The 83499-nt window shown below is 71.5% G+C and carries 73 protein-coding genes, 7 tRNA genes and 1 pseudogene; 58 read left to right on the top strand and 23 right to left on the bottom strand.

The window, feature by feature from the left end:
* The first annotated feature begins 182 nt into the window (after positions 1 to 182).
* Positions 183 to 1709, top strand: coding sequence for a hypothetical protein (locus ACWCRJ_RS36340; protein WP_450943272.1), 1527 nt, complete (start codon positions 183 to 185; stop codon positions 1707 to 1709).
* A 23-nt stretch (positions 1710 to 1732) separates the two neighbouring features.
* On the opposite strand, the gene ACWCRJ_RS36335 is transcribed toward ACWCRJ_RS36340, so the two are convergent.
* A complete protein-coding gene (locus ACWCRJ_RS36335) occupies positions 1733 to 2473 on the bottom strand; it encodes a VOC family protein (RefSeq protein ID WP_450943271.1) in 741 nt (246 codons plus the stop codon).
* Positions 2474 to 2624: 151 nt separating this feature from the next.
* Between ACWCRJ_RS36335 and argC the strand changes: the two genes are divergently transcribed.
* The 5 genes from argC to ACWCRJ_RS36310 are packed head-to-tail and all read left to right on the top strand — an operon-like array spanning position 2625 to position 7482.
* The gene (gene argC, locus ACWCRJ_RS36330; RefSeq protein WP_450943270.1) at positions 2625 to 3668 is read left to right on the top strand and encodes an N-acetyl-gamma-glutamyl-phosphate reductase; all 1044 of its coding nucleotides are present in this window, start codon (positions 2625 to 2627) and stop codon (positions 3666 to 3668) included.
* Complete coding sequence (gene argJ, locus ACWCRJ_RS36325; RefSeq protein WP_450943269.1) at positions 3665 to 4819, top strand: bifunctional glutamate N-acetyltransferase/amino-acid acetyltransferase ArgJ; 1155 nt, start codon at positions 3665 to 3667, stop codon at positions 4817 to 4819. The genes argC and argJ overlap by 4 nt, the downstream gene beginning before the upstream one ends.
* Positions 4816 to 5724, top strand: coding sequence for an acetylglutamate kinase (gene argB / locus ACWCRJ_RS36320; protein WP_046916196.1), 909 nt, complete (start codon positions 4816 to 4818; stop codon positions 5722 to 5724). Before argJ ends, argB begins: the two co-directional genes overlap by 4 nt.
* Positions 5721 to 6938 carry an acetylornithine transaminase gene (locus ACWCRJ_RS36315; RefSeq protein ID WP_450943268.1) on the top strand — a complete coding sequence of 406 codons (1218 nt, stop codon included), beginning with the start codon at positions 5721 to 5723 and terminating at the stop codon, positions 6936 to 6938. The genes argB and ACWCRJ_RS36315 overlap by 4 nt, the downstream gene beginning before the upstream one ends.
* A gap of 7 nt (positions 6939 to 6945) precedes the next feature.
* Positions 6946 to 7482, top strand: a complete 537-nt coding sequence (locus tag ACWCRJ_RS36310; RefSeq protein WP_046916194.1) for an arginine repressor — start codon at positions 6946 to 6948, stop codon at positions 7480 to 7482.
* Positions 7483 to 7737: 255 nt separating this feature from the next.
* On the opposite strand, the gene ACWCRJ_RS36305 is transcribed toward ACWCRJ_RS36310, so the two are convergent.
* The 5 genes and pseudogenes from ACWCRJ_RS36305 to ACWCRJ_RS36285 form a co-directional block, all read right to left on the bottom strand.
* The gene (locus ACWCRJ_RS36305) at positions 7738 to 8532 is read right to left on the bottom strand and encodes an FAD:protein FMN transferase (protein WP_450943267.1); all 795 of its coding nucleotides are present in this window, start codon (positions 8530 to 8532) and stop codon (positions 7738 to 7740) included.
* Positions 8533 to 8536: 4 nt separating this feature from the next.
* Positions 8537 to 9616 (bottom strand): FMN-binding protein, encoded by a 1080-nt coding sequence (locus ACWCRJ_RS36300; protein WP_450943266.1) that lies wholly within the window; start codon positions 9614 to 9616, stop codon positions 8537 to 8539.
* A 206-nt stretch (positions 9617 to 9822) separates the two neighbouring features.
* Entirely contained in the window at positions 9823 to 11160 is a 1338-nt protein-coding gene (locus tag ACWCRJ_RS36295) for a ferredoxin reductase family protein (protein WP_450943277.1), read from the bottom strand.
* A 168-nt stretch (positions 11161 to 11328) separates the two neighbouring features.
* The gene (locus tag ACWCRJ_RS36290; RefSeq protein ID WP_450943265.1) at positions 11329 to 11916 is read right to left on the bottom strand and encodes a pyridoxamine 5'-phosphate oxidase family protein; all 588 of its coding nucleotides are present in this window, start codon (positions 11914 to 11916) and stop codon (positions 11329 to 11331) included.
* Between the two features lie 663 nt (positions 11917 to 12579).
* A pseudogene (locus ACWCRJ_RS36285) lies at positions 12580 to 13407 on the bottom strand (hypothetical protein); the annotation flags it as partial.
* Positions 13408 to 13608: 201 nt separating this feature from the next.
* Here ACWCRJ_RS36285 and argH point away from each other — a divergent pair.
* The 4 genes from argH to ACWCRJ_RS36265 all read left to right on the top strand — a co-directional run bounded on the left by argH (position 13609) and on the right by ACWCRJ_RS36265 (position 18363).
* Entirely contained in the window at positions 13609 to 15039 is a 1431-nt protein-coding gene (argH, locus tag ACWCRJ_RS36280; RefSeq protein WP_450943264.1) for an argininosuccinate lyase, read from the top strand.
* Positions 15040 to 15218: 179 nt separating this feature from the next.
* The gene (locus ACWCRJ_RS36275; protein WP_450943263.1) at positions 15219 to 16190 is read left to right on the top strand and encodes an aldo/keto reductase; all 972 of its coding nucleotides are present in this window, start codon (positions 15219 to 15221) and stop codon (positions 16188 to 16190) included.
* An 86-nt stretch (positions 16191 to 16276) separates the two neighbouring features.
* Positions 16277 to 16843, top strand: a complete 567-nt coding sequence (locus ACWCRJ_RS36270) for a TetR/AcrR family transcriptional regulator (protein WP_450943262.1) — start codon at positions 16277 to 16279, stop codon at positions 16841 to 16843.
* The gene (locus tag ACWCRJ_RS36265; protein WP_450943261.1) at positions 16840 to 18363 is read left to right on the top strand and encodes an MFS transporter; all 1524 of its coding nucleotides are present in this window, start codon (positions 16840 to 16842) and stop codon (positions 18361 to 18363) included. The genes ACWCRJ_RS36270 and ACWCRJ_RS36265 overlap by 4 nt, the downstream gene beginning before the upstream one ends.
* Before the next feature lie 339 nt (positions 18364 to 18702).
* Here ACWCRJ_RS36265 and ACWCRJ_RS36260 read toward each other — a convergent pair whose 3' ends face one another.
* Positions 18703 to 19377 (bottom strand): lysophospholipid acyltransferase family protein, encoded by a 675-nt coding sequence (locus tag ACWCRJ_RS36260; RefSeq protein ID WP_450943260.1) that lies wholly within the window; start codon positions 19375 to 19377, stop codon positions 18703 to 18705.
* Positions 19378 to 19708: 331 nt separating this feature from the next.
* On the opposite strand from ACWCRJ_RS36260, the gene ACWCRJ_RS36255 reads away from it, so the two are divergent.
* From ACWCRJ_RS36255 to ACWCRJ_RS36245, 3 genes are all read left to right on the top strand, one after another.
* A complete protein-coding gene (locus tag ACWCRJ_RS36255) occupies positions 19709 to 20899 on the top strand; it encodes a glycerophosphodiester phosphodiesterase (protein ID WP_450943259.1) in 1191 nt (396 codons plus the stop codon).
* A 106-nt stretch (positions 20900 to 21005) separates the two neighbouring features.
* The gene (locus ACWCRJ_RS36250; protein WP_450943258.1) at positions 21006 to 21512 is read left to right on the top strand and encodes an RNA polymerase sigma factor; all 507 of its coding nucleotides are present in this window, start codon (positions 21006 to 21008) and stop codon (positions 21510 to 21512) included.
* A 45-nt stretch (positions 21513 to 21557) separates the two neighbouring features.
* Positions 21558 to 22055 (top strand): GNAT family N-acetyltransferase, encoded by a 498-nt coding sequence (locus tag ACWCRJ_RS36245; protein ID WP_046919558.1) that lies wholly within the window; start codon positions 21558 to 21560, stop codon positions 22053 to 22055.
* Positions 22056 to 22146: 91 nt separating this feature from the next.
* Here ACWCRJ_RS36245 and ACWCRJ_RS36240 read toward each other — a convergent pair whose 3' ends face one another.
* On the bottom strand, positions 22147 to 22584 hold the full coding sequence (locus ACWCRJ_RS36240; protein ID WP_450943257.1) for a hypothetical protein: 438 nt from the start codon (positions 22582 to 22584) through the stop codon (positions 22147 to 22149).
* 1 nt (position 22585) lies between these two features.
* The gene (locus ACWCRJ_RS36235) at positions 22586 to 22945 is read right to left on the bottom strand and encodes a hypothetical protein (protein ID WP_013004961.1); all 360 of its coding nucleotides are present in this window, start codon (positions 22943 to 22945) and stop codon (positions 22586 to 22588) included.
* Positions 22946 to 23395: 450 nt separating this feature from the next.
* Between ACWCRJ_RS36235 and ACWCRJ_RS36230 the strand changes: the two genes are divergently transcribed.
* From ACWCRJ_RS36230 to ACWCRJ_RS36195, 8 genes are all read left to right on the top strand, one after another.
* Positions 23396 to 24439 (top strand): methionine ABC transporter ATP-binding protein, encoded by a 1044-nt coding sequence (locus tag ACWCRJ_RS36230; protein ID WP_450943256.1) that lies wholly within the window; start codon positions 23396 to 23398, stop codon positions 24437 to 24439.
* Positions 24436 to 25167 carry a methionine ABC transporter permease gene (locus ACWCRJ_RS36225; RefSeq protein ID WP_450943255.1) on the top strand — a complete coding sequence of 244 codons (732 nt, stop codon included), beginning with the start codon at positions 24436 to 24438 and terminating at the stop codon, positions 25165 to 25167. Before ACWCRJ_RS36230 ends, ACWCRJ_RS36225 begins: the two co-directional genes overlap by 4 nt.
* Before the next feature lie 103 nt (positions 25168 to 25270).
* Positions 25271 to 26104 carry a MetQ/NlpA family ABC transporter substrate-binding protein gene (locus ACWCRJ_RS36220; RefSeq protein ID WP_450943254.1) on the top strand — a complete coding sequence of 278 codons (834 nt, stop codon included), beginning with the start codon at positions 25271 to 25273 and terminating at the stop codon, positions 26102 to 26104.
* A gap of 194 nt (positions 26105 to 26298) precedes the next feature.
* On the top strand, positions 26299 to 26937 hold the full coding sequence (locus ACWCRJ_RS36215; RefSeq protein WP_450943253.1) for a GNAT family N-acetyltransferase: 639 nt from the start codon (positions 26299 to 26301) through the stop codon (positions 26935 to 26937).
* A gap of 128 nt (positions 26938 to 27065) precedes the next feature.
* Positions 27066 to 28277 (top strand): precorrin-6y C5,15-methyltransferase (decarboxylating) subunit CbiE, encoded by a 1212-nt coding sequence (gene cbiE, locus ACWCRJ_RS36210; RefSeq protein WP_450943252.1) that lies wholly within the window; start codon positions 27066 to 27068, stop codon positions 28275 to 28277.
* A gap of 346 nt (positions 28278 to 28623) precedes the next feature.
* Positions 28624 to 33081, top strand: a complete 4458-nt coding sequence (gene cobT / locus ACWCRJ_RS36205; protein ID WP_450943251.1) for a nicotinate-nucleotide--dimethylbenzimidazole phosphoribosyltransferase — start codon at positions 28624 to 28626, stop codon at positions 33079 to 33081.
* A 198-nt stretch (positions 33082 to 33279) separates the two neighbouring features.
* Complete coding sequence (gene cobA, locus ACWCRJ_RS36200) at positions 33280 to 34512, top strand: uroporphyrinogen-III C-methyltransferase (protein ID WP_450943250.1); 1233 nt, start codon at positions 33280 to 33282, stop codon at positions 34510 to 34512.
* Between the two features lie 105 nt (positions 34513 to 34617).
* Positions 34618 to 35436, top strand: a complete 819-nt coding sequence (locus ACWCRJ_RS36195) for a TrmH family RNA methyltransferase (protein WP_450943249.1) — start codon at positions 34618 to 34620, stop codon at positions 35434 to 35436.
* Between the two features lie 16 nt (positions 35437 to 35452).
* On the opposite strand, the gene ACWCRJ_RS36190 is transcribed toward ACWCRJ_RS36195, so the two are convergent.
* On the bottom strand, positions 35453 to 36805 hold the full coding sequence (locus ACWCRJ_RS36190; RefSeq protein WP_450943276.1) for a serine/threonine-protein kinase: 1353 nt from the start codon (positions 36803 to 36805) through the stop codon (positions 35453 to 35455).
* 196 nt (positions 36806 to 37001) lie between these two features.
* Between ACWCRJ_RS36190 and ACWCRJ_RS36185 the strand changes: the two genes are divergently transcribed.
* From ACWCRJ_RS36185 to ACWCRJ_RS36170, 4 genes are all read left to right on the top strand, one after another.
* Positions 37002 to 37241 carry a hypothetical protein gene (locus ACWCRJ_RS36185; protein ID WP_028796681.1) on the top strand — a complete coding sequence of 80 codons (240 nt, stop codon included), beginning with the start codon at positions 37002 to 37004 and terminating at the stop codon, positions 37239 to 37241.
* Between the two features lie 254 nt (positions 37242 to 37495).
* On the top strand, positions 37496 to 37696 hold the full coding sequence (locus ACWCRJ_RS36180) for a hypothetical protein (protein ID WP_020114444.1): 201 nt from the start codon (positions 37496 to 37498) through the stop codon (positions 37694 to 37696).
* Positions 37697 to 37982: 286 nt separating this feature from the next.
* On the top strand, positions 37983 to 38930 hold the full coding sequence (locus ACWCRJ_RS36175; RefSeq protein WP_450943248.1) for a phosphotransferase family protein: 948 nt from the start codon (positions 37983 to 37985) through the stop codon (positions 38928 to 38930).
* Between the two features lie 87 nt (positions 38931 to 39017).
* A complete protein-coding gene (locus ACWCRJ_RS36170; protein ID WP_450943275.1) occupies positions 39018 to 39323 on the top strand; it encodes a TFIIB-type zinc ribbon-containing protein in 306 nt (101 codons plus the stop codon).
* Positions 39324 to 39401: 78 nt separating this feature from the next.
* On the opposite strand, the gene ACWCRJ_RS36165 is transcribed toward ACWCRJ_RS36170, so the two are convergent.
* From ACWCRJ_RS36165 to ACWCRJ_RS36145, 5 genes are all read right to left on the bottom strand, one after another.
* Positions 39402 to 39473: transfer RNA gene (locus ACWCRJ_RS36165), tRNA-Val, on the bottom strand.
* A gap of 34 nt (positions 39474 to 39507) precedes the next feature.
* Positions 39508 to 39579 (bottom strand) — tRNA-Val (locus tag ACWCRJ_RS36160).
* Between the two features lie 42 nt (positions 39580 to 39621).
* A tRNA-Val gene (locus tag ACWCRJ_RS36155) sits at positions 39622 to 39693 on the bottom strand.
* Between the two features lies 1 nt (position 39694).
* Positions 39695 to 39768: transfer RNA gene (locus ACWCRJ_RS36150), tRNA-Cys, on the bottom strand.
* Between the two features lie 40 nt (positions 39769 to 39808).
* Positions 39809 to 39881, bottom strand: a tRNA-Gly gene (locus tag ACWCRJ_RS36145).
* 157 nt (positions 39882 to 40038) lie between these two features.
* Here ACWCRJ_RS36145 and ACWCRJ_RS36140 point away from each other — a divergent pair.
* The 3 genes from ACWCRJ_RS36140 to ACWCRJ_RS36130 are packed head-to-tail and all read left to right on the top strand — an operon-like array spanning position 40039 to position 42778.
* Positions 40039 to 41082: a chorismate-binding protein gene (locus ACWCRJ_RS36140; RefSeq protein ID WP_450943247.1), complete on the top strand. Its 1044-nt coding sequence runs from the start codon at positions 40039 to 40041 to the stop codon at positions 41080 to 41082.
* Positions 41079 to 41900, top strand: a complete 822-nt coding sequence (locus ACWCRJ_RS36135; protein ID WP_450943246.1) for an aminotransferase class IV — start codon at positions 41079 to 41081, stop codon at positions 41898 to 41900. Before ACWCRJ_RS36140 ends, ACWCRJ_RS36135 begins: the two co-directional genes overlap by 4 nt.
* Before the next feature lie 53 nt (positions 41901 to 41953).
* The gene (locus ACWCRJ_RS36130; RefSeq protein ID WP_450943245.1) at positions 41954 to 42778 is read left to right on the top strand and encodes a GNAT family N-acetyltransferase; all 825 of its coding nucleotides are present in this window, start codon (positions 41954 to 41956) and stop codon (positions 42776 to 42778) included.
* Between the two features lie 94 nt (positions 42779 to 42872).
* On the opposite strand, the gene ACWCRJ_RS36125 is transcribed toward ACWCRJ_RS36130, so the two are convergent.
* On the bottom strand, positions 42873 to 43391 hold the full coding sequence (locus ACWCRJ_RS36125) for a DsbA family protein (RefSeq protein ID WP_450943244.1): 519 nt from the start codon (positions 43389 to 43391) through the stop codon (positions 42873 to 42875).
* Between the two features lie 159 nt (positions 43392 to 43550).
* On the opposite strand from ACWCRJ_RS36125, the gene ACWCRJ_RS36120 reads away from it, so the two are divergent.
* Positions 43551 to 44006, top strand: coding sequence for a hypothetical protein (locus ACWCRJ_RS36120; protein ID WP_450943243.1), 456 nt, complete (start codon positions 43551 to 43553; stop codon positions 44004 to 44006).
* Between the two features lie 200 nt (positions 44007 to 44206).
* On the top strand, positions 44207 to 44359 hold the full coding sequence (locus ACWCRJ_RS36115; RefSeq protein WP_450943242.1) for a hypothetical protein: 153 nt from the start codon (positions 44207 to 44209) through the stop codon (positions 44357 to 44359).
* 120 nt (positions 44360 to 44479) lie between these two features.
* On the opposite strand, the gene ACWCRJ_RS36110 is transcribed toward ACWCRJ_RS36115, so the two are convergent.
* Both ACWCRJ_RS36110 and ACWCRJ_RS36105 read right to left on the bottom strand, forming a co-directional pair.
* A complete protein-coding gene (locus ACWCRJ_RS36110; protein WP_450943241.1) occupies positions 44480 to 45040 on the bottom strand; it encodes a CGNR zinc finger domain-containing protein in 561 nt (186 codons plus the stop codon).
* 298 nt (positions 45041 to 45338) lie between these two features.
* A complete protein-coding gene (locus tag ACWCRJ_RS36105; protein ID WP_004002642.1) occupies positions 45339 to 45752 on the bottom strand; it encodes an SsgA family sporulation/cell division regulator in 414 nt (137 codons plus the stop codon).
* Positions 45753 to 45943: 191 nt separating this feature from the next.
* Here ACWCRJ_RS36105 and ACWCRJ_RS36100 point away from each other — a divergent pair, with 191 nt between their 5' ends.
* The 7 genes from ACWCRJ_RS36100 to ACWCRJ_RS36070 all read left to right on the top strand — a co-directional run bounded on the left by ACWCRJ_RS36100 (position 45944) and on the right by ACWCRJ_RS36070 (position 53811).
* Positions 45944 to 46423 carry a TIGR02611 family protein gene (locus tag ACWCRJ_RS36100; RefSeq protein WP_450943274.1) on the top strand — a complete coding sequence of 160 codons (480 nt, stop codon included), beginning with the start codon at positions 45944 to 45946 and terminating at the stop codon, positions 46421 to 46423.
* Between the two features lie 78 nt (positions 46424 to 46501).
* Positions 46502 to 46573 (top strand) — tRNA-Val (locus tag ACWCRJ_RS36095).
* Positions 46574 to 47107: 534 nt separating this feature from the next.
* A complete protein-coding gene (locus ACWCRJ_RS36090; RefSeq protein ID WP_450943240.1) occupies positions 47108 to 48397 on the top strand; it encodes an ABC transporter substrate-binding protein in 1290 nt (429 codons plus the stop codon).
* Complete coding sequence (locus ACWCRJ_RS36085; RefSeq protein ID WP_450943239.1) at positions 48397 to 49395, top strand: carbohydrate ABC transporter permease; 999 nt, start codon at positions 48397 to 48399, stop codon at positions 49393 to 49395. The genes ACWCRJ_RS36090 and ACWCRJ_RS36085 overlap by 1 nt, the downstream gene beginning before the upstream one ends.
* Positions 49395 to 50333: a carbohydrate ABC transporter permease gene (locus ACWCRJ_RS36080; RefSeq protein ID WP_450943238.1), complete on the top strand. Its 939-nt coding sequence runs from the start codon at positions 49395 to 49397 to the stop codon at positions 50331 to 50333. Before ACWCRJ_RS36085 ends, ACWCRJ_RS36080 begins: the two co-directional genes overlap by 1 nt.
* Before the next feature lie 12 nt (positions 50334 to 50345).
* Positions 50346 to 50951: a hypothetical protein gene (locus ACWCRJ_RS36075; protein ID WP_450943237.1), complete on the top strand. Its 606-nt coding sequence runs from the start codon at positions 50346 to 50348 to the stop codon at positions 50949 to 50951.
* 112 nt (positions 50952 to 51063) lie between these two features.
* Entirely contained in the window at positions 51064 to 53811 is a 2748-nt protein-coding gene (locus ACWCRJ_RS36070) for an exo-rhamnogalacturonan lyase family protein (protein ID WP_450943236.1), read from the top strand.
* 107 nt (positions 53812 to 53918) lie between these two features.
* Here the strand turns inward: ACWCRJ_RS36070 and ACWCRJ_RS36065 are convergent, their stop codons facing one another.
* A complete protein-coding gene (locus ACWCRJ_RS36065; RefSeq protein WP_450943235.1) occupies positions 53919 to 56348 on the bottom strand; it encodes an SCO7613 C-terminal domain-containing membrane protein in 2430 nt (809 codons plus the stop codon).
* A gap of 102 nt (positions 56349 to 56450) precedes the next feature.
* Here ACWCRJ_RS36065 and ACWCRJ_RS36060 point away from each other — a divergent pair, with 102 nt between their 5' ends.
* Both ACWCRJ_RS36060 and ACWCRJ_RS36055 read left to right on the top strand, forming a co-directional pair.
* On the top strand, positions 56451 to 56909 hold the full coding sequence (locus ACWCRJ_RS36060; protein ID WP_450943234.1) for an SRPBCC family protein: 459 nt from the start codon (positions 56451 to 56453) through the stop codon (positions 56907 to 56909).
* Between the two features lie 39 nt (positions 56910 to 56948).
* Positions 56949 to 57020 (top strand) — tRNA-Val (locus ACWCRJ_RS36055).
* Between the two features lie 38 nt (positions 57021 to 57058).
* Here ACWCRJ_RS36055 and ACWCRJ_RS36050 read toward each other — a convergent pair.
* Positions 57059 to 57784 carry an exonuclease domain-containing protein gene (locus ACWCRJ_RS36050; protein WP_450943233.1) on the bottom strand — a complete coding sequence of 242 codons (726 nt, stop codon included), beginning with the start codon at positions 57782 to 57784 and terminating at the stop codon, positions 57059 to 57061.
* 168 nt (positions 57785 to 57952) lie between these two features.
* Here ACWCRJ_RS36050 and ACWCRJ_RS36045 point away from each other — a divergent pair, with 168 nt between their 5' ends.
* From ACWCRJ_RS36045 to thrS, 3 genes are all read left to right on the top strand, one after another.
* Complete coding sequence (locus tag ACWCRJ_RS36045; protein ID WP_020114449.1) at positions 57953 to 58519, top strand: DUF4365 domain-containing protein; 567 nt, start codon at positions 57953 to 57955, stop codon at positions 58517 to 58519.
* The gene (locus ACWCRJ_RS36040; RefSeq protein WP_450943232.1) at positions 58516 to 59946 is read left to right on the top strand and encodes a hypothetical protein; all 1431 of its coding nucleotides are present in this window, start codon (positions 58516 to 58518) and stop codon (positions 59944 to 59946) included. The genes ACWCRJ_RS36045 and ACWCRJ_RS36040 overlap by 4 nt, the downstream gene beginning before the upstream one ends.
* A 100-nt stretch (positions 59947 to 60046) precedes the next feature.
* Entirely contained in the window at positions 60047 to 62032 is a 1986-nt protein-coding gene (thrS, locus tag ACWCRJ_RS36035; protein WP_450943231.1) for a threonine--tRNA ligase, read from the top strand.
* A 41-nt stretch (positions 62033 to 62073) separates the two neighbouring features.
* Here the strand turns inward: thrS and ACWCRJ_RS36030 are convergent, their stop codons facing one another.
* Positions 62074 to 62730 (bottom strand): potassium channel family protein, encoded by a 657-nt coding sequence (locus tag ACWCRJ_RS36030; protein ID WP_450943230.1) that lies wholly within the window; start codon positions 62728 to 62730, stop codon positions 62074 to 62076.
* A 67-nt stretch (positions 62731 to 62797) separates the two neighbouring features.
* Here ACWCRJ_RS36030 and ACWCRJ_RS36025 point away from each other — a divergent pair, with 67 nt between their 5' ends.
* Positions 62798 to 63358 (top strand): HIT family protein, encoded by a 561-nt coding sequence (locus ACWCRJ_RS36025; protein ID WP_450943229.1) that lies wholly within the window; start codon positions 62798 to 62800, stop codon positions 63356 to 63358.
* A gap of 144 nt (positions 63359 to 63502) precedes the next feature.
* On the opposite strand, the gene ACWCRJ_RS36020 is transcribed toward ACWCRJ_RS36025, so the two are convergent.
* Both ACWCRJ_RS36020 and ACWCRJ_RS36015 read right to left on the bottom strand, forming a co-directional pair.
* On the bottom strand, positions 63503 to 65173 hold the full coding sequence (locus ACWCRJ_RS36020; RefSeq protein ID WP_450943228.1) for a hypothetical protein: 1671 nt from the start codon (positions 65171 to 65173) through the stop codon (positions 63503 to 63505).
* 268 nt (positions 65174 to 65441) lie between these two features.
* On the bottom strand, positions 65442 to 67640 hold the full coding sequence (locus ACWCRJ_RS36015; RefSeq protein ID WP_450943227.1) for an elongation factor G-like protein EF-G2: 2199 nt from the start codon (positions 67638 to 67640) through the stop codon (positions 65442 to 65444).
* A gap of 245 nt (positions 67641 to 67885) precedes the next feature.
* On the opposite strand from ACWCRJ_RS36015, the gene pgsA reads away from it, so the two are divergent.
* The 15 genes from pgsA (at position 67886) to ACWCRJ_RS35940 (ending at position 83453) form a co-directional block, all read left to right on the top strand.
* Positions 67886 to 68626, top strand: a complete 741-nt coding sequence (pgsA, locus tag ACWCRJ_RS36010; RefSeq protein WP_450943226.1) for a phosphatidylinositol phosphate synthase — start codon at positions 67886 to 67888, stop codon at positions 68624 to 68626.
* Positions 68623 to 69636, top strand: a complete 1014-nt coding sequence (locus tag ACWCRJ_RS36005) for a phosphatidylinositol mannoside acyltransferase (protein ID WP_450943225.1) — start codon at positions 68623 to 68625, stop codon at positions 69634 to 69636. The genes pgsA and ACWCRJ_RS36005 overlap by 4 nt, the downstream gene beginning before the upstream one ends.
* The gene (locus ACWCRJ_RS36000; RefSeq protein WP_450943224.1) at positions 69633 to 70793 is read left to right on the top strand and encodes a glycosyltransferase family 4 protein; all 1161 of its coding nucleotides are present in this window, start codon (positions 69633 to 69635) and stop codon (positions 70791 to 70793) included. Before ACWCRJ_RS36005 ends, ACWCRJ_RS36000 begins: the two co-directional genes overlap by 4 nt.
* 83 nt (positions 70794 to 70876) lie before the next feature.
* Positions 70877 to 71422 (top strand): hypothetical protein, encoded by a 546-nt coding sequence (locus ACWCRJ_RS35995; RefSeq protein WP_450943223.1) that lies wholly within the window; start codon positions 70877 to 70879, stop codon positions 71420 to 71422.
* Between the two features lie 252 nt (positions 71423 to 71674).
* On the top strand, positions 71675 to 72523 hold the full coding sequence (gene pdxS / locus ACWCRJ_RS35990) for a pyridoxal 5'-phosphate synthase lyase subunit PdxS (protein ID WP_450943273.1): 849 nt from the start codon (positions 71675 to 71677) through the stop codon (positions 72521 to 72523).
* A 6-nt stretch (positions 72524 to 72529) separates the two neighbouring features.
* Entirely contained in the window at positions 72530 to 73138 is a 609-nt protein-coding gene (pdxT, locus tag ACWCRJ_RS35985) for a pyridoxal 5'-phosphate synthase glutaminase subunit PdxT (RefSeq protein WP_450943222.1), read from the top strand.
* 49 nt (positions 73139 to 73187) lie between these two features.
* Positions 73188 to 73940 carry a YebC/PmpR family DNA-binding transcriptional regulator gene (locus ACWCRJ_RS35980; protein ID WP_013005004.1) on the top strand — a complete coding sequence of 251 codons (753 nt, stop codon included), beginning with the start codon at positions 73188 to 73190 and terminating at the stop codon, positions 73938 to 73940.
* Positions 73941 to 74083: 143 nt separating this feature from the next.
* Positions 74084 to 74671 carry a crossover junction endodeoxyribonuclease RuvC gene (gene ruvC / locus ACWCRJ_RS35975; RefSeq protein ID WP_450943221.1) on the top strand — a complete coding sequence of 196 codons (588 nt, stop codon included), beginning with the start codon at positions 74084 to 74086 and terminating at the stop codon, positions 74669 to 74671.
* Positions 74668 to 75273 carry a Holliday junction branch migration protein RuvA gene (ruvA, locus tag ACWCRJ_RS35970; RefSeq protein WP_450943220.1) on the top strand — a complete coding sequence of 202 codons (606 nt, stop codon included), beginning with the start codon at positions 74668 to 74670 and terminating at the stop codon, positions 75271 to 75273. Before ruvC ends, ruvA begins: the two co-directional genes overlap by 4 nt.
* 85 nt (positions 75274 to 75358) lie before the next feature.
* Complete coding sequence (ruvB, locus tag ACWCRJ_RS35965; protein ID WP_005485433.1) at positions 75359 to 76429, top strand: Holliday junction branch migration DNA helicase RuvB; 1071 nt, start codon at positions 75359 to 75361, stop codon at positions 76427 to 76429.
* 174 nt (positions 76430 to 76603) lie between these two features.
* Positions 76604 to 77113, top strand: a complete 510-nt coding sequence (gene yajC, locus ACWCRJ_RS35960) for a preprotein translocase subunit YajC (protein WP_450943219.1) — start codon at positions 76604 to 76606, stop codon at positions 77111 to 77113.
* A gap of 131 nt (positions 77114 to 77244) precedes the next feature.
* A complete protein-coding gene (gene secD / locus ACWCRJ_RS35955; protein WP_450943218.1) occupies positions 77245 to 79023 on the top strand; it encodes a protein translocase subunit SecD in 1779 nt (592 codons plus the stop codon).
* 1 nt (position 79024) lies between these two features.
* A complete protein-coding gene (secF, locus tag ACWCRJ_RS35950; protein ID WP_450943217.1) occupies positions 79025 to 80122 on the top strand; it encodes a protein translocase subunit SecF in 1098 nt (365 codons plus the stop codon).
* Entirely contained in the window at positions 80119 to 80667 is a 549-nt protein-coding gene (locus ACWCRJ_RS35945; RefSeq protein ID WP_450943216.1) for an adenine phosphoribosyltransferase, read from the top strand. The genes secF and ACWCRJ_RS35945 overlap by 4 nt, the downstream gene beginning before the upstream one ends.
* 236 nt (positions 80668 to 80903) lie before the next feature.
* Positions 80904 to 83453, top strand: coding sequence for a RelA/SpoT family protein (locus tag ACWCRJ_RS35940; protein WP_450943215.1), 2550 nt, complete (start codon positions 80904 to 80906; stop codon positions 83451 to 83453).
* The last annotated feature ends 46 nt before the right edge of the window (positions 83454 to 83499 follow it).

Genomic DNA, 83499 nt, shown 5'->3' with positions numbered 1-83499 from the left:
TGAGTTGCGTACGTGTCACACCCAGCGTCCTACCAGGTCCCACCCCCGCACGGGACCAGAACCCGAGAATGATCACGACCTCACACAGGCCCTAGGTGGCCGGTGGCCCTCCGGCCGACGGGTTCCCGCGCGGGGCGGAAAATCGTAGGCGGTCCGGCCGGGCCCCGGGGCAGGATGCCCCCGTGGACCCTCTCCTGTGCGGGCTCGCCGCCAATCCGGCCCTGCCGTCCGAGCTGGTGGACCGGCTGGCCGTGCCGGCGGACGACGACATCGACCACCACCTCGCCGGACGGGCGGACCTCAGCCGGGCGCAGACGCTCCGACTGGCCTCGCGGAGCGAGCTGAACGGTGTGCCTCTGGCGTACCGGGGCATGCTGACAGCCGCCGACGTCGATCCCGCGGCACAGCCGCTCGTCGCCCTCGCCCTGCTCGACGCGGAGGCGGGCGACCCCGAGTGGGCCCGCCGTCTGGCGGCGGATCCGGTGGTCGAGCACCGGGAGAAGCTGGCCGCCTGCCCCGGCCTGCCGCCGGACGTGGTGGAGACCCTCGCCGCGGACCGGGACATACGGGTGGTCGTGGAGCTGGCCCTGTGGGCCGCGCCGGACACGGCCGCCCGGCTCGCCGCGCATCCCCATGCCGAGGTCCGCCGGGCGGCGGCGGCCAACGAGGCGACGCCGCCGGACGTGCTGGCGGCGCTCGTCAGCGGCGAGGGGCTGCCGCCCGCGCGGCACTGCCTGGTCTGCGACCGCGAGGAACCGCCGTTCACGCACAGCCCGAACTGCCCGCGGGACGACTGCGATCTGCGCTCGGGCGCCTCCTGCGACGGCTCCCACGAATCCACCGCGCTGGACGTGCTCGGGGCGGCCCTGGAGAACCCGGCCACACCGGCCGGGGCCGCCGCGGGCTTCGCCGGCCACCCCTCGATGGTCCTGCGCCGGGCGCTCGCCGTCCGTCCCGGGCTGCCCCCGCAGGCGTACGCCGGGCTCGCGGAGGACCCCGCCCCCGGCGTGCGCGCCGACCTCGCCGAGAACCCCGCGATCGACGGCACCCTGATGCGCACGCTTGCCGAGGACGCCTCCCCCGACGTCCGGCGCGCGCTCGCGCACAACCCGCGGGTGCCGCTCGACGTGCTCACTCGCCTGGCCGCCACCACCAGGATCGGCAGCACCCTGCTGCCGCGGATCGCCGCCGCCACCCCCGCCGAGGTGGCGGAGCTGGCGGGGTCGCCGAACGCGGTCGTACGCATGCTCCTGGCGCGACGGCGTGATCTGCCGGACCCGGTCAGCGCCGTGCTGGCCGACGACCCCGACGCCAAGGTCGCCAAGTCCGTCGCTGCGCACCCCGGCCTTGGCGAAGCGCGGTTGCGGACCATGGTCGACCGGCACGGAGTCCAGGTCATCGCCCAGGTGGCCGCCAACCCGGACGCCACCCCGGCGCTGCTGGAGCACCTGTCCCGGCACAGCCCCCCGGCGCGGCGGGCCTTCCGCGAGATCGCCCGGCACCCCCGTGCGACGGCCCCGGCGCTGCTCGCCTGCCTGGCGGACGAGCGGGCGAGACCCCTCGCCGCCGGGCATCCGGCGCTCCCGCCCCAGGTCGTCACGGACCTGCTGACCGATCCCGACCCGGAGGTGGCGGAAGCCGCGGCCGCCAACCCCTCGCTCCCGCCCGCCGAGATGGAAAGGCTGGCGCGCGAGCTGCTGCCCCGGTGAACCGAGCCCGGCTCGTCCCCGCGTCAGGAACGGGCGAGAACGCAGAACTCGTGCCCCTCCGGGTCGGCCAGGCACCGCCACGGCACCTCGCCCTGGCCGACGTCGAGGTCGGTGGCGCCGAGGGCCCGCAGCCGGGCCACCTCCGCCTCGTGGTCGTCGTCGGGGAACCGCAGCAGGTCGAGATGGACGCGGTCCGGCACGGTCCTCGTACCGGGTGTGCGGACGAACTCCAGATACGGGCCGGTGTCGTCGGCGGACCGCAGCACCGCGAGGTCGTCGGTCACCTCGCGCGGGGTCCAGTCCGTCGCTGCTCCCCAGAACCGCGCCATGGCCCGCGGGTCCACGCAGTCGACCACCACCGCCGCGACGGGTCCGGTGTCCCGGTAGACGTCCCGGGGCTCCAGCACGCAGAACTCGTTGCCCTCCGGGTCGGCGAGGACCGTCCACGGCACGTCGCCCTGGCCCACGTCGGCGGGCGTCGCGCCGAGCGCCCGCAGACGCTCGGCCAGCTCCGCCTGATGGGCCGCGGAAGTGGTGGCGAGATCGAGGTGCACACGGTTCTTCGTGGCCGTTGTCGCTTCCGGCACGGCGATGACGTCGACGCACACACCGACCGGTTCCCGCCAGTCGAAGCCGACGGGCATGGCGGCGGTCGCGCCCGATCCCGAGCCGGAGACGCGCCAGCCGAGCGCCCGCGCCCAGAACCGGCCGATCGCCGAGTCGTCCACCGCCTTGATGTTCACCTGGACAGGTCGCAGAGCCATGCCGACGATCCTATGCAACGCTCCGGGCGGCCTCCGTGCCGTCCCCGGCGAGGACAGTGCGCTTTTCAGCCGTGGCACCCACGCAGCCTCCCCAAAGATTGCATAAACGTGCAGCGAAACGTATAGTCATGCCATCCAGGAGGAGGATTCCATGGCGGCGGTACGTGTGGCGGTGGCGGGAGCGAGTGGTTATGCGGGCGGCGAAGTGCTGCGCCTGCTGCTCGCGCACCCCGAGGTCGAGATCGGTGCGCTGACCGGCAGTTCGAACGCGGGCCGGCGGCTGGGCGGGCTCCAGCCGCATCTGCTGCCCCTGGCCGACCGGGTGCTCCAGGAGACGACCGCCGAGGTGCTGGCGGGCCAGGGCCGACGGCATGATGTCGTCTTCCTCGCGCTGCCGCACGGGCAGTCCGCCGCCGTGGCCGAACAGCTCGGCCCGGACGTGCTCGTCGTCGACATGGGCGCCGACTTCCGGCTCAAGGACCCGGCGGACTGGGAGCGTTTCTACGGCTCGCCCCACGCCGGGACCTGGCCCTACGGCCTCCCCGAACTTCCGGGTGCCCGCGCCGCGCTGGAGGGGTCCAAGCGCATCGCGGTGCCCGGTTGCTACCCCACGGCCGTCACCCTGGCCCTGTTCCCGGCGTACGCGGCGGGCCTCGCCGAGAACGAGGCCGTGATCGTCGCCGCCTCCGGCACCTCCGGCGCGGGCAAGGCGGCCAAGCCGCACCTGCTGGGCAGCGAGGTCATGGGGTCGATGACCCCGTACGGCGTCGGCGGCGGCCACCGCCACACGCCCGAGGTGATGCAGAACCTCGGCGGGGTCGCCGGCGAGCCGGTCTCCGTGTCCTTCACGCCGACCCTCGCGCCGATGCCCCGCGGCATCCTCGCCACGTGCAGCGCGAAGGCCCGGCCCGGGGTCACCGCCGACTCCGTGCGCGCCGCGTACGAGAAGGCCTTCGCCGACGAGCCGTTCGTCCATCTGCTCCCCGAGGGGCAGTGGCCCGCCACGGCGTCCGTCTACGGTTCCAACGCTGTTCAGATCCAGGTCGCGTACGACGAGGCGGCGGGCCGCATCATCGCGATCAGCGCCATCGACAACCTCACCAAGGGCACCGCCGGTGGCGCCCTCCAGAGCATGAACATCGCCCTCGGACTCCACGAGACGACGGGGCTTTCCACGATCGGAGTCGCACCGTGAGCGTGACGGCAGCCAAGGGATTCACGGCGGCGGGCATCGCCGCCGGGATCAAGGAGAACGGCAACCCGGACCTGGCCCTCGTGGTCAACACCGGACCCCGACTCGCCGCCGCCGGCGTCTTCACCTCCAACCGGGTGAAGGCCGCGCCGGTCCTCTGGTCCGAACAGGTGCTGAAGGGCGGCCAGGTCTCCGCCGTCGTCCTCAACTCCGGTGGCGCCAACGCCTGTACGGGCCCGAAGGGCTTCCAGGACACGCACGCGACCGCCGAGAAGGCCGCGGAGGTCCTCGAAGGCCACAACGCGGGCGAGATCGCCGTCGCCTCCACCGGCCTCATCGGCGTACTCCTGCCCATGGACAAGCTGCTCCCGGGCGTCGAGACGGCCGCCGCGCAGCTCTCCGAGCACGGCGGTGAGAAGGCGGCCATCGCCATCAAGACCACCGACACCGTGCACAAGACGTCCGTCGTGACGAAGGACGGCTGGACGGTCGGCGGGATGGCGAAGGGCGCCGGCATGCTCGCGCCCGGCCTCGCCACCATGCTCGTCGTCCTCACCACCGACGCCGACCTGGAGAGCGACGCGCTCGACAGCGCCCTGCGCGCCGCGACGCGCACCACCTTCGACCGCGTCGACTCCGACGGCTGCATGTCCACCAACGACACCGTGCTGCTGCTCGCCTCCGGCGCCGCCCAGGTCACCCCGGGGTACGAGGAGTTCGCCGAGGCCGTCCGCGCGGTCTGCGACGACCTGGGCCAGCAGCTGATCCGGGACGCCGAGGGCGCCAGCAAGGACATCAGGATCGAGGTCGTGAACGCCGCGACCGAGGACGACGCCGTCGAGGTGGGCCGCTCCATCGCCCGCAACAACCTGCTCAAGTGCGCCCTGCACGGCGAGGACCCGAACTGGGGCCGGGTCCTCTCCGCGATCGGCACCACGTCCGCCGCCTTCGAGGCGGACCGGCTCAACGTCGCCATCAACGGCGTCTGGGTCTGCAAGAACGGCGGTGTCGGCGAGGACCGCGAGAAGGTCGACATGCGCTACCGAGAGGTGCACATCGTCGCCGACCTCGCCGCGGGGTCCGAGACGGCCACCATCTGGACCAACGACCTGACCGCGGACTACGTCCACGAGAACAGCGCGTACTCGTCATGAGCACCACGCGGAAGCACACCGCCCTCCCCAAGGCCCAGATCCTCATCGAAGCGCTCCCCTGGCTGACCCGTCACAACGGCAGGACGGTCGTCATCAAGTTCGGCGGCAACGCCATGATCGACGAGGATCTGAAGGCCGCCTTCGCCCAGGACGTCGTCTTCCTGCGGCACGCCGGCCTCAACGTCGTCGTCGTGCACGGCGGCGGCCCGCAGATCAGTGCCGCCCTCGACCGGCACGGCATCGTCAGCGAGTTCCGGGCCGGCCTGCGCGTCACCACCGAGGACGCCATGGACGTCGTCCGCATGGTGCTCGCCGGACAGGTCCAGCGCGAACTGGTCGGCCTGCTCAACCAGCACGGACCGCTCGCCGTCGGACTGACCGGCGAGGACGCGCACACCATCACCGCCATCAAGCACCAGCCCGAGATCGACGGGGAGTTGGTCGACATCGGGCGGGTGGGCGAGATCACCGCGATCGACACGGGCGCGATCGAGGCACTGCTCGCCGACGGCCGCATCCCGGTCGTCTCGTCGATCGCCCGTAGCCAGGACGACGGACATGTCTACAACGTCAATGCTGATACGGCGGCTGCGGCACTCGCTGCTGCTCTTGACGCCGAAACCCTCATGGTCCTCACGGACGTCGAGGGCCTCTACGAGGACTGGCCCAACAGCGACGAGGTGATCAGCCGCCTCACCGCTTCCCAACTGGAGAAGCTGCTGCCGGACCTGTCCTCCGGCATGGTGCCGAAGATGCAGGGCTGCCTGCACGCCGTACGCAACGGCGTCCAGACCGCCCGGGTCATCGACGGCCGGGTCCAGCACTCCATCCTGCTGGAGATCTTCACCGACGAGGGCATCGGCACGATGGTCGTGCCGGATGCGGAAGAGGGGGACGCCGCATGACCGCCAACGAAGAGCTGAGCCGGCGGTGGCGGGGCTCGCTCATGAACAACTACGGCACCCCGCAGCTCTCGCTCGTCCGGGGTGCGGGAACCAAGGTGTGGGACGCCGACGGCAACGAGTACCTCGACTACGTCGGCGGTATCGCGGTCAACGCGCTCGGCCACGCCCACCCGGCGGTCGTCGAGGCCGTCAGCACCCAGATCGCCTCGCTCGGCCACGTCTCCAACCTGTTCGTCGCCGAACCGCCGGTCGCTCTGGCCGAACGGCTCCTGGAGCACTTCGGCCGCGACGGCAAGGTCTTCTTCTGCAACTCGGGGGCCGAGGCCAACGAGGGCGCCTTCAAGATCGGCCGGCTCACGGGGCGGACCCACATGGTCGCCACCGAGGGCGGCTTCCACGGCCGCACCATGGGCGCGCTCGCCCTCACCGGCCAGCCCGGAAAGCAGACCGGCTTCCACCCGCTGCCCGGCGACGTCACCCACGTCCCCTACGGCGACGCGCAGGCCCTGGCCGCGGCGGTCACCGAGGAGACGGCCCTCGTCATCATCGAGCCCGTCCAGGGCGAGAAGGGCGTGGTGGTCCCGCCGCCCGGCTACCTCAAAGCCGCGCGCGCCATCACGGCCGCCAAGGGCTCGCTCCTCGTCCTCGACGAGGTGCAGACCGGCGTCGGCCGCACCGGGCACTGGTTCGAGTACCAGGCGCACGAGGGCGTCCTGCCCGACGTCGTCACCCTGGCCAAGGGCCTCGGCGGCGGACTGCCGATCGGCGCGACCGTCGCCTTCGGCCGGGCGGCGGACCTGTTCCAGCCCGGCGGGCACGGCACCACCTTCGGCGGCAACCCGGTTGCCTGCGCCGCCGGACTCGCCGTCCTGGAGACCATCCAGGCCGAGGGCCTGCTGGAGAACGTCAAGCGGCAGAGCGAGAAACTGCGCGAAGGAATCGAGTCCCTCGGGGACCCGATGATCGACCACGTCAGAGGCGCGGGCCTCCTGCTGGGTATCGTGCTCACCGAGCCGCTCGCGCCCCTGGCGCAACAGGCCGCACAGGACGCCGGCTTCCTGGTGAACGCGCCCGCCCCCGATGTCGTACGGCTGATGCCGCCGCTCAATGTCGCGGACGCGGAGGTGGACGCCCTCCTCCGGGCGCTGCCGGGCATCCTCGACGCGGCGCGGGCGGCGCACGAAGCCAGCGGGGACGGACGAGCCGGAGAATGAGACGACGATGAGCCAGGCGCAGGAGCACGACCAGGCGGGGCCCGCCGTGCCGCAGACCCGCACCGCACGCCACCGGCGGATCGTGGACATCCTCAACCGGCAACCGGTGCGGTCGCAGAGCCAGTTGGCGAAGCTGCTGTCCGACGACGGGCTGAGCGTCACCCAGGCGACCCTCAGCCGGGACCTCGACGAGCTGAACGCGGTGAAGATCCGCAACAACGACGGCGACCTGATCTACGCGGTGCCGAGCGAGGGGGGTTTCCGGACCCCCCGGGCACCGCTGGGCGAGTCGGCGAAGGAGGAGCGGATGCGGCGGCTCTCCGCGGAGCTGCTGATCTCCGCGGAGGCCTCGGCGAACCTGGTGGTGCTCCGGACCCCGCCGGGCGCGGCCCAGTTCCTGGCCTCGGCCATCGACCAGGCGGAGCTGCACGACATCCTGGGCACGATCGCGGGTGACGACACGCTGCTGCTGATCAGCCGGGACCCGGTGGGCGGGCAGGCCTTGGCCGACCATCTGCTGAGGTTGGCGCAGAACGGGCATTGAGGGGGCGAAGGCCGAGGAGTGACTCCGGGGGCGTCGGCGGAGGTGGAGCGGCCACCGAAGGCGATGCCCGGGGGAGTTGCCGGCCGCGGGTTCGTCGTGGCCGGTCACGCAGTTCCCCGCGCCCCTGAAAAGGGGCTCCGCCCCTTTCCCCGTCCGTCCCGACCGCGGGCAGCCGTGCCGCTGGGCCGGCACGGGTGGGCGCGGCGGCACCCCGCGCGCCCTTGGTGGTTCCCGCCCGGCCCAGCACCACCCCGCTCAGCCCAGCCGCGCGGCCAGCCCTCCCGTGCAGCGGACCTCGTCGCCCGCCGTGATGAGGAGCGCCTCCGTGTCGTCGAGGGACTCCAGCCAGGCCAGGCCCTCGCGGGAACCCATCGCGAACGCGGCCGTCGCCCAGCAGTCCGCCCAGGTCAGACGGGGAGCCACTACCGTCACCGAGACCAGGTCGGTCACGGCGGACTTCCCGGTACGGGGGTCGACGATGTGCGTGCCCCGCTCGGCCGTGCCGGACGTGGCCACCGCCAGACGGTCCGCACCGGCGGCGGTGACGACCGCCGCGAGCCCTCCGGGTCGCAGGGGGTCCGCCACCCCCACGCGCCACGGCCGTTCCGGTCCGGGGACACCGCACAACTGGACGTCGCCGCCCCCGTTCACGTTCACCCCGGTGGCCCCGGCCTCCACCAGGAGCCGCGCGGCCCGCTCGGTGGCCCACCCCTTCACGAGGCCGGTCGGGTCGAAGCGGCCTTCGTAGGTGGCGCTGAACCAGCCTCCGCTCGACCGCTCGGCCTCGGCGCACAGGTCGAGCACCTCGCCGACCTCGGGAGCGCACTCCTCGATCGTCACCTCGCCCCGGGCGAGCCGGGAGATCTGACTGTGCTCGCGGTAGGTGCTGAACACCTCGTCCACGGCGTGGAGCCCGGCCACCGCCTCGTCGAGCGCGGCCCTGATCGCGGCGGGCTCGCCTCCTCGGACGTCGAAGGAGAAGACGGTGCCCATGACCTCCTCGACGTGCCGCAGCTGGGCGGGCGCGGCGGCCCCGACGGGTTCGGCCACCGGGTCAGCCGGCCTGGTCCAGGGCGGACTGGAGGGACTGCTGGTAGCCGCCGCTGGTGTATGTGGCGCCCGAGACAGCATCGATGTCAGCGCTCCCTGCCGAGACGGCGTTCTTGTTGAGCTGGGGGATGGCGGTACCGCTGATCTGGGTGGAACGGCCGCCGGTGGGCTGCTGCAGCGCCTCGGCGGCTGTGATCTTGCCGTCGGTGACCGTGACGCGGACCTGGACCGGCCCGTAGTCCGTCGTGATGGCGGAGCCCGTGAGCACCTGGGTGCCCGTCGACTGCCCGGCCCCGGAGTCCGCGGCGTCGCCGCCCGTGTCCTGCGCGTCGCCGCCCGCCTCGACCTCGGTGCCCGTGTCCTGCGCTTTGCCGGCCTGGTCCAGGGCGGACTGCAGGGACTCCTTGTAGCCCGCGCTGGTGTAGGTGGCGCCGGACACCGCGTCGATGTCGGCGCTGCCCGCCGCCACCGCCGCCTGGTTGAGCTTCGGCACCGAGTCACCGGTGATCTGGGTGGAGCGGCCGCCGCTCGGCGCCTGCACGGCCTCGGCGCCTGTGATCTTGCCGCCGCTGACGGAGATCCTCACCTGGACCGGCCCGTACTGGGTCTGGACGGCGCTGCCCGTGAGCACCTGGGTGCCCGTGTCCTGCGCTTTGCCGGCCTGGTCCAGGGCGGACTGCAGGGACTCCTTGTAGCCCGCGCTGGTGTAGGTGGCGCCGGACACCGCGTCGATGTCGGCGCTGCCCGCCGCCACGGCCGCCTGGTTGAGCTTGGGAATGGCGTCGCCGCTGATCTGGGTGGAGCGGCCGCCGCTCGGCTGCTGCACGGTCTCGGCCTTGGTGATCTTGCCGCCGTCGACGGTGATCCTGACCTGGACGGGGCCGTACTCGGTGTCGACGGCGGAACCCGTCAGGGTCTGCGTGCCGGCCGCCACCCCGCCCTGTGCCGCAGGTGCGCCCCCGGCCGCGCCGGCCTGCACCGATCCGGCGTCCGAGGCCGGCTTCAGCGACAGCAGCAGCACGATGCCGGACACGGTGGCGGCGGTGGCGAGCAGAGTCCGCCGGATGGGGTGGCTCTTCTTCATCGCTCCTTCAGCTCCTGAACTGTGAAGTCTCGCGGGGGAGACCCGTGGGGCGAACCCGTGGGGAAACCCATGGCCAGAAAGTCGGGGTGGGAAGGTCCTGGTGACCTACCGCTTGGGACGGTCCTGGGACCTACGGCTGGAACGTGCGGGGGACCACCGGCGGGTACGGCCGGTCGGGCGGGACCCGGGCCGGGCGGTCCCCTCGCTCACATCTCGAACGACTCGTGGTGGATACGGCGGGTCGGGACGCCCGCGCCGCGCAGTGCCTCGTACACGCCCTGCGCGAAGCCGGGCGGCCCGCACAGGAAGACGTCGTGGGTCTCGATGTCGGGGATCTTGCGGCGCAGCGAGTCCGGGGAGATGTCCGGGCGCTCACCGTCCGGGCTGTTCACCGCGTACATCAGCCGTGCGCCGCGCTCCTCGGCGATCTGCGCCAGCTCGTCCCACAGCGCCAGGTCCTGGGTGCTGTTGGCCCGGTAGAGCAGCGTCAGGTCACCGGCCGCGCCGGGCAGCGTCTCGAACAGGGCCCGCATCGGCGTGATGCCCACACCGCCGGCCACCAGCAGCACCTTGCCCCGGCTGCGCTTGCCGGCGGTGAGCGCCCCGTAGGGGCCCTCCGCCCACACCCGGACGCCGGGCTCCAGGTCGCGCAGGGCCGAGCTGTGGTCGCCGATCGCCTTGACCGTGATGCGCAGCATGTTGGGGCGGGGCGCCGCGGACAGCGAGTACGGGTGCGAGCTGAACCGCATGCCCGGGGCGAGGAACCGCCAGCGGAAGAACTGCCCGGCCTCCGCGCCCATCCGGTGCAGCTTGCGCCCGCTCATCAGCACCGAGACGATGCCGGGGGACTCCTCGATGACCGCCTCGACCCGCAGTCGGTGCTTCAGGTTCAGCTTGATCGGAGAAACGATCCGGTACCAGACCACCAGCGCGGTCACCGTGCCGTACAGCGCGTACCAGCCGGTCTTCGCGGCGGGTGTGGCGGCGAACTCGTTGCCGGTGGTGATCTGGTGCCAGAAGGTCAGGAACGTGGCCGCGTACGTCAGCAGGTGTGTGTGGTACCAGAGGTCGTACGGGATCCGCTTGCGCACCGGGCCGATCGAGATGAGCCCGATGAAGACCAGCAGGCCGGTGCCGATGGCGGCCTTGCCCATGTCCGGCAGCTGGTTGATGGAGTCGATGGTCTGCTGGAGGATCGCGGTGTGGGTGAGGCCGGCCTGGAGGGCGTACCCGTACATCGTGAGGACGACGTGCGCGACGACCAGGCAGAGCGTGTAGCGGCCGGTCATCGCGTGCCAGCGGGCCACCCGGTCGGAGCCGACCCGCCTCTCCAGCGCGGGCACCCGGGCCATCTGGAGCACCACCAGGGCCATCAGGTACCCGCCGAGCAGACCCGTGATCCGCCCGGCGTTGACCATCTTGCCGCCCTGGTCCGCGATGGACGGCGTGTTGTCCCACCACAGCCACACCACCGCGGCCGCGCCCGCCCAGAACGCGATGAGCAACGGGACGGCGGGAGAACGACGAGGTCGGATGCGGCGCATCGTCTGGCGGCGCGCGGCGCGACCTCCGGCGATCGTGGACACGGTTCCTCCGTGGTGGGCTGGACCCTTGGCCCACACGTACGTGCTGGGAGTGCCGTGTGTTCAACCGTGTGAACAACTCGCCGTACGGAGGGACCGGTGGCGCGCGAACGTCCCGCGTCCCGCGCGTCAGACGGCGGAGGGCGGCAGCGGCAGCGGCAGTCCGGGGAGCCCGTCCATGCTGGTCGCGATGTGCTCCTTGGAGCTGAAGTAGGCGCTGAGCGAGTCGTCGTCCTCGCGCGCGAAGCGCCGGCCGTGCAGGTCGCGGTCCTCCTCGTACGCCATGAACGGCACGGAGTAGCCGCAGCTGTCGCGGATGCGCTCGGCGCGGACCACGATGACGGCGCGCAGGCCGTGCGGGGCGGGGTCGATGTCGGGGAAGCGCGCGAGGAGTCCGGCGAAGCGCGGATCGTCCCGGAAGACGGCCTCGCCCGTGCCGTGCACCCGCACGATGGTGGGCGGGCCCTGGAAGGCACACCACATGAGGGTGATCCGGCCGTTCTCGCGCAGGTGCGCGATCGTCTCCGCGTGGGACCCCGCGAAGTCCAGGTAGGCGACGGTGAGTTCGTCGAGGATCACGAACGACCCCCGCAGACCCTTGGGGGAGAGGTTGACCGTGCCGTCGGCGGACAGGGGCGCGGTCGCGGTGAAGAAGAGGGGCTGAGCCTCGATGAACGTACGGAGGCGGCCGTCTATGCGCTCGTAGGTCTTTCCCATGACTAACGATTATCGACGGAAACGCTTCGCCTGTCTAAGGAATTCGGCTGTCCGGAGAAGCGGGTGCGGGAACACGAATTCCGGGTGGACCCCCTCGCTGGGATCCACCCGGAACCGGATTCGCCGTGGCCGCCCCGGCCGGCGCGCGGGGCGGCCACGGCCCCTGTCGCCCTCAGAGGGCGCAGGAGGTCACTCGTCGGACGACCGGGTCGTCGTGAGAGTGCGTGCGGACTACTGGTTGAGCTGGCAGGGGGCGAGCTTCTCCAGGCCCTCGGGCTTGGCGGCGGCGCGGCCGATCGCGGTCTCGATGCGGTTCAGTGCGGCGACGCGCTTGTCCTCCAGCGGGCCGAGGATGGCGTTGTTCACGAAGTTGGCACCGCCCTGGCCGGCCGTGTCGATCAGGCGCTGGTTGGCTTCCTGGATCTGGGTGTCGAGGAGGGCGAGGTTGCGGTCGACCTCGGCCTGCGCGGAGGCGGGGATCGCCGGGAGGCTTCCCTCGACGGCCGGGCAGGAGATGGCGCCCGCGGCACCCGCGTTGCCCGCGTCCTCGGCACCGGCGTTGCCCGCGTCCTCGGCACCCGCGCCCGCGCCCGCACCGGCGTCAGCGCCGGCTCCGGCCTCTTCGCCCGCGCCCGCTTCCTCGCCGGCGCCCGCGGCGCCGCCCTCGTTGAGCTGGCAGGGGGCGAGCTTCTCCAGGCCCTCGGGCTTGGCGGCGGCGCGGCCGATCGCGGTCTCGATGCGGTTCAGCGTGGCGACGCGCTTGTCCTCCAGCGGGCCGAGGATGGCGTTGTTCACGAAGTTGGCACCGCCCTGGCCGGCCGTGTCGATCAGGCGCTGGTTGGCTTCCTGGATCTGGGTGTCGAGGAGGGCGAGGTTGCGGTCGACCTCGGCCTGCGCGGAGGCGGGAATCGCCGGGAGGCTTCCCTCGACCGCCGGGCAGGAGATGGCGCCCGCGGCACCCGCGTCCTCGGCGCCCGCACCCGCACCGGCCTCGGCACCCGCACCGGCACCCGCACCGGCCTGGTCACCGGCGCCCGCGGCGCCACCCTGGTCGAGCTGGCAGGGGGCGAGCTTCTCCAGGCCCTCGGGCTTGGCGGCGGCGCGGCCGATCGCGGTCTCGATGCGGTTCAGTGCGGCGACGCGCTTGTCCTCCAGCGGGCCGAGGATGGCGTTCTGGACGAAGTTGGGGCCACCCTGGCCGACCGTGTCGACGAGGCGCTTGTTGGCCTCCTGGATCTGCGTCTGCAGCTGGGCGAGGTTGCTGTCGACCTCGGCCTTGGCGGAGGCGGGGATCGCCGGGAGGGTTCCCTCGACCGCCGGGCAGGAGATGGTGCCGGGGGAAGCGGCCCCCGCGGCGTCCTGCCCGTCGTTGTTGGCACCCTCACCGGCGAGAGCGGAACCCGCGATGACCGCTCCGGAGAGCACGACCGCGGCGGCGCCGCCGATGATCCCTACGCGACGCTTGTTGTACTTCGGAAGAGCCCTGGACATGCGGATGCCTCACTCGGGTCGGGTGTGGTCGGTGTGAACTAACGCGGCGCCTGCGTTCGGTGAGTGTTACGAGCAAGCGGTTTCATTTGTTCAAAGCTTTCTCCGCATCTCCCAAAGTTCTCTCAGATTGACGATCCATGCAGAGTTCTGCATACTCATGCATGACAGCGAACGGTGCGCGGAGATCGAGGAGCAACGCGAGTGAGCAGCAACAGCGGTGACGTACGGCTCTGGGGCGCCCGTTTCGCAGACGGTCCCGCGGAGGCCCTGGCGAAGCTGTCCGCGTCGGTCCACTTCGACTGGCGCCTGGCCCCGTACGACATCGCGGGCTCCCGCGCCCACGCGCGCGTGCTGCACAAGGCGGGCCTGCTCACCGAGGACGAGCTGACCCGGATGATCGCCGGCCTGGACCAGCTCGAGGCGGACGTGGCGTCGGGTGACTTCGTGGGCACCGTCGCCGACGAGGACGTGCACACCGCCCTGGAGCGCGGCCTCCTGGAGCGTCTGGGCCCCGACCTGGGCGGCAAGCTGCGCGCCGGCCGGTCCCGCAACGACCAGGTCGCGACCCTCTTCCGGATGTACCTGCGCGACCACGCCCGCACGGTCGGCGGCCTGATCGCCGACCTCCAGGACGCGCTGATCGGCCTCGCCGAGGCCCACCCGGACGTGGCGATGCCCGGCCGCACGCACCTCCAGCACGCCCAGCCGGTCCTCTTCGCCCACCATGTCCTCGCCCACGTCCAGTCCCTCTCCCGGGACGCGGAGCGGCTGCGCCAGTGGGACGAGCGCACGGCCGTCTCCCCGTACGGCTCGGGCGCCCTCGCGGGCAGCAGCCTCGGTCTGGACCCCGAGGCGGTGGCCAAGGACCTGGGCTTCGAGAACGGCAGTTCCGCGAACTCCATCGACGGCACGGCCTCGCGTGACTTCGTCGCCGAGTTCGCCTTCATCACCGCGATGATCGGCGTGAACCTCTCCCGGATCGCCGAGGAGGTCATCATCTGGAACACGAAGGAGTTCTCCTTCGTGACCCTCCACGACGCGTTCTCGACGGGCTCGTCGATCATGCCGCAGAAGAAGAACCCGGACATCGCGGAGCTGGCCCGAGGCAAGTCCGGCCGCCTGATCGGCAACCTGACGGGCCTGATGGCAACGCTGAAGGCCCTGCCCCTGGCCTACAACCGCGACCTCCAGGAGGACAAGGAGCCGGTCTTCGACTCCATCGACCAGCTGGAGATCCTCCTGCCCGCCTTCACCGGCATGATGGCCACGCTCACCGTCCACCGTGAGCGCATGGAGGAACTGGCCCCCGCCGGCTTCTCCCTCGCCACCGACATCGCCGAGTGGCTCGTCAAGCAGGGCGTCCCGTTCCGTGTCGCCCACGAGGTCGCCGGCGAGTGCGTCAAGGTCGCCGAGTCGGAGAACAAGGAGCTGAACGATCTGACGGACGACCAGTTCGCCAAGATCTCCGCCCACCTGACCCCCGAGGTCCGCACGGTCCTCAACGTCCCCGGCGCCCTCGCCTCCCGCAACGGCCGCGGCGGCACCGCCCCGAGCGCGGTGGCGGTCCAGCTGGCCGACATCAAGCGGGACGTGACGGCCCAGCACGCCTGGGCGACCGCCAAGCACAAGTAGGCAGGGCCGGCGCCCCGGTTCTTCAGGGGCGCGGGGAACCTCGCGACGAGCCACGACGGGGCCGCACCCGCCCAGGAGCCCGGACCCCGGGCTCCTGGGCGCCCCGGCTCACAGAGCGGAGCGCCATCGCGGGTTACGTTGGTCGCGAGCCCCCAGGATCCGACCGAACGGAGCCCGCGATGCCCTTCGCCCGACTGGCCGCAGCGACCACCCCCACCTGCCATCTCGGACTCGGCCTCGCCGCAGTCGCCCGCCCCGGTTACATCAACCTCGGCCGCGACGCCGACCTCGGCGAGAACCGCACGGTCGACGCCCTGCGCACCCGCACCCACGAACTCCTCGACGCCGCCTACGCCCAGGGCGTCCGCTACTTCGACGTGGCCCGCTCGTACGGCCGCTCGGAGGAGTTCCTCGCCGACTGGCTGAAGTCCCGCCCCGGCCTCGACGACATCGTCGTCGGCAGCAAATGGGGCTACACCTACACCGCCGACTGGACCACGGACGCCGAGCGGCACGAGGTCAAGGACCACAGCCTCCCCACGTACGAGCGACAGCGCGCCGAGAGCGCCGAACTGCTCGGCGACCGGCTCGACCTCTACCAGATCCACTCGGTGACCCCGGACAGCCCGGCCCTCACCGACAAGGAACTGCACGCCCGGCTGGCACAGGCCGCCGCCGAGGGCGTCACCATCGGCTTCTCCACCAGCGGCCCGGCCCAGGCGGAGGCCATCCGCACCGCCCTCACCGTGACCGTGGACGGCGAACCCCTCTTCCGTACCGTCCAGTCGACGTACAACGCGCTGGAGACCTCCGCCGCGCCCGCCCTCGCCGAGGCGCACGACGCGGGGCTCACCGTGATCGTCAAGGAGGGCATGGCGAACGGCCGTCTGGCCGGCCCGCACGCCCCCGAGGCGCTCAGGGCCGTCGCCGAGCAGACGGGACTCGGCTGCGACGCGGTCGCCCTGGGTGTGGTCCTGCGGCAGCCGTGGGCCGGTGTCGTCCTCTCCGGCGCCGCCACCACCAACCAGCTCGCCTCCAACCTGCACGCGGCGGTCGTCGACCTCGACGACGAACAGCTGACCGGCCTCGCCGACCTGGCCGAGGACCCGCGGACCTACTGGGAGAAGCGCGGACAGCTGCCCTGGCACTGAGGGCTCCCCGCGGTACCACCGTCGCGCCATGAGACACTCATGCCCGTGTTGAGACATCAATGTCTCACATGGGTTATGGTTGTCTCATGGCCGTCGATCGTGAACACGTGCTGCGCTCGGCAGCCGCCCTGCTGACCCGCAAGTCCACCGCCACGATGGACGAGGTCGCGAAGGCCGCCGGGATCAGCCGGGCCACGCTGCACCGCCACTTCGCCGGGCGCGACGCGCTGGTACGGGCGCTGGAGGCGCTCGGTATCGCGGAGTGCGAGGCCGCGCTGGACGCGGCCCGCCCGACCGAGGGCCCGGCGCGCGAGGCCGTACGGCGGCTCGTGCGGGAGATCGAACCGGCCGCCGGCCTCCTCGCCTTCCTCTACACCGAGGCCCAGCTGTTCGAGGGGGAGCAGCAGCACGAGGGCTGGACCCGGATCGACGACCGCATCGCGGCCCTCTTCAAGCGCGGCCAGGCGGCGGGCGAGTTCCGCATCGACCTCACCCCGGCCTGGCTCACCGAGGCGCTGTACGGCCTGCTGGCCTCCGGCGCCTGGGCGGTCGCGGAAGGCCGTGTGGCCGCCAAGGACTTCACCTACATGACCGCCGAGCTGCTGCTCGGCGGCGCACTGCGTCATCCCGAACAACCGAGAGAGGAATCATGACCAGCACCCTGCGGCCGGCGCGCACCACGGAGGCGGAGAAGAGGCCGGGCCGCTGGCTCGCGCTCTCCGTCCTCGTGCTCGCCGTGCTGCTGGTGGCCGTCGACGCGACCGTCCTCGGTCTCGCGACCCCCTACATCAGTGAGGACCTGCAGCCGTCGGGCACCCAGCTCCTGTGGATCGGTGACGTCTACTCGTTCGTCATCGCGGGCCTGCTCGTGTCGGCCGGCAGCCTCGGCGACCGCATCGGCCGCAAGAAGCTGCTGCTCGTCGGGGCCACGGCGTTCGGCGCGATATCCGTGCTCAACGCCTATGCCACGACGCCGGAGATGATGATCGTCGCGCGGGCCCTGCTCGGTGTCGCGGGCGCCACCCTGATGCCCGCCACCCTCGCCCTGATCCGCAACCTCTTCCACGACCCGCGCGAGCGCAGCCTCGCCATCGGCATCTGGGGCGCCACGGCGTCCGCCGGCACGGCGGTCGGCCCGGTCGTCGGCGGTTTCCTGCTGGAGCACTTCTGGTGGGGCTCGGTCTTCCTGATCAACCTGCCGGTGATGGCGGTCCTCGTCCTCGTCGGCGTCAAGCTGCTCCCCGAGTCCCGCCACCCGAGCCCCGGCCCCTGGGACATGCTCAGCGTCGGCCTGTCCCTGGTCGGCATGATCGGTGTCGTGTACGCGGTCAAGGAGACCGCCACCCACGGCCTCGACGGCAACGCGCTCGCCGCGGGCCTCTTCGGCCTCGCCGGACTGTTCGTCTTCGTACGCCGTCAGCTGACGCTGCCGCACCCGCTGCTGGACATGCGCCTGTTCCGCAACCGGGGTTTCTCCGGAGCGGTCCTCGCCGACCTGCTGACCATTCTGGGCCTCTCCGGCCTGGTCTTCTTCCTCTCGCAGTTCCTGCAACTCGTCCAGGGCCGGGGCCCGTTGGAGGCGGGTCTCGCGGAGCTGCCGGCGGCCGTCGGTGCGGTGGTCGCGGGCCTGATCGCCGGAACCGCCGCCCGCCGCTTCTCGGTCCGTTCGGTGGTCGCGGGTGGCCTGGCGGCCATCGGCGTGGCCCTCGCCCTGCTTACCCTGGTCGACCGGACCACCGGCTACCCGCTGATCGGGGCGGCGCTGCTGATCGTCGGCGTCGGCGCGGGCTTCTCCTTCACCGTCACCGCCGACGTCATCCTCTCCAGCGTCCCCAAGGAACAGGCGGGCGCGGCCTCGGCCGTCTCGGAGACGGCGTACGAGCTGGGCGCGGCCCTCGGCATCGCCGTCCTGGGTTCGATCGTGACAGGCGTCTACCGCGACTTCCCGGCCCCGCCCGGCACCCCGGCCGAGGCCCACGAGTCCCTGGGCGGAGCGGTGGAGGCGGCGCGGACGATGCCCTCGAACACGGGACACCACATGCTCACCTCGGCCCAGGACGCCTTCGTCGACGGCCTGACCATCGCCGCAGCCGCAGGCGCGACAGTACTCCTGGCAACAGCAGCCACAGCCTGGTTCCTCCTACGAACCCAACACCTGGACAACACCCCCTAAACCGACGACCCACCCCCAAAGCCCCCCGCCCCGTCAGGCCCCCGTCAGGGCCGCGGGGAACGGCACGAAACCCCCCACCCACCCGCACCCGACAACGAGGCGAGCACCCCGTCAGGGGCGCGGGGAACGGCGCGACAAGCCCCCACTCACCCGCACCCGACAACGAGGCGAGCACCCCGTCAGGGGCGCGGGGAACGGCGCGACAAGCCCCCACTCACCCGCACCGGACGAACGACCGATCCACCCCAGGGGCGCGAGGAACGGCGCGACAAGCCCCCACGGACCCGCACCCGCACACACCCCCCGAGCCCCCCACCCCCCACCGCCAAACCAGCGGAGCTACGCCGCTTCCTTGGCCTTGGACGCGTACATATCCACATACTCCTGCCCCGACAACCGCATGACCTCAGCCATCACGGAATCGGTCACCGCCCGCAGCACATACCGATCCCGGTCCATCCCCTCGTACCGGGAGAACTCCATCGCCTCACCGAACCGCACCGTCACCCGATGCGGCCGCGGCACCCCCGCCCCACCCGGCTGGATCTTGTCCGTCCCGATCATCGCGAAGGGAACGACCGGCGCCCCGGTCATCAACGTCAGCCGGGCGATGCCCGTACGCCCCCGGTACAGACGGCCGTCGGGCGACCGCGTCCCCTCGGGGTAGATGCCGAACATCCGGCCCTCGTCCAGCACCCGCCGTCCGGTCATCAGCGCGGCGACGCCGCCCCGGCCGCCGTCACGGTCGACGGGGATCATGCCGACGCCGGTGAAGAACCAGGCCATCAGACGGCCCTTGAGCCCCTTGCCGGTGACGTACTCGTCCTTGCCGATGAAGACGACCTGCCGGTCGCAGACCAGCGGCAGGATCATCGAGTCGATGAAGGTCAGGTGGTTGCCGGCGAGGATCACCGGACCGTCTCCCGGAATGTGCTCGGCGCCCTCCACCCGGGGGCGGAACATCAGGCGCATGATCGGTCCGAGCACTGCCTTGATGAGCACGAAGCGGGACAACAGGCCCTCCCATGTCAAGCGTTCCGGTACAAGTATGTGCAGGTGAGGACGATACTCCCGGCTCCGGGGCCCGCGCACATCGGGTTCACCGAGTGGATACCAAGTGTTGACGCTGTTTTACCTGCGGTGACGCGGAGGTGGCGGCCTGTCACGGGCCGGAAACATGTGACGGACATCGCGCCACCTGGCGGACGGTCCGTCACATTGCGCCCCTCGCGCGACAGAAGGCGTCTTCCGCGTGTTCGGTCCCAGGTCTCCCGGCGGTCACCTCCGGACACCTACGATCGTCCCGCTTTGACAGGTGCAGGGCATCACGGTGGAGGAGCCGGTCATGGATACGCAGGAGTCGCGGCAGTCGCAGGACTCGAACGAGCAGGGACGCGGAGCGGGCCGACGGGCACTGCTCGGCGCCGCGATGCTCGGCGCGGGCGGAGCGGTCCTCGGACTGCCGGCCACGGCCGCGGCCGGTGAGGCCGCGTCGGGGGCGAATTCGGGCGGCGGGTACCGCAGACTCCCCGTGCCGACGATCATCGCGCACCGCGGTGCCAGCGGCTACCGCCCGGAACACACCCTCGGCTCGTACCAGCTGGCCCTCGACATGGGCGCCCACGTCATCGAGCAGGACCTCGTGCCCACCAAGGACGGCCACCTCGTCTGCCGTCACGAGAACGACATCACCGGCACGACCGACGTGTCGGCGCACCCCGAGTACGCCGACCGCAGGACCACGAAGGTCGTCGACGGCGTCACCTACACCGGCTGGTTCACCGAGGACTTCACCCTCGCCGAGCTGAAGACCCTGCGCGCCAAGGAGCGCATCCCGGGCAACCGCCAGGAGAACACCCTCTACGACGGCCGCTGGGAGATCCCCACCTTCGAAGAGGTGCTGCGCTGGGCCGACAAGGAGGGCAGGAAGCGGGGCGAACGGATCTGGCTGCACGTCGAGACCAAGCACCCCACCTACTTCCGCAAGCTGGGCCTCGGCCTGGAGGAGCCGCTCGCCAAGCTGCTCCGCAAGTACGACCGGCACAAGAAGAACGCGCCGGTCTTCCTGCAGTCGTTCGAGCCGAGCAGCATCCAGCGCCTGAACGACCTGGTCGACAGCCCCCTCGTCGTCCTGCTCTCCGGCGCCGCCACCCGCCCCTGGGACTTCGTCGAGGCCGGCGACCCGCGCACCGTCGCCGACCTGGTCAAGCCGGCCGGTCTCGCGTGGATTGCCTCGTTCGCGAACGGCATCGGCCCCACGCTCGACCTGATCATCCCGCGCGACGCGGGCGGCAACCTGACCACGCCGACCACCCTCGTCGCGGACGCGCACGCCAGGAACCTGATCCTGCACCCCTACACCATGCGCAACGAGAACACCTTCCTCCCCGCGAACTTCCGCAGGGGCACGGACCCCAACGCGTACGGCGACGCCTTCGGCGCGTTCAAGGTGTACTTCGACACCGGCATCGACGGCATCTTCACCGACAACGCCGACACCGGCCTGCTGGCCCACGCGGACTTCGTCGGCGACTGACGGCCGCCCGGCGGATCGACCGTCAACGCATGGGCCCCTGGCCCCGATCGGGGTGATTCCCGTCCGCCCCGGCAACCCCCGCCGGGGCGGCGTCGTCCCGGGGCGTATGACACACGACATGCTCACCACCCTCCGTCCCCTGCTGGTCGCGGAGGTGTCGGCCGAGGCCGACGCGGCCGGCACCGAGGCGGGGGACCTGGAACAGGCGGTCTGGCTGCGGCTGCTGGAGCGGCTCGACGCCGACGGCCCGCCCGCCGACCCCGAGGGCTGGCTGCGCAGCGCCGTCCGCTTCGAGGCCCGCCTCAGCCGCCGTACGGCCCGGCGCGAACTGCCCTACACCGCCGAGCCCGCCGACGAGCACGCCCCCGGCCCCGAACAGCAGGCCCTGACGGCCGCCCGCCGCCGCGCGCTGTACGCGGCCGTACGCCGGCTCCCGGGCCGGTGCCCCCGGCTGCTCGCGGCCCTGCTGTCCCCGAAGGACCTCACCTACCGCGAGATCGCGGGCGAGTTGGGTATCTCACAGGGCAGCCTGGGTCCGGAACGTTCCAGATGTCTGGGATGTCTTCGACGATTGCTGTCCGCGGAGGTTGCGGCGCACGAACCACGGGGATAGGAGTGAAGGACATCGGGTGAGCAGGTGAGCGGGAGGCGTGCACACATGGGCATGAGCGTGACCATCTCGGTGGCGACCGAGCAGGACGCCGAGCAGATCTTCAGGCTGCAGTACCTGTGCTTCCAGGGCGAGGCGGCCCTGTACGGCAACTACCGCATCGATCCGCTCGTCCAGAGCCTCGACTCCGTCCGCGAGGAGGTCGCCGCGGACTGTGTGTTCGTGGCCAGACTGGGCGACGAAGTGGTCGGCTCCGTGCGCGGCGCCCTCGACGCCGACGGCACCGCGGCCATCGGCAAGCTCTGCGTCCACCCGCGCCTCCAGGGCCACGGCATCGGCGCGCGGCTCCTGCGCGCCGCCGAGTCGGCCCTCGCCGAGGAGCGCGGCGCCACCAGGTTCCGCCTCAGCGCGGGCCATCGCAGCGAGGGCAACCTCCGGTTGTACCGCCGGGTCGGCTACGAGACCGTGGGCACCAGCCAGGGCCGGGACGGCGTACCGATGGTGGTGCTGGAGAAGCCCGCGGCGGCGTACGCGACGACGGCGTAGATCGGGGGACGCGCCCCACGTGCCCCCGGCGGGGCGCGAAGAACCGCACGACGAGCCGAGCCGGAACCTCGGCCGCCTGACGACGAGACCCTCAGGCGGCCTGACCCTGTCGCGCGCTTTTGCGCAGCCAGTACATCGCCGTGACCGGCAGGATCACGGGAATGAACAGGTATCCGATCCCGTAGTCCGACCACACGGTCTTGTCGGGGAACGCCGACGGCTCGACCAGCGTCCACGTCCCCACGACGAGGACGCCGGCCAGTTCGACCGCACAGCAGATCCGCGCGGCCCTCCGGGCGAACTCCCCGCCCCGCACCAGCGAGTACGTGATGAACCCGTACACGACCCCGGCCACCGCGGACAGTGTGTAGGCGAGCGGCGCGTGCTCGAAATCGGTGGAGATCTGCACGGCGGACCGGGACACGGCCCCGACGACCATCACGCCGTAGAGCCAGACCAGCAGCATTCCCGGCCCGCTGATGAGCCGCGTCCGCTTCGTGTCCCGCGGCACGTCGTCCGTGGCGGTCACGTCAGCCTCCCCAGATGTCGTAGAGCCGCACCTGCAGCACGGCGAGCACCACGCCGCCGGCCGCGACGGTCACGCTGCCCCAGCGGGTGCGCTCCGCCAGTGACATGAATCCGGTGACCGGGACGCAGGCGAACGCCCCGAGCAGATAGGAGACGAAGATCGTGGTCCCCTGCTCCGGCTTCTCCCCGCGTGCCAACTGCACGATGCCGACGACCAGTTGCACCAGGGCCAGCACCGACACCACGGCCATGCCGATGAAATGCCAGTCCTTGGTCGGCTGATCGCGGTACGCGGCCCAGCCGCACCAGGCGGCGAGCAGAAGGGCGGCGACGGCGGTCGTCACCGTCAGGGGAACAAGCATGCCGCGACCCTATTACGGCCCAAAACCCCGCCGCGCCCGGCCCCGGCCCGTGAAACCCGACGGCCGCGCATCGTGGCCTTGGCCACAACGGCAGTTGCCCACGGAGTGGACGCCACCCCATCGCACCTGCGGATATGCCTTCCAGACCTGTCCGCATTGCGGACAGCCCGCTCTCACCTGCCCCATGCATCTGTTTTACTGATCTCATGACCACGACGAGCTGCCGCACCCTTGCGACCGAGGCGACGATGACGCCCGGTGCTCGTTGTATGTGTCGAATGTGCGCCTTCTAGAAGGCCCCGCACGCCCCCGCGCGTGACGGACCGAGCCCCCGCGCGCATGTTCTCCCCCGGTTCCCTCGCCACCGCGAGAACCGTGTCGCGTCCCTGACAGCCTGCACCCGTGCCCGGGCACACCCATGCCCCCGCACACGACAGTGACGGAAATCCAGTGATCACCACATCGGGCCTGACCAAGGTCTACCGAGGTCGCGGCCGTGAGACGACCGCACTCGACGGCGTCGATCTCCATGTACGCGAGGGCGAGGTGTACGGCGTGATCGGCCAGTCCGGCGCCGGCAAGTCCTCGCTGATCCGCTGCGTCAACCTCCTCGAACGCCCCACCTCCGGAACCGTGAGCGTCGCGGGCCGGGACCTGACAGCCCTGGCCGGCCGCGGCCCCCGCGCCGGCCGGGAACTCCGCCGGGCGCGCAGCCGTATCGGCATGGTCTTCCAGCACTTCAACCTGCTGTCCACCCGCACGGTCCAGGACAACATCGAGCTTCCGCTCGACATCCTCGGCAGGTCCGGCAAGGAGCGGTCCCGCAAGGCCCTGGAACTGCTCGACCTCGTCGGCCTGGCCGACAAGGCCAAGGCCTACCCGGCCCAGCTCTCCGGCGGTCAGAAGCAGCGCGTCGGCATCGCCCGCGCGCTGGCCGGCGACCCCGAGGTACTCCTCTCCGACGAGGCCACCAGCGCCCTCGACCCCGAGACCACCCGCTCGATCCTGGCCCTGCTGCGCGACCTGAACCGCCAGCTCGGCCTGACCGTCCTGCTCATCACGCACGAGATGGACGTCGTCAAGACCGTCTGCGACTCGGCCGCCCTCATGGAGAAGGGCCGGATCGTCGAGTCCGGCACGGTCGGCGAACTGCTCGCCACTCCCGGCTCCGCCCTGGCCGCCGCCCTCTTCCCGGTGGGCGGTGAGGCCACCGGAGAGGACCGCACGGTCGTCGACGTCACCTTCCAGGGCGAGGCCGCGACCCAGCCGGTCGTCTCCCGCCTGTCCCGCACGTACAACATCGACATCTCGATCCTCGGCGCCGCCATCGACACCGTCGGCGGCCTCCAGATCGGCCGGATGCGCCTGGAACTGCCCGGACGCTACGAGGACAACGTCGTCCCCCTCGGCTTCCTGCGCGAGCAGGGCCTGCGCATCGACGTGGTCGGCCGGGACGCCCAGGCCTCCACGCCGGTGCAGGAGGGCGCCAAGTGACCTGGAACGAGATGCGGCCCCTGCTGGAGCAGGCGTGTGGGGACACCTTCTACATGGTCGGCTGGTCCACGCTCATCGCGATCGTCGGCGGACTCCCGCTCGGCATCCTGCTCGTCCTCACGGACCGGGACGGGCTGCTGCGCAACGTCCTCGCCAACAAGGTCATCGGGCAGATCGTGAACGTCGCCCGCTCGATGCCCTTCATCATCCTGATGGTCGCGCTGATGGGCTTCACCCGCTGGGTCACCGGCTCGACCATCGGCCGTGAGGCCGCCATCGTGCCGCTCGCCATCGGCGCGATCCCGTTCTTCGCGCGTCTGGTCGAGACGGCCGTCCGCGAAGTGGACCACGGGCTCGTCGAAGCCGTGCAGGCCATGGGCGGCAACACCTGGACCGTCGTCCGCCGGGTCCTCGTCCCCGAGTCCCTGCCGTCGCTGATCTCCTCGGCCACCACGACCGTCGTCGCCCTCATCGGCTACTCCGCCATGGCCGGCACCGTCGGCGCGGGCGGCCTCGGCGACATCGCCATCCGGTACGGCTACCAGCGCTTCGAGACCGAACTGATGTGGATCACCGTGGCGGTCCTCGCCGTCGTCATCTCCGCCGTCCAGTTCGCCGGCGACCACGCGGCCCGTGCCCTGCACCGGCGCGGCAGCCACACGGGCGCCGCGCCCGTACTCCGGCTCCTGAAGGCCGATCCCGCCGCCCGCACGGTCACCAAGGCCTGAAGCCGCGGCGGACACCCGACCCGCGGATTCCGCACCCCGGACACCGCACACGTCCCGTCCACCCAAGACGGGACAGTTCCACCCAAAAGGAAAGGCACTTTTCGTGCGTAACACCGCCAAGCTCACCACCGCCGTTCTCGCCGCCGGAGCCCTCACCCTCGGGCTCACCGCCTGCGGCGCGGACAAGGACGACAACGCGTCCGACACGAGCGGGCCGCTGGTGGTCGCCGCCAGCCCGACCCCGCACGCGGACATCCTCGGCTTCGTGAAGGACCACCTGGCGAAGGATGCGGGCCTGGAGCTGGAAGTCAAGGAGTTCAGCGACTACGTCCTGCAGAACCCGGCGACGCAGGACGGGTCCGTCGACGCCAACTACTTCCAGAACCAGCCGTACCTCGACGACTACAACAAGAAGAACGGCACCAGCATCGTGCCCGTCGTCACGGTCCACCTGGAGCCGCTCGGCCTCTACTCCCACAAGGTCAAGAGCAAGGACGGCCTCAAGAGCGGCGCGACCATCGCCGTACCCAACGACACGGTCAACGAGGCGCGTGCCCTCAAGCTCCTCGACTCCGCCGGGATCATCACGCTCAAGGAGGGGGTCGGCACCGACGCGACCCCCGCCGACATCACCGCGAACCCGAAGAAGCTCACGTTCAAGGAACTGGAGGCGGCCCAGACCCCGCGCTCCCTGGACGACGTCGACGCCGCGGTGATCAACGGCAACTACGCCCTCGAAGCGGACCTCTCGCCCGCCGACGACGCGCTCGCCGTGGAGCCCGCCAAGGACAACCCGAACGGCAACTTCCTCGCCGTCAAGGAGGGCAACGAGGACGACCCGCGCGTGAAGAAGCTCGCCGAACTCCTCACCTCCGACGAGGTACGGAAGTTCATCGAGGACAAGTGGAGCAACGGCTCCGTCCTCCCGTCCTTCTGACGGCTCCGCCGGCCGGCTCGACGGTACGTATACGGCGTATCGCCACGCATGGGGTCCGCTCCCTCACCGGGTGGGGGTACCCCCACGCCCTTTGGGCAGTGGGGGAGGGCCCCATGGTGCGATTGAGTGCTTACATGCTGCATGCTGGGCAGTTCGGCAGGCTCTCAAAGTTTTCGAGCGTTACGGAGCGGCGCATGATGAGCACCTTTCCCGACATCTCCATCAACACGGATCGGTTGGTTCTGCGCCCGTTCGACGAGGACGACATCCAGGCGTTCACCGAGATGATGAACGACGAACAGGTGATGGCCTGGACCGATGTCCCGCAGCCCTTCACCGAACGCGAGGCGCGTACCTGGATCGCCGAGTACGCGCCCACCGAACGCACCTCGGGTCGCGGCCTCGACCTCGCGGTCACCGAGTTCCTCACCCAGCGCCTGGTCGGCGTCATCCAGTTGACGAAAACCGACTGGCACGTGCGTGCGACGGAACTCTCGTACGTCGTCGCCCCCTGGGCCCGCGGCGAGGGCTACGCCTCCGAGGCCGCCCTCGCCACCGCCCAATGGCTGTTCCGTGAGCAGAAGTTCGAACGCATCGAGCTGCGCACGGCCGCCGACAACACCGCCTCCCAGCAGGTCGCGCAGAAGATCGGCTGTATCAGCGAGGGCGTCCTGCGCAACGCCTGTATAGCGCGCACCCGCACCGCCGAGGACGGCTGGACCGAGGTCCGCACGGACTTCATCGTCTGGAGCCTCCTCCCGGAGGACATCGAGGGCGTCAGCCAGGAACTGGCCGACAGCGGCGGCTACGGGGCGTACTCGGACTGGAACTGAAACCACGCACGGGCACGCGCGCGGCCGCGAACCCGGCCGCCGGGGCCCACGGCGTCACCGGGTAGTCTCACGGGACCCCGTGCGGGCATTCCCGACGACCTGCGAAGACCCTCTGGAGACTGACGACGATGGCCGACCGGGTCACGGTGATCGGCTGGGACGGCTCCCCCCTGACCGCCGCGGCACGCTCCGCCCTCGCCGCCGCCACACTGGTGGCCGGCGCGGCCCACCACCTCGCACTGCCCGAGGTGCCCCCGCCCGCCGAACGCATCCGTCTCGGCAGCGTCGCCCTCGCCGCCCGCCGCATCGCCGGCCATCGGGGCACCGCCGTGGTCCTCGCCGACGGCGATCCGGGCTTCTTCGGTGTCGTCCGCACCCTCAGGTCCCCCGAGTTCGGCCTGGAGGTCGAGGTCGTCCCCGGCGTCTCCTCCGTGGCCGCCGCCTTCGCCCGAGCGGGCATGCCCTGGGACGACGCGGAGGTCGTCGTCGCCCACCGCCGTACGCTGCGCCGCGCGGTGAACGTGTGCCGCGCCCACACCAAGGTCGCCGTCCTCACCTCACCCGGCGCCGGACCCGCCGAACTCGGCCTGCTCCTCGACGGGGTTCACCGCACCTTCGTGGTCTGCGAGGAACTCGGCACGGAACGCGAGAGGGTCACCGTCCTCACCTCCGACAAGGCCGTCGACCGCACCTGGCGCGACCCCAACCTCGTCATCGTCATCGGCGGCCACGCGAGCGCGGCCGAGGGCGGCGGCTGGCTCGCCGGGCGCGACCCCGCCGGCGGACCGCGCGGCTGGGCCCTGCCCTCCGCCGTCTACGGCGGCGCCCTGGGCGAGGGCGAGGGCGAACTGCTGCGCTCCTCCCAACTGGCCCGCCTGGGACCGCGCGTGGGCGACCTCGTCTGGGACATCGGCTCCGGCAGCGGCGCCTTCGCCACCGAGGCCGCGCGCTGCGGCGCCGCCGTCATCGCCGTCGACCACGACCCCGAGGCCTGCGGCCGCACGACCCTGGCCGCCCGCCGCTTCGGCGTCCAGCTCCAGGTGGTCCACGGCGCCGCCCCGCACGTCCTGGAGAACCTCCCCGAACCCGACGTCGTGCGCGTCGGCGGCGGCGGAGCGGCAGTGGTCTCCGCCGTCGCCGACCGCCGCCCCCGGCGCATCGTCACCCACGCCCTGACCCGCCCCGCCGCCGAGCGCGTGGGACGGGACCTGGGCGAGCACGGGTACGAGGTCCGCTGCGACTTCGTCCAGTCCGTGGAACTCGATACAAGGGCCTGGACGGAGCGGGAACGGAGCGTCGCCTTCCTGCTCAGCGGGACCCTGCCCGAACGTTCCCTGTGATCCGGTTGTCGTACCGGCGCGGTAAGCTGGCCGACTGTTGTACCGCACTTCGACATCCGGCACTTCGTCGGTCAATGTCCTAAAAGCACGCCCGTTTTGAGGGCGTGTGTGGTACGGCGAAACGGGGAGGACGCGCAACGTGGCGCAGTCCACAGCGGACCGGCGCGGATCAAGCTGTCGCGACGGGGGGACGACCGGGACAATGGCCCTTCAATGGCTTTGTCGACATGCAGCCGGGTCGTCACGTGCCGCTGGGCACGCACGCTCGTTCTTCACAGTGGGGCGGTAGGTGCGCCGTCCCGGGCCAGCTGGCATGGAGGCACTAACCGATGGGCGAGGGGTACGCATGACCGACACCGGCCAGGTCCCGGGCGAGGGACTGCCGGAGAGCGCAGGCATGGTGGAGCAGCCGGGCGTCCCTGCGCCGGGTGCGTACACCTACCTCTCCGAGACCGCCGCCGAGGACGAAGACCTTCTGCTGCCGGGTGCCCAGGGCGCGTGGGGCAATGAGATGCCGCCGCCCGCCCCCGAGCCCGTCGTCCAGGTCGTCCACGAACCCGTCGTCCACGAGCCGGGCCCGCACGAGATGTCCGGCCGGGACAGCGGCTCGCTCGACCTCGGCGCCGTCCGTACGCCCGTCGCGACTCCCGTCCCGCAGCCGCCGGTGGCTCGTCGGCCACTGCATCTCGGCCCGCCCACCCCCGACGCGTCCGCCAGCCCGGTCCGCTCCCTCGCCGACCGCGGCCCGGCCGGCGCCCCCGCCCCGCCCGGCGCCGGGCGCCACTCCGGCCCGCCCACCATGGGCCCCGAGTACCTCGACGTGCCCCAGCAGCCCGTGTCGCAGTGGGTTGGCGCCCCTGCCCAGGCCGGGGTCGCCGCCGGGGGAGCGGCCGCAGAAACGGTCGTTCCGCAGGAGGCGCAGCTTTCCGTGGCGGTGGCGCGGACACCACTGACCGAGGAGGTGCCGCAGTCCGCCGACGCGCCGGAGGAGATCCAGGACGCCGAGGCCCTGCACCAGGCCCAGGACGCCGCGTACGCCCTGGCCCAGGAGGCCGCGGCCGCGCAGTTCCGCAACCCGGAGGCCGTGGGGACGCCGGTCGCCGCGCAGTTCCAGGCCCCGGAGGCGGTCGAGCCGCAGGCCCCGGAGTCCGTGGACGCGCCGGTCGCCGCCGAGGAGCAGTTGCCCGGTGAGGCCGAGGCGCCTGCCGCCGAGCAGGCCGAGGTCCCCGAGGCGCCCGAGCCGCAGGCTCACGCCCCTGAGACGGCCGAAGCGCCGGCCCTCGTCGAGACCGAGGTGGCGGAGGCGGCCGAGGCGCCGGAACCGGCCGAGGTGCCGGCTGCCGTGCAGGAAGAGGCCCCCGAGGCCACCGGCGAGCCGCCGGCCCCCGAGGTCGCCGAGATCGCGTCCGGTGCCGAGCACCCGCAGGAGGTGGCTCCGCAGGAGGTGGCTCCGCAGGCCGTCGAGCCGGTGGAGGCGGCACCCGAGGCGCAGGCCTTCGAGGAGGCCGCGCCCGTCGACCCGGCCGCGCAGATGCCGGAAGCGACAGCCGTCCCTCCGGCCACCCAGGACTCCGAGCCGGCCCCGGCCGGGACCGGCGCCGACACCCGAGACCTCCCTCAGGTCCCGCAGGAGCCCGAGGCGGCCACCGAGCCCGTCGACGCGTCCGCTCCGGCCGCGCTCGACGAGGCCGGGACACTGCCGCAGGCGGACCCCGCCGGGCCCGCAGTGTCCGTCGCGCCCGTACCGGCCGACGAGGCCGTGGCGCAGGACGTGACCGAGGCGCAGCCCGCCGAGCAGCCCGCCGCCCTCGGGCAGCAGGCGCCGACCCACGCGGCCGATGTCGAGGAGGCCCCCGCCGCACCGGCCGAGGAGCCCTCCGCTTCCCCGCAGGAGCCCGCTGCCGAGGACGTCACGGACACCGCTGCGGAGCCCGCCCCCGCGCAGGAGCCCCAGGAGGCGGTGGAGCCGCAGATCGCCGAGGAGCCGCAGCTGCTCACGGAGACCGCGGCGGTCCCGACGCCGGACGCCCCTGCGGAGGGCACGCCCGAAACCGGAGCCGTGGACCCTCAGCCGCTGGAGCCCGCACAGGAGCCCGTACAGCCGGCACCCCAGTCCGTGCCCCAGTACGTACCGCAGGACCCGCAGGCCACCGAGCCGGTCGCACTCGTCGCGGACCAGGACCAGGACCAGGACAACGCCCTGCACCAGACCGAGGCCCAGGACCGCGGCGAGCTGGACGACCAGGACCGGAACGAGGAAGCGGAGCAGCCGGCAGCCGAACAGGCCGCCGCCGACACCGTTCCGCAGCCGGAGACCACGCAGCCACCCGTCCCCGCCGAAGCCGTCGTCGAGCCCGAGGTCACGGATGTGAACGCAGCGGACCAGCCGGCCGACAGCACGGATTCCCAGGAGCCCGCCCCTTCGGACGAGGTGACCGTCGAAGCTCCGGCCGCCCCCGCGGCCGTGGCCCCCGAGATCGCGGCCCCCCCGGCCGCCGAGCCCTCCACGGCCGGGGCCCCGATCCCCGTGGCCGCCGCGATCGACGCCCCCCAGGGCGCGGTGCTCCAGCCTCCGGCCGAGCCCGCGTCGGACACCCCGCTCGCCGGCACCACCGAGGAGCCCGCACCCGGGGCCGGCGCCGGTCGTACCCCCGCCCCGTTCGTCCCTCTCCTCGGCTCCGTGCCGACCGCCCCGCACCCGGCCACGACCCCGCCCCACGGAATGGTGGTCCCGCCGCTGCCGGAGCAGGACCGGGCGACCCCCGTAGCCGCCGAGTTCCCGCCGGCCGAGGGGCAGACGGAAGCGGCCGAGACCGGGCCCGCGGTCCCCACGCCCCGGGCCTCCGAGGCCGAGACGGTGCTCGTGCCGCAGCCGCTCGCGGCGACCGGCGCGGACCCGGACGTCGTCCAGAGCGCCGAGGACCTGGCCACCCGGGCCGCCGACCAGGAGGACGGCGAAGCGCCCGAAGCGGAAGAAGTGGACGCGGCAGCCGAAGAGAGCACGGCCCTGGTGGAAGAGACGGCCGAAGACGCACCGGCGGACGTACGGGAGGAGGCACGGCAGCCCACGGGCCCGGCCGCGCCGCCCTACGACGACGCCGAACGCGAGGCCGTCCTCAAGGTCATGCGCGAGCGCCGCGACATCCGCAACGGCTTCCGCGGCGACCCGATCCCGCACGACGTGCTGCTCCGCGTCCTGGAGGCCGCCCACACGGCACCCTCCGTCGGCCACTCCCAGCCCTGGGACTTCGTCGTCATCCGGTCCGCGGAGACCCGCCGCACGATGCACGAACTCGCCCAGCGCCAGCGCGAGGCGTACGCGAAGTCGCTGCCGAAGGGCCGGGCCAAGCAGTTCAAGGAACTGAAGATCGAGGCGATCCTCGACACTCCCGTGAACATCGTCGTCACCGCCGACCCGACCCGCGGCGGCCGGCACACCCTGGGCCGCCACACCCAGCCGCAGATGGCCCCGTACTCCTCCGCCCTCGCGGTCGAGAACCTCTGGCTCGCGGCCCGCGCCGAGGGCCTCGGTGTCGGCTGGGTCAGCTTCTTCGACGAGCGCGAGATGGTCCGCACCCTCGGCCTGCCCGAGCACCTGGAGGTCGTGGCGTACCTGTGCGTCGGGTACGTCGACGAGTTCCCGGCGGAGCCCGAGCTGATGCAGGCGGGCTGGGCCAAGCGCCGACCGCTCTCCTGGGTCGTCCACGAGGAGACGTACGGCCGCCGCGCCCTGCCCGGCGCCGAGCCGCACGACCTGCTCGCCGAGACCGTCGCCGGCATCCGCCCGCTGGACGCCAAGGCGCTCGGCGAGGCGTGGGAGCGCCAGAAGCGCATGACCAAGCCGGCCGGCGCCCTCGGCATGCTGGAGATCATCTCCGCCCAGCTGTCCGGCCTGTCCCGGCAGTGCCCGCCGCCCATCCCGGAGCCCGCGGCCGTCGCGATCTTCGCGGGCGACCACGGCGTCCACGCCCAGGGCGTCACCCCCTGGCCCCAGGAGGTGACGGCCCAGATGGTCGCCAACTTCCTGGGCGGGGGAGCCGTCTGCAACGCCTTCGCCGCCCAGGTGGGCGCCGAGGTCTGCGTCGTGGACGTGGGTGTGGCGAGCGACCTCCCGGCCACCCCGGGACTGCTGCCGCGCAAGATCCGCGCCGGTACGTCCGACATGACCACCGGCCCCGCGATGACCCGCGAAGAGGCCAAGCAGGCCATCGAGGTGGGCATCGAGACGGCCCGCGACCTGGTCGCGGCCGGCAACAAGGCGCTCCTCACGGGCGAGATGGGCATCGCCAACACCACCGCCTCCGCCGCCCTGATCTCCGTCTTCACCGGCGCCGACCCCTCCGAGGTCACCGGCCGGGGCACGGGCATCAACGACGAGACCCTCGCCCGCAAGACCGACGTCGTACGCCGCGCCATCGAGCTGCACGAGCCCGACCCGGCCGACCCCATCGGCGTCCTGGCGGCGATCGGCGGCTTCGAACACGCCGCCATCGTCGGTCTCCTCCTCGGCGGCGCCTCCCTGCGTACGCCGGTGATCCTCGACGGAGTCAGTGCCGGCGCCGCCGCGTTGGTGGCCCGCGCCATCGCCCCCGAGGTCCTCGCCGCCTGCATCGCCGGCCACCGCAGTGCCGAGCCCGGCCACGTGGCCGCCCTGCAGAAACTGGGCCTGCGCCCGCTGGTCGACCTCGACCTCCGCCTCGGCGAGGGCACCGGCGCCCTCCTCGCCCTCCCGGTCGTCCAGAGCGCGGCCAGGGCGATGCACGAGGTGGCGACGTTCGACTCGGCGGGGGTGACCGAGAAGTAGCCGGGGAAGCGGGCGCCGGGCGCGCCCCCGACCCGGTGGGCGGTCGCGCCCACCGGCCCGCATCCCGCTCCGGGGGCTCAGCCGGTGAACCTGCTGAGCCCCACCCCTCGTCCGCCCCTTAGAATCCGCACGTCAGGGCACACTCCAAAGCCGCAGTGGCCCGCCTCGAACGCCGCCAGCCCGAGGAGCCGCACCCTCATGGCCGAACACCCCGCCTACCCCGTAGGCCTCCGCCTCACCGGCCGCCGAGTGGTCGTCGTGGGCGGCGGCCAGGTCGCCCAACGCCGCCTCCCCGCCCTCATCGCGGCCGGCGCCGACATCGTCCTCGTGTCCCCGAGCGCTACCCCCTCCGTGGAGGCGATGGCGGACGCGGGCGAGCTGACCTGGGAGCGACGCAGGTACGCGGAGGGAGACCTCGCCGAGGCCTGGTACGTCCTGATCGCCACCGGCGACCCGGTGGCGAACGCCCGCGCGTCCGCCGAGGCGGAGCGCCATCGCATCTGGTGCGTCCGCTCCGACAGCGCGGAGGAGGCCACCGCCTGGACCCCGGCGACCGGCCACAGCGAGGGCGTCACGGTCGCCGTGCTCACCGCCAACGCCCAGGAGCGCGACCCCCGCCATACCGCCGCGATCCGCGACGCGGTCGTCGAGGGCCTGCGGGACGGCACCCTCGTGGCCCCCCACCACCGCACCCGCACCCCCGGTGTCTCCCTCGTCGGCGGTGGCCCCGGCGACCCGGACCTGATCACCGTGCGCGGCCGCCGGCTCCTCGCCGAGGCCGACGTCGTCATCGCCGACCGTCTCGGCCCCCGCGACCTCCTCGCCGAACTCCCGCCGCACGTCGAGGTGATCGACGCGGCGAAGATCCCGTACGGCCGCTTCATGGCCCAGGAGGCCATCAACAACGCGCTGATCGAGCACGCCAAGCAGGGCAAGTCGGTCGTGCGCCTCAAGGGCGGCGACCCGTACGTGTTCGGCCGCGGCATGGAGGAGCTGCACGCGCTCGCCGAGGCCGGCATCCCGTGCACGGTCGTCCCCGGCATCTCCAGTTCGATCTCCGTCCCGAGCGCGGCCGGCATCCCGGTCACCCACCGGGGTGTCGCGCACGAGTTCACCGTGGTCAGCGGGCATGTGGCCCCCGACGACGAGCGCTCCCTCGTCGACTGGCCCGCCCTCGCCCGGCTGACCGGCACCCTGGTGATCCTCATGGGCGTCGACAAGATCGGCCGGATCGCCGAGACCCTGGTGGCGCACGGCAAGTCTCCCCACACCCCGGTCGCCCTGGTCCAGGAGGGCACCACGGCCGCCCAGCGGCGGGTGGACGCCACCCTCGCCACGGTCGCCGAGACGGTGCGGGCGCAAGGGGTCAAGCCGCCGGCCGTCATCGTGATCGGCGAGGTCGTGAAGGTGGGGCCCGGGACGGACGCATGACACCCGGGGGCGACCCCGGATCGTGCGGAGCGGAACCGTAACCACCGGTAACCCGACCCGTCCCCAGCCGTTGGCACCACACCCAGGACAAGGCAGTATCACCCTGTGGCCGATCTCATCACCGTTGACGACCCCGACGACCCGCGCCTGCGCGACTACACCGGCCTGACCGACGTGGAGCTGCGCCGACGGCGCGAACCCGCCGAGGGCCTGTTCATCGCCGAGGGCGAGAAGGTCATCAGACGGGCCAAGGAAGCCGGCTACGAGATGCGCTCGATGCTGCTCTCCGCCAAGTGGGTCGACGTCATGCGCGACGTCATCGACGAACTCCCGGCCCCCGTCTACGCGGTCAGCCCCGAACTCGCCGAACAGGTCACCGGGTATCACGTGCACCGGGGCGCCCTCGCCTCCATGCAGCGCAGGCCCCTGCCGACGGCCGACCAACTCCTGGGCGCCGCCCGCCGGGTCGTCATCATGGAGTCGGTCAACGACCACACCAATATCGGCGCGATCTTCCGCTCGGCCGCCGCCCTCGGCATGGACGCGGTCCTGCTCTCCCCGGACTGCGCCGATCCGCTCTACCGCCGCAGCGTCAAGGTCTCCATGGGAGCGGTCTTCTCCGTGCCCTACGCCCGCCTCGACACCTGGCCCAAGGGCCTCGACGCGGTCCGCGACGCCGGCTTCACCCTGCTCGCCCTCACCCCGGACGAGAAGGCGAAGTCCCTCGACGAGACCGCCCCGCACCGGATGGACCGCGTCGCCCTGATGCTCGGCGCCGAGGGAGACGGCCTCTCCACCAAGGCCCTCATGTCCGCCGACGAATGGGTCCGCATCCCCATGGCCCACGGAGTCGACTCCCTCAACGTGGGCGCGGCGGCGGCAGTGGCCTTCTACGCGGTGGCGACGGGACGGCCGCGGAACTAGAGCCCCGGGCGGGGTCCTAGGGGACCAGGGCCGACCCCGCCGAACCCTCGGCGTCCCGCTCCATGACCGGCTGCTCCTGGCGGACGCCGTCACCGAGCCCGCGGGACGGCCCCTGGCACCCCTGCGCCGTCGCGATCCCGAGCGCGGCGAGCAACGTCACCACGACGAACACGAAGAGCCGCTGCCGAAGCAGCCGCGGATTGGCGGGCCGTCGCCCGGTCCCGTTGGTCCGGGGACCCGGCCGCCCCGCGCCACTGCGCGGAGCGGGCCGCTTCCCGGATCCCGTGGTGTTGCGCGGTGGCAGGGGACGAGCCCCCGAACGCGCGCCGCCGGCCCCCGTCCGCGCCCCGCTCCCGCCCGTCCGGGAACCGCCCCCGGTCCGGGACGCCGGTGTGCCGGCCGTGCCCGGCCTGCCGGGCTGTGTCCCGCGCGGCTCCGGCGGCTGTCGCAGGGTGCGCTGCTCGACGTACTGCTCCGCGAGCCGCCCCGAGGAGCGGTCCGGATCCGTACGTGGTGCGGGCGGCCGCATGTCGGACAGGCCCTGCGCCTCACGGGCGGCGATCTCCTTGAGCCGCAGCGACAGTTGCAGTGTGCTGGGCCGCTCCTCCGGGTCCTTCGCCAGGCAGGCGCGGACGAGGGGGGCGAGAGCGTCGGGCACCCCGCGCAGCTGCGCCTCCTCGTGCACCACGCGGTAGAGCATGACCTCCGAACTGCCGTGTCCGAAGGGGGAGTCGGAGGTCGCCGCGTAGGCGAGCGTGGCGCCGAGGGAGAAGACGTCGGTGGCCGGCGTGACGGCGGCCCCGCGCACCTGTTCGGGCGCCAGGAAGCCGGGCGACCCCACGGCCGTACCGACGTGGGTCAGGGTCGAGGCCCCGGTCGCCCACGCGATACCGAAGTCGATGATCCGCGGCCCCTTGGGGGACAGCAGGATGTTGGAAGGCTTGAGATCACGGTGTACGACACCGGCCTCGTGCACGGCCACGAGCCCCTCGGAGAGGGCGGCGCCGACGGCGGCCACGTCGGCGGCCGACATGGGCCCCTCCTCGGCGACCTTGTCGTGCAGCGAGGGCCCCGGCACGTACTGCGTGGCGAACCACGGCCGGTCCGCGTCCAGATCCGCGGCGACCAGCCGGGCCGTGCACCCGCCCCTGATCCGCCGAGCCGCCGACACCTCGCGCGCGAACCGGGACCGGAACTCCTGATCCTCCGCCAGGTCCGGCCGGATGACCTTGAGCGCGACACGCTGTCCGCGCCGGTCGGAGCCCAGGTAGACGACGCCCATTCCCCCCGCGCCGAGCCGTCTGTGGATCCTGAACGAGCCGACGACGCGCGGGTCCTCGCGCCTCAGGCGCATCATCGCCATGTTCATCCCCGCTGCCCGTTCCGTCTGACGAGCCACAGCTTACGTTTCCACGGCCGGGCGTGCGCAGAGGCCGCGCCCTCACGACCCGACGGATTGTCAGTGCCGGATGGGAAACTTGAAGAGGAGTCAGGGAACAGGAGTTCGGGGCGTTGTTGGACTCCCCTTGATCCCAACCAGCCACCGCAGAAGGGGGATTGAACCCGTGAAGGGTGACCGAGTGGAGATAGTCGTGGACGCCGGGGACACGACGCGCACGTACGAGGTGATCGCGAGCAGGGCGGGCCGCCGGGTGGAGACGGCGGTGCGACGGGGCGTGGTGGAAGTGAGCGAAGTCACCCGGAACGGCTCCGTGGTGCGGACGGCCAGGTTCATGGCGAACCGGGTCCTCGCGCTGGTCGAGCAGCCGGTGCCCCGCGAGGACGGCTCGGAGCGGAACGGGTAACAGCTGGGGCAGACCGGACGTCCCCTCCGGGAAGACCCCGAGACCTGGGACCCCGTCTCCACCCTGGGGAGTACACCGAGGGTCCTCGCTCATCCTCCGGGAGGCCCGGCAATCGGTACGAGGGCATGACGACCCCGATCCGCCACCCGCCTAGATTTGAGGTCAAGCGGCGGGTGCAGCACTCGTCCCCCGAGGTCAGACACCCGCCGCTGCCAACCACAAGCAACATCGACGAGAAGGTCAGAGGAGGGACCATGGCCCACACGGCACCGCGGACCGCGATCCGCACACGGGAGCGCAGGACGTTCACCGCCGACCGCCGTCCGGGCCGTCGTCACCCCTTGGTGGCGACCGCGATGGTCCTCCCTCTGGCGGCCCTGCTCGTGTACGCCTTCGGCGGCTGGGAAGCAGTGGTCACACAAGCGTCGTCCGTGGGTGTGATGCTGGGGCGCTGAGCGGCGACCCCAGGCCCGGAAGAGCGGTCCGGGCGGGGACATCCATCCATGAAACCCCGTGGGGACGGGGGTGCGGCGGACGGCAGAAGACGCCCGCGCAGCTGGGGAGCTGCGCGGGCGTTGCCGTTTTCCGGATCCTCCCCACCGAGGGCGCTCGTGCCGAAGGGGGAGGGCGGGCACGACGGCTCCCCGTGATCGCCGAGCCCGGAATCCTTCCGAGCCCTCCGGCCGGGCGCACCGGGACCGTAGGCTCACGTGCAGCGCCGTAGCCGAGCAGGGGGACCCCATGACGACCACAGCCGACGCCGGCGTGCTCCCCGCCCTCAGGGCCAGGGTGCGCAGCACGGCCCACCCCGGGTTGGCCCCCTGTTCCCACCCGGACTCGGTCCTCGCGGAACGCCCCGACGGCACGGTCGTCCGGCACGCCGACACCGTGGCCAAGGCGCACGCCCCCGGCACCGACCCCGCCCACCTGACCCTCCGCCTGACCGTCGCCGCGTCCCACCCGGACACCCTCCTCGCCCCCCTCCGCCCGACCCCGGCCGCCCTCCACGACCGCCTCGTCACGTTCTGGCCGTACGGCACCCCGGTCGACCCCGAGGCCCCGGAGGCCGCTCCCTGGGAGGCGGCGGGCATCCTCCTCGCCCGCCTCCACCGGCAGCCACCGCCCCCGGGCCTGCCGCCCATGCGCGGCCCGGCCAAGGCCGCCCAGGCCGTCGCCCGCCTCCGAGCCGCAGCACCGCACCACCCCGCCACGCCCTCGGTACTGCGCGCCTGGGACACCCTCCCCGCCTGGGCCAGGGCGGAGGCCCCCATGCCCGGCACGGGCACCCTCTGCCACGGCGATCTGCACCTCGGCCAGCTCGTCCGGCATCCGGCGGGCACGGGCCCCTGGCGGCTCATCGACGTCGACGACCTAGGGGTGGGCGTCCCCGCCTGGGACCTCGCCCGACCAGCCGCCTGGTACGCCTGCGGCCTCCTCCTGCCCGAGGAGTGGACCCGTTTCCTGAGCGCCTACCAGGGGGCCGACGGCCCGGCGGTCCCCGCGCACGGCGACCCCTGGCCGGTACTGGACGTGCCGGCCCGCGCACTCACCGTGCAGACCGCGGCCCTGGCGCTGGCGAAGTGCACGGCGGCCGGCCGGCCCCTCGACGACGCGCAGCGGTCCGTTGTGGACGCATGTGACCGAATGAGTGGCATCCCGCCGGAGTTGGACGGCCGTTTCCCGAAGTAGGGTGCAACCGACCGCGGCCGGACAGTGTCTGTCCAGGCGTAACGCGAAGCAGGACCGAACGCCGAGGAGTTGATCCGAACCATGCACATGCAGTGTCCCAAGTGCCATGCGCCGATGCACACCTACAACCGCAGTGGCGTCCAGATCGAGCAGTGCAGCGGCTGCCGGGGGATCTTCCTCGACTACGGCGAGCTGGAGGCACTGACCCGCATGGAGGGCCAGTGGGGCGGCGGCCCGGCCGTTCCCCCGCCGCCGGCGGCTCCGCAGTACCCCTCGGGCGGCGGTCACAACGCTCCCGCCTGGGGCGCCCCGCACGGTGGTCACCACGGCGGCCACCACGGGGGTCACGGCCACCACAACCGCGGCTTCGGTCACATGCTGTTCTCCAGCTGAGCCGCGCGCAGGGTGCGTCCGCGCCCTGCGCACGACGAAGCCCCCGGCCGTACGAGACGGCCGGGGGCTCGGTGCGTGTGGACGATACTGGGATTGAACCAGTGACCTCTTCCGTGTCAGGGAAGCGCTCTCCCGCTGAGCTAATCGTCCTCGGGATCACAGCACCACGGGTGCTGATCCTGCGTGCGCGATACTGGGATTGAACCAGTGACCTCTTCCGTGTCAGGGAAGCGCTCTCCCGCTGAGCTAATCGCGCGGGGGTCGAAGCCTCGCGGCTCCGGAAGCCCTCAGGCCTCAGTGGACGATACTGGGATTGAACCAGTGACCTCTTCCGTGTCAGGGAAGCGCTCTCCCGCTGAGCTAATCGTCCTTGGAGGTGGAGACGGGATTTGAACCCGTGTAGACGGCTTTGCAGGCCGTTGCCTCGCCTCTCGGCCACTCCACCAGGAGTGCGGGAGTTCGGGAAGATCCCCCACGTTCCTGCGAGCGGACGACCAGGTTCGAACTGGCGACCTCAACCTTGGCAAGGTTGCGCTCTACCAACTGAGCTACGTCCGCTTGTCGTTTCCGGACCGCTTGCGCGACCCGGCGACGAGTTGAACTCTAGCGGATTCCGGGGCCAGCACAAAAACGCGTTTGTGCAGCGTGCTGCGTTGCGTCCAGTCCGAGACCCGTCCGGGTCCGCCCGCGGGGCACCCGCCCTAGACTCGACCGTGTGCCCGACCTCCCTCCCCTCGCCCGCTTCGGCAACCTCGTCGCCACCGGTCTCACCGATGTGACCAGCGACGCCGCCGCCCTGGACTCCTCCGGGTTCTGGGCCGTGTGCGCGGACTACGAGGGCGATCCGGTGTGCGCGCGCTTCAGTGACGTACGTCGCGAACCCGCGCCCGCCCCGGTGCCGGGGAAGTGGCACGGGCCGGGCGTCGGCGACTGGACGTCGTCCCTCGACCGCGCCGGGTACACGGCGGGCGTCCGTCGCATCCGCGAGCACATCGCCGCCGGCGAGGTGTACCAGGCGAACCTCTGCCGGGTGCTGTCCGCGCCCGTCGCCCCCGAAGCCGATGTGGACGCCCTGACCGCGCTGCTGGCCCGCGGCAATCCGGCACCTTTTGCAGGAACGATTCGCCTCCCGGGGCACGGCGTCGAGATCGCCACCGCCTCACCCGAACTCTTCCTGCGCCGCGACGGCCGGGTCGTCGAGTCGGGCCCGATCAAGGGCACCGGACGCACCGAGGCGGACCTCCTGGAGAAGGACTACGCCGAGAACGTCATGATCGTCGACCTGGTCCGCAACGACATCGGGCAGGTCTGCGCCACCGGGTCGGTGACCGTGCCCGACCTGTGCGTCGTCGAGAAGCATCCGGGCCTCGTGCACCTCGTGTCGATGGTGCGCGGCGAACTGCGCGACGGCGCCGGCTGGCCGGAGCTGCTCGCCGCCGCCTTCCCGCCCGGCTCCGTCACCGGCGCCCCGAAGTCGAGCGCCCTGCGCATCATCGACGCCCTGGAGACCGCGCCGCGCGGCCCGTACACCGGCGGCATCGGCTGGGTCGACGCCGACCGGGGCACGGGCGAGCTGGCGGTCGGGATCCGTACCTTCTGGATCGACCGGGCCGCGGGCGAACTGCGCTTCGGCACGGGCGCGGGCATCACCTGGGGGTCGGACCCCGAGGCGGAGTGGCGGGAGACCGAGCTGAAGGCCGCCAGGCTGCTCGCGGTAGCGTCGGGAACGTACGAGGCGAGTGGGAGGACCCTTACGTGAAGATCTGGCTCGACGGCGGACTGCAGGACATCGACTCCGCCCGTGTCTCCGTCCTCGACCACGGACTGACCGTGGGCGACGGCGTCTTCGAGACCGCGAAGACGGTAGACGGGCGGCCGTTCGCGCTGACCCGCCATCTCGACCGCCTGGCCCGCTCGGCACGCGGACTCGGTCTGGCCGAACCCGACCTCGACGAGGTGCGCCGCGCCTGCTCGGCCGTGATCGAGGCCAACCCCGTGGCACTCGGCCGGCTCCGCATCACCTACACCGGCGGTGTCTCCCCGCTCGGCTCCGACCGGGGCGACCACGGCCCGACCCTTGTCGTCGCCCTCGCCGAGACCGCCCGGCGCGCCGACTCCACCGCCGCGATCACCGTCCCCTGGACCCGCAACGAGCGCGGCGCCCTCACCGGCCTGAAGACCACCTCGTACGCGGAGAACGTCGTCGCCCTGGCCCGCGCCCACGAACAGGGCGCGACCGAGGCGCTGTTCGCCAACACGGTGGGCCGGCTCTGCGAGGGCACGGGCTCCAACGTCTTCGTCGTCCTCGACGGCGAGATCCACACCCCGCCGGTCGCCTCCGGCTGTCTCGCGGGCATCACCCGCGCCCTCGTCGTCGAGTGGACCGGCGCCCGCGAGACCGACCTGCCGCTGGACGTCCTCGACCGCGCCGACGAGGTGTTCCTGACGTCGAGCCTGCGCGACGTGCAGTCCGTGCACCGCGTCGACGCCCGTGAACTCTCCCCCACCCCGGGCCCGGTGACGGCCAAGGCGATGCGGGTCTTCGACGAACGGTCCGGCGACGACCTCGATCCGTGACGGCCGCGGATATTCGGCGGACTCCACGCGCCGTGGCGGGTAGAACACCCCTGATGACCACCACCCTGCGGCCCATCGAGCCGCTTCAGCACGCCGCCGACGGATCCCGTTCGCGCCGCTACCAGGTGTGCGTGAACAGCCGTCCCGCAGGCGAGATCCACCTCGGTACGCGCCCCGGACCCGGCTCCTCGGCCGCCCGGATCCTGGATCTGCGCATCGACGAACCGGACCGGCGGCGCGGCCGGGCCACGGTGGCCGCGCTCGCCGCCGAGGAGGTGGCCCGGGGCTGGGGCTGCCGGCGGATCGAGGCGTCCGTCCCGGCGGACGCCGAGCCCGCGCTGCGCCTGACCCAGGCGCTCGGCTACGTCCTGCGCAACCGCAGCATGCGCAAGCCCCTCGACGGCACCCCGCCCGCACTGCCCGCGGGCAGCCGGGGGCGGCCCATGACCGAGGCCGAGTACGAACCCTGGAAGGAGGCCGGGCTGGAGGGCTACGCACAGGACCTGATCACCCGTGGTGTGCCCGAGGCGGAGGCGTACGCCAGGGCAGCCGAGGACTACGTGCGGTGCCTGCCGCACGGAGTGACCTCCGCGCACAACCTGTGCAGCGTGCTGGAGCACGAGGGCACGAGGGTCGGCACGCTGTGGCTGTGGCTGGCCGACGACGCCGCCTTCGTGTACGACGTGGAGGCGGACGCCGCGCACCGGGGCCGCGGCCACGGCCGCTCGCTCATGCTGCTGGCCGAGGCACAGGCCGTGGCCGCCGGGAAGACCGCCATCGCACTCAACGTCTTCGCGGGCAACGCCCGGGCCGAATGCCTCTATGACTCCCTCGGCTACGAGACGACGGCCCACCACCTGTCCAAGCCCCTGCTCTGACGGCCGTGCGACGCGGGCGCGTGGCGGCAGGGGCGTCGGCGGACAGGGAAGGGCGCCGCCGGATCCTCGCGGGGGCCCTGGCGGCGGGACGGGGTCAGGCGTCCCCGGCCAGCAGCCGGTCGGCGATCTCCTCGATCCGCTCGCGCAGCCCGGCCTGACTCTTGCCGCCGTCGAGGCGCTCGCCGGCGATGACGTACGTGGGGGTGCCCGTCACACCGATCGCCTTGCCCTCGGCCTGGTCGGCGTCGACGATCAGGATGTGCCGGCCGTCGATGAGCGCGGTGTCGAACTCCTCGGCGTCCAGGCCGAGTTCCCGGGCGACCTCGACGAGGAACGGCTCTCCGGTCCGGTCCAGCTCCTCGACCCGCCCGAGCACGGCCTCGACGTACGGCCACGCCCGCCCCTGCTCCGCGGCCTCCTCGGCGGCCTGCGCGGCGGCGAAGGCGTGCTTGTGCTTCTCCAGAGGGAAGTGCCGCAGCCGCACGTCGAGCCGGTCGCCGTAGCGGGCCCGCAGGGCGCGGATGTCGTCGAGGGCGCCGCGGCAGTCGGAACACTGGAGTTCGCACCAGACGTCCAGGACGACGGCGGTCGGCAGGGGGGAGGAGTCGCTCATGGAGATCAGTCTTCCAGCTGCCCGGAGCCTGGGCCGACCCCGAGGGGACCCGGAGATGTCCCTGAGGTCTCCCCGGACCATGGCATATCGGACGCGTGGCGGTGCAGGATGGAAGGGACGCAACGAGACCGACCGACCGCGCACCGCCTGGAGGACCGGATGATTGCCGAGACCGTCTGTGCCGCCGTCTCCGCGGCAGGCCTGGGCATCGCCGCGATCACGGCGTACCGGAAGCGTTTCCTCAGAGCGGCCCGTATCGCCGCCTACTCCCTCGTGCCCCTCGGTCTGGTGATGACGGGGGTCGTCGAGTGGCTGGCCGACACCGCGTTCAGCCCGACCGCGTGGGCCGGTTTCGGAGTGCTCGGCGCCGCCTGGTTCCTGTTCATGACCACCCGCGCCGTGGAGCGGCGTCGCCAGGGTCCCGGGAAGGAACGCAAGGAGGCCAAGGCGTCCCGCACGGGAGCGATAGCCCCGGCGGCCTCGGCGCCCTCGCTGGGGCAGGGGTCACGGCCGGCGGCACGTCCGGCGGCGGGGCCCCGGGCCGGCGGCTCGGGTGCGGCGGCGGGGGACGACTTCAGCGACATCGAGGCGATCCTGAAGAAGCACGGCATCTGACCCGGGGGAGTGTGGCGTCCGGCCACCGAAGGGACTCCGGAACGAACCGAGGGGCTCCGGACTGAAACGACACAGTAGGTCGGGCGGCGACCCCGAAGTGATCACGTTCGTTCCGTACGTTGTGGATATGGGCGAACTCTCCATCATTCCGGGTCGGTTGATCGCGCGGAGGGTCTCCACTGCGTCATCATCGCGGCGAGATGCTGGACACAACACAGAGCGACACGGTCGCCCCACCCAAGGAGCGGCGAGGTTGTCTCTTCGCGCTCTCCCAGCCACCGCTGATGATCTTCCTAGCGGTGATCGGCTGCCTGCTGCTCATGGCATCACTGCACGACCTGCTGATGCTCTGAGCCGTAAACGGAGCCCCTGGCGTCATCCGTCGAGGGCTCCGTCAGTATCCGTCCCCGTCCCCGTTCCCGTGCTGGACCCTGGTGTCCGTGTCGATCCCGGCGTTGGTGGCAGGCCGTCGATCAGCCGGCCGCCTCCTTGCGGCGAGCCCGGTAGGCGGCCACATGCAGGCGGTTTCCGCAGGTGCGGCTGTCGCAGTAGCGGCGCGAGCGGTTGCGGGAGAGGTCGACGAAGGCGCGCCGGCAGTCGGGGGCCTCACAGCGACGCAGCCGCTCCTGCTCCCCGGCGACCACGAAGAAGGCCAGCGCCATGCCGCAGTCGGCGGAGAGATGGTCGGCGAGCGACGCGCCGGGCGCGAAGTAGTGCACATGCCAGTCGTAGCCGTCGTGGTCGGTGAGGCGGGGTGTGGTGCCCGCCGCGGCGATCAGCTCGTTGATGACCGAGGCGGCCGAGGGCGCGTCGGCTGCCGCGAAGATCTCCGCGAACCGGCCACGGACCCGGCGCACGGCCGCGAGGTCGAACTCGGACAGTACCCCGACGTCGCTGATGTCGTGCTTTCCAACGAAGTCGGCGAGCGCCGCTACGGTCGCGAGTTCGTCGGTCGCCGTCTCGTCGTCCGGCGCGGTGTTCACCAGATCCACCACGGCATCGAGGGAACACCGGGTGTCGTGGGTGATCAGCACGTTTCGCTCCCTGGCCTGCGTGGGTCGGGCGGGCGCCCGCCGATGCTGGCCGATGGTAATCGCTCGGCGAGGCGGTGGGCCGGTGCGAACCGGCCCGGAGCACCCCGGTACGAGCGGAACGGGCCAGGGTGCCGATTGGTGCCCGGGTCTCGTCACGCTCGGTGACGACACCAGGACGCCGCCGCGCGGAGGTCCGCGACGACGGCGTCGTTGGGTCGGCCTGAAGCCGTATTCGGTTGTTCTGGCCCGAGCCGTCTCCCCGAGTGGACGGCGCCGGGCGGCTCTGTGGGGCCTCGCCCTAGCTTTCGGCCAGGATGTGCGAGAGCTCCTGATCGAGGTCGAAGTGCCGGTGCTCCGTGCCGGGTGGCACGGCGGCGTCTGTGCGCTTCAGGAAGGACTCCAGGGCTCGCGCCGGGGCTTCGAGGAGGGCTTCGCCCTCCGGGGAGCTCAGGGCGATGCACACGACGCCCTGGCCGTGGCTGCGGGACGGCCAGACACGGACGTCGCCGGTGCCGGTGGGCCGGTGCAGGCCCTCGGCGAGGAGGTCGCGGGCGAACACCCACTCGACCGTTTCCTCTGCTCCGGTGTGGAAGGTGGCGTGCACGGCGTAGGGATCGGCCGTGTCATACCGCAGTCCCGCGGGAACAGGCAGTGAGGACTCGCTCGACACAACGAGGCGCAGGTGCAGCTCGCAGCTGACCGTGGTGTTCATAAGCGCCATGGCCTTTCGCTCAGTGTGCGCTCGGGGATTCGCACGTCGGCGAAATCGACATGCCACCTACGGTGCCGTTGTAAACCCCTCTGGGAGTTTTGCGTTGCTTTTGGTAGCTCATCCGGCCGAGACCGTCTTCGGTGGGTACGACCATTCCGGTGACCGGTTTCTCTCCGGTAGGGTTTGGCCGTATGGACACGGGGAGTCACGGAACGGGGGAGGCCGGTGTGGCGGCCGACGGAACGAAGAGTGACACGGACGTAGCGAACTGTGAGGCCGATGTGGCCAAGAATGAAGCGCCGCTCGGATCTCGTGCGCCGGAATTCGTCAAGGCGCGGCGGATGCTGCACATGAGCTGGCAGGTGGCTGTCTTCGTCGTCGGCCTCGCGGTGGTCGTGGCGGGAGTGATCATGCTTCCGCTGCCCGGCCCCGGCTGGCTCGTGATCTTCGGAGGCATGGCGATCTGGGCGACGGAGTTCGTCTGGGCCCAGCTGGTGCTCCGCTGGACCAAGCGGAAGGTCTCCGAAGCCACCCAACGCGCCCTCGACCCCAGGGTCCGGCGCCGCAACATCATTCTCACGTCGATCGGCCTGGTGATCGTGGCCGTGCTGGTCGGTTTCTATGGCTGGAAGTTCGGTTTCGAGATGCCCTGGAACATCAAGGACCAGTGATCGGCGGCGGGTCGGCGCGGTGGCGGGGAGCGTGGTCGGAGGCACCCGCTGACATGGGGTAATGTTCTTCCTGCGTCCGGGCGATTAGCTCAGTGGGAGAGCGCTTCGTTCACACCGAAGAGGTCACTGGTTCGAACCCAGTATCGCCCACCGGATGATGGCGGCCCGGTCCATGGAAAACATGGACCGGGCCGCTTTTCGTCGTCGGTGCGCACGCCTGTCGGCATGTGCGAGCCGTAGGGATGGTGGAGGGCCGGGGGCCGGTGCGGGCCGTCCGACGGGTCGGGGCGGCCGCGGTGGCGCCCTCGGCGGAGCTCGGATTTGGCCGGATCCAGTTCCTCCTCGTCCTTGGCCGGGGGCGGTGCCCGGCCGGTCCGACATGGTCCGGGGTGGGTTGGGCGGGAAACGCCCGGGGTCGCCCCACTGACTCCTTTCAGTCTCTCCGGTTCACCGCTCCTCGGTGCCCGTCACGTTCGGCCCGTCGATCACAACTCTCCGACCTGCGCTTACGGTTGACCGACCGTCACCTGCGACGTCGGCGCCCCGGGTGCGGGGGCGAGACCGCTTTCCATCAATTCCTGTCCGAATCATTGACGTCTCCTGAGGCTCTCCGTACCTTGTGCCAGCAAGCGCTTACTTGAAACGATTCATGGCGCGGACGCAACGTCGCGGGGAGGCTCAACCATGCAGCAGAACAGGAACGTTGAGAGGCGGACGGTCCTCAAGGCGGCCGGAGCCTCACTGGCCGTCGCGGGGCTGGGGGCGACCGCCACGGCCTGTGGCGGCGGCAGTGGCGCGGGAGACGGGACGGTGACGATCCGTTACGCCTGGTGGGGTGCCGAGGACCGCGCGGAGCGCATCAAGAAGACGATCGCGCTTTTCGAGAAGAAGTACCCGAAGATCAAGGTCAAGACCGACTTCCAGCCCTATCTCGACTTCTGGAAGAAGTTCAACACCCAGGCCTCCGGTGGAAATCCGCCGGACGTGTTCCAGAATGCCGTCGGTTTCCTCCGGAAATACGACGCGAAGAATGTGCTGCTCGATCTCGGCCCCCAGGTCGAGGCGGGCCACCTGTCGTTGGAAGGCTTCAGAGCGGGCCTGGAGAAGTTCGGCGAGGTCGACGGAAAGCTGCTCGGAGTGCCGGTCGGGTCCAACTCGATGGCCCTGGTGATCGACAAGCCCGTCTACACCAAGTCCGGGGTGAAGCCGGAGCAGGGCTGGACCTGGGACGACTTCGACGCGGGGATGAAGAAGATCCGCGACAAGACGGGGCGCGCCGGCGACAGCGGCATGTACGGCGTGATGTACCTCTACGACCTCTACCTGCGCCAGAACGGCAAGGCGTTCTTCACCGAGGACGGGCTCGGCTTCACCGAGGCGGATCTGAAGCAGTGGTGGACGAAGGCCAGGAAGGGTATCGAGGAGGGCCTCTACGCCGACCCGAAGAAGGTCGCCCAGATCAAGCCCAAGTCGGCTGTCGCCGCGGAACTCGCCGCCGGCGAGTTCACCTGGGACAACTTCACCGTCCGTTACACCGCCGAGGGCAAGAGCGAGTACGGCCTGGCCCCCATCCCCACCACCGACGGCAAGAAGACCGGCCAGTACCTCGGCTCCCTCATGCTCAGCGCGTCCAAGCGCACGCAGCACCCCAAGGAAGTCGCCCAGTTCATCGACTTCATGGTGCACGAGCCCGAGGTCGCCAAGATCATGGGCTACGACCGCGGGGTTCCCGCGACCCAGGCCCAGTACGACGCGTTCAAGCCGACCGACCCGGTCAACAAGGCGATCGCCGCGTACGAGGAGTCCCTCGTCGCGTCCGGCGTCCTGGAGCCCATCACGCCGCACCCGAACGGCGCGGATATCTGTGAGGCCGCGTTCCTGCGCATCGGCGAGGAACTCGGTCTGGGCACGCGCTCGGTGGACGACGCCGTCAAGCAGTTCTTCACCGAGTCGAAGACGGCTCTCGGCAGCTGATGGGAACCGCCGTGACACACGCCCCTGCGACGGAGGACCTGACCCAGGACTCCGAGCCGCGGCACCGTCCGGCCAAGGCTCCCCGCCCCGCCGCACTCAAGCGGCGGGGCCGCCGGGAGAACCTGGCCGGCTACCTCTTCATGTCCCCCTGGATCGCCGGTTTCCTGCTGCTGACGGCAGGCCCGATGATCGCCTCGCTCTACTTCGCCTTCACCGACTACAACCTGTTCGACGCGCCCAGGTGGATCGGCCTCGACAACTTCTCCGAGATGTTCGCCGACCCGCGCTGGCGCCACTCGGTGCGGGTCACCGTCTGGTACGTCGTCGTCGGCACGCCCCTGAAGCTGATCGCGGCCCTCGGCGTGGCGCTGCTCCTGGCCCAGAAACGGCGTGGGCAGGCCTTCTACCGGGCCGCCTTCTACGCGCCGTCGCTGATCGGCGCCAGCGTCTCCATCGCGATCGTCTGGAAGGCCATCTTCTCCGACGACGCGATCGTCGACCGTACGCAGCAGATCTTCGGCATCGACGTCGGCGGCTGGACCGGCGACCCGGAAATGATCATCTACAGCCTGGTGGCGCTCACCGTCTGGCAGTTCGGCGCCCCCATGGTCATCTTCCTCGCCGGTCTCAAGCAGGTCCCGCGTGAGCTGTACGAGGCCGCCGAGGTCGACGGGGCGGGCCCCTGGCGGCGCTTCTGGAACATCACCCTGCCGATGATCTCCCCGGTCCTCTTCTTCAACGTCCTGCTGGAGACGATCCACTCGTTCCAGATCTTCAGCTCGGCGTACATCGTCGGCGGTGGCGCCGGAGGCAACGCCTGCGGTCCGGCCGACGGCTCCATGGTCTACACCTGTTATCTGTACGTCCAGGGCTTCGAGAACAGCCGGATGGGTCTGGCCTCCGCCATGGCCTGGCTGCTGCTGGTCGCGGTCGCCCTGGTGACGGCGGTGCTGTTCTGGTCCCAGAAGCGCTGGGTGCACTACGAGGAGGGTGCCTGATGAGCTCCCCCAATCTCTCGACTTCGCTCGACCCGGGGGTACGCCCATCGGCCACCGAGATCACCCCGGCCCCGGGACCCTCCCCGAGAGCGGGGGCCCTGCGTCGCAGGCTGCCCGGCTCGCTCGCCTGGCACATCGGGTCGCTCGCGATCCTCGCGGTGATCCTCTACCCGGTGATCTGGGTCGTCGGCGGCTCGTTCAAGAAGAGTGAGGACATCGTCGGCAGTCTGGACCTGCTGCCGACCGACCCGATCATCGCGAACTACACCCGGCTCTCCGACGGCATCGCCGACATCCCGATCTCGACCTTCTTCCTCAACTCGCTCACGCTCGCCGTGGGTTCGGTGGTCGGGATCCTGGTGTCCTGCTCGCTGACGGCGTACGCCTTCTCGAAGATCAAGTTCGCCGGCCGCAATCTGCTCTTCACGCTGATGATCGGCACGCTCCTGCTGCCGTACCACGTGCTGCTGATCCCGCAGTACGTGTTGTTCCGCAACATGGAACTGATCAACACCTACACCCCGCTGCTGCTGCCGAAGTACCTGGCCACGGAGGCGTTCTTCGTCTTCCTGATGGTGCAGTTCATGCGGAACCTGCCCAAGGAGCTCGACGAGGCGGCGCGGCTCGACGGCTGCGGGCACTTCCGGATCTACTGGTCGATCGTGCTGCCGCTGTGCCGGCCCGCGCTCATCACCAGCGCGATCTTCACGTTCATCAACTCCTGGAACGACTTCATGGGCCCGCTGATCTATCTGAACGAGCCCGACAAGTACACGGTCTCGCTCGGGCTGAAGATGTTCGTGGACCAGGACGGGGTCGCCAACTACGGCGGCATGATCGCGATGTCGCTGGTGGCGCTGCTGCCGGTGCTCGCCTTCTTCCTCGCCTTCCAGCGTTATCTCATCGACGGCATGGCCACCTCGGGACTGAAGGGCTGAGGTGAGCTGACCATGGCCCAGGCCCGTGCCCGTGCGAAGACCGCCGCGCCCCGCGGGGAGTCCGTGCTCGCCGAACGGTTCGCGCTGTTCGCCGAGTGTCTGCTCACCGGGGTGTGGGTCGCGCTGGCCTCGCTGCCGTTGGTGACCTACCCCGCCGCGTTCGCCGCCGGCTCCCGGCACCTGAGGCGCCGCACGGCCCATGAGGGCGGCGGCTGGCGGGAGTTCTGGGCCGACGTCCGGACGGCGGTGCGCGGCGGCTGGCTCGTCGGGCTCGCGGGATGGGCGGCGCTCGCGGCGGTGTGGGTGGACGTCCAGGCCGTACGCGCCGGGATTCCGGGCGGGCCGCTGGTCGGCGCGGTCGGTGTCCTCGCGCTGATCGGGGCCGTGGTCGCCGGACTGCGCGCGGCGGCGGTGTGGCGGCCCGGCGCCACCTGGCGGGCGTTGCTCGGCGCGGCCGGGCGGCGGACCGTGCTCGACCCCGCCGGGTCGTTTCTGCTCGTCGGTGGACTGGCCGTCGTGGTCTGTTCCGCCTGGTTCGTCGCGCCGCTGGCGATCCCGGTGCTCGGGGCCGTCGCGGCGGCGGCCGTCGCCGTGGAGGAGCGGTACCGCCGCCGCTGACGGCGGCGGGCGGTGCCGTCCGTTCGGGTCGACGCCCCGGAGGCGTCGCGCCTCTCTCTGTCATGCCCCTGACTATCAGCACGCAAGACTTCCCGTACGGAAAGGAAAGGCCATGTCCCCCATCGACCGCAGGTCCCTTCTCAAGGCGGCCGCCGTCGCAGGAGCCGCAGCGCAGGTCAGCTGGGCTCTCGGGAGTTCGAACGCGCAGGCCGCGCCCCTGGCCGAAGCGGCGGAGGCGGATCCGGTCACCCTGGACTGGCTGGAGGACGGCGGACTCGGCGCCGCTCCCGGTTCGACCGTGGGTGTGCCGTGGCCGAAGGGCGCGTACGAAAAAGAACAGTCGTTTTCCTTGACCGACGGTGACGGCAAGGCCGTGGCCGTGCAGTCCTGGCCGATCGGCTACTGGCCCGACGGCTCCCTGAAGTGGACCGCGCACGCGGTGGGCGCGGGCGCCGGCTCCGGCAAGCTCACCCTCGCGGCGGGCACACCGGCCGCGCCGGAGAAGAAGGTCACCGTCGACAAGCGCGGCACCACCATCGACGTGTCGACCGGTGTCATCACCGCCAAGATATGCAAGTCCGGCTCCACGCTCGTGAAGTCCGTGCTCCGCGGCTCCACCGAGATCGCCCACAGCGGCCATCTGGTGCTGCTGCGCCAGCCCGAGATCGAGGACGGCGACCAGGGCACGGAGAAGTTCCAGCGTTACGAGAGCCTCATCGACGAGGTCGAGGTCGAGCAGGAGGGCCCGGTGCGTGCCGTGGTCCGCATCGACGGCAAGCACCGCAAGGGAAGCCACAGCTGGCTGCCCTTCTCGATCCGCCTCTACTTCTACGCGGGCGCCGAGTCGTTCCGCATGGTGCACACCATCACCTTCGACGGCAACCAGGAGCCCGGAAAGGCCGGCGGCGACTTCGTCCGCGGCATCGGCGTCCGCTTCGAGGTGCCGATGCGCGACGCCGCGTACGACCGCCACATCCGGATCGGCGGCGAGGGCACGGGTCTGCTGCGCGAGGCGGTCAAGGGCGTCACGGGCCTGCGGCGCGACCCGGGGACGGCGGTGCGCACCGCCCAGTTCGAGGGGAAGAAGCTGCCCGACCCGTCCACCTGGGACCAGCGCGTCACGACCCGCCTGCAGTACATCCCCGAGTGGGGCGACTACACGCTCTCGCAGCTGTCCGCCGACGGCTTCGGTGTCCGCAAGCGCACCAAGAAGGGTCACGGCTGGATCCCGGCCGGCGGTGGCCGGCGTGCCAGCGGCTTCGGGTACGTCGGTGGCGCGTCCGGCGGGTTCGCCTTCGGCCTGCGGGACTTCTGGGAGAAGTTCCCCGCCCAGCTCGACATCCGAGACGCGCAGACCGACACCGCCGAGGTCACCCTCTGGCTCTGGTCGCCCGAGGCGCGCCCCATGGACCTGCGCTTCTACCACGACGGCATGGGCCAGGACACCTTCCCCGAGCAGCTCGAAGGCCTCAACATCACCTACGAGGACTATGAGCCCGGGTTCGGCACCCCCTACGGCATCGCCCGCACCAGCGAACTCCTCTTCTGGGCCCATGAGTCCACCCCGGGCGCCGAGGACATGGCCAAGCAGGTCGAGGCCGTCCGCACGCCCCCGCAGCTCGCCGCCCCGCCCAAGCAGCTCGTCAAGGCGGGCGTCTTCGGCCGGCTGTTCGCCGAGCCGGACCGCTCCACCGCCGCCAAGGCGAAGATCGAGAACCACCTGGACTTCCTCTTCACCTACTACAAGGACCAGGTGGAGATGCGCCGGTGGTACGGCTTCTGGGACTACGGCGACATCATGCACACCTACGACCCCAGCCGTCACCAGTGGTGCTACGACATCGGTGGCTACGCCTGGGACAACTCCGAACTCTCGCCGGACCTGTGGCTCTGGTTCGCGTACATGCGCTCCGGCCGCGCGGACATCTTCCGCTTCGCCGAGGCCATGACCCGCCACACCGGCGAGGTCGACGTCTACCACCTCGGCAAATGGGCCGGCCTCGGCACCCGACACGGCGTCCAGCACTACGCCGACAGCGCCAAGCAGCAGCGGATCGCCAACACCACCTACCGCCGCTACTACTACTTCCTCACCGCCGACGAACGCGTCGGCGACCTCATGCACGCCAACGTCGACTCCGACGAGACGTTCCTCGTCCTCGACCCCATCCGCAAGATCCGCACCGAGCCCTACACCCCCGACCGCAACGCGCTGTCGATCGGCTTCGGCACCGACTGGTCCGGGCTCGTGTCGGCGTGGCTGACCGAGTGGGAGCGGCGCGGCCCCAAGTGGGAGAAGGCCAGGGCGCGCGTCCTGTCGACCATGGAGACGATCGCCGCCCAGCCCAACGGCTTCGTCCAGGGCACCGGGCTGTACGACCTGGACACCGGGAAGTTCGCCGTCGCGGACAAGCCGGTGGTAGGGGTCTCGCATCTGTCGGCCATGTTCGGTCTGGTCGAGATGTGCGCGGAACTCCTCGACCAGATCGAGATGCCCAAGTTCAAGGAGGCCTGGCTCGACTACTGCCGCTACTTCAACGCGACGAAGGCCGAACAGGCCGCGCGCTACGGCTCCAACTTCGGCACCCTGCTGCTCTTCCAGGGCCATTCGCGACAGGACGCCTACGCCGCCGTGCAGTTGAAGGACGACAAGCTCGCGGCCCGTGCCTGGCGGCAGTTCTACAACAGCGCCGACACCTGGGACTACAAGGAGTCGACCGACTGGACCACCAAGAAGATCGAGGGGCCGACGGCGCTCGTGCCGGGCAGCGAGGCGGCGTGGGTGTCGACCAACGCGACCGCGCTGTACGGGTTGGCGGCGATCCAGAACCTGGCGTTGGTGGGCGACAAGATGCCGTAGCGCTCCGCTGGGTCGGGCGGGGGGCTCGGGGTGGCTGGGGTGGGTGGGGAACTGCGGGATCGTCGTGACTGGTCGCGCAGTTCCCCGCGCCCCTGACGGGGCGCGCCTCAGGTCAGTCTGCCCAGTGCGTCCCGTACGCGCCGTGCGTCGCGCAGGCGTTGTTCGTAGGTGGCTCCCGCCGCGAGCAGGAGCAGGCCCGCCAGGGCGGGGGGCGCCCAGCGGGGGAGGGCGTCCACGACCTGGGCGATGTACGGCGCGAGTTCGTGGAGGGTGACCAGGGTGAGCGTGCCGCCGCCGAGGAGCAGGGGAGCCTGGAGGCGGTGGCGGGCGCCCAGGAGCGTGATCAGCAGGGCGGCGGCGCCCAGCAGCAGGGGGCGGAGCCAGTGCGCGTCGCTCCAGGCCGCGACGAGGCTCGGGACGAGCGTGGCGGCGAGTCCCGGGCCGTACGCCGTCCAGGACGAGGCGGTCGGGTCCCGGCGTCGGCGCAGATGGCCGACGAGCAGGGCCGGGACGGTCACCGGCAGGGTGTACGCCTCGGGGGAGCCGACGTCCCAGACCGCCAGCCGTACCCAGGAGGCCAGGACGAACAGGACGGTGGCCGCGTAGCCGAGTCGGCGGCGGTCCGGTCGTACGGCTGTGCCCATGGTGATGACACCGCAGAGCGCGAGGGTCAGGGCGAGCAGGGGCGGGTGCGCGGCGGAGAGGGCGAGGGCCAGGAGGCCGGCCGCGGCGCCGGTCGCCTCCACCGGGATCGTCAGGGGTGAGTCGCCGAGGCGGGCCGCGAGCAGGGCCGCGACGGCCGGGACGGTGAGGACGAGCAGCGCCGTGTGCTGCGGCTGCCAGTCGGCGGAGGCGCCGATCGCGCAGGTCAGGATGGTGGCGTGGGCGAGGGAGACGGGGGCGGTGAGGGCGCCCACGTCGGTGCGCCGGGCGGCCGCCGCCGCGAACACGACGGTCGAGGCGGCGAGGACGGTGAGGGTGGTCGGCTCGGTGGCCAGGGAGTGCAGGGCCAGGCCCAGGGCGGTGACGAGGGCCAGGGCGGCGCTGGTGAGGGGTATCGGTGCCTGGAGGCGCCCGGGTTCCGCCGGCCGCATGAACACGGCGAAGCCCAGTGCGGCCACGACCAGGAGGCCGTGCACCACCAACCCGGCCGTGAACGGCAGTTCGAGGATCGGGGGGAGCACCAGGACCGTGGCCCAGGTGAGGACGAGAGCGCCGATCAGGGCCGGGGTCCGCCACGTCACGGTCCGCGCGGCCACGGTCAGCACACCGGCGACGACGGCGAGCACCAGAGGCACGGTGGCCGTGTTCGGCGGCCAGGGCGCGTCGAGTGTCACCGCCGCGCGGGCGTCCACGGGCGCACCCGACCAGACCCGCTCGATCCAGCCGATCGGACTGAGCAGCACGATGGCCAAGGTCGGCAGCGCGGTGGCCACGGCGAGGCCCTGGACCACGGAGGACGCGTGCCCGAGGCCCCGCCGTACGGGCTCGGGGGCCCGCGTGCGTACGGCCGCCGGCAAAGCGATTCCGCACAGGAGATGGGCCGGGACCGTCCACACCTCGGGCAGGACCGCGCGGGCGATGCCGCCGGCGCCGACGACCACGAGGAGCCCGCCGGTGAGCGCGGTCCCGAGGGCCAGGGCCCGCTTCGGGGTGACCCGGGCGGCGGTCAGGGCGATCGCCGCGCCGAGGGCGAGGAGCGCCGCCGCACGGGCGGCGGCGCTCGGGCCGGCGGCGGCCCACGAGAGCCACCCGGCCGCCAGTACACCCCAGGCACCCCAGCCGAACGCGCCCACAACGGCCACGATCCGTACCGGCCTGAGGGACACCCGGAGCGCGATCGCGGTGTCGGCCGCCGCTGTCACCAGCAGCACGGCCGTCACCGTCTCCACGCCCGCTTCCGCCGCGAACGACCAGAGGAAGAGGGGGAGTTGAGCGGCGACCAGCGCGAGGGGGAGGGGCAGGACCAGAGTCCCGCGGGCGGGCGTCGCCTTGCCGGTGCCGGTCGCCGGAGCGCGCAGGACCAGACCGTACGCCGCCCACATCACCGCGAGCACCGCCGCCGCGACCGCCGCGTACCCCGTGCCGTCCGCCCCGGTGAGCGCGACCTCGTGCAGGGCATACGCGTCGAGGACGGTCAGGGCGAGGCCGAGGCCCGACACCGCCTCGGCGGTCGAGCGCAGGCCGCGGCGGAGGAGTGCCGGCGGCGCGCCCAGCGCGGCCACGGTCACCCCGGCGAGGACCAGGGCCCGGCCGCCGATTCCGATGTGTCCCCAACTGACCAGCGTGAACGCGATCGCCGCGACGGTCAGCAGGACGCCCCCGAGGACCAGCAGCACGTTCTGGACGTTCGGCGCCGTCGTCTCGGGGCGCCGCGCGGGCGCGGCGGCGGGCGCGCCGGGTGCGGGCGCCGCCGCGTACAGGGCGTCGACCAGCCAGGCGCGGCGCGTCAGCAGGAACGTGCGGCGGGCGTCGAGCTGCCGCAGTTCGGAGTCGAGGGCCCGCAACTCCTCGGCCGGGGACGGAAAGTGCGTCATGCCACGGAGTGTGGTCGGCGTCACGCCGCGGGGCATGAGTGCGGGTACTCAGGTGGTACTCAGATCCCGCGCCACAAGCCCCGGTGCAGGCACAATTCGACCATGGACTGGTGCCACTACCGCTTCCGCAGCCACTGGAATTTGCCCGCGCCGCCCGCCGCCGTGTACGACGTGCTCCAGCGGCCGGAGGACTATCCGCGCTGGTGGCCGCAGGTCCGCGAGGTGACCCGGATCGACGACACCACCGGCACCCTCCGGATCCGCTCGGTCGTGCCGTACGACATCGTCCTCACCGCGCGGGCGGTGCGGCGCGACGCGGCGGCCGGCGTCCTGGAGATCGAGATGACCGGTGACCTGAACGGCTGGGCCCGCTGGAAGGTCGGCGCCGACGGGCCCGGCACCCTCGCCCGCTACGACCAGGAAGTCGACGTCACCAAGCCCCTGCTGAGACGGCTGGCCGTACCGGGACGGCTCGTGTTCCGCGCCAACCACGCCCTGATGATGCGGGCAGGACGACGAGGACTCCTCGCGTACCTCACGGAACCTGGCCAAGCGGTTTGAACCAGACCCGTCGGGACCTGTATTGTTCAGTCCGTTCCCGGGCGATTAGCTCAGTGGGAGAGCGCTTCGTTCACACCGAAGAGGTCACTGGTTCGAACCCAGTATCGCCCACCGGGTAGAGCCGGTCCGCACACGCGGACCGGCTTCTTTCATGCCGCCGCGGGCATGTCCGGACGCAACGGCCACGCCGGGTCCACCGCCTCGTCCGTGCCGCTGCGCGCGAACCAGGCCTGCAGCCCGCGCGCCTGCGCCGCGTGCCACACGGCCTGCAGCGTGTGCAGTTCGGCCGGGGAGAGACGCGCCAGCCGGGTCGCGAAACGGCGCCCCACCGCGCGGACGACGTCCATCGCCGCCTGCGCGTCGGCTCCCGCGTCGTGCGCGCCGTCCAGTACGACCTCGTAGTGCGCGCACAGGTCGGTGAGCGTGCGCCGGCCCTTGCGGTAGCGGTCCAGGTGCTTGTCCAGGACGCGAGGGTCCAGGACCCGCAAAGGCGTCACCTCGAACCAGTGGTCCAGCGACGAGGCGCGGTGCCGCCGCAACTCACGGTCCAGCAGCGTCAGATCGAACGGCGCGTTCATGACGACCAGCGGGCGGCCGCGCACCGCCTGCTCCGCCAGCGCCCTGGCTATCTCCTCCATCACCGGCGCCGGCCAGCGGCCGTCGCGCTGCAACTGTTCGTCCGTCAGCCCGTGCACCGCCGTCGCCGCGGCGGGCACCGGCACGCCCGGGTTCACCAGCCACCGGGTCACCCGGGGGTGGGTGCCGGGCGCGTCCTGGACGACCACGGCCGCCGACACGATCCGGTCGGTCTCGACGTCCACACCCGTGGTCTCCGTGTCGAACGCCGCCAAGGGCCCCTCGTACCAACACGTCATGTGTCCACAACTCCTCGTTCACCCACGGCAGCTGACGTCCCGTCTTCTGCCAGTTTGGTGATACCCGGGCTGTTTGCGCCGTACGCCGGAAGGAGACAACAGAAGTACGGGTCTGCGCAGTTCAGCGGCTCGGTACGGGGAAACACCAGCACTGGAAGGCTGTTGGTCATGGCCATAGCGCAGCCCGAGCGGGGCGGGCTGCTGCCCGAGCACGCGGCACCGCTCCGCGGCTCCCTCGCCACCACCGCCTGCATGGAGACCCTGCAGGTGGGTTATCTGCACGCGGTGGCCGCCGCGGCCGGCTGCTCGCTCTCCCAGCCCTTTCCGGACAACGGAATCGACTGGCACGTCAGCCACGGCTCGCCCGGTCACACGGTCGACGACGAGGTCACCATCAAGGTGCAGCTCAAGGCCACCTACCAGCTCGCGCCGAACCCGGCCGGCCGGTCCTTCTCCTTCACCCTCGACAACCAGCACCTGGCGAAGCTGGCCCGCACCCCCGTGTCGGTGCACAAGATCCTGGTCGTGATGATCGTCCCCCGCTCGCAGGAGCAGTGGCTGCGGGCCGGCCACGACCGCTTGGATCTGCGGCACTGCTGCTACTGGATCAACCTCGCCGGACACCCGATCACCGGTAGGCACCGCACCACCGTGCGCATACCGACCTCGCGCATCTTCGACGACCGAGCGCTCTGCGAGATCATGACGCGGGTCGGAACGGGAGGCAGACCGTGACCCACGGCCCCATCGACGACGACGGCTCCGGCACGCGCCACTACGACGAGGGACCCGGCCGACGGCCCTACGACGACGCGTCCGCCCGACGCCCGCGACGTGCGGACACCTCGGACCGGCGCCCCTACGCCGAGGACGGGACGTCGAGCCGTCCAGGTGGCGAGGACGGCCGGGCGCCGCGACCCGACGCGCAGGGCGCGGCCGTACGCCGTCCCATCGGGGAGCCCGTACGCCCGGTACGGTCCCACCCCGTCGAGCCCACCTGGACCCGGCCGCCCGACCCCGACCAGGTCGACCCCGCGGTTCTCGGTGCCCTGCTGCGACGGCACGGCTGGCAGCGGCGCGGCGGAGCCGCCGGGCGGTACGGCCGCTGGACCCCGCCGGGGCCGGCCGGGCGGGGCATGAGCCTGCTCGTGCCCGAGAACCGGGCCTTCCCCGACAGCGACGACCTGCTCGGCGAAGCCCTCACGGCCCTGTCCCGGAGCGGCTCGCCCGCCGCGCGGGACGTGCTGGTCGCGCTCACCGTGCCCAGCGACGAGATCCACTGGTGGCGGGACGTGCCCACCGGCCCGCTGGGCACCGCCTCCTGGGGCGTCGAGGACCAACTGCGCTCGGCCGCCCGCCAGATGCTCCTCGCGGCGGCGCTGGCCACTCGCGCGCGTGCCGGCTACTACGGCGCCCGGCACCGCCTGCCCGCAGCCGCCTGTCTGGACAGCGTCCTCGTCGGCGCCGCCCCCGGCGGCCGCCGCCTCACCGCCTTCGTCCCCGTGGCCACCGGCCGCCCCCTCGCCCTGCGCCTGCACCAGGCCCTCTACGCCGCCCGCGAGGCCATCGACTACCAGCGGGCCACCGGCGGCATGGAGGCCTTCGACGGCGCTGTCGAGGCCGGGGTCAGCCACGAGCTGACCGAGGCGCTCGTCGCCCTCGTCCGCGGCACCGAGGGCGCCCGGGTCGCCGTGGACTGGGCGCCCGCCGCCGGGGTCCCCGAGGGCGGCGCGACACCGTCCGAGCCCGTCGAGTTCTCCCCGGGCGACCTGCCCGTGCTGCGCGAGGCCGGCGCCCGCTATCTGCGCGAGGAGCCCTCGATCCCGGTGCGGATCACGGGGGCCGTGGTCCGGATGCGCCGGTCCGCGGGGCGCGGCGAGGGCACCGTACGGCTGCGGGTCCTCGGCGGCGCCGAGGTTCCGCATGTGCGCATGACCCTGGACGAGGAGTCGTACCGGATCGCGGGCCAGGCACACCTCGTGGGACTGCCGGTCCGGGTGCGCGGGAGGCTGGAGAGCCGCGGCGGGTTCCGGCGCCTCACGGACGCCGACGGCATCGCGCCCGTGCAGGTCGACGAGGCGGAGCGGGACCGGCTGATGAAGTCGCTGCAGGAGACCGCGGAGATCACGGCCTTCTTCGAGGAGGCCTGCGGAGGGGACTGAGGTATCTGTTTCGCGAGGAGCACCCCGGGCTCGGTACGATCCTTCCCAATGGCCCAGGCGCAGCAGACCGACCGGGCCGCCCTTCAGGTAGGAGAAACCGGTGTCCGACGTCCGTGTGATCATCCAACGCGATTCCGAGCGGGACGAGCGCGTGGTGACGACGGGCACTACGGCCGCCGACCTCTTCGCCGGCGAGCGCACCGTCGTCGCCGCCCGCGTGGCCGGAGAGCTGAAGGACCTCGCGTACGAGGTGCGCGACGGCGAGACCGTCGAGGCCGTGGAGATCTCCTCCGAGGACGGCCTCAACATCCTGCGCCACTCCACCGCGCACGTCATGGCGCAGGCGGTGCAGGAGCTGTTCCCGGAGGCGAAGCTGGGCATCGGCCCGCCGGTGCGGGACGGCTTCTACTACGACTTCGACGTGGAGAAGCCCTTCACGCCCGAGGACCTCAAGGCCGTCGAGAAGAAGATGCAGGAGATCCAGAAGCGCGGCCAGCGCTTCTCGCGCCGCGTCGTCACCGACGAGGCCGCCCGCGAGGAGCTGGCGGACGAGCCGTACAAGCTGGAGCTGATCGGCCTCAAGGGCTCGGCCGCTGTCCAGGATGGCGCCGACGGCGCGGACGTCGAGGTCGGCGCCGGCGAGCTGACGATCTACGACAACCTGGACGCCAAGACCGGTGACCTGTGCTGGAAGGACCTCTGCCGCGGTCCCCACCTGCCCACCACCCGCAACATCCCGGCGTTCAAGCTGATGCGCAACGCGGCCGCCTACTGGCGCGGCAGCGAGAAGAACCCCATGCTCCAGCGCATCTACGGCACCGCCTGGCCCTCCAAGGAGGAGCTGAAGGCCCACCTCGACTTCCTCGCCGAGGCCGAGAAGCGCGACCATCGCAAGCTGGGCAGCGAGCTGGACCTGTTCTCCATCCCGGAGCAGATCGGCTCCGGCCTCGCCGTCTTCCACCCCAAGGGCGGCGTCGTCCGCCGGGTCATGGAGGACTACTCGCGCCGCCGCCACGAGGAGGAGGGCTACGAGTTCGTCTACACCCCGCACGCGACGAAGGGGAAGCTCTTCGAGACCTCGGGCCACCTGGACTGGTACGCCGACGGCATGTACCCGCCCATGCAGCTCGACGAGGGCGTGGACTACTACCTCAAGCCCATGAACTGCCCGATGCACAACCTGATCTTCGACGCGCGCGGCCGCTCGTACCGCGAACTGCCGCTGCGTCTCTTCGAGTTCGGGACCGTGTACCGGTACGAGAAGTCCGGTGTCGTGCACGGCCTGACCCGTGCGCGCGGTTTCACCCAGGACGACGCGCACATCTACTGCACCCGCGAGCAGATGGCGGACGAGCTCGACAAGACGCTCACCTTCGTACTGAACCTGCTGCGCGACTACGGTCTGACCGACTTCTACCTGGAGCTGTCCACCAAGGACCCGGAGAAGTTCGTCGGCTCCGACGAGGTGTGGGAGGAGGCCACCGAGACGCTGCGGCAGGTCGCCGAGAAGCAGGGCCTCCCGCTGGTCCCGGACCCGGGCGGCGCCGCCTTCTACGGGCCGAAGATCTCCGTCCAGACCAAGGACGCGATCGGCCGTACCTGGCAGATGTCGACCGTGCAGCTCGACTTCAACCTGCCGGAGCGCTTCGACCTGGAGTACACCGGTCCGGACGGTGCCAAGCAGCGCCCGGTCATGATCCACCGCGCGCTGTTCGGCTCGATCGAGCGGTTCTTCGCGGTGCTCCTGGAGCACTACGCGGGCGCGTTCCCGGCCTGGCTGGCGCCCGTCCAGGCGGTCGGTATCCCGATCGGCGACGCGCACGTGGAGTACCTGCAGACGTTCGCCGCCGAAGCGAAGAAGAAGGGGCTGCGCGTCGACGTCGACGCCTCCTCCGACCGCATGCAGAAGAAGATCCGCAACGCCCAGAAGTCCAAGGTGCCGTTCATGGTCATCGCCGGTGATGAGGACATGGCGGCCGGAGCGGTCTCCTTCCGCTACCGCGACGGCTCGCAGGAGAACGGCATCCCCGTCGAGGAGGCCATCGCGAAGATCGCGCAGGTCGTGGCGGACCGCGTCCAGATCTGAGGCGCACCCGCGCCGAGGCCGGGGCGAGGCCCCCGGAGAGTTCAGCTCTCCGGGGGCCTCTCCTCGTCCTCCCGCGCGAACACCTGGAGCAGCCACGTCCCGAACGAACCCGTCACCGTGCCGAGCAGGGCGAGACCGCAGGCCATCAGGAACACGGCGATCGTCCGGCCCAGCGGCGTCACGGGGGTGACGTCCCCGTACCCCACCGTGGCGAGCGTGGCGCAGGTCCACCACACGGAGTCCCCGAACGTCAGGATCGTCGCGTCCGGTGCGTCGTGTTCCTGCTGGTAGACGGCGAGGGCGCCGGTGAAGCCGAGCAGGGTCACGGACAGGCCCGCGTAGACGGCCACGCGCGCGTGCAGGGAGAGCCGGGGCCGTTCGTGGCGGCGCTGCACGGCATCGTGGATCTGCACCACCCGCAGGGGGCGCAGCAGCGGCAGCACGAGCACGATGGTGTCCAGCCAGTGGACACGCACGAACCTCGGGCCCAGCCCGCTCAGCCGCCAGCGCACCGCGTAGTCGAGGACGAAGATCGCCCAGCACGCCATGGTCACCGCGAGGCACAGGTCGAGCCAGACCTGGGGGAGGCCGTGGGCGAGCACCCGTACCGCGTACGAGGCGAGGAAGAGGGCCGACGCTCCGGCGAGGACGCGTCCGGTGCGCTGCTCCCAGCGGAGCGTGCGGCTGTCGAGGTCCATCGCCTCAGCTTGGCCCCGCCGGTCCTGCCCGGGTACCCGCCGACACGCCGCGAACGGGCGAAGCAATATGCTGCACTGCATGACGAGTGAGCCGGAGCAGCAGATCGGAGTGGGAACGCAGGACGCGTTCCAGCGCCTGTGGACGCCCCACCGGATGGCGTACATCCAGGGCGAGAACAAGCCGACCGGTCCCGGGGCCGGCGACGGCTGTCCGTTCTGCTCGATCCCGGCGAAGTCGGATGAGGACGGCCTGGTCATCAGGCGCGGCGAGCATGTGTACGCGGTGCTCAACCTCTACCCGTACAACGGCGGCCACCTCATGGTCGTGCCCTACCGGCACGTCGCCGACTACACGGACCTCACCGGGCCGGAGACCGCCGAGCTGGCCGAGCTGACCAAGCAGTCCATGACCGCCCTGCGCACCGCCTCCGGCGCGCACGGCTTCAACATCGGCATGAACCAGGGCACGGTCGCGGGCGCCGGCATCGCGGCCCACCTCCACCAGCACATCGTCCCCCGCTGGGGCGGCGACACCAACTTCATGCCGGTCGTCGGCCACACCCGGATCCTGCCCCAACTCCTGGCCGACACAAGGAAGATGCTGGCGGAGGCGTGGCCGACGGCGTAGCCGCCAAGGGGTAGGGCCTGAAAAGCAAGGGGCGCAGCCCCTGCTTCTCAGGGGCGCGGGGAACTGCGCGAGAAGCCCCACCGGACCGCACCCGACAACGCACCCCCACCCCCACGCACCCCCCGGCCCGAGCCGGCGCAGCGCTCACGCGTCGTAGAGGTCCGCCTTCCGCGGCGACACGTCCTGTACCGCCCCGCTGAGGAACCCGGCCCGGGAGCCGAACTTCTCGGTGTCCACGCCGTTGTCCTTGAGGACCTTGATCGCGGCGTTGTGCACCACGCGGAGCACGGGTGTGGCGGCGCGCAGCGCGTCGTCGGCCATGAAGCGGTGCCGCCAGGGCTGGTCGGCCCAGGCGTGCCGCAGACCGAACGGCTCGGGCAGGCCGATGGAACCGCCGAGCCAGTTGAGCAGCGGCGGGTACCAGGTCAGCGGGGCACGCGCGGCGAGCCGTACGACCTCGTCCGCGTCGACGAGGGGGAGCTTCACCTTGCGGGTCTCCCAGAACCTCAGCGACTTCTGGACTTCCTTCTCCTTGGCCGCCGGCCCGGTCGTGAACAGTCCGTGCACCGGGCCCAGGGCGTGTCCGGTCACCTCGATGCGGAGCGTCTGGTGCAGCACGGTGACCGTGACCATCATGGTGATGATCAACTGGCCGTCCCAGAGCGTCCACTGGACCCCCAGGTAGTGCCGGTTGCCGCTGCCGAAGTGCTGCTTGTTGCAGATCTCCTGTATCGCGTGCGACTTGAACTGGTAGGCGTCCACGTCGGTGCTCTCGGGGCGGGCCACGGCGCCGGCGCCCTCGCCGATGGGGCTGACGATCCAGTGCTTGATGGAGGGCGCCGTGAAACCACCGGTGTTGAGGGGGGTGCGCTCCAGCATGCGCAGCTGGTCGTGGATGGCGCGTATGACGTCCCAGCTGCGGAACGGGTGGATCTCCTTGCCCGCCTCGGCCGGCACGAGGTCCTCCGCGAGCTGCCAGGCACCCCAGCGGGTGCCCATGCCGAGGATGCCCTTGGGGCCGGCGTAGAAGACGAGGTTGGAGCGCTGCTCGGCGCTGAGCCGGGCCAGTTCCTTGCGCAGCTGCTCGGCCTTGGTCTCGTTCGGGCTGCCGGGCACGGCCTCGGGGATCTTGGCACCGACGCCACCGCCGGCCAGCAGGCCGGACCAGCGGTCCCGCAGGTCCGCGGCGGCGCGCTCACAGATCTGCTTCGCCCAGAACCACCCGACCACGGGCAGCACGACGCAGGCGCGTGCGTACCAGGCCCAGATGCCCTCGAACGGCGTCCTGAGCAGGAAGATCACGGCGAGGGCGCCCACGGCGAACAGCAGGGTGGTGCCGAGGACGCCGGCACGCTTGTCACGCTTGGCGACCGTCGTGCGGATCTGGAAGACGAGCAGCCACAGCAGCAGGCCGGGCAGGAAGAGCAGGCCGCACAGGACCATCACCGCCGAGAGCCAGTTGTCGCGCTCCCGGCGGATGTTGTTCGCCGCGAGGCAGTGCTCGACGACGACCTGCGGTTCCATGCCGAAGGACTGGATGAGGGGTTTGCGGCCCGCGCCGACCATCCGGTCCCGCACCGCGAGGGAGAACGCCTCCCCGAGGTTCGGCCGGAAGATGGTCGCCCACTTGCGGCCGGGTTTCACCGCCGACTTGTGCCAGTCGTTGTTGGTCTTGAGGATCTCCGCGATCTCGTTGTCCCGGTAGGCCGCGGACGCCAGGGCGTACGTCGCCGCCGTCTGGCCCGCGGTGCCCATCAGCGGCACCTGTGCCCCGGGAGTGAAATCGAAATTGTCCGCCACCGCCGCCGCCCCCATCGCCGCACACTCGCTCCTGCGGCTCTTCCCGACTTCCGTGCTCCGCACACCTGTTGATCAGGTCATAACCCGATCCGGGCCCGATCGAGCCATACCTGTCGATCAGGTGATCAGCGTATCCGCAGCGGCGGACACCGCGCGGTGCGAAGAACGGACATTCACGGAACCCACCGGCCGTGCGACGGCGTTGCCCCGCCCGCGGCCCCTCGGCGAACGGCCGGGGCCGTTCGCCGACAGAGCGCCGGAACCTCGCTCCGGCCCCGAACCGTCAGTGCTCCTTGATCTGTTCGCGGACCTTGTCGGCCACATGGGAGGGCATCGGCTCGTGCCGTGTGTACCGGCGGCCGAAGCGCGCGGTGCCGTGGGAGAGGGAACGCAGATCGACGGCGTACCGGTCGATCTCGATCTCCGGCACCTCCGCGCGGACCAGGGTGCGCCCGCCGCCCGCCTGCTCGGTCCCGACGACCCGGCCGCGCCGCCCGGACAGATCGCTCATCACGGGGCCCACGTACGAGTCGCCGACCAGGACCGACACCTCGGCCACCGGCTCCAGGAGGTGGATCTTCGCGTCCGTCGCGGCCTCGCGCAGCGCCAGCGCGCCCGCGGTCTGGAACGCGGCGTCCGAGGAGTCCACCGAGTGCGCCTTGCCGTCCCGCAGCGTGATCCGTACGTCGATGAGCGGATAGCCGGCCGCGACGCCCTTGGCGGCCTGGGCCCGCACCCCCTTCTCGACGGACGGGATGAACTGCCTCGGGACGGCTCCGCCGACGACCTTGTCGACGAACTCGATGCCGGAGCCGCCGGGCAGCGGCTCCACCTCGATCTCGCAGATCGCGTACTGCCCGTGCCCGCCGGACTGCTTCACATGCCGGCCGCGCCCGGCCGACCTGTCGGCGAACGTCTCCCGCAGGGAGACCCGGTGCGCTACGACGTCGACCTGGACCCCGTACCGGCTGCGCAGCCGTTCCAGGGCCACGTCCGCGTGCGCCTCGCCCAGGCACCACAGGACGACCTGGTGGGTGTCCTGGTTCTGTTCGAGCCGCATGGTCGGGTCCTCGGCGACCAGCCGGGCCAGCCCCTGGGAGAGCTTGTCCTCGTCGGCCTTGCTGTGCGCCTGGATGGCGAGAGGGAGCAGCGGGTCGGGCATCTCCCACGGCTCCATGAGCAGCGGGTCGTCCTTGGCCGAAAGAGTGTCCCCGGTCTCCGCGCGGCTCAGCTTCGCGACACAGGCCAGGTCGCCCGCGATGCAGTGCGTGAGCGTCCGCTGCTGCTTGCCGAAGGGCGTGGACAGGGCGCCGATCCGCTCGTCCACGTCATGATCCTCGTGCCCCCGGTCGGCGAGGCCGTGCCCGGACACGTGCACCGTCGCGTCGGGACGCAACGTGCCGGAGAAGACCCGTACCAGCGAGATACGGCCCACGTAGGGGTCACTGGCGGTCTTGACGACCTCGGCGACCAGCGGTCCGTCGGGGTCGCAGGTCGCCTTGATCTCACGGGGCGTCCCCTCGGGCGTGGTGACGGCGGGCGTCTCGCGCTCCAGGGGGGTGGGGAAGCCGCCGGTGATCAGTTCGAGGAGCTCGACCGTGCCGAGGCCCTGCTTCGCGCCGTCGGCGGCGGGGGCGGCGGCCAGCACGGGGTGGAAGACCCCGCGGGCGACGGCCCGTTCCAGGTCGTCGACGAGGGTCGTGACGTCGATCTCCTCACCGCCGAGATAGCGGTCCATGAGGGTCTCGTCCTCGCTCTCCGCGATGATCCCCTCGATGAGCCGGTTCCGGGCCTCCTCGATCGCCGGCAGCTGCTCGGGGCCCGGCTCGGACTCCTTGCGCTCGCCGGAGGAGTAGTCGAACAGCTTCCGCGACAGCAGCCCGGTCAGCCCGGTCACGGGGGCGTGCCCGTCCGGACCCTGCGGGCCGCGCAGCGGCAGATAGAGCGGCAGTACGGCGTCGGGGTCGTCCCCGCCGAACGTCTGCGCGCACGTGCGGGTCATCTCCTCGAAGTCCGCCCGCGCGGCCTCCAGATGCGTCACCACGATCGCCCGGGGCATGCCGACCGCCGCGCACTCCTCCCACACCATGCGGGTCGAGCCGTCGACGCCGTCCGAGGCCGAGACGACGAAAAGGGCCGCGTCCGCCGCTCGCAGACCGGCCCTGAGTTCCCCGACGAAGTCGGCGTATCCGGGGGTGTCCAGCAGATTGATCTTGTACTCGCCCCATTCGACGGGGACGAGGGAGAGCTGCACCGAGCGTTGCTGACGGTGTTCGATCTCGTCGTAGTCGGAGACGGTGCCGCCGTCCTCCACACGGCCCGCCCGGTTCACCGCTCCCGCCGTCAGCGCGAGAGCCTCCACCAGGGTCGTCTTGCCCGATCCGGAGTGGCCGACCAGCACCACATTCCGTACGGACGCGGGATGGTCGGCCGCCGTAGCCCTGCCGGCGGCTCCGGGATGTGCGTTCGCCTTGTCGCCCATGGTCCTGCCTCCCGTGCACGGTGAGGTCACTGTGGGCGCGGACACGCGGATCCTCCCCCACACTCCGTCCGGGGGGACCCCCAGCGGTGTCGACTCCGGTGACGCCCGCGGTGTCTTTCGAGCTTTCCACTCGCGTCACCGCGCGTCCATACGAGGGACGGGATCGCTCCCCACGGCCCGGGGACACGGCGGGCTGGTGCCCGACGGTCGTACACGCGCGCGCGTGGCTACGATGGGCCAGCCGGATGGCCAACAGGGGCCACGCGGCGACACCGACCCTCGGGAAGGCCATGCTGAACAAGTACGCGCGTGCATTCTTCACGCGTGTCCTCACACCGTTCGCCGCGTTTCTGATCCGCAGGGGGGTCAGCCCCGACACGGTCACCCTCATCGGCACCGCCGGAGTGATCGCGGGCGCGTTGGTCTTCTACCCCCGGGGCGAGTTCTTCTGGGGCACGATCGTCATCACGCTCTTCGTCTTCTCGGACCTCGTCGACGGCAACATGGCCCGTCAGATGGGCCGTTCCAGCCGGTGGGGTGCCTTCCTCGACTCCACGCTCGACCGGGTCGCCGACGGCGCGATCTTCGGCGGCTTCGCCCTCTGGTACGCGGGCAAGGGCGACGACCTCGCCCTGTGCGCCGTGTCGATCTTCTGCCTGGCGAGCGGCCAGGTCGTGTCCTACACCAAGGCGCGCGGTGAGTCGATCGGTCTGCCGGTGGCGGTCAACGGACTCGTGGAGCGTGCAGAGCGACTGGTGATCTCGCTGGTGGCGGCCGGTCTCTCCGGTCTGCACGCGTTCGGTGTGCCGGGCATCGACGTCCTGCTGCCGATCGCCCTGTGGATCGTCGCCGTCGGCAGTCTCGTCACCCTGATCCAGCGTGTCGTCACCGTCCGTCGCGAGTCCGCCGAGGCGGAGGCGGAGGCGGCCGCCGCGACCGCGCAGGAGACGCCGGACAGCGCCAGGAACAGCGAGGCGACCCCGTGAGCGCTCTGCGGGAGCGGGCGGCCGACGGGCTGTACGGCCTCGGCTGGGCCACCGTCAGGAAACTCCCGGAGCCCGTCGCCGTACGCCTCGGCCGGACGATCGCCGACGCCACCTGGAAGCGGCGCGGCCCTCTCGTACGCCGCCTGGAATCCAACTACGCGCGCGTGGTGCCCGGCGCGAGCCCCGAGCGCCTCGCCGAGCTGTCCCGGGCCGGAATGCGCTCCTACCTGCGCTACTGGATGGAGTCCTTCCGCCTTCCCGCATGGAGCGAGGAGCGCATAAGGACCGGCGTCACCGTCAAGGACGTGCACCGCCTCACCGACGGCCTCGCCGCCGGCCGGGGCGTCGTCCTCGCCCTGCCGCACCTCGCCAACTGGGACCTCGCGGGCGCCTGGGTCACCACCGAGCTGAAGACCCCGTTCACGACGGTCGCCGAACGCCTCAAGCCCGAGACGCTCTACGACCGCTTCGTCGCCTACCGCGAGGGCCTCGGCATGGAGGTTCTCCCGCACACCGGCGGCTCCACCTTCGGCACCCTCGCGCGGCGGCTGCGCGACGGCGGGCTGGTCTGCCTGGTCGCCGACCGTGACCTGTCCGCGTCCGGCGTGGAGGTCGACTTCTTCGGCGAGCCCACCCGGATGCCCGCCGGACCGGCCCTCCTCGCCCAGCAGACCGGCGCGCTGCTGCTGCCGGTGACCCTCTGGTACGACGACTCGCCCGTGATGCGAGGACGCGTGCACGCCCCGATCGAGGTACCCGGGACAGGTACCCGAGCCGAGAAGACGTCCGTCATGACACAGGCGCTGGCGGACGCCTTCGCCACCGGCATCGCCGACCACCCGGAGGACTGGCACATGCTCCAGCGCTTGTGGCTCGCGGACCTGGACCCCGCGAAACGCCCCGACGGCCCAGGGAAAGCGGCGCCGGACCCCGCGCCGGACCCCGCGCCGGGTCCCGGGCGGGGCGCCGCGCCGGACGTCGAGAGCGGTTCCGGGAAGGGACACGCGTGAAGATCGGGATCGTCTGCCCGTACTCCTGGGACGTGCCCGGGGGAGTCCAGTTCCACATTCGCGACCTGGCCGACCACCTCGTCCGCCTCGGCCACGAGGTCTCGGTCCTCGCCCCCGCCGACGACGACACGCCGCTGCCGCCGTACGTCGTCTCGGCGGGCCGCGCGGTCCCGGTGCCCTACAACGGCTCGGTGGCCCGCCTGAACTTCGGCTTCCTGTCGGCGGCCCGGGTGCGGCGCTGGCTGCACGACGGCACGTTCGACGTGATCCACATCCATGAGCCGGCCTCCCCCTCGCTCGGCCTGCTGGCCTGCTGGGCCGCCCAGGGACCGATCGTCGCCACCTTCCACACCTCCAACCCGCGCTCCCGGGCGATGATCGCCGCGTACCCGATCCTGCAGCCCGCGCTGGAGAAGATCAGCGCGCGGATCGCCGTGAGCGAGTACGCCCGCCGCACCCTGGTCGAACACCTGGGCGGCGACGCGGTCGTCATCCCGAACGGCGTCGACGTCGACTTCTTCGCCCGCGCCAAGCCCCACCCCGACTGGCAGGGCGACACCCTCGGCTTCGTCGGCCGCATCGACGAACCCCGCAAGGGGCTCCCGGTGCTGATGAAGGCCCTCCCCAGGATCTTCGCCGAGCGCCCCCGGACCCGGCTGCTGGTCGCCGGGCGCGGTGACGAGGAGGAGGCGGTGGCGACGCTGCCCAAGGAACTGCGCTCCCGCGTGGAGTTCCTCGGCATGGTCAGCGACGAGGACAAGGCCCGCTTCCTGCGCAGCGTCGACCTCTACGTCGCCCCCAACACCGGCGGCGAGAGCTTCGGCATCATCCTCGTCGAGGCCATGTCCGCGGGCGCCCCCGTCCTCGCCTCCGACCTCGACGCCTTCGCCCAGGTCCTCGACCAGGGCAGCGCGGGCGAGCTGTTCGCCAACGAGGACGCGGACGCCCTGGCGACGGCCGCCGTACGCCTGCTCGGCGACCCGGACCGGCGCGCCGAACTCCGCGCCCGTGGCAGCGCGCACGTCCGGCGTTTCGACTGGTCGACCGTCGGCGCCGACATCCTCGGCGTCTACGAGACGGTCACGGAGGGGGCGGCCTCGGTGGCGGCGGACGAACGGGTGGGGCTGCGGGCCCGGTTGGGGCTGGCCCGGGACTGAGTACGCGGCGGTCGCGGGGGCCCCTCGGGCGGCTTTCACCTCGTATGCGGCGTTGATGGGCACCGGTAGTAGCCTTGCCGCCCGTGACTTCCACACTCATCTGGATCGCTGTCGTCCTCTTCGCGATCGGTCTGTATCTGAGCTGGACCGCGGGACGCCTCGACCGACTGCACGCGCGCATCGACGCCGCCCGCGCCGCGCTCGACGCGCAACTGCTGCGCCGGGCGTCGGTCGCCCAGGAACTGGCCACCTCCGGGGTGCTGGACCCGGCCGCCTCGATCGTCCTCTACGAGGCGGCCCACGCGGCGCGGCAGGCCGAGGAGGAGCAGCGCGAGGTCGCCGAGAGCGAGCTGAGCCAGGCGTTGCGGGCCGTGCTCGCGGAAGCGCAGCAGGTGGAGGTGGTACGGGAGGCGCCGGGCGGGGAGGACGCCGCGAACGAGCTGGCGCAGGCCGTGCGCCGGGTGCCGATGGCCCGGCGTTTCCACAACGACGCGGTGCGGGCGGCGCGTGCGCTGCGGCGGCATCGCACGGTGCGGTGGTTCCGGCTCGCCGGGCACGCCCCGTTCCCGCTCGCCTTCGAGATGGACGACGAGCCGCCGACGGCGTTGGCCGACCGGGCGACCGCGTGAGGTCTTCGGGCGCCTGAGGGGGTGGGGGTGCGTGGTTCGTCGGCGCACCCGACAAGGCGCCTCCACAAAACGATCCACCGCCTCCCCATTGGCCCTTGCAGTGGACTGCACTCCTCGCGTTTCCTCGGTGACTGCAGAGATTGCAGCAACCCTCTTCCCCGAGCTTCCCCCGAGCGAGGTCAACCCGTGTCCAGCACGCTCTCCCCCTCCGCCCAGACCCCCGAGACCGGCACCGCCCGCGTGAAGCGCGGCATGGCCGAGCAGCTCAAGGGCGGTGTGATCATGGACGTCGTCACCCCCGAGCAGGCCAAGATCGCCGAGGACGCGGGCGCCGTCGCCGTCATGGCCCTGGAGCGGGTCCCCGCCGACATCCGCAAGGACGGCGGCGTGGCCCGGATGTCCGACCCGGACATGATCGAGGGCATCATCGAGGCCGTCTCCATCCCGGTCATGGCCAAGTCCCGCATCGGCCACTTCGTCGAGGCCCAGGTCCTGCAGTCCCTCGGCGTGGACTACATCGACGAGTCCGAGGTCCTCACCCCGGCCGACGAGGTCAACCACAGCGACAAGTTCGCGTTCACGACCCCGTTCGTCTGCGGCGCCACCAACCTGGGCGAGGCCCTGCGCCGCATCGCCGAGGGCGCCGCGATGATCCGTTCCAAGGGCGAGGCCGGCACCGGCAACGTCGTCGAGGCCGTCCGCCACCTGCGCCAGATCAAGAACGAGATCGCCCGCCTGCGCGGCTACGACAACAACGAGCTGTACGCCGCCGCCAAGGAGCTGCGCGCCCCGTACGAGCTGGTCAAGGAGGTCTCCGAGCTGGGCAAGCTCCCGGTGGTCCTCTTCTCCGCCGGTGGCGTGGCGACCCCCGCCGACGCCGCGCTGATGCGCCAGCTCGGTGCCGAGGGCGTCTTCGTCGGCTCCGGCATCTTCAAGTCCGGCGACCCGGCCAAGCGCGCCGCCGCCATCGTGAAGGCCACCACCTTCTACGACGACCCGAAGATCATCGCGGACGCCTCCCGCAACCTGGGCGAGGCCATGGTCGGCATCAACTGCGACACCCTCCCCGAGTCCGAGCGCTACGCGAACCGGGGCTGGTAAGCACCCATGAGCGACACCCCCGTCATAGGCGTCCTGGCCCTCCAGGGCGACGTGCGGGAGCACCTCGTCGCCCTGGCCGCGGCCGACGCCGTGGCCAGGCCGGTGCGGCGCCCCGAGGAACTCGCCGAGGTGGACGGCCTCGTCATCCCCGGCGGCGAGTCCACCACCATCTCCAAGCTGGCCGTGCTCTTCGGCGTGATGGAGCCCCTCCGCGCGCGCGTGCGCGAAGGCCTGCCCGTCTACGGCACCTGCGCCGGACTGATCATGCTCGCCGACAAGATCCTCGACCCGCGTTCGGGCCAGGAGACGATCGGCGGCATCGACATGATCGTGCGCCGCAACGCCTTCGGCCGGCAGAACGAGTCCTTCGAGGCGGCGGTCGACGTCAGGGGCGTCGAGGGCGCCCCCGTCGAGGGCGTCTTCATCCGTGCCCCCTGGGTCGAGTCCGTGGGCGCCCGGACGGAGGTGCTGGCCGAGCACGAGGGCCACATCGTCGCCGTACGTCAGGGCAACGCCCTCGCCACGTCGTTCCACCCGGAGCTGACCGGCGACCACCGGCTGCACGCGCTGTTCGTCGAGATGGTGCGCGCGAACAGGGCGGCGGAGTCCTTGTAGGATCTCTGGGGTTCGTTGCAGAGATGGGTTACGCGAAGGAGACAGGCAGATGTCCGGCCACTCTAAATGGGCTACGACGAAGCACAAGAAGGCCGTGATCGATGCCAAGCGCGGCAAGCTCTTCGCGAAGCTGATCAAGAACATCGAGGTCGCGGCCCGGATGGGCGGCGTCGACATCGAGGGCAACCCGACCCTGTACGACGCCATCCAGAAGGCGAAGAAGCAGTCGGTCCCCAACAAGAACATCGACTCCGCGGTCAAGCGCGGTGGCGGCCTCGAGGCCGGCGGCGCCGACTACGAGACGATCATGTACGAGGGCTACGGGCCGAACGGTGTCGCGGTGCTCATCGAGTGCCTCACCGACAACCGCAACCGCGCCGCCTCCGACGTCCGTGTCGCCATGACCCGCAACGGCGGCTCGATGGCCGACCCGGGCTCCGTGTCGTACCTCTTCAACCGCAAGGGCGTCGTCATCGTCCCCAAGGGCGAGCTGTCCGAGGACGACGTCCTGGAGGTCGTGCTCGACGCGGGCGCCGAGGAGGTCAACGACCTGGGCGAGGCGTTCGAGGTGCTCAGCGAGGCCACCGACATGGTCGCGGTCCGCACCTCCCTCCAGGAAGCCGGGATCGACTACGACTCCGCCGAGGCCAACTTCGTCCCGACCATGCAGGTCGAGCTGGACGAGGAGGGCGCCAGGAAGATCTTCAAGCTGATCGACGCCCTGGAGGACAGCGACGACGTGCAGAACGTCTTCGCCAACTTCGACGTGAGCGACGACGTCATGGCCAAGGTCGACGCGTAGGTCTCCGCCAGGAGCCGGACGAACTCCGGGGCCGCAGGGCCTCGACGGGCCGACGGGACACACCCCGTCGGCCCGTCGCGCTGTCGGCCGTTGTCAGTGGCACCCGATAGCCTGCACAAACAGGTGGTCGATGGGAGGGGCGCGTGCGCGTACTGGGGGTGGACCCGGGGCTGACCCGTTGCGGTGTCGGGGTCGTGGAAGGCGTCGCCGGGCGGCCGCTCACCATGCTCGGCGTCGGTGTCGTCCGCACGCCCGCGGACGCGGAGTTGGGGCACCGTCTCGTCGCGATCGAGCAGGGCATCGAGCAGTGGCTCGACGAGCACCGCCCCGAATGCGTCGCCGTGGAACGGGTGTTCAGCCAGCACAACGTACGCACGGTCATGGGCACCGCCCAGGCCAGCGCCGTCGCGATGCTCTGCGCCGCCCGCCGCGGCATCCCCGTCGCCCTGCACACCCCGAGCGAGGTCAAGGCCGCCGTCACCGGCAGCGGCCGCGCCGACAAGGCCCAGGTCGGGGCCATGGTCACCCGCCTCCTCCGGCTCGACGCACCCCCGAAGCCCGCGGACGCCGCCGACGCCCTCGCCCTCGCCATCTGCCACATCTGGCGGGCCCCCGCACAGAACCGCCTCCAGCAGGCCGTCGCCCTGCACGCGACCAAGACGTCGAACGCGTCGAACGCGCAGCGTGCGGCGAAGGCGGCACCGAACGCACTGAAAGGCCGTACGGCATGATCGCCTTCGTCAGCGGCACGGTCGCCGCACTCGCCCCCGACACCGCCGTGATCGAGGTGGGCGGGGTCGGCATGGCCCTGCAGTGCACGCCGAACACCCTGTCCACCCTGCGGCTCGGACAGCCGGCCAAGCTCGCCACCTCCCTCGTCGTACGGGAGGACTCGCTCACCCTGTACGGATTCGTGGACGACGACGAACGCCAGGTCTTCCAACTGCTGCAGACCGCGAGCGGGGTCGGCCCGCGCCTGGCCCAGGCGATGCTCGGGGTGCACACCCCCGACGCACTGCGCCGAGCCGTGGCCACCGGTGACGAGAAGGCGCTGATCGCCGTCCCCGGCATCGGCAGGAAGGGCGCCCAGAAGCTGCTGCTCGAACTGAAGGACCGCCTCGGCGAGCCCATCGGCGCCCCCGCGATCGGCGCCCCGGTCACCCAGGGCTGGCGCGACCAGTTGCACGCCGCCCTGATCGGCCTCGGGTACGCCACCCGCGAGGCCGACGAGGCCGTGGCGGCCGTCGCCCCCCAGGCCGAGGCCGCCGAAGGCACGCCCCAGGTCGGCCAGTTGCTGAAGGCGGCACTCCAGACCCTCAACAGAGCGCGCTGACCGGCCTGTTCGAGGCCTCGTACCCGTCCCGCACGACCGGTACGGCCCACCCGCTCCCTCCGACCGCGACCGCGAGGCACACGCAATGAACTGGGACGACACGACCGACGACACCGCCGCCGAGCGGCTGGTGGGCTCTGTCGCCGACCGTGAGGACCAGGCCGTCGAGGCCGCCCTGCGCCCCAAGGACCTGGACGAGTTCATCGGTCAGGAGAAGGTCCGTGAACAGCTCGACCTCGTCCTGCGTGCCGCACGCGCGCGCGGGGCCACGGCCGACCACGTGCTGCTCTCCGGCGCCCCCGGCCTCGGCAAGACCACCCTCTCGATGATCATCGCGGCCGAGATGGGCGCCCCCATCCGGATCACCTCCGGCCCCGCCATCCAGCACGCCGGCGACCTCGCCGCGATCCTCTCCTCCCTGCAGGAGGGCGAGGTCCTCTTCCTCGACGAGATCCACCGCATGTCCCGGCCCGCCGAGGAGATGCTGTACATGGCGATGGAGGACTTCCGCGTCGACGTGATCGTCGGCAAGGGCCCCGGCGCCACCGCGATCCCCCTCGAACTGCCGCCCTTCACCCTGGTCGGCGCCACCACGCGCGCGGGACTGCTGCCGCCGCCGCTGCGCGACCGCTTCGGCTTCACCGCGCACATGGAGTTCTACGAGCCCGCCGAGCTGGAGCGGGTCATCCACCGCTCGGCGAGCCTCCTCGACGTCGAGATCGACCCGGCCGGTGCCGCGGAGATCGCGGGCCGCTCGCGCGGCACCCCCCGTATCGCCAACCGCCTGCTGCGCCGCGTCCGGGACTACGCGCAGGTCAAGGCGGACGGCTTCATCACGCGCGACATCGCCGGGGCCGCCCTCGCCGTCTACGAGGTGGACGGCCGCGGCCTCGACCGCCTCGACCGGGGCGTCCTCGAAGCGCTGCTCAAGCTGTTCGGCGGCGGACCCGTCGGCCTGTCCACCCTCGCCGTCGCCGTGGGGGAGGAGCGCGAGACCGTCGAGGAGGTCGCCGAGCCCTTCCTCGTCCGTGAGGGACTGCTCGCCCGGACCCCCCGCGGCCGGGTGGCGACCCCCGCCGCCTGGGCCCACCTCGGACTCACCCCGCCACGCGGCACGACCGGCGGAAACGGACAACAGGACCTGTTCGGGGCGTGACCCTCTCGTGACGGCGCGGTACTCGCCCGGCATGGAACCCCGGTGACATGCTGTGCGTTGTTCCATCACGGCGGACTCGCTTAGACTCCGCCGATGCCGCCCCTGTCGGCAGCGCACACACCCCCAACCATCAGGCCGCTCGCCATCGCGGTCGTGTGAAGGAAGTTCCGACCCGTGAGTCTCGTGACCCTCCTCCCGTTCATCGTGCTCATCGGGGCCATGATCCTGATGACCCGATCGGCCAAGAAGAAGCAGCAGCAGGCCGTCGACATGCGGAACCAGTTGCAGCCCGGTTCCGGCGTCCGCACGATCGGGGGCATGTACGCGACCGTCAAGGAGGTCAGCGAGGACACTCTCCTCCTCGACGCCGGGCCGGGCGTCGAGCTGCTGTTCGCCAAGAACGCCATCGGTGCCGTCCTCAGCGACGAGGAGTACAACCGGATCGTCCACGGCATCGAGCACGACCTGAAGTCCGATGTCGTCCCCGACGACGCCTCCGCCCTCACCGAGACCGACGAGCCCTCCGACGACGCTTCCGCCGCTTCCGACGACAAGCCCATCGACCTCGGCAAGAAGGACGCGTCCGACGACGTGACCGACGAGACCGCCGAGGCGAAGGACGACGACACCAAGTCCGTCGAAGCAGAGCCGAAGAAGACCGACGGCGAGTCCGACGCGAAGTAGTCACGTCCCGGGAGTGCGAGCGAGAACCGCCCGCGCCCCGGGAACGTGCCGTTTTCGCCCGGATTCCCGACACCAGTCATGGCCGCCCCCGCGCTGACCCCGCCCGGCGGCCCGAGAGGGAGTACGAGAAGGTGGCAGCACCGAAGAAGGGCCGGAGCGCGAGTGCCCAGAGCAAGCCTGGGCGCGCGCTGGCCCTCATCCTGATCGCCCTTGTGGCGCTCACCGGGGGAATGTTCGCCTCCGGACACACCAAGCCGCGTCTCGGCATCGACCTCGCCGGTGGTACGAGCATCACACTGACGGCGGTCAACGAGCCGGGCGAGCCCAACGCGATCAACAAGACCAACATGGACACCGCGGTCGAGATCATGAACCGCCGTGTCAACGGTCTGGGTGTGTCGGAAGCCGAGGTCCAGACCCAGGGCAGCGACAACATCATTGTCAACATTCCCAAGGGCACGGATTCCGAAGAGGCCAGGGACCAGGTCGGCACCACCGCGAAGCTGTACTTCCGCCCGGTTCTCCAGAGCCAGATCGGCTCCGGCGCGACCCAGACTCCGAGCGGCTCGCCGAGCACAGGCGCCAGTGGCAGCGGCTCGCCGAGCCCGTCGAAGTCCGACGGCAAGGACGAGGCCACCGAGCCCGGGGCCGGTGACTCCGCCAGCCCGTCGTCCTCCGCCACGTCCCAGGGCCGTGCGGTCACCGACGCGCTGAAGGCCGACCCCACGCCCTCCGGCAGCGGGTCCGCGTCCGCCAAGGCCACCGGCAGCGCCTCGCCGTCGGCGAGCCCCAGCGTCGACCCGGAGACCCAGGCGCTCCAGGCCAAGTTCGCCGCCCTGGACTGCAACGACCCCAAGCAGCGTGCCAAGGCCGGCAAGGGCAAGACCACCGACGTCGTCGTGGCCTGCGGCCAGGACAACGGTGCCTGGAGCAAGTTCGTGCTCGGCCCGGTCGGGGTCGACGGCACCGAGGTCGACAAGGCCAAGGCGCTGCTCGACACGCAGAACGGCACCGGCTGGCAGGTCGTCATGGACTTCGACTCCAAGGGAGCGAAGAAGTTCGCCGACATCACCGGCCAGCTGGCGACCCAGACCTCCCCGCAGAACGAGTTCGCGATCGTCCTGGACGACGAGGTCGTCTCCCACCCCTACGTGCGCGCGGCGGTCACCGGCGGCAACGCCGAGATCTCCGGCAGCTTCACGCAGGAGGAGGCCCAGAACCTCGCCAACATGCTGTCCTACGGCGCGCTCCCGCTGACCTTCAAGGAGTCCAGCGTCACCACCGTCAGCCCCGCGCTCGGCGGTGACCAGCTGCACGCCGGTCTGATCGCCGGCGCGATCGGTCTGGCCCTGGTCATGGTCTACCTGATCGCCTACTACCGCGGTCTGTCGCTGATCGCCATCGCCTCGCTGCTGATGTCGGCGGCCCTGACCTACGTGCTCATGGCGCTGCTCGGTCCGGCCATCGGCTTCGCGCTGAACCTCCCGGCGGTCTGCGGTGCGATCGTCGCGATCGGTATCACGGCGGACTCGTTCATCGTGTACTTCGAACGCGTACGGGACGAGATCCGCGAGGGCCGCACGCTGCGCCCCGCCGTCGAGCGGGCATGGCCGCGCGCCCGGCGCACCATCCTGGTCTCCGACTTCGTGTCGTTCCTCTCCGCCGCGGTGCTCTTCGTCGTCACCGTCGGAAAGGTCCAGGGCTTCGCGTTCACGCTCGGTCTGACGACCGTGCTCGACGTCGTCGTCGTCTTCTTCTTCACGAAGCCGCTCCTGACGCTGCTGGCCCGCACCAAGTTCTTCGGCAACGGCCACAGCTGGTCCGGGCTCGACCCCAAGCGGCTGGGAGCCCGGCCGCCGCTGCGCCGCACCCGCCGTCCCGCCGTCCCCGCCGACCCGAAGGAGGCCTGAGATGTCGAAGCTCGGTGACCTCGGAGCCCGACTCCACCGCGGCGAGGTCGGTTACGACTTCGTCGGCAACCGCAAGATCTGGTACGGCGTCTCGATCCTGATCACCATCACGGCCATCGTCGGCCTGGCGGTGCGCGGCCTGAGCATGGGCATCGAATTCCAGGGCGGCGCCGTCTTCACCACGGAGCGGACGAGCGTCTCGGTCGCCCAGGCCGAGAAGTACGCGGAGGAGGCCTCCGGCCACGACGCGATCGTGCAGAAGCTCGGCAACGACACCCTGCGCATCCAGATCTCCGGCGTGGACACGGCCAAGTCCGACGAGATCCAGAAAGAGCTCGCCAAGGACCTCAAGGTCGACGCGGACACGATCAACGCCGACCTGGTCGGCCCCAGTTGGGGTGAGCAGATCGCCACCAAGGCCTGGCAGGGCCTCGCGATCTTCCTGGTCCTCGTGGTGATCTACCTGGCGATCGCGTTCGAGTTCCGGATGGCCATCGCCGCGTTCGTCGCCCTGATCCACGACATCACGATCACGATCGGTATCTACGCCCTCGTCGGCTTCGAGGTGACGCCGGGCACGGTGATCGGTCTGCTCACGATCCTCGGTTACTCGCTGTACGACACCGTCGTCGTCTTCGACAGCCTCAAGGAGCAGACGAAGGACATCACCAAGCAGAACCGCTGGACGTACGCCGAGATCGCCAACCGTTCGATCAACAGCACCCTGGTGCGGTCGATCAACACCACCGTGGTCGCGCTGCTGCCGGTCGCCGGTCTGCTGTTCATCGGTGGCGGTGTCCTCGGCGCCGGCATGCTCAACGACATCTCGCTGTCGCTCTTCGTCGGCCTCGCGGCCGGTGCGTACTCGTCGATCTTCATCGCCACGCCGCTCGTCGCCGACCTCAAGGAGCGCGAGCCGCAGCTGAAGGCCCTCAAGAAGCGCGTCCTCGCCAAGCGGGCCCAGGCCGAGCACGGCGGCGCGGACCCGGCGGACGACGACGCGTACGACGACGAGCCGACGGACGCCACCCCCGCGGTGGTGGGCCCCCGGGCCCAGTCCGGGAGCCGCAGCCGCGGCCGGGGCGGGAAGCGACGATGACCGAGCTCGCGGAAGTCACGACGCTGCTGCTCAGCCGCATCCGGGACGTCGCCGACCACCCGGAGCCGGGCGTGATGTTCAAGGACATCACCCCGCTGCTGGCCGACCCGACGGCGTTCACCGCCCTGACGGACGCGCTGGCGGAGCTGACCGTGCGGCACGGCGCCACGAAGATCGTCGGCCTGGAGGCCCGGGGCTTCATCCTGGGCGCCCCGGCCGCCGTCCGCGCGGGCGTCGGCTTCATCCCCGTACGCAAGGCGGGCAAGCTCCCCGGAGCCACGCTCAGCCAGGCCTACGACCTGGAGTACGGCTCTGCCGAGATCGAGGTGCACGCCGAGGACCTGGCCGCGGGCGACCGCGTCATGGTCATCGACGACGTCCTCGCCACCGGTGGCACCGCCGAGGCCTCCCTCCAGCTGATCCGCCGCGCGGGCGCCGAGGTCGCGGGTGTCGCGGTGCTGATGGAGCTGTCCTTCCTGGCGGGCCGGCGGCGTCTGGAGTCCGCGCTGGCCGGGGCGCCGCTGGAGGCCCTGATCACCGTCTGAGCACAGCCGACGACCGCGCCGAGGGCGCCCCGGGACGTTTCCCGGGGCGCCCTTCGCCGTCCGACGCCCCCGCATCCGAAGGGATGGGCGGCTCCCAGGAATCCGCAGGCCGCCCCTCGTGTTGCAGGGGTAGACGTCCCTCACAGTGGCCTGAAGGCGATCCTGGGACGCGGGATCGCTACCATGGGTGCTCCGGAGCCTGACCGGGGGACCCGGATCGCGCACGAGGAGCCCTCTTGGCAGACGAGGCCCAGCACCTGACCGCCGCCAAGCCCGAGTCCGCCTCGGGCCCCGCGGCCAAGCCCGCGCAGGACGAGACGAAGCCCGCGAACCCCGCGACGGCGAAGTCCGCGCAGAGCCCGGTCGAGCACGCCCAGTCCGCGCCCGCCGACAAGGCCGCGGGCTCCTCGCGCCCCAAGCCGGACCCGGCCGACAGCACCGCTCCCGCGCCCGCACCCCGCCCCGCGGCCACGGGCCAGCCCGCGCGCTCCGGCTCCTCCAACCGCGTGCGCGCCCGCCTCGCCCGTCTCGGCGTGCAGCGCTCCAACCCGTACAACCCGGTCCTGGAGCCGCTGCTGCGGATCGTGCGCGGCAACGACCCGAAGATCGAGACGGCGACGCTGCGCCAGATCGAGAAGGCCTACCAGGTCGCCGAGCGCTGGCACCGCGGCCAGAAGCGCAAGAGCGGCGACCCGTACATCACGCACCCCCTCGCGGTGACCACGATCCTCGCCGAGCTGGGTATGGATCCGGCCACTCTGATGGCCGGTCTGCTGCACGACACGGTCGAGGACACCGAGTACGGCCTCGACCAGCTCCGCCGCGACTTCGGCGACTCCGTCGGTCTCCTCGTCGACGGCGTCACCAAGCTGGACAAGGTCAAGTTCGGCGAGGCCGCCCAGGCCGAGACCGTGCGCAAGATGGTCGTCGCCATGGCCAAGGACCCCCGCGTCCTGGTCATCAAGCTCGCCGACCGCCTGCACAACATGCGCACCATGCGCTACCTCAAGCGCGAGAAGCAGGAGAAGAAGGCGCGCGAGACCCTGGAGATCTACGCGCCCCTCGCCCACCGCCTGGGCATGAACACCATCAAGTGGGAGCTGGAGGACCTCGCCTTCGCGATCCTCTACCCCAAGATGTACGACGAGATCGTCCGCCTGGTGGCCGAGCGGGCACCGAAGCGTGACGAGTACCTGGCCATAGTGACCGACGAGGTCCAGCAGGACCTGCGGGCCGCCCGCATCAAGGCGACCGTCACCGGCCGCCCCAAGCACTACTACAGCGTCTACCAGAAGATGATCGTCCGCGGTCGCGACTTCGCGGAGATCTACGACCTGGTCGGCATTCGCGTTTTGGTGGACACGGTCCGCGACTGCTACGCGGCCCTGGGCACCGTCCACGCCCGCTGGAACCCGGTTCCGGGGCGGTTCAAGGACTACATCGCGATGCCCAAGTTCAACATGTACCAGTCGCTGCACACGACGGTCATCGGACCCAACGGCAAGCCGGTCGAACTCCAGATCCGGACGTTCGACATGCACCGCCGCGCCGAGTACGGCATCGCCGCGCACTGGAAGTACAAGCAGGAGGCCGTCGCCGGTGCCTCCAAGGTGCGCTCGGACCAGCCGCGGACCACCGGCAAGGACGACCACCTCAACGACATGGCCTGGCTGCGGCAGCTGCTGGACTGGCAGAAGGAGACCGAGGACCCCGGCGAGTTCCTGGAGTCCCTGCGCTTCGACCTGTCCCGCAACGAGGTCTTCGTCTTCACGCCCAAGGGCGACGTGATAGCGCTGCCGGCCGGCGCGACACCGGTGGACTTCTCGTACGCGGTGCACACCGAGGTGGGCCACCGCACCATAGGGGCCCGCGTCAACGGACGTCTCGTCCCGCTGGAATCGACCCTGGACAACGGCGACCTCGTGGAGGTCTTCACGTCCAAGGCGGCCGGAGCCGGACCGTCCCGGGACTGGCTGAACTTCGTCAAGTCCCCGAGGGCCCGCAACAAGATCCGCGGCTGGTTCTCCAAGGAGCGGCGCGACGAGGCCATCGAGCAGGGCAAGGACGCCATCGTCCGCGCCATGCGCAAGCAGAACCTGCCGATCCAGCGCATCCTCACCGGAGACTCGCTCGTCACCCTCGCCCATGAGATGCGCTACCCGGACATCTCCGCCCTCTACGCGGCCATCGGCGAGGGCCATGTCTCCGCCCAGAGCGTCGTGCAGAAGCTCGTCCAGGCACTCGGCGGCGAGGAGGCGGCCACCGAGGAGATCGACGAGTCGGTACCGCCCACCCACGGCCGCAGCCGCAAGCGCCGCGGCAGCAACGACCCCGGTGTCGTGGTCAAGGGCGTCGACGACGTCTGGGTCAAGCTCGCCCGCTGTTGCACCCCCGTCCCCGGCGACCCCATCATCGGCTTCGTCACCCGCGGCAGCGGCGTGTCGGTGCACCGCAACGACTGCGTCAACATCGAGTCGCTCTCACGCGAACCCGAGCGGATCCTCGAAGTCGAGTGGGCGCCCACCCAGTCCTCGGTCTTCCTCGTGGCCATACAGGTCGAGGCCCTGGACCGCAGCAGGCTGCTCTCGGACGTCACCCGCGTCCTGTCCGACCAGCACGTCAACATCCTCTCCGCCGCCGTCCAGACCTCCCGCGACCGCGTCGCCACCTCCCGGTTCACCTTCGAGATGGGCGACCCGAAGCACCTGGGCCACGTCCTGAAGGCCGTACGCGGTGTCGAGGGCGTCTACGACGTGTACCGGGTGACCTCGGCGCGCAGGCCGTAGACCCGGCCCGGCACGGACGAGAGGGGCTCCCGCACGAATCGTGCGG

It is taken from the genome of Streptomyces sp. NPDC002324, from assembly GCF_053593335.1.
The sequence above is the reverse complement of the archived record's forward strand: the minus strand, read 5'-3'. Positions and strand labels throughout refer to the sequence as shown.

What these genes read in the sequence shown, in the direction of transcription:
- ACWCRJ_RS36270 (WP_450943262.1), top strand. Translation starts at nt 16,277, where the DNA reads ATGGCCGTCGATCGTGAACACGTGCTGCGCTCGGCAGCCGCCCTGCTG.
- ACWCRJ_RS36130 (WP_450943245.1), top strand. Translation starts at nt 41,954, where the DNA reads ATGACCACCACCCTGCGGCCCATCGAGCCGCTTCAGCACGCCGCCGAC.
- ACWCRJ_RS36265 (WP_450943261.1), top strand. Translation starts at nt 16,840, where the DNA reads ATGACCAGCACCCTGCGGCCGGCGCGCACCACGGAGGCGGAGAAGAGG.
- ACWCRJ_RS36215 (WP_450943253.1), top strand. Translation starts at nt 26,299, where the DNA reads ATGATGAGCACCTTTCCCGACATCTCCATCAACACGGATCGGTTGGTT.
- ACWCRJ_RS36085 (WP_450943239.1), top strand. Translation starts at nt 48,397, where the DNA reads ATGGGAACCGCCGTGACACACGCCCCTGCGACGGAGGACCTGACCCAG.
- ACWCRJ_RS35980 (WP_013005004.1), top strand. Translation starts at nt 73,188, where the DNA reads ATGTCCGGCCACTCTAAATGGGCTACGACGAAGCACAAGAAGGCCGTG.
- ACWCRJ_RS36065 (WP_450943235.1), bottom strand. Translation starts at nt 56,348, where the DNA reads ATGACGCACTTTCCGTCCCCGGCCGAGGAGTTGCGGGCCCTCGACTCC.
- ACWCRJ_RS36290 (WP_450943265.1), bottom strand. Translation starts at nt 11,916, where the DNA reads ATGGGAAAGACCTACGAGCGCATAGACGGCCGCCTCCGTACGTTCATC.
- ACWCRJ_RS36300 (WP_450943266.1), bottom strand. Translation starts at nt 9,616, where the DNA reads ATGAAGAAGAGCCACCCCATCCGGCGGACTCTGCTCGCCACCGCCGCC.
- ACWCRJ_RS36315 (WP_450943268.1), top strand. Translation starts at nt 5,721, where the DNA reads ATGACCGCCAACGAAGAGCTGAGCCGGCGGTGGCGGGGCTCGCTCATG.
- ACWCRJ_RS36080 (WP_450943238.1), top strand. Translation starts at nt 49,395, where the DNA reads ATGAGCTCCCCCAATCTCTCGACTTCGCTCGACCCGGGGGTACGCCCA.
- pgsA (WP_450943226.1), top strand. Translation starts at nt 67,886, where the DNA reads ATGGCCAACAGGGGCCACGCGGCGACACCGACCCTCGGGAAGGCCATG.
- ACWCRJ_RS36255 (WP_450943259.1), top strand. Translation starts at nt 19,709, where the DNA reads ATGGATACGCAGGAGTCGCGGCAGTCGCAGGACTCGAACGAGCAGGGA.
- ACWCRJ_RS36115 (WP_450943242.1), top strand. Translation starts at nt 44,207, where the DNA reads ATGCTGGACACAACACAGAGCGACACGGTCGCCCCACCCAAGGAGCGG.
- ACWCRJ_RS36100 (WP_450943274.1), top strand. Translation starts at nt 45,944, where the DNA reads ATGGACACGGGGAGTCACGGAACGGGGGAGGCCGGTGTGGCGGCCGAC.
- ACWCRJ_RS36245 (WP_046919558.1), top strand. Translation starts at nt 21,558, where the DNA reads ATGGGCATGAGCGTGACCATCTCGGTGGCGACCGAGCAGGACGCCGAG.
- ACWCRJ_RS36105 (WP_004002642.1), bottom strand. Translation starts at nt 45,752, where the DNA reads ATGAACACCACGGTCAGCTGCGAGCTGCACCTGCGCCTCGTTGTGTCG.
- ACWCRJ_RS36310 (WP_046916194.1), top strand. Translation starts at nt 6,946, where the DNA reads ATGAGCCAGGCGCAGGAGCACGACCAGGCGGGGCCCGCCGTGCCGCAG.
- ACWCRJ_RS36015 (WP_450943227.1), bottom strand. Translation starts at nt 67,640, where the DNA reads ATGGGCGACAAGGCGAACGCACATCCCGGAGCCGCCGGCAGGGCTACG.
- ACWCRJ_RS36250 (WP_450943258.1), top strand. Translation starts at nt 21,006, where the DNA reads ATGACACACGACATGCTCACCACCCTCCGTCCCCTGCTGGTCGCGGAG.
- secF (WP_450943217.1), top strand. Translation starts at nt 79,025, where the DNA reads ATGTCGAAGCTCGGTGACCTCGGAGCCCGACTCCACCGCGGCGAGGTC.
- ACWCRJ_RS36335 (WP_450943271.1), bottom strand. Translation starts at nt 2,473, where the DNA reads ATGGCTCTGCGACCTGTCCAGGTGAACATCAAGGCGGTGGACGACTCG.
- ACWCRJ_RS36025 (WP_450943229.1), top strand. Translation starts at nt 62,798, where the DNA reads ATGCTGCACTGCATGACGAGTGAGCCGGAGCAGCAGATCGGAGTGGGA.
- ACWCRJ_RS36045 (WP_020114449.1), top strand. Translation starts at nt 57,953, where the DNA reads ATGGCCATAGCGCAGCCCGAGCGGGGCGGGCTGCTGCCCGAGCACGCG.
- ACWCRJ_RS36235 (WP_013004961.1), bottom strand. Translation starts at nt 22,945, where the DNA reads ATGCTTGTTCCCCTGACGGTGACGACCGCCGTCGCCGCCCTTCTGCTC.
- ACWCRJ_RS36170 (WP_450943275.1), top strand. Translation starts at nt 39,018, where the DNA reads ATGCAGTGTCCCAAGTGCCATGCGCCGATGCACACCTACAACCGCAGT.
- ruvA (WP_450943220.1), top strand. Translation starts at nt 74,668, where the DNA reads ATGATCGCCTTCGTCAGCGGCACGGTCGCCGCACTCGCCCCCGACACC.
- pdxT (WP_450943222.1), top strand. Translation starts at nt 72,530, where the DNA reads ATGAGCGACACCCCCGTCATAGGCGTCCTGGCCCTCCAGGGCGACGTG.
- ACWCRJ_RS36060 (WP_450943234.1), top strand. Translation starts at nt 56,451, where the DNA reads ATGGACTGGTGCCACTACCGCTTCCGCAGCCACTGGAATTTGCCCGCG.
- ACWCRJ_RS36090 (WP_450943240.1), top strand. Translation starts at nt 47,108, where the DNA reads ATGCAGCAGAACAGGAACGTTGAGAGGCGGACGGTCCTCAAGGCGGCC.
- ACWCRJ_RS36295 (WP_450943277.1), bottom strand. Translation starts at nt 11,160, where the DNA reads ATGCGCCGCATCCGACCTCGTCGTTCTCCCGCCGTCCCGTTGCTCATC.
- argB (WP_046916196.1), top strand. Translation starts at nt 4,816, where the DNA reads ATGAGCACCACGCGGAAGCACACCGCCCTCCCCAAGGCCCAGATCCTC.
- ruvB (WP_005485433.1), top strand. Translation starts at nt 75,359, where the DNA reads ATGAACTGGGACGACACGACCGACGACACCGCCGCCGAGCGGCTGGTG.
- ACWCRJ_RS36075 (WP_450943237.1), top strand. Translation starts at nt 50,346, where the DNA reads ATGGCCCAGGCCCGTGCCCGTGCGAAGACCGCCGCGCCCCGCGGGGAG.
- ACWCRJ_RS36190 (WP_450943276.1), bottom strand. Translation starts at nt 36,805, where the DNA reads ATGAACATGGCGATGATGCGCCTGAGGCGCGAGGACCCGCGCGTCGTC.
- pdxS (WP_450943273.1), top strand. Translation starts at nt 71,675, where the DNA reads ATGGCCGAGCAGCTCAAGGGCGGTGTGATCATGGACGTCGTCACCCCC.
- ACWCRJ_RS36175 (WP_450943248.1), top strand. Translation starts at nt 37,983, where the DNA reads ATGACGACCACAGCCGACGCCGGCGTGCTCCCCGCCCTCAGGGCCAGG.
- cobA (WP_450943250.1), top strand. Translation starts at nt 33,280, where the DNA reads ATGGCCGAACACCCCGCCTACCCCGTAGGCCTCCGCCTCACCGGCCGC.
- ACWCRJ_RS36125 (WP_450943244.1), bottom strand. Translation starts at nt 43,391, where the DNA reads ATGAGCGACTCCTCCCCCCTGCCGACCGCCGTCGTCCTGGACGTCTGG.
- argC (WP_450943270.1), top strand. Translation starts at nt 2,625, where the DNA reads ATGGCGGCGGTACGTGTGGCGGTGGCGGGAGCGAGTGGTTATGCGGGC.
- ACWCRJ_RS36275 (WP_450943263.1), top strand. Translation starts at nt 15,219, where the DNA reads ATGCCCTTCGCCCGACTGGCCGCAGCGACCACCCCCACCTGCCATCTC.
- cobT (WP_450943251.1), top strand. Translation starts at nt 28,624, where the DNA reads ATGACCGACACCGGCCAGGTCCCGGGCGAGGGACTGCCGGAGAGCGCA.
- ACWCRJ_RS36070 (WP_450943236.1), top strand. Translation starts at nt 51,064, where the DNA reads ATGTCCCCCATCGACCGCAGGTCCCTTCTCAAGGCGGCCGCCGTCGCA.
- ACWCRJ_RS35945 (WP_450943216.1), top strand. Translation starts at nt 80,119, where the DNA reads ATGACCGAGCTCGCGGAAGTCACGACGCTGCTGCTCAGCCGCATCCGG.
- cbiE (WP_450943252.1), top strand. Translation starts at nt 27,066, where the DNA reads ATGGCCGACCGGGTCACGGTGATCGGCTGGGACGGCTCCCCCCTGACC.
- ACWCRJ_RS36020 (WP_450943228.1), bottom strand. Translation starts at nt 65,173, where the DNA reads ATGGGGGCGGCGGCGGTGGCGGACAATTTCGATTTCACTCCCGGGGCA.
- ACWCRJ_RS36050 (WP_450943233.1), bottom strand. Translation starts at nt 57,784, where the DNA reads ATGACGTGTTGGTACGAGGGGCCCTTGGCGGCGTTCGACACGGAGACC.
- ACWCRJ_RS36180 (WP_020114444.1), top strand. Translation starts at nt 37,496, where the DNA reads ATGGCCCACACGGCACCGCGGACCGCGATCCGCACACGGGAGCGCAGG.
- ACWCRJ_RS36120 (WP_450943243.1), top strand. Translation starts at nt 43,551, where the DNA reads ATGATTGCCGAGACCGTCTGTGCCGCCGTCTCCGCGGCAGGCCTGGGC.
- ACWCRJ_RS36030 (WP_450943230.1), bottom strand. Translation starts at nt 62,730, where the DNA reads ATGGACCTCGACAGCCGCACGCTCCGCTGGGAGCAGCGCACCGGACGC.